General features: G+C 71.6%; 104 protein-coding genes (1 of these 104 only partly in view). 34 read left to right on the forward strand and 70 right to left on the reverse strand.

Annotated features, from left to right (window positions below):
• A protein-coding gene (locus ACE101_RS17990; protein ID WP_379132178.1) for a hypothetical protein crosses the window boundary here: on the reverse strand, window positions 1–1763 show its 5' portion. Its footprint begins 40 nt before the window's first position; the window shows 1763 of its 1803 coding nt (coding positions 1–1763); the start codon lies at window positions 1761–1763; its stop codon lies beyond the left edge, outside the window.
• 159 nt (window positions 1764–1922) lie between these two features.
• On the opposite strand from ACE101_RS17990, the gene ACE101_RS17995 reads away from it, so the two are divergent.
• On the forward strand, window positions 1923–3425 hold the full coding sequence (locus tag ACE101_RS17995; RefSeq protein ID WP_379132180.1) for an NAD(P)/FAD-dependent oxidoreductase: 1503 nt from the start codon (window positions 1923–1925) through the stop codon (window positions 3423–3425).
• A gap of 233 nt (window positions 3426–3658) precedes the next feature.
• Here the strand turns inward: ACE101_RS17995 and ACE101_RS18000 are convergent, their stop codons facing one another.
• The 3 genes from ACE101_RS18000 to ACE101_RS18010 form a co-directional block, all read right to left on the reverse strand.
• Window positions 3659–3874 (reverse strand): type II toxin-antitoxin system RelE/ParE family toxin, encoded by a 216-nt coding sequence (locus tag ACE101_RS18000; RefSeq protein WP_379132183.1) that lies wholly within the window; start codon window positions 3872–3874, stop codon window positions 3659–3661.
• Window positions 3867–4142, reverse strand: a complete 276-nt coding sequence (locus ACE101_RS18005) for a type II toxin-antitoxin system ParD family antitoxin (RefSeq protein WP_379132185.1) — start codon at window positions 4140–4142, stop codon at window positions 3867–3869. Before ACE101_RS18005 ends, ACE101_RS18000 begins: the two co-directional genes overlap by 8 nt.
• A 78-nt stretch (window positions 4143–4220) precedes the next feature.
• Window positions 4221–4712: a DUF2243 domain-containing protein gene (locus ACE101_RS18010; RefSeq protein WP_379132187.1), complete on the reverse strand. Its 492-nt coding sequence runs from the start codon at window positions 4710–4712 to the stop codon at window positions 4221–4223.
• 88 nt (window positions 4713–4800) lie between these two features.
• On the opposite strand from ACE101_RS18010, the gene ACE101_RS18015 reads away from it, so the two are divergent.
• The 3 genes from ACE101_RS18015 (at window position 4801) to ACE101_RS18025 (ending at window position 8059) form a co-directional block, all read left to right on the forward strand.
• Window positions 4801–6096 carry a DUF2157 domain-containing protein gene (locus ACE101_RS18015; RefSeq protein WP_379132191.1) on the forward strand — a complete coding sequence of 432 codons (1296 nt, stop codon included), beginning with the start codon at window positions 4801–4803 and terminating at the stop codon, window positions 6094–6096.
• Entirely contained in the window at window positions 6093–6728 is a 636-nt protein-coding gene (locus ACE101_RS18020) for a GDYXXLXY domain-containing protein (protein ID WP_379132194.1), read from the forward strand. Before ACE101_RS18015 ends, ACE101_RS18020 begins: the two co-directional genes overlap by 4 nt.
• 185 nt (window positions 6729–6913) lie before the next feature.
• Entirely contained in the window at window positions 6914–8059 is a 1146-nt protein-coding gene (locus ACE101_RS18025; RefSeq protein WP_379132197.1) for a complex I NDUFA9 subunit family protein, read from the forward strand.
• A gap of 50 nt (window positions 8060–8109) precedes the next feature.
• Here the strand turns inward: ACE101_RS18025 and ACE101_RS18030 are convergent, their stop codons facing one another.
• Window positions 8110–8832, reverse strand: coding sequence for a sulfate transporter family protein (locus ACE101_RS18030; protein WP_379132200.1), 723 nt, complete (start codon window positions 8830–8832; stop codon window positions 8110–8112).
• Between the two features lie 153 nt (window positions 8833–8985).
• On the opposite strand from ACE101_RS18030, the gene ACE101_RS18035 reads away from it, so the two are divergent.
• Window positions 8986–9375 carry a DUF3775 domain-containing protein gene (locus ACE101_RS18035; protein WP_379132203.1) on the forward strand — a complete coding sequence of 130 codons (390 nt, stop codon included), beginning with the start codon at window positions 8986–8988 and terminating at the stop codon, window positions 9373–9375.
• A gap of 223 nt (window positions 9376–9598) precedes the next feature.
• Here ACE101_RS18035 and ACE101_RS18040 read toward each other — a convergent pair whose 3' ends face one another.
• On the reverse strand, window positions 9599–10732 hold the full coding sequence (locus ACE101_RS18040; protein WP_379132206.1) for a carboxylate-amine ligase: 1134 nt from the start codon (window positions 10730–10732) through the stop codon (window positions 9599–9601).
• Between the two features lie 88 nt (window positions 10733–10820).
• The gene (locus ACE101_RS18045; protein WP_379132208.1) at window positions 10821–11627 is read right to left on the reverse strand and encodes a 16S rRNA (uracil(1498)-N(3))-methyltransferase; all 807 of its coding nucleotides are present in this window, start codon (window positions 11625–11627) and stop codon (window positions 10821–10823) included.
• 394 nt (window positions 11628–12021) lie between these two features.
• On the opposite strand from ACE101_RS18045, the gene ACE101_RS18050 reads away from it, so the two are divergent.
• A complete protein-coding gene (locus ACE101_RS18050) occupies window positions 12022–12495 on the forward strand; it encodes a hypothetical protein (protein ID WP_379132210.1) in 474 nt (157 codons plus the stop codon).
• Window positions 12496–12509: 14 nt separating this feature from the next.
• A complete protein-coding gene (ubiA, locus tag ACE101_RS18055; RefSeq protein ID WP_379132212.1) occupies window positions 12510–13451 on the forward strand; it encodes a 4-hydroxybenzoate octaprenyltransferase in 942 nt (313 codons plus the stop codon).
• Window positions 13452–13573: 122 nt separating this feature from the next.
• On the opposite strand, the gene ACE101_RS18060 is transcribed toward ubiA, so the two are convergent.
• Window positions 13574–14092 carry a DUF6101 family protein gene (locus tag ACE101_RS18060; protein WP_379132215.1) on the reverse strand — a complete coding sequence of 173 codons (519 nt, stop codon included), beginning with the start codon at window positions 14090–14092 and terminating at the stop codon, window positions 13574–13576.
• 321 nt (window positions 14093–14413) lie between these two features.
• Here ACE101_RS18060 and ACE101_RS18065 point away from each other — a divergent pair, with 321 nt between their 5' ends.
• Window positions 14414–15226, forward strand: coding sequence for a 3'(2'),5'-bisphosphate nucleotidase CysQ (locus ACE101_RS18065; protein WP_379132218.1), 813 nt, complete (start codon window positions 14414–14416; stop codon window positions 15224–15226).
• Window positions 15227–15492: 266 nt separating this feature from the next.
• On the opposite strand, the gene rpsD is transcribed toward ACE101_RS18065, so the two are convergent.
• The 3 genes from rpsD to murI all read right to left on the reverse strand — a co-directional run bounded on the left by rpsD (window position 15493) and on the right by murI (window position 17976).
• Entirely contained in the window at window positions 15493–16110 is a 618-nt protein-coding gene (gene rpsD / locus ACE101_RS18070) for a 30S ribosomal protein S4 (protein ID WP_379132220.1), read from the reverse strand.
• A 172-nt stretch (window positions 16111–16282) separates the two neighbouring features.
• The gene (locus tag ACE101_RS18075) at window positions 16283–17095 is read right to left on the reverse strand and encodes an alpha/beta hydrolase (RefSeq protein ID WP_379132223.1); all 813 of its coding nucleotides are present in this window, start codon (window positions 17093–17095) and stop codon (window positions 16283–16285) included.
• Between the two features lie 11 nt (window positions 17096–17106).
• Complete coding sequence (gene murI, locus ACE101_RS18080) at window positions 17107–17976, reverse strand: glutamate racemase (RefSeq protein WP_379132226.1); 870 nt, start codon at window positions 17974–17976, stop codon at window positions 17107–17109.
• Window positions 17977–18185: 209 nt separating this feature from the next.
• On the opposite strand from murI, the gene egtB reads away from it, so the two are divergent.
• The 4 genes from egtB to ACE101_RS18100 are packed head-to-tail and all read left to right on the forward strand — an operon-like array spanning window position 18186 to window position 21940.
• Window positions 18186–19445, forward strand: a complete 1260-nt coding sequence (gene egtB / locus ACE101_RS18085; RefSeq protein ID WP_379132229.1) for an ergothioneine biosynthesis protein EgtB — start codon at window positions 18186–18188, stop codon at window positions 19443–19445.
• A gap of 41 nt (window positions 19446–19486) precedes the next feature.
• Window positions 19487–20476: an L-histidine N(alpha)-methyltransferase gene (gene egtD / locus ACE101_RS18090; protein ID WP_379132232.1), complete on the forward strand. Its 990-nt coding sequence runs from the start codon at window positions 19487–19489 to the stop codon at window positions 20474–20476.
• Between the two features lie 30 nt (window positions 20477–20506).
• Entirely contained in the window at window positions 20507–21208 is a 702-nt protein-coding gene (locus ACE101_RS18095) for a VWA domain-containing protein (protein ID WP_379132235.1), read from the forward strand.
• A gap of 12 nt (window positions 21209–21220) precedes the next feature.
• Window positions 21221–21940 carry a DnaJ domain-containing protein gene (locus ACE101_RS18100; RefSeq protein WP_379132237.1) on the forward strand — a complete coding sequence of 240 codons (720 nt, stop codon included), beginning with the start codon at window positions 21221–21223 and terminating at the stop codon, window positions 21938–21940.
• A gap of 104 nt (window positions 21941–22044) precedes the next feature.
• Here the strand turns inward: ACE101_RS18100 and ACE101_RS18105 are convergent, their stop codons facing one another.
• Complete coding sequence (locus ACE101_RS18105; protein WP_379132240.1) at window positions 22045–23538, reverse strand: SPOR domain-containing protein; 1494 nt, start codon at window positions 23536–23538, stop codon at window positions 22045–22047.
• A gap of 299 nt (window positions 23539–23837) precedes the next feature.
• Between ACE101_RS18105 and ACE101_RS18110 the strand changes: the two genes are divergently transcribed.
• The 4 genes from ACE101_RS18110 to ACE101_RS18125 all read left to right on the forward strand — a co-directional run bounded on the left by ACE101_RS18110 (window position 23838) and on the right by ACE101_RS18125 (window position 27822).
• The gene (locus tag ACE101_RS18110; RefSeq protein ID WP_379132242.1) at window positions 23838–24176 is read left to right on the forward strand and encodes a phasin family protein; all 339 of its coding nucleotides are present in this window, start codon (window positions 23838–23840) and stop codon (window positions 24174–24176) included.
• Window positions 24177–24514: 338 nt separating this feature from the next.
• Complete coding sequence (clpS, locus tag ACE101_RS18115; protein WP_379132245.1) at window positions 24515–24916, forward strand: ATP-dependent Clp protease adapter ClpS; 402 nt, start codon at window positions 24515–24517, stop codon at window positions 24914–24916.
• A gap of 21 nt (window positions 24917–24937) precedes the next feature.
• Window positions 24938–27394 (forward strand): ATP-dependent Clp protease ATP-binding subunit ClpA, encoded by a 2457-nt coding sequence (gene clpA, locus ACE101_RS18120; protein ID WP_379132248.1) that lies wholly within the window; start codon window positions 24938–24940, stop codon window positions 27392–27394.
• 161 nt (window positions 27395–27555) lie between these two features.
• A complete protein-coding gene (locus ACE101_RS18125) occupies window positions 27556–27822 on the forward strand; it encodes a hypothetical protein (RefSeq protein WP_379132251.1) in 267 nt (88 codons plus the stop codon).
• Between the two features lie 279 nt (window positions 27823–28101).
• Here ACE101_RS18125 and ACE101_RS18130 read toward each other — a convergent pair whose 3' ends face one another.
• The gene (locus ACE101_RS18130; protein WP_379132253.1) at window positions 28102–28839 is read right to left on the reverse strand and encodes a cold-shock protein; all 738 of its coding nucleotides are present in this window, start codon (window positions 28837–28839) and stop codon (window positions 28102–28104) included.
• Window positions 28840–29137: 298 nt separating this feature from the next.
• On the opposite strand from ACE101_RS18130, the gene ACE101_RS18135 reads away from it, so the two are divergent.
• The 4 genes from ACE101_RS18135 (at window position 29138) to ACE101_RS18150 (ending at window position 31976) form a co-directional block, all read left to right on the forward strand.
• Entirely contained in the window at window positions 29138–29824 is a 687-nt protein-coding gene (locus ACE101_RS18135) for a nitroreductase (RefSeq protein WP_379132255.1), read from the forward strand.
• Window positions 29825–29994: 170 nt separating this feature from the next.
• The gene (locus tag ACE101_RS18140; RefSeq protein WP_379132258.1) at window positions 29995–31431 is read left to right on the forward strand and encodes a protein adenylyltransferase SelO; all 1437 of its coding nucleotides are present in this window, start codon (window positions 29995–29997) and stop codon (window positions 31429–31431) included.
• A 126-nt stretch (window positions 31432–31557) separates the two neighbouring features.
• Entirely contained in the window at window positions 31558–31791 is a 234-nt protein-coding gene (locus ACE101_RS18145) for a nucleotidyltransferase family protein (protein ID WP_379132261.1), read from the forward strand.
• A gap of 29 nt (window positions 31792–31820) precedes the next feature.
• The gene (locus ACE101_RS18150) at window positions 31821–31976 is read left to right on the forward strand and encodes a ribonuclease HepT family protein (RefSeq protein WP_379132264.1); all 156 of its coding nucleotides are present in this window, start codon (window positions 31821–31823) and stop codon (window positions 31974–31976) included.
• A gap of 153 nt (window positions 31977–32129) precedes the next feature.
• Here ACE101_RS18150 and typA read toward each other — a convergent pair whose 3' ends face one another.
• From typA to ACE101_RS18195, 9 genes are all read right to left on the reverse strand, one after another.
• Window positions 32130–33953: a translational GTPase TypA gene (gene typA, locus ACE101_RS18155; RefSeq protein WP_379132266.1), complete on the reverse strand. Its 1824-nt coding sequence runs from the start codon at window positions 33951–33953 to the stop codon at window positions 32130–32132.
• A 128-nt stretch (window positions 33954–34081) separates the two neighbouring features.
• The gene (locus ACE101_RS18160) at window positions 34082–35407 is read right to left on the reverse strand and encodes a TAXI family TRAP transporter solute-binding subunit (protein ID WP_379132269.1); all 1326 of its coding nucleotides are present in this window, start codon (window positions 35405–35407) and stop codon (window positions 34082–34084) included.
• A 49-nt stretch (window positions 35408–35456) separates the two neighbouring features.
• Window positions 35457–35654: a hypothetical protein gene (locus ACE101_RS18165; RefSeq protein WP_379132272.1), complete on the reverse strand. Its 198-nt coding sequence runs from the start codon at window positions 35652–35654 to the stop codon at window positions 35457–35459.
• 640 nt (window positions 35655–36294) lie between these two features.
• Window positions 36295–37014 carry an ABC transporter ATP-binding protein gene (locus ACE101_RS18170; protein ID WP_379132275.1) on the reverse strand — a complete coding sequence of 240 codons (720 nt, stop codon included), beginning with the start codon at window positions 37012–37014 and terminating at the stop codon, window positions 36295–36297.
• Window positions 37011–37802, reverse strand: coding sequence for an ABC transporter ATP-binding protein (locus tag ACE101_RS18175; RefSeq protein ID WP_379132278.1), 792 nt, complete (start codon window positions 37800–37802; stop codon window positions 37011–37013). Before ACE101_RS18175 ends, ACE101_RS18170 begins: the two co-directional genes overlap by 4 nt.
• Window positions 37799–38644 carry a branched-chain amino acid ABC transporter permease gene (locus tag ACE101_RS18180; RefSeq protein WP_379132281.1) on the reverse strand — a complete coding sequence of 282 codons (846 nt, stop codon included), beginning with the start codon at window positions 38642–38644 and terminating at the stop codon, window positions 37799–37801. Before ACE101_RS18180 ends, ACE101_RS18175 begins: the two co-directional genes overlap by 4 nt.
• Window positions 38645–38649: 5 nt before the next feature.
• The gene (locus ACE101_RS18185) at window positions 38650–39531 is read right to left on the reverse strand and encodes a branched-chain amino acid ABC transporter permease (RefSeq protein ID WP_379132283.1); all 882 of its coding nucleotides are present in this window, start codon (window positions 39529–39531) and stop codon (window positions 38650–38652) included.
• Between the two features lie 276 nt (window positions 39532–39807).
• Window positions 39808–40917, reverse strand: coding sequence for an ABC transporter substrate-binding protein (locus ACE101_RS18190; RefSeq protein WP_379132286.1), 1110 nt, complete (start codon window positions 40915–40917; stop codon window positions 39808–39810).
• Between the two features lie 276 nt (window positions 40918–41193).
• Complete coding sequence (locus ACE101_RS18195) at window positions 41194–41682, reverse strand: META domain-containing protein (RefSeq protein ID WP_379132288.1); 489 nt, start codon at window positions 41680–41682, stop codon at window positions 41194–41196.
• 272 nt (window positions 41683–41954) lie between these two features.
• Here ACE101_RS18195 and ACE101_RS18200 point away from each other — a divergent pair, with 272 nt between their 5' ends.
• Window positions 41955–42257 (forward strand): helix-turn-helix domain-containing protein, encoded by a 303-nt coding sequence (locus tag ACE101_RS18200; protein WP_379132291.1) that lies wholly within the window; start codon window positions 41955–41957, stop codon window positions 42255–42257.
• Between the two features lie 111 nt (window positions 42258–42368).
• On the opposite strand, the gene ACE101_RS18205 is transcribed toward ACE101_RS18200, so the two are convergent.
• The 8 genes from ACE101_RS18205 to ACE101_RS18240 all read right to left on the reverse strand — a co-directional run bounded on the left by ACE101_RS18205 (window position 42369) and on the right by ACE101_RS18240 (window position 50323).
• A complete protein-coding gene (locus ACE101_RS18205) occupies window positions 42369–43604 on the reverse strand; it encodes an NAD(P)/FAD-dependent oxidoreductase (protein WP_379132293.1) in 1236 nt (411 codons plus the stop codon).
• Window positions 43605–43618: 14 nt separating this feature from the next.
• A complete protein-coding gene (locus tag ACE101_RS18210; RefSeq protein ID WP_379138775.1) occupies window positions 43619–44359 on the reverse strand; it encodes an ABC transporter ATP-binding protein in 741 nt (246 codons plus the stop codon).
• A gap of 50 nt (window positions 44360–44409) precedes the next feature.
• Window positions 44410–45183, reverse strand: coding sequence for an ABC transporter permease (locus tag ACE101_RS18215; RefSeq protein ID WP_379132296.1), 774 nt, complete (start codon window positions 45181–45183; stop codon window positions 44410–44412).
• A 5-nt stretch (window positions 45184–45188) separates the two neighbouring features.
• Window positions 45189–46130: an ABC transporter substrate-binding protein gene (locus ACE101_RS18220; RefSeq protein ID WP_379132299.1), complete on the reverse strand. Its 942-nt coding sequence runs from the start codon at window positions 46128–46130 to the stop codon at window positions 45189–45191.
• Between the two features lie 137 nt (window positions 46131–46267).
• A complete protein-coding gene (locus tag ACE101_RS18225; protein WP_379132302.1) occupies window positions 46268–47446 on the reverse strand; it encodes a sensor histidine kinase in 1179 nt (392 codons plus the stop codon).
• Window positions 47447–47497: 51 nt separating this feature from the next.
• Window positions 47498–48274, reverse strand: a complete 777-nt coding sequence (locus ACE101_RS18230) for an HAD-IA family hydrolase (RefSeq protein WP_379132304.1) — start codon at window positions 48272–48274, stop codon at window positions 47498–47500.
• 89 nt (window positions 48275–48363) lie between these two features.
• The gene (locus ACE101_RS18235; protein WP_379132307.1) at window positions 48364–49224 is read right to left on the reverse strand and encodes a phosphoribulokinase; all 861 of its coding nucleotides are present in this window, start codon (window positions 49222–49224) and stop codon (window positions 48364–48366) included.
• A 106-nt stretch (window positions 49225–49330) separates the two neighbouring features.
• Window positions 49331–50323, reverse strand: a complete 993-nt coding sequence (locus ACE101_RS18240; protein ID WP_379132310.1) for a fructose-bisphosphatase — start codon at window positions 50321–50323, stop codon at window positions 49331–49333.
• Between the two features lie 201 nt (window positions 50324–50524).
• Between ACE101_RS18240 and ACE101_RS18245 the strand changes: the two genes are divergently transcribed.
• Complete coding sequence (locus ACE101_RS18245) at window positions 50525–51481, forward strand: LysR family transcriptional regulator (protein WP_379132313.1); 957 nt, start codon at window positions 50525–50527, stop codon at window positions 51479–51481.
• A gap of 252 nt (window positions 51482–51733) precedes the next feature.
• Here ACE101_RS18245 and ACE101_RS18250 read toward each other — a convergent pair whose 3' ends face one another.
• From ACE101_RS18250 to ACE101_RS18285, 8 genes are all read right to left on the reverse strand, one after another.
• The gene (locus ACE101_RS18250) at window positions 51734–52594 is read right to left on the reverse strand and encodes a PIG-L deacetylase family protein (protein WP_379132315.1); all 861 of its coding nucleotides are present in this window, start codon (window positions 52592–52594) and stop codon (window positions 51734–51736) included.
• On the reverse strand, window positions 52594–53826 hold the full coding sequence (locus ACE101_RS18255) for a glycosyltransferase family 4 protein (protein ID WP_379132317.1): 1233 nt from the start codon (window positions 53824–53826) through the stop codon (window positions 52594–52596). Before ACE101_RS18255 ends, ACE101_RS18250 begins: the two co-directional genes overlap by 1 nt.
• Window positions 53823–54656 (reverse strand): sugar phosphate isomerase/epimerase family protein, encoded by an 834-nt coding sequence (locus ACE101_RS18260; protein ID WP_379132320.1) that lies wholly within the window; start codon window positions 54654–54656, stop codon window positions 53823–53825. The genes ACE101_RS18255 and ACE101_RS18260 overlap by 4 nt, the downstream gene beginning before the upstream one ends.
• Window positions 54653–56227: a YcaO-like family protein gene (locus ACE101_RS18265; protein WP_379132323.1), complete on the reverse strand. Its 1575-nt coding sequence runs from the start codon at window positions 56225–56227 to the stop codon at window positions 54653–54655. Before ACE101_RS18265 ends, ACE101_RS18260 begins: the two co-directional genes overlap by 4 nt.
• A gap of 16 nt (window positions 56228–56243) precedes the next feature.
• A complete protein-coding gene (locus tag ACE101_RS18270; protein ID WP_379132326.1) occupies window positions 56244–57293 on the reverse strand; it encodes a Gfo/Idh/MocA family protein in 1050 nt (349 codons plus the stop codon).
• Entirely contained in the window at window positions 57293–58465 is a 1173-nt protein-coding gene (locus tag ACE101_RS18275; RefSeq protein ID WP_379132329.1) for a class I SAM-dependent methyltransferase, read from the reverse strand. Before ACE101_RS18275 ends, ACE101_RS18270 begins: the two co-directional genes overlap by 1 nt.
• A gap of 181 nt (window positions 58466–58646) precedes the next feature.
• The gene (locus ACE101_RS18280) at window positions 58647–59564 is read right to left on the reverse strand and encodes an HD domain-containing protein (protein WP_379132331.1); all 918 of its coding nucleotides are present in this window, start codon (window positions 59562–59564) and stop codon (window positions 58647–58649) included.
• Window positions 59565–59566: 2 nt separating this feature from the next.
• Window positions 59567–60757, reverse strand: coding sequence for an inositol-3-phosphate synthase (locus tag ACE101_RS18285; protein ID WP_379132333.1), 1191 nt, complete (start codon window positions 60755–60757; stop codon window positions 59567–59569).
• A 328-nt stretch (window positions 60758–61085) separates the two neighbouring features.
• On the opposite strand from ACE101_RS18285, the gene ACE101_RS18290 reads away from it, so the two are divergent.
• Window positions 61086–62201, forward strand: coding sequence for a transglycosylase SLT domain-containing protein (locus ACE101_RS18290; protein WP_379132335.1), 1116 nt, complete (start codon window positions 61086–61088; stop codon window positions 62199–62201).
• Between the two features lie 117 nt (window positions 62202–62318).
• Here the strand turns inward: ACE101_RS18290 and ACE101_RS18295 are convergent, their stop codons facing one another.
• From ACE101_RS18295 to ACE101_RS18305, 3 genes are all read right to left on the reverse strand, one after another.
• On the reverse strand, window positions 62319–64049 hold the full coding sequence (locus ACE101_RS18295; RefSeq protein ID WP_379132337.1) for an adenylate/guanylate cyclase domain-containing protein: 1731 nt from the start codon (window positions 64047–64049) through the stop codon (window positions 62319–62321).
• 101 nt (window positions 64050–64150) lie between these two features.
• The gene (locus tag ACE101_RS18300; RefSeq protein ID WP_379132340.1) at window positions 64151–65746 is read right to left on the reverse strand and encodes a DHA2 family efflux MFS transporter permease subunit; all 1596 of its coding nucleotides are present in this window, start codon (window positions 65744–65746) and stop codon (window positions 64151–64153) included.
• Window positions 65743–66942: an HlyD family secretion protein gene (locus ACE101_RS18305; protein WP_379132343.1), complete on the reverse strand. Its 1200-nt coding sequence runs from the start codon at window positions 66940–66942 to the stop codon at window positions 65743–65745. The genes ACE101_RS18300 and ACE101_RS18305 overlap by 4 nt, the downstream gene beginning before the upstream one ends.
• A 240-nt stretch (window positions 66943–67182) precedes the next feature.
• Between ACE101_RS18305 and ACE101_RS18310 the strand changes: the two genes are divergently transcribed.
• On the forward strand, window positions 67183–67806 hold the full coding sequence (locus ACE101_RS18310; protein ID WP_379132346.1) for an HdeD family acid-resistance protein: 624 nt from the start codon (window positions 67183–67185) through the stop codon (window positions 67804–67806).
• 23 nt (window positions 67807–67829) lie between these two features.
• On the opposite strand, the gene ACE101_RS18315 is transcribed toward ACE101_RS18310, so the two are convergent.
• The 4 genes from ACE101_RS18315 to ACE101_RS18330 form a co-directional block, all read right to left on the reverse strand.
• On the reverse strand, window positions 67830–68753 hold the full coding sequence (locus ACE101_RS18315; protein ID WP_379132349.1) for an ROK family protein: 924 nt from the start codon (window positions 68751–68753) through the stop codon (window positions 67830–67832).
• Window positions 68750–70102, reverse strand: coding sequence for a dicarboxylate/amino acid:cation symporter (locus ACE101_RS18320; RefSeq protein WP_379132351.1), 1353 nt, complete (start codon window positions 70100–70102; stop codon window positions 68750–68752). The genes ACE101_RS18315 and ACE101_RS18320 overlap by 4 nt, the downstream gene beginning before the upstream one ends.
• A gap of 384 nt (window positions 70103–70486) precedes the next feature.
• A complete protein-coding gene (locus tag ACE101_RS18325; protein WP_379132353.1) occupies window positions 70487–71293 on the reverse strand; it encodes a hypothetical protein in 807 nt (268 codons plus the stop codon).
• 160 nt (window positions 71294–71453) lie between these two features.
• Entirely contained in the window at window positions 71454–72050 is a 597-nt protein-coding gene (locus ACE101_RS18330; protein WP_379132355.1) for a TetR/AcrR family transcriptional regulator, read from the reverse strand.
• A 165-nt stretch (window positions 72051–72215) separates the two neighbouring features.
• Here ACE101_RS18330 and ACE101_RS18335 point away from each other — a divergent pair, with 165 nt between their 5' ends.
• Window positions 72216–73439, forward strand: coding sequence for an MFS transporter (locus ACE101_RS18335; protein WP_379138777.1), 1224 nt, complete (start codon window positions 72216–72218; stop codon window positions 73437–73439).
• Window positions 73440–73466: 27 nt separating this feature from the next.
• Here ACE101_RS18335 and ACE101_RS18340 read toward each other — a convergent pair whose 3' ends face one another.
• Both ACE101_RS18340 and ACE101_RS18345 read right to left on the reverse strand, forming a co-directional pair.
• On the reverse strand, window positions 73467–73727 hold the full coding sequence (locus tag ACE101_RS18340) for a DUF6894 family protein (protein ID WP_379132357.1): 261 nt from the start codon (window positions 73725–73727) through the stop codon (window positions 73467–73469).
• A gap of 253 nt (window positions 73728–73980) precedes the next feature.
• Window positions 73981–74979, reverse strand: coding sequence for an asparaginase (locus tag ACE101_RS18345; protein ID WP_379132359.1), 999 nt, complete (start codon window positions 74977–74979; stop codon window positions 73981–73983).
• 134 nt (window positions 74980–75113) lie between these two features.
• On the opposite strand from ACE101_RS18345, the gene ACE101_RS18350 reads away from it, so the two are divergent.
• Entirely contained in the window at window positions 75114–75239 is a 126-nt protein-coding gene (locus tag ACE101_RS18350; protein ID WP_379132361.1) for a hypothetical protein, read from the forward strand.
• Between the two features lie 13 nt (window positions 75240–75252).
• Here ACE101_RS18350 and ACE101_RS18355 read toward each other — a convergent pair whose 3' ends face one another.
• The 7 genes from ACE101_RS18355 to ACE101_RS18385 form a co-directional block, all read right to left on the reverse strand.
• A complete protein-coding gene (locus ACE101_RS18355) occupies window positions 75253–75495 on the reverse strand; it encodes a hypothetical protein (RefSeq protein WP_379132363.1) in 243 nt (80 codons plus the stop codon).
• A 73-nt stretch (window positions 75496–75568) separates the two neighbouring features.
• Window positions 75569–76408, reverse strand: a complete 840-nt coding sequence (locus ACE101_RS18360) for an ABC transporter ATP-binding protein (RefSeq protein WP_379132365.1) — start codon at window positions 76406–76408, stop codon at window positions 75569–75571.
• 104 nt (window positions 76409–76512) lie between these two features.
• Window positions 76513–77751, reverse strand: a complete 1239-nt coding sequence (locus tag ACE101_RS18365) for an ABC transporter substrate-binding protein (protein ID WP_379138779.1) — start codon at window positions 77749–77751, stop codon at window positions 76513–76515.
• A gap of 106 nt (window positions 77752–77857) precedes the next feature.
• Entirely contained in the window at window positions 77858–78931 is a 1074-nt protein-coding gene (locus ACE101_RS18370) for a branched-chain amino acid ABC transporter permease (RefSeq protein ID WP_379132368.1), read from the reverse strand.
• Window positions 78932–78939: 8 nt separating this feature from the next.
• Window positions 78940–79833, reverse strand: coding sequence for a branched-chain amino acid ABC transporter permease (locus tag ACE101_RS18375; RefSeq protein WP_379132371.1), 894 nt, complete (start codon window positions 79831–79833; stop codon window positions 78940–78942).
• A 15-nt stretch (window positions 79834–79848) separates the two neighbouring features.
• Complete coding sequence (locus tag ACE101_RS18380; RefSeq protein WP_379132374.1) at window positions 79849–81780, reverse strand: long-chain fatty acid--CoA ligase; 1932 nt, start codon at window positions 81778–81780, stop codon at window positions 79849–79851.
• Window positions 81780–82595: an ABC transporter ATP-binding protein gene (locus ACE101_RS18385; protein ID WP_379132377.1), complete on the reverse strand. Its 816-nt coding sequence runs from the start codon at window positions 82593–82595 to the stop codon at window positions 81780–81782. Before ACE101_RS18385 ends, ACE101_RS18380 begins: the two co-directional genes overlap by 1 nt.
• 238 nt (window positions 82596–82833) lie before the next feature.
• Between ACE101_RS18385 and ACE101_RS18390 the strand changes: the two genes are divergently transcribed.
• Window positions 82834–83496, forward strand: coding sequence for a TetR/AcrR family transcriptional regulator (locus tag ACE101_RS18390; RefSeq protein ID WP_379132380.1), 663 nt, complete (start codon window positions 82834–82836; stop codon window positions 83494–83496).
• On the opposite strand, the gene ACE101_RS18395 is transcribed toward ACE101_RS18390, so the two are convergent.
• From ACE101_RS18395 to ACE101_RS18425, 7 genes are all read right to left on the reverse strand, one after another.
• Window positions 83468–84697 carry a phenylacetate--CoA ligase family protein gene (locus tag ACE101_RS18395; protein ID WP_379132383.1) on the reverse strand — a complete coding sequence of 410 codons (1230 nt, stop codon included), beginning with the start codon at window positions 84695–84697 and terminating at the stop codon, window positions 83468–83470. The two genes, ACE101_RS18390 and ACE101_RS18395, sit on opposite strands and share 29 nt — an antisense overlap.
• Before the next feature lie 37 nt (window positions 84698–84734).
• Window positions 84735–85094 (reverse strand): PIN domain-containing protein, encoded by a 360-nt coding sequence (locus ACE101_RS18400; protein ID WP_379132385.1) that lies wholly within the window; start codon window positions 85092–85094, stop codon window positions 84735–84737.
• Window positions 85095–85165: 71 nt separating this feature from the next.
• Window positions 85166–86032, reverse strand: a complete 867-nt coding sequence (locus ACE101_RS18405) for an HpcH/HpaI aldolase/citrate lyase family protein (RefSeq protein WP_379132388.1) — start codon at window positions 86030–86032, stop codon at window positions 85166–85168.
• A complete protein-coding gene (locus ACE101_RS18410) occupies window positions 86032–86532 on the reverse strand; it encodes a MaoC family dehydratase (protein ID WP_379132391.1) in 501 nt (166 codons plus the stop codon). Before ACE101_RS18410 ends, ACE101_RS18405 begins: the two co-directional genes overlap by 1 nt.
• Entirely contained in the window at window positions 86529–88520 is a 1992-nt protein-coding gene (locus ACE101_RS18415; protein ID WP_379132394.1) for an ATP-binding protein, read from the reverse strand. The genes ACE101_RS18410 and ACE101_RS18415 overlap by 4 nt, the downstream gene beginning before the upstream one ends.
• Before the next feature lie 236 nt (window positions 88521–88756).
• On the reverse strand, window positions 88757–90364 hold the full coding sequence (locus tag ACE101_RS18420; protein ID WP_379132397.1) for a carboxyl transferase domain-containing protein: 1608 nt from the start codon (window positions 90362–90364) through the stop codon (window positions 88757–88759).
• Between the two features lie 8 nt (window positions 90365–90372).
• Window positions 90373–91545, reverse strand: a complete 1173-nt coding sequence (locus ACE101_RS18425; RefSeq protein WP_379132399.1) for an isovaleryl-CoA dehydrogenase — start codon at window positions 91543–91545, stop codon at window positions 90373–90375.
• Window positions 91546–91678: 133 nt separating this feature from the next.
• Between ACE101_RS18425 and ACE101_RS18430 the strand changes: the two genes are divergently transcribed.
• The gene (locus tag ACE101_RS18430) at window positions 91679–93373 is read left to right on the forward strand and encodes an AMP-binding protein (protein WP_379132401.1); all 1695 of its coding nucleotides are present in this window, start codon (window positions 91679–91681) and stop codon (window positions 93371–93373) included.
• Window positions 93374–93496: 123 nt separating this feature from the next.
• On the opposite strand, the gene ACE101_RS18435 is transcribed toward ACE101_RS18430, so the two are convergent.
• Window positions 93497–94528: a cysteine synthase A gene (locus ACE101_RS18435; protein WP_379132404.1), complete on the reverse strand. Its 1032-nt coding sequence runs from the start codon at window positions 94526–94528 to the stop codon at window positions 93497–93499.
• Between the two features lie 188 nt (window positions 94529–94716).
• Here ACE101_RS18435 and ACE101_RS18440 point away from each other — a divergent pair, with 188 nt between their 5' ends.
• The 3 genes from ACE101_RS18440 to ACE101_RS18450 all read left to right on the forward strand — a co-directional run bounded on the left by ACE101_RS18440 (window position 94717) and on the right by ACE101_RS18450 (window position 101909).
• Window positions 94717–98202 (forward strand): indolepyruvate ferredoxin oxidoreductase family protein, encoded by a 3486-nt coding sequence (locus ACE101_RS18440; protein ID WP_379132407.1) that lies wholly within the window; start codon window positions 94717–94719, stop codon window positions 98200–98202.
• 220 nt (window positions 98203–98422) lie between these two features.
• The gene (locus ACE101_RS18445; protein WP_379132410.1) at window positions 98423–100777 is read left to right on the forward strand and encodes an Orn/Lys/Arg family decarboxylase; all 2355 of its coding nucleotides are present in this window, start codon (window positions 98423–98425) and stop codon (window positions 100775–100777) included.
• 85 nt (window positions 100778–100862) lie between these two features.
• Window positions 100863–101909: a serine hydrolase domain-containing protein gene (locus ACE101_RS18450; protein WP_379132413.1), complete on the forward strand. Its 1047-nt coding sequence runs from the start codon at window positions 100863–100865 to the stop codon at window positions 101907–101909.
• A 20-nt stretch (window positions 101910–101929) separates the two neighbouring features.
• On the opposite strand, the gene ACE101_RS18455 is transcribed toward ACE101_RS18450, so the two are convergent.
• The 3 genes from ACE101_RS18455 to ACE101_RS18465 all read right to left on the reverse strand — a co-directional run bounded on the left by ACE101_RS18455 (window position 101930) and on the right by ACE101_RS18465 (window position 103169).
• Complete coding sequence (locus ACE101_RS18455) at window positions 101930–102127, reverse strand: type II toxin-antitoxin system HicA family toxin (RefSeq protein ID WP_379132416.1); 198 nt, start codon at window positions 102125–102127, stop codon at window positions 101930–101932.
• Between the two features lie 2 nt (window positions 102128–102129).
• Complete coding sequence (locus ACE101_RS18460; RefSeq protein ID WP_379132419.1) at window positions 102130–102312, reverse strand: hypothetical protein; 183 nt, start codon at window positions 102310–102312, stop codon at window positions 102130–102132.
• A 113-nt stretch (window positions 102313–102425) separates the two neighbouring features.
• Complete coding sequence (locus ACE101_RS18465; RefSeq protein ID WP_379132422.1) at window positions 102426–103169, reverse strand: sulfite exporter TauE/SafE family protein; 744 nt, start codon at window positions 103167–103169, stop codon at window positions 102426–102428.
• A gap of 184 nt (window positions 103170–103353) precedes the next feature.
• Here ACE101_RS18465 and ruvC point away from each other — a divergent pair, with 184 nt between their 5' ends.
• Window positions 103354–103926, forward strand: coding sequence for a crossover junction endodeoxyribonuclease RuvC (ruvC, locus tag ACE101_RS18470; protein ID WP_379132425.1), 573 nt, complete (start codon window positions 103354–103356; stop codon window positions 103924–103926).
• On the opposite strand, the gene ACE101_RS18475 is transcribed toward ruvC, so the two are convergent.
• The 4 genes from ACE101_RS18475 to ACE101_RS18490 form a co-directional block, all read right to left on the reverse strand.
• On the reverse strand, window positions 103927–104562 hold the full coding sequence (locus ACE101_RS18475) for a glutathione S-transferase N-terminal domain-containing protein (RefSeq protein ID WP_379132428.1): 636 nt from the start codon (window positions 104560–104562) through the stop codon (window positions 103927–103929).
• Window positions 104563–104742: 180 nt separating this feature from the next.
• Window positions 104743–105060, reverse strand: a complete 318-nt coding sequence (locus ACE101_RS18480; RefSeq protein ID WP_379132429.1) for a hypothetical protein — start codon at window positions 105058–105060, stop codon at window positions 104743–104745.
• Between the two features lie 51 nt (window positions 105061–105111).
• On the reverse strand, window positions 105112–105741 hold the full coding sequence (locus tag ACE101_RS18485) for an acyl-homoserine-lactone synthase (protein ID WP_379132431.1): 630 nt from the start codon (window positions 105739–105741) through the stop codon (window positions 105112–105114).
• A gap of 122 nt (window positions 105742–105863) precedes the next feature.
• Complete coding sequence (locus ACE101_RS18490; RefSeq protein ID WP_379132433.1) at window positions 105864–106607, reverse strand: autoinducer binding domain-containing protein; 744 nt, start codon at window positions 106605–106607, stop codon at window positions 105864–105866.
• Between the two features lie 202 nt (window positions 106608–106809).
• Here ACE101_RS18490 and ACE101_RS18495 point away from each other — a divergent pair, with 202 nt between their 5' ends.
• Entirely contained in the window at window positions 106810–108870 is a 2061-nt protein-coding gene (locus ACE101_RS18495) for a calcium-binding protein (protein ID WP_379132436.1), read from the forward strand.
• Between the two features lie 138 nt (window positions 108871–109008).
• Here ACE101_RS18495 and ACE101_RS18500 read toward each other — a convergent pair whose 3' ends face one another.
• Window positions 109009–109239 carry a DUF1127 domain-containing protein gene (locus tag ACE101_RS18500; protein ID WP_379132439.1) on the reverse strand — a complete coding sequence of 77 codons (231 nt, stop codon included), beginning with the start codon at window positions 109237–109239 and terminating at the stop codon, window positions 109009–109011.
• Window positions 109240–109361: 122 nt separating this feature from the next.
• Here ACE101_RS18500 and gcvA point away from each other — a divergent pair, with 122 nt between their 5' ends.
• Window positions 109362–110279, forward strand: a complete 918-nt coding sequence (gene gcvA / locus ACE101_RS18505) for a transcriptional regulator GcvA (protein WP_379132442.1) — start codon at window positions 109362–109364, stop codon at window positions 110277–110279.
• Window positions 110280–110285 lie beyond the last annotated feature (6 nt).

Raw genomic sequence — 110285 nt, forward strand, 5'->3', positions numbered from 1 at the left:
TCGGGCATGGGAACCGGCTCCAGCCAGGGCGGGACGACCCTGCCGCGGGCAAGGTCGCCGACGAGCGGCGCGCCGCCATCCGCACCCTCCGGCGGCGGGCAGACGGCGATGTAGGAGACCTGCCATGCCCCCGCCACGCGGCGCAGCGACGCCTCGTCCTGAAAGCCCGCGATCGCCGCCGACAGCCCGGCCAGCGCCCGGTGATACGGGGCCGCGACGACGGCGTGCGGCGTGTGGAGCAGCAGGAACGGCCCGAGGTCGATCGGTGCCAGCACCGTGCCGGCCGGCAGCCGGCCGAGCCCCGCCATCGCCGGCCGGCTGGTGCAGGACGGGCCCGCGTCGCTCCGCGGCGCCGCTTCCGCCGTGGCGAGCAGGCTCGGCGCCGCCGCGCCCACGAACCAGAGCTTGCCGATGAGCCCGATCCCCGCGGCCAGCATCGCGGCCCGCGCGAGCGGCGCCGCGCCGGGCTCCCGCAGCAGGGACAGGCCCCGGTCGAGCACCGCGCCGCCCGCGAGCGCGACGAAGCCCGAGGCGACGTAGAGGCCGCGGAACTGCATCAGGCCGAGGCCGGCGCCGAGCCAGAGCGCCCCTGCCAGGATGCCCCAGGCCCGGCGCGTCGGCGGCGGGGCACGCCACGCCATGGCGCTCGCGACGAGGGCCCCGACGAGGATCGGCATGAGGGCCGTGAGCACCTCGCCCGGGAATTGCGGCAGGCTTCGCCAGAGCGGCAGCATCTCGCGGACCTGGGTGAGCCAGCCCTCGCGCACCGCCTCGGGCATGCCCGCGAAGGGGCCGTCGAGGCAGTCCGGCGCCAAGCGGACGAGCCCGCCCGCCATCGCGAGGCCGCCGAGCGCCGCGAGCGCGGCCCGGGCCGCGGCCCGGCGGGGCCGCAGGGCGGCGGCGGCGAGCGCGGTGACGCCGCCGCAGGCGCAGATCCACAGCCAAGGCAGGGAGAGCGCGTCGCAGGCCGGGGCGCCCCACGCGGTGGGCGGCGTGTCGAGGGCGAACAGGGCGGCCGCGCCGCAGGCCAGCGCCAGCGCGAAGCCCAGGAAGGCGCCGAGCGCCCGCGCGCCGGCCCGGATCCAGGTCCCGGCGACGAGGAGCCCTGCCGCGGCGATGAAGGGCAGCGTCTCCAGCCCCACCGCCAGCGAGAGGGCGGCGAGCGCCCCCGCGCCGGCCCCCGCGCGCCAGCCCGGGGCGGGGCGCATCAGGCAGAGGCCGAGGCCGAGCACGGCGCAGATCTGGACGTTGTGGTGATCGACCCGGCCCGGGGCGAACAGGGAGACGAGGAGGGCGGTCTGCGTCGCGACGAAGAGGCCGAGGATCGCCGCCCGCTCGCCGAACAGCCGCCGCGCCCCGGTGAACAGCCCGGCCGCGTAGAGGCCGAACAGGAGGGGCGGCCAGAGCGCGGCCGCCACCGCGTCCGCCTGCGCCCCCGCGAAGGGCCGCAGGAGGAGGATCAGACCGGCGATCGGCAGATCGACGAGGCGCGACCAGTGCATCGAGGCGCCGCTCGGGGGCTGGAGCCGGTGCTGGCCGACATCCGACCAGGATTGCCCGGCGAGGAGGTCGCGCACGGCGACGAGGCGCATGGCGTCGTCGGTGTCCGGCAGGGCGAGGTCGCGCATCACCGCCGCGACCGACCCGAGCCCGAAGGCCCCGGCGAGGCCCACCGCCACCACGCCCCACAGCACGAGCCGGCTCTCGAACAGGGAGCGCGGGACGGGGGGCGCCGACGCGGCGAAGAGGGCGGAACGCGGCATGAGGGGGTCCCGGGACAGCGCCTCCGGCCATCGCATGCCGGCCTTACCCCACGGTTACGGCCCCGCGGCGCCGGGGCGTCAGTGTCAGGGGTTGTTTACCGTCCCGCGTTAACGATGGCGGCGTCGCGTCCCGCCGGGCGCATCACGGAGCCCGACGCGATGAGCCTGCACACCGAGACGCTGGTCATCGGCGCCGGGCCGGCCGGCTTGACCGCCGCCTACCTCCTGGCGAAGGCGGGGCGCGAGGTCACGGTGCTGGAGCGGGATCCGGTCCGCGTCGGCGGCATCAGCCGCACCGTGGAGTACAAGGGCTACCTGTTCGACATCGGCGGCCACCGTTTCTTCTCGAAGTCGAAGGAGGTGGTGGACCTCTGGAACGAGATCCTGCCCGACGACTTCATCGAGCGGCCGCGCCTGTCGCGGATCTACTACAAGGGCCGCTACTACGCCTATCCGCTCAAGGCGTTCGAGGCCCTGCGCAACCTCGGCCTGTGGCAGAGCGCGGCCTGCGTCGCCTCCTACCTCTACGCCCGCGCCCGGCCCGTGCCGGAGCCGAGGAGCTTCCACGACTGGGTGCGCAACCAGTTCGGCGAGCGCCTGTTCTCGATCTTCTTCAGGACCTACACCGAGAAGGTGTGGGGCCTGTCCTGCGACGCGATCTCGGCCGATTGGGCGGCCCAGCGCATCAAGGGGCTCGATCTCGGCGCGGCGATCCGCGACGCGCTCGCCCGCTCCCTCGGGCTCGGACGGCGGCGCAAGCCCGGCGAGCCGGTGATCAAGACCCTGATCGAATCCTTCCGCTACCCGCGGCGCGGCCCCGGCATGATGTGGGACGCCGCCGCTGCCGCCGTGCGCGGCCGGGGCGGCCGGGTGCTGCTCGACCGCGGCGTCGAGAGCCTGTCCTTCGACCGCGCCACCGGCCTGTGGACGGCCGGCGTGCGCCGGCAGGACGGCAGCCGCGAGACCTTCACGGCCCGCCACATCGTCTCCTCGGCGGCGCTCCAGGACCTCGTGGCGGCGCTCCGGCCGGCCCCGCTCAGCACCTTCCACGCCCGCGCCCTCGGCTACCGGGACTTCATCACCGTGGCGCTGATCGCCCGCGGCGTCGAGGATTTCCCGGACAACTGGATCTACATCCACGATCCGAGCGTGAAGGTGGGGCGGGTGCAGAATTTCCGCTCGTGGTCGCCCGAGATGGTGCCCGACGCGCACTATGCCTGCCTCGGCCTCGAATATTTCTGCTTCGAGGGCGACGGCCTGTGGACCGCGCCGGATGCCGATCTCGTGGCGCTCGCCAAGCGCGAGATCGCGCAGATCGGCCTGATCCGGGCCGAGGACGTGGTCGATGCCTGCGTGGTGCGCCAGCCCAAGGCCTATCCGGTCTACGACGAGGCCTATCGGGACAACGTGGCGGCGATCCGCCGCGACCTGGAGACGTCCTATCCGACGCTCCACCTCGTCGGCCGCAACGGCATGCACAAGTACAACAACCAGGACCATGCCATGATGACCGCGATGCTCACGGTGCGGAACATCCTGGCCGGCCAGCGGCTCTACGATGTCTGGAGCGTGAACGAGGACGCCGAATACGCCGAGGCGGGGCTTGCGGGCGCGCGCGAGGCGCTGGGCAGCGAGCGGCTGGTGCCGCGCAAGGTGGCCTGAGCGGGCCTCACGGCCCGCAGCGCAGCCGCAGCAGATCCTCCAGGCCCGGCGCCGCGCCGAGGAGGAGGACGCGCCACGCCGGGGCGGTGGCCGCGACGAGGCCGCAGGCGAGGACGAGCCAGGGCAGGAGCGCCCGCGGCGATCTCAGGACGGCACCTCCTCGGCCCGGAAATCCCGGCCTGCATAGAGCACGCGCAGGATCTCGACCCGGTTCTCGGGAAGCCGATAGGCGATCAGCACCCGGCGCTCGAAAGTCCATGTGTGCGCAATCCCTCCGCGATATCGTCGCGCGGTGTTCCCATCTCGGGAAAGTCCCGTAGGCCGTTGCAGGCCGCCTCAATGCGGCTGAGATCGCGGCCCGCCCGCGCCGGACCTCCCTGCCGCGCGATATGGTCGTAGAGGCCGAACAGATCCGCCCGGGCGATCGGGTGAAGGACGAGGTCACGCACCGCGCTTGGCCGCCTTCAGGCGATCCGCGTGGTAGGCGCGCAACTCGCTGAAGACCTGATCGCCGGGAATGGCTGGGCTCGGGTCGTCCAGGGCTGCCCGAATCGTCTGGCGCAACACGGCATCGAGGGCGGCTTCCTCGCGCTCCAGAGCGCGCAACCCGGCCCGGACGACCTCGCTGACCGAGGCGTATGCGCCCGAACGCACGCGGGCCTCGACGCGCTCCTGCAAGTCGCCGAGGGTCACGGTGACGGGACGGTTGGTTCTCATGGGGTGCGATCCTCGAATCCCTGCCATTCTATATGACAAAGTCATACAGATCTCGCGATTCAGATCGGTCCACCATCGTCACGGCCGCGCCGCGAGCCGCCGGCCGGACCGCAGCAGGGCGGCCCCGATCAGCGCCATCGCGGCGCCCCAGGCCAGGAAGCCGAGATCCCAGGCGAGCCACCGCGTCCGCTCGGCGGTCTCGTTGACGTGGTGGATTCCCAGGATCTGGTGGTCGATCACCCCCTCCACGAGGTTGAACGCCCCCCAGCCGAGCAGCACCGCGCCGGCCATCTGCCGGCCCGACCAGTGCAGGCGGCCCCGATGCGCCCGCCGCCACAGCAGGAACAGGCCCAGCACCACGAACACGTAGGTCGCGCTGTGGAAGATCCCGTCCCAGAGCGTGTTGCGCTCCAGGGCCTCGATCGAGGTGATCGGGTACCAGCTGCTCAGCATGTGGTGCCATTGCAGCATCTGGTGCAGAACGATGCCGTCGAAGAAGCCGCCGAGGCCGAGACCGAACAGGATCCCGGCAGCGGTCGGAAACGTGCGGTCGGGGGTGGCATCCGCCATGGGGGCTCCCTGGATGGCTTCCGACAGGCGAACCAGCGGCCGGGCCGGACGTTCCGGGCCGCGCAGCGGAGGACCCGGGGCGAGCGCCATGCCGTTCAGCTATCGCGAGCGCGTCCTGCGCGACATCCGGGCCTGGGCCGCGCGCGGGCTGATCGATCCCGCCCAGGCGCTCCGCCTCGAAGCGGAGGTGCAGGGCGGATCGGATCTCGGCGGCCTTCAGGTGGCCCTCGGCGTGGCCGCCGCGCTCCTCGTCGGGACGGCCGCGCTCACCTTCGTGGCCTCGAACTGGGCCGCGATGCCGCCCTTCCTGCGCCTCGCGCTGCTCGCCGGCGCCGATGCCGTCGTGGTCGGGCTCGCCTGCCTGGCGAGCCTGCGCCAGCGCCGAAGCGACGATCCGACCCTGCGCCGCATCGCCGATATCCTGGCGGCCCTCTCGGTCGCCGTGGCGGCGGGCGCGCTCGCCCTGATGAGCCAGACCTTCCACCGGCCCGAGGACCTCCCGGGCTTCGCGCTCGCCGTGGCGCTGGTCGGCACCGCGACGGCCCTGCTGGTGCGGTCGGGCGGCGCGGCCGGGATCGCCGCCGTGGCCCTGGCGGTCGCGGCCTGGCCCGACCTCGATCCATCCGCGGCGCGGTCCCTGTCCTGGCCCGGCTGGACCGCGATCGGCCTCCTCGCGGCGGGCCAGCTCGTCGGCTGGATCCCCGCCCGCAGCACGGGTTTCCTCGTCCTGCTGCTCCCGGTCGCCGCCGAGATCGCGGTGCGGGACGGGCAGATCGATGCCAGGCGGCTCGCGCTCCTCGCCTTCGGGGTGATCGCCCTGGCGCGGGCGCTCCCGCTCTGGCCGTCCCTGCCGGAGCGGGTGCCTGTGCGCCTGCACCGTCTCGCGGGCGCCGCCGCCGGGCTGCTCCTCGCGGCCCTTCTCGCCCGCGCCGCCGACCTGACCGGCTGGACCGATTGGTCCGCCGAGACCGCCGGCTCCGCGACGGGCCGGCTGCTGCTCATGGCCGCCTGGATCGGCCTCGCGATCCTGCCGCACCGGCTGCGCGGGGAGCCGCTGCCCTTCGGCACCCTGATCCTCGCCGGGGTGGCACTGGTGCCGCTCGGCCTCGGCGGCAGCCCGCCGAGTCCCCTCGGCGAGGCCGGCTGGGCGGTGTGGACGGTGCTGCTGCCGATCCTGGCCCTGGCCGTGGCGGCGCGGATCGACGGCCGGCGCGCCCTCTATGCCGCGAGCCTCGCCGCCTGCGTCGTGCTCGCGGTCGCGCTGATGATGACGGCCGGCGACCTGATCGGCGTGTCCCTCCACCTCCTCACGGCCGGCGCCCTCGCGGCGCTCGCCCTGGCGGCGATCCGCCGCCGCTCCCGCGCCGCGCCGGACCGGCCATGATCGACCTCGCCGGCTTCCGCCCCGGACCCGCCGCGACCATCGCGGCCTTCGCCCTCGTCTTCGCCCTGCAGGTGGCGCCCGCCGTGAAGGTCGCACGCGACCAGTCGCACCGGCTCGCCACCGGGGCCGAGCTGCTCCTCGCGACGGCGACCCGCGATCCGCGGGACTTGTTCCGCGGCGAGTACAGCGTGCTGAGCTACGAGGTCGGCCAGCCGGCCGGCCTTCCGGCCGCGGAGGATCTCGCCCGGGCCTGCGGCACGCAGGCCGAATGCCGCCTGCCTCCGGACATGACCGTCTACGTCACCCTCGCCGCGGGGGCGGACGGCCTGCATCACGCCACCGGGATCGCCGCCACGCCCCCCGCCGGGCCGGACCCGGCCCTGCGCGGCCGGCTCCGGTTCGGCACCCTGACGCGCGGCGGCAGCCCGGCCTGCGGGGCAGGTCCCTGCTTCTCCGGCGGGATCGTCTACGGCATCGAGCGCTGGTACGGGCCGCAAGGCGCGCCGGCCGAACTCGACCGTCTCGACCGCGCCCGGATCCGCGTGCGCGTCCGGGTGGACCCGACGGGCGAGGCCGTGCTCGACGCGCTCCTCGTCGACGGGCGCGAGGTCGCGCGCACGCCGCGGCTCTGACGGACCGCGCCGGGGCGGCCTGCAGGGCGGCACCTCATGTCGGGCGCGGAGGCGACGGCCGGCGTTTGAGGCCGAGCGGGAAACCGGGGCAGGCGCTCGGAAGCGCTTGCCCTGCCCGCGGGAGCTTCACAGCTTGTTCTCCTTTGACTAATGAGCCGAAACGCGTTCCGTACAGGATTCCGATCATGCCCGACCCCGTCGGCCCGACCCGGCCCGCTTCGCAGCTCGTGACCGTGTTCGGCGGCTCCGGCTTCCTGGGGCGCCACGTGGTCCGCGCGCTGGCCAAGCGCGGCTACCGCATCCGCGTCGCCGTGCGCCGTCCCGACCTCGCGCAGTTCCTCCAGCCCCTCGGGCGCGTCGGGCAGATCGTCGCCGTGCAGGCGAACCTGCGCGATGCCGCCTCGATCGCCCGCGCGACCGAGCATGCGGACGTCGTCATCAACCTCGTGGGCATCCTGCAGGAGAGCGGGAACCAGCGCTTCCAGCGCCTCCAGGCGGATGGTGCGGGGGCGGTGGCGCGCGCCGCGGCCTCCGTCGGGGCCCGGATGGTGCACGTCTCGGCCATCGGCGCCGATCCGGCCTCGCCCTCCGTCTATGCACGGACCAAGGCCGAGGGCGAGGCGAACGTGCTGGCTGCCTGCCCGGACGCGGTGATCATCCGTCCCTCGATCGTGTTCGGCCCGGGCGACACCTTCTTCAACCGCTTCGCGGGGCTCGCCCGGCTGCTGCCGGTCTTCCCCCTCGCGGGGGCCGAAACGCGGATGCAGCCCGTCTTCGCGGGCGACGTCGCGGAGGCGATCGCGCTCGCCGTGGACGGCAAGGCCAAGCCCGGCACGGTCTACGAACTCGGCGGGCCCGAGACCCTCACGCTCCAGCAGCTCGTGGACTACACGCTGCAGGTCACGATGCGCCGCCGCGTCGTCCTGCCGCTGCCCGGCCCCGCCGCCCGTCTCCAGGCGCGGGCGCTGGAGATCGTCGACGCGCTCACCCTCGGGCTCCTGCCCGACAGCCTCAAGCTCACCCGCGATCAGGTGCTCCTCCTGGAGCGCGACAACGTCGTCTCCGAGGCCGCGAAGGCCGAGGACCGGACCTTCGCGGCGCTCGGCATCGTGCCGACCGCCATCGAGGCCGTGGTGCCGGGCTATCTCTGGCGCTTCCGCAAGGCGGGACAGTTCGCCACCGGGCGCGGCACCCCCGGCATGACGGCGGTGCCCGACCTCATCGCGCCGAGTCCGATGGGCGAGCATTCGGCCCATCGCCCGGACATCGCGGGCGGCCCCGCGGTCGGTCAGAAGGGCGCGGGCGCCGGCCAGGCGCCCGGGATGCACTGAGCCCGAGCGGAATTGCCCTCTGCAATTCCGCTCGGGCTCTTGGTTTCGCATCAGGCGCGGGGGATCGGCGGCCGGGCCGGTGGGGCCGCGAGCAGCCGCTCGCGGCTCAGGCCCTTGTGGACATGCACCATGAGGGCGATGCCGAAGAGCGGCGTCAGCAGGTTGAGCACCGGCACCACCATCAGCCCGGCGAGCAGGGCGCCCGCCGCCAGCACCGTCGCGGAATGGTGGCGGCGCATGGCCCGCGCCTCGGCCAGCGGCCGGAACCGGGCCGCGGCCATCTCGAAATATTCGCGGCCGAGCAGGTAGGTGTTGGCGCCGAAGAAGGCGATCAGGTTCACCCCCGGCACGAAGAACAGCGCGAGCGCCACGAGGTTCACGAGGAGCGCGAGCCCGGCGAAACGCAGCGAGTAGAGCATGGCTTGGCCGAGCGGCAGGGCTTGGCCCGGCACCTCGTCCGGATAGTCGGTCCGCTCGACCACCTCGGCGGCGTCGTCGAGGAAGTAGCCCGCCACCAGGATCGAGACCGGCGGCAGGATGTAGGCCAGCGCCACGAACAGCCCGGCCCCCGCCAGGAAGAACGCGAGGCTGTCGAGGATCGGGTACTGCGCGGAGAGCGGGTGCCCGACCAGGAAGGCGTTGATCAGCCGCGTGAGGGCGAACCAGACCAGCACCAGGAGCCCGATGGTCAGGCCGAGCGACTTCCACAGGATGCGCCGCAGGGGTGGGGAGAGCACCTGGCGCAGGGCCGCGAAGGCGGCGGAGAAGAGCATCTGGACCTCGTGGGATCGGTGATTCGCCTCGGGGAGCCCGCGGGGCGCCCGCACCGGAGCCCGGGACGCGGCGTCCCTGGACCCGGGCTGCACCTCGCGGGTTGAAGGGGCAGCCGCCGCTCGGGAAGCGGCACTGCGAGGCAGGAGATACGCATGGACATCGCCGTCGAGAAGGTCTGTGAATTCATCCTGAGGGTGCGGGCGCTCGACGTGAAGGAAGGCCCGACCGATGAGGATTCGGGCTCGAACCCGATCGATGACGGCTCCCGCGACGTGCTGACCGAGGATCCGGACGACGCGACCGAGGAGGAGCTGCGCGAGGTGATCGCGGGGCTCAACGACGACGAGCGGGCGGAGTTGGTGGCACTCGTCTTCGTCGGCCGCGGCGACATGGAGCCGGAGGAGTTCGCCGATGCGGTGCGTCTCGCCCGGGAGCGCGAGGCGGCCGGCACCAGCACCGCCGACTACCTCCTCGGCATCCCGAATGTCGGCGACCTGCTGGCCGAGGGCCTGGAGGGATTGGGGCTGCGCTGCGAAGTGTGAGGCGGGGGGCCGCGCGATGGCCGCTGGGCCTGCGCTCCGACGCCTGCGCGCGGGATCCCCGCTCCCGCCCGGGAGCGGGGATCCCGCGCTGGAGTGGTGGATGGATGCGCCACGTGGCGCCGCTTCTCGGTGGTGAACGAAGCCAACGAGTCGGAGGCGCTTTCGCTTCAAGAGCGGGACGCCCGCCAAGCTCGTTCCGTCGACGAACCGGCAACCTGTCCGCTCAATGCCGGGTCGGCGCGGTGCCGATCGTCTCGGCGGCGAGCCAGTCCACCACCGCGCACAGCGCCTCCCGCTGCGCCAGCCCGCGTCCCTGCGCCTCCGTGAACAGGGCGAGCTGGCGGTCGGCGCTGGTGCCGCGGGCGACGATCCAGCGGGCGAGATCGAGTTCTGCCGTGCAGCCGAGCGCCGCGGCATCCTCGGCGAGGAGCGCCAGCGTGCGGGCGAGCGCGTCCTTCACGGCCAGGGCGGCCTCGTTCTCCGCCATGAAGCTCCCGTGGATGCCGTAGCGCTGCGCCCGCCAGCAATTCTCCGCGGTGATCGCGTGGGTGGCCCCGGTCGGCGCCCGGTTCAGGGCGGGATCGCGGGCGAGCCGCCGCACGAGGCAGCGGGTGAGCGCCGCGATGGCGAGGGTGTCGTCCAGGCGCGTGCAGCTGTCCGCGATCCGCAGATCGAGGGCGTTGCCCTGCGGCGCCGGCCGGATCACCCACCAGACATGGGCGAGATCGTCGATGGCACCCGCCCGCATCAGCGTGTCGAGGTAGCGGGCGTAATCGGCCTCGTCCGTGAAATAGGGCGGCAGACCGCTGCGGGGCAGCTCCCGCGAGGCGGCGAGCCGGTAGCCGAGCAGGCCCGTGCGCTGCGCCTGCCAGAAGGGCGAGGATGTCGAGAGCGCGAGGAGGAGCGGCAGGAAGGGCTGGATCCGGTTCATCACGTCGATGCGCGAGACGCCCTCGGGCAGGCTGACCCGGACCGACAGCCCGCAGACCACCGTGCGGCTCCCCACCATCTGCAGGTCGCGCTGGACGCGGTCGCGCGCGCCGGTCTCCCGCGGGCGCACCCGGCTCCACAGGGCGATCGGATGGGTGCCCGCCGCCATCACGGCGAGGCCGCGCGCCGCGGCGAGCGCCCCGATGCCGCCGCGCAGCTCCGCCAGGACACGGCGCGCCGACGCGAAATCGGCGAGCGGGTCCGTCGCCCAGATCAGGCGGGGCTCGATCAGGTCGTGGCGCGCCGCCGGGAAGTCGCGGCGGCAGACCGCGAGGAAGTCCCGCACCCGGGCACGGGCGGCGTCGCGCTTCTCCGCGTCGTTGAGAAAGACATCCTCTTCGATGCAGAAGGCGAAATCCGCATGCATGCGCAACTCTCTCCGGGGCGCGGGCGAGGCTGCCCGGCGCCGTTCTCACACTCAGTCTGTCGGATGGATGGGGGCGTTTTGGGGCGCCTCAGCCGGCGGGTGCCCCGCGGCCGTCGCCGAGGACGGCCTGGACCAGGGCCAGGACGGCGACCGCCGCCGTATCGGCGCGCAGGATCCGCGGGCCGAGCGAGAGGCGGACGGTGTTGTGACGCTCCAGGATGAGGGCGCGCTCCTCCGGCGTGAAACCCCCCTCGGGTCCGATCACAACGGCGAGCGGAAGACCGGTGTTCCCCGCCTCCCCGGCGGCCGCTGGCCGCGGGTCCGCCCGCCGCGGGTCCGCCCGCCGCAGTGCCTCGACCGGATCGGCCAGGGGCGCGTCCTCGTCGCAGAAGATCAGCAGGCGCTCCGCCTCCAGCGCCGCCAGGGCGGCGGGCAGCGGCGCGGCCTCGACGATCTCCGGGATCGCCAGGATGCCGCATTGCTCGGCGGCCTCGATCGCGTTGGCGCGCAGCCGGTCGAGCTTGATCCGGTCGCCCTGCGTGCGGCGGGTGATGACGGGCCGGATCAGGCTCGCTCCCATCTCCACCGCCTTCTGGGCCACGTAGTCGAGGCGGGCCGCCTTGAGCGGAGCGAACAGGTAGTGGAGGTCGCCCGGCGCCGTCTGCGGCCGGGTCTGCGCGCGCAGGACGAGGTCGCCGGCCTTGCGGCCGGTGGGCTCGATCGTGGCGCGCCACTCCCCGTCGCGCCCGTTGAACACCAGCACGGCGTCGTCCTCGCCCCGGCGCAGCACGCCGAGGAGGTAGTTCGCCTGGGCCCGGTCGAGGGTGTGCCGCACGCCCTCCCGCATCGGGAAGTCGAGGAACAGGCGCGGGGCGTTGAAATCGTAGGCGGCCATGCGCCCTGCTCGCCGAGCGGGGCCGTGCCTGTCAATCGCCTGGATCGATCGCCCTGGTCTCCTGCTTGGGTGTCCGGCTTGGCCTCGAGCTTGGCCTCGAGCGCCGGCGATCGCGTCCGCGATGCTCGCGTCGCCGCGATCTCGGCTTGCGCTCCGCGGGGCGCTCCTCGCGCCCGATCGGCGGCCGCGGACGATCGCCGAAGCGATTCTCCGTGGGATCACCTCCGTGCCGGCCCGCCGCACGAAAGCCGCCACAATCCTGTGCAGAACCAGAGCATTGGCCGCGTGCGGCAAGGATCTGTTTGGGGATGGCCGGGACCGACCCGGCTGCCGCGTCTCGCGCTGCCCGGGCGGTGATGGTAGAGCCGGCGAGGGGATTCAGGGAATGGTTCGCATGCACAAGCGCGCCGCGGCGCTTCTGGCCGCAGGCTTCGTGGGGGCGGTGACGCTCGGCGGGGCAGCCCGGGCCCAGGGCACGGATTGCACGACGATCCAGAAGACCCTGACCGAGCGCAAGGACATCGTGGCGAAGGTCAACTCGGCCTCGAAGGGCAAGAACAAGCTCACGCCCGCCCAGGCCTGCACCCTGTTCACGCGGCTCCAGGCGAATGGCAGCGAGGGCCTGAAGTGGATCACCGCCAACAAGGATTGGTGCTCGATCCCGGATTCCTTCGCGGAGGGCTTCAAGGCCGATCATTCGAAGGTGGTCGGCCTGCGCGGCAAGATCTGCAACGCGGCCCAGCAGCAGGCGGTGCTGGAGAAGCGCGCCCGTGAGCAGGCTCAGAACGGCGGCGGGGGCGGGGGCGGCGGCCTCCTCGGCGGCCCCGGCCTGACCGGCAGCTTCAAGCTGCCGCAGGGAGCCCTGTGAGGGCCTCAGGCAGCGTGACGGACGGGCCCGACCGGCCGGTCGCCGATGCGGTGAGCGGCCATTGGGCCGACCGGCTCGCCCCCGCGAGCTGGCGGCCCTACCTGCGGCTCGCGCGGATCGAGCGTCCGATCGGCTGGTGGCTCCTGCTCCTGCCCTGCTGGTGGTCGGCCTCGCTCGCCGCCATCGCGGCGGGACGGGTCGGGCCGGATCTCTGGCACCTCGTCCTGTTCCTGATCGGCGCCGTGGCCATGCGCGGCGCCGGCTCGACCTACAACGACATCGCGGACCGCGACCTCGACGCCCGCGTCGAGCGCACGCGCCTGCGTCCGCTCCCCTCCGGACGCCTGCGGGTGCGCCACGCCGCCGCCTTCCTGGTGGCGCAGGCGCTGGTCGGCCTTCTGGTGCTGGTGCAGTTCAACGTCTTCGCGATCGGGGTGGGTCTGCTCTCCCTCGCGCCGGTGGCGATCTACCCGTTCATGAAGCGGGTGATGCCGGTGCCGCAGCTCGTGCTCGGCCTCGCCTTCGCCTGGGGGGCGCTGATGGGCTGGGCGGGCCTGCTCGGCCGCCTCGACGCCGCGGCCCTGTGGCTCTACGCGGGCGCCATCGCCTGGGTGATCGGCTACGACACGATCTACGCCGTGCAGGACATCGAGGACGACGAGATCGCCGGCATCAAGTCCTCGGCCCGCTTCTTCGGCACGCGCGTGCGCGGCGCGGTGGCGGCGTGCTTCGCGGTGGCCGTCGGCTGCATCGCCGCCGCGCTCGGGCTGGCGGGAGCGGGAACAATGGGCGTCCTGGGCCTCGCCCTGTTCGGCGCGCATCTCGGCTGGCAGGTCGTCCGCCTCGACCCCCGCGACGGCGCCACGGCCCTGCGCCTGTTCCGCTCGAACCGCGATGCCGGCCTGATCCTGTTCGCGGGCCTCGCCCTCGACGCTCTCTGGCAGGGCCTCGCCTGAGGCCTCGCCCGGCCGGCTCATACGGTTTCCGGATGATCGCTTCGCGATGCGGAAACCGGCCTCGCTCAGGCGCCGCGCGGGCTCGTGATACGGTTTCCAAAAGTGATCGTCCGGAAACCGTATCAGAGGCCGTGATCGGTGAGCTGGTCCTCGTCCCGGTAGACGATGGGCCGCAGCGGCAGCCGGGCAGTCTTGCGACGGCAGAGGAAGCGCGGGCGGCGCCCGCTGAGGAGGCCGTGCCGGCGGCGGATGCGCACGGCGCCGAGCTTGAGCCGGCCGATCTGCGCGCCCATCGGGGTCACCGCGCCGTCCTCTTGGATCACCAGGAGCGGCAGGCCGGTCTCGGCGCCGAGGCGCCGCCACACCGCCACCACGTCGGCATCCCCGTAGGTGCCGAGCCGCATCAGCGGGTCGCCGTCCTTGTCGAGGAGCAGGAGCGCGAAGCGATCCTCGCCCGTGGCGTCGCTCGCATCCGCGTCGAGGCAGAGGGCGACGCTGGCCGCCCGGCCCGCGCCCGGCACCCGGCCGATGATCGGCAGCGGCGAGGGCTCGGCGTGGACCGGCCCGCGATGGAGGGTGGGAAGCAGCCCCTTGCTGCGCGAGGCGGCCTGCTGATTCGTGCGGCGAAATCTCGTGACCATGATGCTGCTCGACGCCCTGTCCGCGTGAGGCGGCGATCTCTGACGGACCGTCCGCTGTTGGAGGCAGATTGCTCCCCGGCCGGCTCAGAACGCCTTAAAGCGCAGCGTTAAGCGATGGTTCGCGGCGGGTTCCTGCTCCGAATGCTCAATAGTTCCTTGTCCCGGGCGGGGTGATTTTTCGTTCACCGTGGCGATGACCGGTGGCGCGTCCTTGTGGCGCCGGGGCGCCGGGCCTACAACGGGCGTCGCGTTTCTCCGCCCTCTTCCTTCGGGCCCGGTCGGCGCGGCTGCGCCCTGTTCCAACCTACGGTCCCGTCGGTCATGTCCTTCTCCGTCGACGCGCGTGCGCTGCTTCCCCAGGTCCGGGCCACGGTCCGCGAGGCGGCCCTGCTCGCCCTGCCGTTCTTCCGCGCGGGCGAGCGCACCACCGCCCGGGTCTGGAGCAAGTCCGGCGGCTCGCCGGTGACGGAGGCGGATGTCGCGGTCGACACCTTCCTGAAGATCCGCCTCAGCGAACTCGCGCCGGGCGCCGCATGGCTCTCGGAGGAGACCCGCGACGACCCGGTGCGGCTGGAGCACGACCTCGTCTGGATCGTGGATCCGATCGACGGCACCCGGGCCTTCCTGTCGGGTGATGCGAACTGGTCCATCGCCATCGCGCTCCTCGCCCAGGGCGAGCCGGTGCTCGGCATCGTGGCGGCCCCGGTGACGGGCATCCTCTACGAGGCGGTGGCGGGGCAGGGCGCGCGCAAGAACGGCGAGCCCATCCGGGTCACCGGCCAGGGCAGCCTCGCGGGCGCCCGCGTGGCGGGCCCCAAGCCGATGGTCGATCATCTGGAGCGGAATCTCGGTCTCGGCGGCACGCCCGACGCGCTGATTCGGCTGCCGCGGATCCCGTCCCTGGCGCTGCGGATCGCCCGGGTCGCCGAGGGGCTGGTCGATGTGGGGCTGATCTCGTCGGATGCCCGGGACTGGGACCTCGCGGGGGCCGACCTCATCCTGCGCGAGGCGGGCGGCGCCGTCCTCGACCTCGCCGGCCGCGTCCCGGCCTACAACCGCCGCGAGCCGATCCACGGCGAACTCGTCGCCGCCCCCCAGGCGGTGCGGGAGAGCCTGCTCGCGGCGATGCGGTGAGGACGAGCCCCGGTTCCCCGATCCGAGTTGTTTGTCGGCGCCGTATTTCCGGATTCCCGGCGGATCGGGTTCGACGCATCCCGTGAGAGGGCGCATCCCGTGAGAGGGATGGTGAAGAGCGCCGCAAGGCCGCCGGCCTGATCGGGCGCCGCCTGCTCGGCCTGGTGCTCACGGTGCGCAGCCGCCGTGGCCGGCTGATCTCCGCGCATGAAAAGGGCGGGTGCTTGGCAGCACCCGCCCTTCGTTCGATATCCTTCGGCTGATGATCAGCGCGAATAGAACTCGATGACCTGGTTCGGCTCCATGTGCACCGGATAGGGCACCTCGGAGAGGCTCGGCACGCGGGTGAAGCGCGCGGCCATCTTGCCGTGATCGGCCTCGATGTAGTCCGGAACGTCGCGCTCGGCGAGCTGCGAGGCCACGACCACGACTTCGAGCTGCTTGGAGGATTCCTTGACCTCGATCACGTCGCCCGGCTTCACGAGGTAGCTCGGGATGTTGACGCGCTGGCCGTTCACCCGGATGTGGCCGTGGTTCACGAACTGGCGGGCCGCGAACGGGGTCGCCACGAACTTCGCCCGGTAGACGACGGCGTCCAGGCGGCGCTCCAGCAGGCCGATCAGGTTCTCGCCCGAATCGCCGCGCAGGCGGATCGCCTCGGCGTAGTAGCGGCGGAACTGCTTCTCGGTGATGTTGGCGTAGTAGCCCTTCAGCTTCTGCTTCGCACGCAGCTGCGTGCCGAAGTCGGACATCTTGCCCTTGCGGCGCTGTCCATGCTGACCGGGGCCGTATTCGCGCCGGTTGACGGGGCTCTTCGGGCGGCCCCAGATGTTCTGGCCCATGCGGCGATCGAGCTTGTGCTTCGCCTGGATGCGTTTCGACATCGCGTGTCCTCAGGAACGACGATTTGCGAGGAACGCGCCCTCCTCTTCCCTCGCGGGACGACAGACCGGCCGGACGGCCGTTCACGGGTGCGCTGAAAAAGCCGCGGGGCCCCGAAGGACCCCGCAAGCCGGGCGCTGGTACGGGGGAATGACCCCGCCGTCAAGGCTTTTGTCAGCCGGCGATGCATCCCGCCGGGACCCTCGCCCGGAACAGGGCCTCCGCCGCACTGTCCTCGCGCCCGAGCAGCGAGACGTGATCACCCGCCACCACCGCGAAGCGGGTGCCGGTGGGGGCGGCGTGGGCGAGACGCCGGCCGAATTGCGTCGGGATCACCGGATCGGCGTCGCCGTGGACGATCACGATCGGGCCCGTCACCGCCCGGATGCGGGCGTCCGAGCGGAAGGTGTCGCGCAGGAGCAGGCTCGGCATCAGCGGGAAGCGCAGCCGGGCCATCGCCACCATCGAATCGAAGGGCGCTTCGAGGTAGAGGCCGAGATGCGGGCGCTCGGCGGCGACCGCCACCGCCACCGCGGTGCCGAGGGAATGCCCGTGCAGCAGGACCGGCGAGCCCGGGGCGCGGCGCCCGGCCTCCGCGACGGCCGCGCGCCCGTCGGCGATGAGGCCGGACTCGCTCGGCCGGCCGGTGGAGCCGGGATAGCCGCGATACGCGACGGCGAGGAAGCCCCAGCCATGGGCCGCCCACGGGCCGCCGAGGAAGCGCTCCGCGTGCATGGCCGGGACCGAGGCATTGCCGTGGAAGCTGACCACGAGGCCGCATCCGGGCGCCGGCGCCCGCCACAGGGCCGCGAGCGTCTCGCCATCCGCGGTCCGCACCGCGATCGACTCGACCCCGGGCGGCGGCTCCCGGCGCCCCTTCACGATACCATGCGCCCCCGGATAGATCAGGTTGCGCTGGAACAGCCACAACCCGGCGCCGGCCGCGCAATAGAGCGCGACCGGGACGAGCAGGACGCCCCACAGCACCCGGCGCGCTCTCACTGCCGGGCGAGGGGCATCGCCTCGATGGCGAGCTTGTCCATGCCGCGGGCGGCGAGGGCGGCGCGCAAGGCGGGCGTGATCCGCTCGCCCCCGGTGAACAGGGCCGTGACGGAGCCCGTCTCGCCGGCCGCGTGCGGTGCCGGCCCGAGGAGCGCGGCCATCCGCCGGGCGATGGCCGGGGCGGGGTCGATCCAGGTGACGGGCCAGGGGCTCAGCCGCTCGAAGCGACGCAGCAGCAGCGGGTAATGCGTGCAGCCCAGCACCACCACGTCGGTGCGCGCCGCGCCCGCACCGACGAAGCAGGGGGCGATCTCCTGCCGCAGCAGGTCGTCCGCGACCGGGAGACCGGCGAGTTCCGCCTCCGCGAAACCCGCGAGCCGCGTCGCCCCGACCAACGTGACGCGGCACGAGCCCGCATAGGTGTCGATCAACTCGCGGGTGTAGTCCCGCCGCACCGTGCCGGGCGTCGCGAGCACGCTGACATGCCCCGAGCGGGTCGCGGCGGCGGCGGGCTTGATCGCCGGAACCGTGCCGACGAACGGAATCGCGAAGCGCGCCCGCAGGGCCGGCAGCACCAGCGTCGTCGCGGTGTTGCAGGCGATCACCACGAGATCGGGGGCGTGGGCGGCGATCAGGCGCTCCATCACCGCCACCACCCGCGCCACCAGGGCCGGCTCCGCGAGGTCGCCGTACGGGAAGGCCGCGTCGTCGGCGGCGTAGACGATCCGCGCGTCCGGGCGGGTGCGCCGCACCTCCGCCAGCACCGTGAGGCCGCCGAGGCCGGAATCGAACACCAGCACCACCGGCGCCCGCATCACGGGGGCGAGCGGCACCGCGCCGGTGCCGGCCAGAAGATCGAATCGCATGCGCATCAACTCGTGGGAACGGGACTCGTCTCGCCGAAAACTCTCCGGCCCGATCGTTAACGCGCGGTCACTGGGGCGGCAAAATGGCGGCGGCGTCCCGGCGGCCCGCGGGAGACGGCAACCTGCGCCGTGCCGTCGCGGGGGAGAAACGAATTTCCCCCGGCCGCGTTGTCGGTGCGCAATAAATCCATGCGCAAGGGAACCCCGTGATGGCAGCGACTGCGACCGCGCAGGCACCGGACACGCGCCCCGCCTTTCCGCCTCCGGATGTCTCGGCCCGGCCGATCGACCGTGCCGCCTGGATCGAGGCCTTCCAGCATGTCCGCGACGAGACCGAGCGCCGCGCCGCCCCCCTCTCCGCGGAGGATCAGCAGATCCAGTCGATGCCGGATGCCAGCCCGACCAAGTGGCACCGCGCCCATACCACGTGGTTCTTCGAGCAGTTCCTGCTGAAGGACCACGCGCCCGCCTACCGCATCTTCGACGAGCGCTTCCTCTACCTGTTCAATTCCTACTACGTGGCGGCGGGCCCGCGGGCGCCGCGGATCAGCCGCGGCCTCGTCACCCGTCCGACCTGCGACGAGGTCGCGGCCTACCGGGCCCATGTCGACAGCGCCGTCTGCGCCCTGGTGGAGACCGCGCCGGAGGCGAAGCTCGCCGAGATCGTCGCCATCGTGGAGATCGGCCTCCACCACGAGCAGCAGCACCAGGAGCTGATGCTCACCGACATCCTGCACGCCTTCGCGCAGAACCCGCTCTGTCCCGCCTACGATCCCACGTGGCGCTTCCCCGTCCCGAAGCGGGCCGAGGGCACGGTGAGCCTCGCGGGCGGCATCGTCCCGGTCGGACATGCGGGCGGCGGTTTCAGCTTCGACAACGAATCCCCGCGCCACGACGTCCTGCTCCGGCCGCTCGCCCTCGACTGGGCCCTGGTGACGAACGGGGAGTGGCTCGACTTCATGCAGGACGGCGGCTACGCGCGGCCGGAACTCTGGCTCTCGGACGGCTGGGTCGCGGCGCAGAACGAGGGCTGGGAGGCGCCCGGCTACTGGCGCCGGGCCGGGGACGGCGTCTGGTCGAGCATGACGCTCGCCGGGCGGAAGGCCGTCGATCCGGCCCTGCCGGTCACGCATGTGAGCTACTACGAGGCCGACGCCTTCGCCCGCTGGGCGGGGCGCGACCTGCCGACCGAGGCCGAATGGGAGACCGCCGCGCGGGCGGGGCTCGACGGGGCCTTCGGCCATGTCTGGCAATGGACCCGCAGCAGCTATTCCGCCTATCCGGGCTACCGCCCGATGCCGGGGGCGCTCGGCGAGTACAACGGCAAGTTCATGGTCAACCAATTCGTGCTGCGCGGCTCCTCGGTGGCGACGCCGGACGGCCACAGCCGCGCGACCTACCGGAACTTCTTCTATCCGCACCAACGCTGGCAGTTCACCGGCCTCAGACTATCTCACGGTCGCGCCTGAGCCGGCGCCCGACCCGCGACGTCTCGATCTCGGAGTTGCCCGTGACCGCACCGATCCCCCACCTGCCCCCCGCGACGCCGCTGTCCGAGCCGGAGAGCCGGCGCTTCGCCGAGGACGTGATCGCGGGCCTCACGGCACCGCGCAAGCACCTCGCCGCCAAGTACTTCTACGACCGGCAGGGCTCGGCCCTGTTCGAGGCCATCACCCGGCTGCCGGAATATTACCCGACCCGCACCGAACTCGGCATCCTCGCCCGCCACGGGGCCGAGATCGCCGCAACCCTGCCGGCGGGGGCGGCCCTGGTCGAGTTCGGCAGCGGCTCCACCCAGAAGTTGCGCCGCCTGCTGCCGCATCTCGGCGACCTCGCGGTCTACGTGCCGGTCGACGTCTCGGCGGATTTCCTGCGCAGCGAGGCGGAGGAGCTCGGCCGCGACTTCCCGTCCCTGCGCGTCGCCCCGGTGGCAGCGGATTTCAGCCGGGTCTTCACCCTGCCGCCGGAGGCGGAGGCCGCACCGCGGGCGGGTTTCTTCCCCGGCTCCACCATCGGCAATTTCGAGCCGGAGGCCGCCGCCGCGCTGCTGCGCCACTTCGCGGCGATCCTCGGGCCGCAGGCGACCCTGATCGTCGGCGTCGATCTCGTGAAGGACAAGGCGGTGCTGGAGGCGGCCTATGACGACGCGGCCGGCGTCACGGCGGCCTTCAACCTGAACTTGCTCGCGCGGATCAACCGCGAGGTCGGGGCGGATTTCGATCTCGCCGCCTTCGCCCACCGGGCCTTCTTCGACACCGCGCAATCACGGATCGAGATGCACCTCGTCAGCCGCCGCGCCCAGCGCGTCACGGTGGCGACCATGCCGATCAGCTTCGCGGCCGGCGAGACGATCCACACCGAGAACAGCTACAAGTACACGATCGAGAGCTTCCGCTCGCTCGCCCGCTCGGCGGGCTGGGAGGGGCGGGCGGTCTGGACCGACCCGGACGGGCTGTTCTCGGTGCACGCGCTCACCGCGAGTTCGATCCGGCGCCACTGAACGGGGAGGGGCATGGGACGGGGAGGAGGCATGGGCGAGCGCTCCGGGCCTCCGAGTGCCGGCGGCGGGGCCGCCGTGGCGGCCTTCCTCGACGAGGCCCGGCGCCTCGCGCCCGCCACCTCCGGCACCCCGCGCCTGATCTTCGCCCTCGACGCCACGATGAGCCGGCAGCCCACCTGGGACCTCGCCTGCCGGCTCCAGGCGGAGCTGTTCGCGGCGACCGCGGGTCTGGGCGGCCTTGCCGTCCAGCTCGTCTACTTCCGCGGCTTCTCGGAGTGCCGCGCCTCGCGCTTCGTCGCCGATGCGCGGGCGCTCACCGACCTGATGGCCGGCATCGCCTGCCGCGGCGGCGAGACGCAGATCGGCCGCGTCCTGCGTCATGTCCGGGCCGAGGCCGGCAAGGGGCCGGTCAAGGCCCTGGTGCTGGTGGGCGATGCGGTCGAGGAGGATCCGGGCGGCCTCTCGGCGCTCGCGGGCGAACTCGGTCTCCTCGGCGTCCCCGCCTTCTGCTTCCAGGAGGGCGACGATCCGCGGGCCGGAGCCGGATTCGCGGCGATCGCCCGGCTCTCGGGCGGCGTCCACGCCCGCTTCGACCGCGCCGCCCCCGCGAGGCTCGCCGCCCTGCTGCGGGCGGCGGCGGTTTACGCGGCCCGGGGGCTCGACGGGCTGCGGCTCGCCGCGCGAGAAGACGCGACCGCGCGCCGGCTCCTCGGCGCGCTCACGCCGCGGTGACGCTTCCCTGTCATGATTCCTCTCGGTCTCGGCCTCTTGGTCCTGGTCGGCCTGTGGTGGCTCGGCCGCCAGGCGACCGCCGTCAGCCCCGCCCTCCTCGCGGGGATGCTGCGGCGCGCGGGCGGCTGGCTCTCCCTCGCCGTCGCCGCGGTGCTGTTCCTGCGCGGACGCTTCGACATGGCGGTGGCGCTCGGGCTGGTCGGCGCTTCGCTCCTCGGCTGGCGCCGGATGCCGTCCCTGCCCTTCGGCCTCGGGGGCGGGGGAGCGGCTTCGCCTGGTGGCACCTCGCGGGTGCGCTCCGCCCTGATCGAGATGGAACTCGACCACGCCACCGGGGCGATGCGGGGCCGCGTCGTCGCCGGGTCCCGGGCGGGCCAGGATCTCGACGCCCTGCCGCTGCCGGACCTCCTGTCCCTCCGCGCCGCCTGTCTGGGCGGCGATCCGGATGGGGCGCGGCTCCTAGAGGCGTATCTGGACCGCCGGTTTGCCGGCTGGCGTGAACACGCTGAGCGCGATGCTGACCCGCGGCCGGGCAGCCCGGCGAATCCAGGGGCGATGACGGAGGAGGAGGCTTATCAGATCCTGGGGCTTGAGCGCGGGGCGTCCGTGGAGGACGTGCGCCGGGCGCACCGAACCCTCATGAAACGGCTGCATCCGGACCAGGGGGGATCGGACTACCTCGCGGCGCGCGTCAACGCGGCCAAGGACCGACTTCTCAACCGACATCGCTGATACTCCACGCGCGTGTCGTCGGGACGCGGGCGAACGGCCCGCGCTTTACGAAAACCGTCTGTCGGACGCTGGCCGGGGCGGGATCACTCTCCCTCCGGCCGCCGTCAGCTCCGGGTGGCGAAGCAGGTGAAGCCGCTGCGCTTGAGCGCCCGGCAGGCATCCTGCGCGCTCTCGGCCTCGGAGAAGCCGGAGAAGCGGGCGCGGTAGAGGGTGGTGCCGCCGTGGGTGACGCGCTCGGTGAAGGGCGCGGCCTTGGACAGCGTGCCGCCGCTGCGCTGGCGCGCTTCAGCGAGCATCGATTTCGCCTTGCCCTCGTCGTCCATGGCGCCGAGCTGGATCACCCAGGGCGTGACCGAGACGGCCTTGGGCGCGGGGGCCTCCGACCGGGCGGGCGGGGCCGGGGCCCGCGCCTCGCCGGGCTCGGCGGAGGGCAAACGCGAGCCGAACTTGCCGCCCGGGCCGGGGAAGGCGGCCTCGGGCGTCGCCGCGTAGGCCTGGGCGTTCGCCGGAACGCCCGCGCCGCTGCGCCAGCGGCCGCCGCTCGGCGTCGCCGTCTGCCGGGCGGGGTTGAGGTCGAGAGGCTGGCCGGCGCGGCTCGTCGAGGAGGTGGTGTCGACGGCCTCGTCGTCCTCCGCGGAGGCGACCATGGTGCGCGTGGCCACCGGCTTCTCGGCCACCACCGCCGGACGCGGACGCTCGGCCACCTCCACCACCGGCGCCGTCTGCCGCATGCCCGCATAGGCCTTGGGCAGGTTGGCCTGGACGAGGCGCGCCATGATCGCGTCGCGGCTCGCGCCCGACTTGCCCCCGAGCACCACGGCGACGATGTGGCGGTCGTTGAGCCGCGCCGAGGTCATCAGGTTGAAGCCGGAATCGCGGGTGTAGCCGGTCTTGATTCCGTCCACCCCCTCGACCCGCCCGAGCAGGTTGTTGTGGTTGCCGATCACCCGGCCCCGGAAGGCGAAGGAGCGGGTCTGGAAGAAGCGGTAATAGCGCGGGAAGCGGTCCTGGATCGCGCGGGCGAGGATCGTGAGGTCGCGCGCCGTGGTGATCTGGTCGGAATCGGGCAGGCCCGAGGCGTTGGCGTAATGCGTCCGGCTCATGCCGAGCGCGTGGGCCTTGCGCGTCATCATCTCGGCGAAGGCGCCCTCGGAGCCGGCGATGTTCTCGCCGATGGCGCAGGCCACGTCGTTGGCCGACTTCGTCACCAGCGCCTTGATCGCCTCCTCGACCGTGATCGTCGAGCCCGGGCGCAGGCCGAGCTTGGAGGGGGCCTGCCGGGCGGCGTTGGCGGAGATCTCGAGGGGCGAGTCGAGGGACATCTTGCCCCGCTCCAACTGCTCGAACAGCAGGTAGAGCGTCATCACCTTGGTGATCGAGGCGGGGTGGCGCAGCGCATCCTCGTTGACGGCGTGCAGGATGCGCCCGCTCTTCACGTCGACGACCATCGCGGCGAAGGGCGGATTGTAGCCGCCGCCCCCGCCATGGTGGTGTCCGCGCCGGCGGGCATCCGCCGGGTTCGTCATGGCGGCGAGGACCGCCGCGGCTGCGATCAGGGCCGGAACAGCACGACCAGAGGTGCCGCGTACGCCACGCATCACGAACTCATCCCACGCCTGGCCGCGTCGGGGGCGTCGGCGGCAGCTGGTATCCCAGCCGCAACGCACAAACGGCACCGCCCCGTCACCGCGGCATCACTGTCAATCAGGCTAGGTTTGCTCGGTTACGCCCGGGTTAATGCGATCGGAACAGCGCGTTGTGCGATGCACAAAAAACGCTTGACGATCCATTGTGCGCTGCACATATAGGGCGCGGGGAGGTGGCATGACGCGGACGCCTCCGCTCCCACTCGATAACCGCGTCAGGAGGGGCGGCGCCCGGAGCGCCGTGCATCACGATGAATCAGCAGTTCGATACTGCCCAGAAGTTCGGCAAGGAGAGCATGGACACCGTGCTGCGCAGCTTCGGCACCCTGTCGAAGGGCGGCCAGGCCATCGCGGTCGAGGCGGCCGATTTCGCCAAGCAGTCCTTCGAGCAGACCGCCTCCACGATGGAGAAGCTCGCCGGCGTCCGTTCGCTCGACAAGGCGATCGAGATCCAGACCGAGTACCTCAAGACCTCCTACGAGCGCTTCCTGGCCCAGTCGACCAAGATGGCCGAACTGTATGGCAACCTCGCCAAGGAGATGGTCAAGCCGCTCGAGGCGTTCCAGGCCAAGGTTCCGACCGCCGCGTAAGGCTTGATCGCACGCTGCCGCGGGCGCCCCTCACGGGAGCTGCCGCGGCCGGGCGCGTGGAGGCGGTGCGGACCCCGACGGGTCCGTGCCGCCTTCTTGTTTTGGGAGGATCGGACACGGCTCCGAATCCCCGATCGGGCGCGCTCAACCGCCGGCGTGCCCTGCCATGCCGGGCCGGCATGACAAGACGGCGCAGCCGTCTGGCGCCGGCCGCCCTCGGCCTATAGATTAGGCTCGGATCCGGCACGGGGCGTGCTACGTTGTTGCCGGTCTGCTGCGCCCGTGGGTCTCCGCCCGATCCTCGGCGCCACCGAAAGGGTGAGGTCGGTACGATCCCAATGTCTCAAGTCCCGCGGCAGGACATCGTCGTCATCGCACAGGCCGCTGCGGCCAAGATCGTGGCGGCATCGCCCCGCGCCCCCGGCGGCAATGGCGGGGATGGTCGCTCGGGGACAGCCGTCATCACGCGCACCCGGCCTGCCACGAAGCGACCCAATCTCTATCGCGTGCTCCTCCTCAACGACGACTACACGCCCATGGAGTTCGTCGTCCACGTGGTGGAGCGATTCTTCAACAAGTCGCGCGAGGACGCGACCCGCATCATGCTGCACGTTCACCAGAACGGCGTCGGGGAATGCGGCATTTTCACGTACGAGGTGGCGGAGACCAAGGTGACGCAGGTAATGGACTTTGCCCGCAAACACCAACATCCTCTGCAATGCGTCATGGAAAAGAAATAGGCACCAGCATAGAGGCCCGCTTTGCCCAGCTTCTCACGCAGCCTTGAACAAGCACTCCACCGCGCCCTGGCGCTCGCTGGCGAGCGTCGCCACGAATACGCCACGCTCGAACATCTCCTGCTGGCTCTGGTCGACGACCAGGATGCGGCTGCGGTCATGCGGGCCTGCAACGTCGACGTCGACGTTCTGAAGCGCAATCTCGTCGAATACATCGACACCGAACTCGCCAACCTCACGGGCGACGGCCGCCAGGACGCCAAGCCCACGGCCGGTTTCCAGCGCGTGATCCAGCGCGCGGTGATCCACGTGCAGTCCTCGGGCCGCGAGGAGGTCACGGGGGCGAACGTCCTCGTCGCCATCTTCGCCGAGCGCGAGAGCCACGCCGCCTATTTCCTGCAAGAGCAGGACATGACCCGCTACGACGCGGTCAACTACATCAGCCACGGCATCGCCAAGCGGCCGGGCCTCTCGGAGGCCAAGCCGGTGCGCGGCGCCGAGGAGGAGGGCGGCGCCGAGCGGCCCACCGGGGGCGAGGACGAGCGCGGCCCGAAGAAAAAGGGCGATGCCCTCGACGCCTATTGCGTGAACCTCAACAAGAAGGCGCGCGAGGGCAAGATCGACCCGCTGATCGGCCGCGAGTCCGAGGTGCAGCGCACCATCCAGGTGCTCTGCCGCCGCCAGAAGAACAACCCGCTCCTCGTGGGCGATCCGGGCGTGGGCAAGACCGCGATCGCCGAGGGGCTGGCGCGCAAGATCATCCAGCACGAGGTGCCGGAGGTTCTGGCCGACGCCACGGTCTTCTCCCTCGACATGGGCACGCTGCTCGCGGGCACCCGCTACCGGGGCGACTTCGAGGAGCGCCTCAAGCAGGTGATGAAGGAGATCGAGGCGCATCCCAACGCCATCATGTTCATCGACGAGATCCACACGGTGATCGGCGCCGGTGCGACCTCGGGCGGTGCGATGGACGCCTCGAACCTGCTGAAGCCCGCGCTCGCCTCGGGCACCCTGCGCTGCATCGGCTCGACCACTTATAAGGAGTACCGCCAGTACTTCGAGAAGGACCGGGCCCTCGTCCGCCGCTTCCAGAAGATCGACGTCAACGAGCCCTCGATCCCGGACGCGATCGAGATCCTGAAAGGTCTGCGGCCGTATTTCGAGGAATTCCACAAGCTCAAGTACACGACCGAGGCCGTGAAGGCGGCGGTCGAGCTGTCGGCCCGCTACATCAGCGACCGCAAGCTGCCGGACAAGGCGATCGACGTGATCGACGAGACCGGCGCCTCGCAGATGCTGGTGCCGGAGAGCCGGCGCAAGCGGACGATCGGCGTGAAGGAGGTGGAGGCGACCATCGCCACGATGGCGCGCATTCCTCCGAAGACCGTGTCGAAGGACGACGCGGTGGTGCTGGCCAACCTCACCGACAGCCTCAAGCGCGTCGTCTACGGCCAGGACAACGCCATCGAGGCGCTCACGGCCTCGATCAAGCTCGCCCGCGCCGGTCTGCGCGATCCCGACAAGCCGATCGGCTCCTACCTGTTCGCCGGCCCGACCGGCGTCGGCAAGACCGAGGTCGCCAAGCAGCTCGCCTCGGCGCTCGGGGTCGAGATGCTGCGCTTCGACATGTCGGAATACATGGAGCGCCACACGGTCTCGCGGCTCATCGGCGCGCCGCCCGGCTATGTCGGCTTCGACCAGGGCGGCTTGCTCACGGACGGCGTCGACCAGCACCCCCACTGCGTCCTCCTCCTCGACGAGATCGAGAAGGCGCATCCGGACCTGTTCAACATCCTGCTGCAGGTCATGGATCACGGGAAGCTGACCGACCATAACGGGAAGCAGGTCGATTTCCGGAACGTCATCATCATCATGACGTCGAATGCCGGCGCCGCCGACCTCGCCCGGGCCGCCTTCGGCTTCACGCAGAGCAAGCGCACCGGGGACGACCACGAGGCCATCAACCGCCTGTTCGCGCCCGAATTCCGCAACCGGCTCGACGCGATCGTCTCCTTCGGCCACCTGCCCAAGGAGGTGGTGTCGAAGGTGGTCGACAAGTTCGTGCTCCAGCTGGAGGCGCAGCTCGCCGACCGCAACGTCACCATCGAGCTGGCGGACGAGGCCCGCGACTGGCTGGTCGAACACGGTTACGACGAGACCATGGGCGCCCGCCCGATGACCCGCCTGATCCAGTCGACCATCAAGACGCCGCTGGCCGACGAGGTGCTGTTCGGCAAGCTCAAGGATGGCGGCGCGGTCCGGGTGATCGTGAAGCGGCCGGAGACCGGCAAGTCCTCGCTCGGCTTCGAGTTCCCGGCCGGTCCGGTGACGCCGAAGCCCGAGAAGGACGTGACCAACGCGGCGAAGAAGAAGCGCTCGCGTCCGCGCGCCGCCCCCAAGAAGCCGAAGAACAACGGCGGCTCGGGCGGCGGCAGCGGCGGCGTCCGCACCGTACCGAAGGTGCCGCTGGTGCGCGCCTGAACCGAGGGGGGATGCCCCCTCGATCCCGGCGGCCGCATCGTCTATGACGGTGCTGACGCCACGGCCATCCCGGCGAGGTCCATCGCCGGGATGCTTGTTTTCAGGACAGGCCCACGGCTCCGCTCGCCGGGGCCGGCCGGGCCAGCGACGAGAGCTGCTTCATGACCGGCGACCTCAACGAGGGGCCCCTTGCTCCGGCGACCACGGTCGCGCCGCCGCCCAAGCTCACCGCGCGCGAGAAGCGGCGTCAGCGCCGCCGTCGCCGGATCATCGGTGAGGAGATTCTGGCCTGGATTCTCGTGCCCGTGATCCTGTTCGCCGGTTACTGGGCGGTGAACGGGGCCTTCGCTTTCTTCGGCACGACGCCGGGCACCGTCTTCGAGCAGCTGATGCAGGTCAAGGACGCGTTGCAGAAGAAGCAGAAGTAGGGGCGCTGCGCGCCCGCAGGACCGGGTTGCCGGCGGCGGCCCGCGCCGCACTCGGCGGCAACCCGGCCGAGGCGTCTCCCGCGCCGGGGGAGGGGAGAGTAGTGGGCCGGCCCGTGCGCCCGTCCCCCAGGCCGCGGCCATACCCGATACTCACGCCGGCATAGGCGCCGGTGAAATCGAAATCCTCGGCCTGCGCCGCGCTCGCGGCCAGGCTGAGAACGCACGAAGCGGCGGCTCCGAGGAGCCGCCGCTTCGCACAAGGTCTCGTCGCCGAGCGGATCACTCCGCGACGGTGATGCTCTGCGCCTCGCGGCCCTTCTGGCCCTCGATCACGCCCATCGTCACCTGCTGGCCTTCGGCCAGGGAGTCGAGGCCGGCCCGGGCGAGGGCGGAGCGGTGGACGAACACGTCCTTGCCGCCATCCTTCACCGAGACGAAGCCGAAGCCCTTGGCAGGGTCGTACCACTTCACGGTGCCGCTCATCTCGGTCGAGGGGCCGCTGGCGAAACGGCCACCGCCGCCACCGCCGCCGAACCCACCACCGCCGCCGAAGCCGCCGCCGCCGCCGAAGCCGCCAGCGCGGGGCGGGCGAGGCCCGCGAGCCGCCGGCGCCTCGGCCGTGCTGGTGTCGACGCTGGTGATGTTGGTCACCTGCGGGCCCTTCTGGCCCTGAGCCGTCTGAACGGTCAGGCGCGTGCCGGGCAGAAGATCCGCATGGCCGGCCGCCTCGACGGCGCGGATGTGGAGGAAGGCATCGCCCGAGCCGTCACCCAGCTCGACGAAGCCGAAGCCCTTCTCCTTGTTGAACCATTTGACCGTCGCATCACGCTCCGGCCCAGAGGGAGCGCTGCTGCGCGCCGGCCCGCGGTCGAAACCGCCGCCGAAGCCGCCGCCACCGCCACCGTAGCCACCGCCACCGTATCCCCCGGAGGGCGCCTGATCCGGCCACCGCGGCTCAGGAGCACCATCATCGAAGCCGCGACGACGCGGCTCCCGAAAATCACGACCACGTCCCATTTAGAAGCTCGCCAAAACGTAACCCGCCGACCCCACTCGTGCCGTGACCCGCTGCATCTTGCAGTCGGCTCCTCGGCACATCTCCATTCCCGGTTGCGGTGACCAAGAAGTCCGCCACAGTCCTGACGCAACTCAGACCGTACCGCAAGGCGGATCTGCCCGGCGTGGCGACGACGGGCACACTCTCTCACGAACCGGCACGGATTGACAGACCGAATCGGCAGCGACCTGTGTGCGGATCATGGCCGTCGACGCGTCGTTGTGGCGCGGAGCCCGGGAAATCGGCAGAATCCGAACCATGACGGAGGAATCTTTCGAATCCGTGGCGAGCGCGATCCGGACCCGCCGGTCGGTGCGCGCCTTCCGGCCGGATCCGGTGCCGCCCGAGGTCGTGACGGATCTCCTCGACCTCGCCGCCCGGGCGCCGAGCGGCAGCAACATGCAGCCCTGGCGGGTCTACGCGGTGGCCGGGGAGCCGCGCGCGCGGCTCAGCGAGGCGCTCGTCGCGGCCTATCTGGCCGGGGAGGAGGGCGAGCCGGCCTTTCGTTACTATCCGGAGGAATTCTTCGAGCCCTATCGCGCGCGGCGGCGCGAGGTCGGGCTCGGGCTCTACGCCCTCGTCGGCATCCCGAAGGGCGATGCGGCGCGGATGCAGGCGCAGCACGCCCGCAACTTCCGCTTCTTCGATGCCCCGGTGGGGCTGATCTTCACCATCGACCGCCGCCTCGCCACCGGCAGTTGGCTCGATTACGGCGGCTTCCTGCAGACGCTGATGATCGCGGCCCGGGCCCGCGGCCTCGACACCTGCCCCCAGGCCGCCTTCGCGCCCTACGGGGCGGTGATCCGGCGCCACCTGCCGCTCGGGCCCGACGAGGTGGTGGTGTGCGGCATGGCACTCGGCCTCTCCGACCCGGCGGCGCCTGAGAATCGGCTGGTTCCTGACCGCGAGCCCGCCGAGCGCTTCGCCACGCTTCTCGGCTTCTAGAGCGGCGCCCGATCGCGTTGCGATCGGACGCCGCTCTCGGTCTCTGACTTTGCCGCATTGTCTGCGACGAACCGGGATCCACGGCGTCGGAAGATGCTCTAAGGGACCCCGCCGCTTCCCCGGCGCGTTGCCCTCCCGTGCCGCACCCCGAGGATGCACCCCCAGGATCCATGGCTCCCCGACCCTCCCGCCGCCACGCCGATCTCGGCCCCGATTTCTACGACGTCGTCGCTCCCGCCCGCTTCCCGCAGGCGATCATCCGCCACCGCAACTCGGATTGGGCCGCGCGCGTGGGCCTCGGCGGGCTCTCGGAGGCGGAGTGGATCGCGCATTTCGGCCGCTTCGAGCCGCTGGAAGGCAGCTTCGCGCAGCCGCTGGCCTTGCGCTACCACGGCCATCAGTTCCGCTCCTACAATCCCGATCTCGGCGACGGGCGCGGCTTCCTGTTCGCGCAGCTGCACGACCTGCGGGACGGACGCCTCCTCGATCTCGGCACCAAGGGCAGCGGGCAGACGCCCTATTCCCGCTTCGCGGATGGGCGCCTGACCCTGAAGGGCGGCGTGCGCGAGGTGCTGGCCACCACCATGCTGGAGGCGCTCGGCGTCGACACCTCGAAATCCTTCAGCCTGATCGAGACCGGCGAGAGCCTGGAGCGCTCCGACGAGCCCTCGCCGACGCGTGCCGCGGTGCTGGTGCGCCTGAGCCACTCCCATATCCGCATCGGCAGCTTCCAGCGCCCGCGGGCGCTCGGCCGCCCGGAGGATGTCCGGCGGCTTCTCGATCATACGGTCCGCGCCACCATGCCGGAGGTGTGGCGGGAGGATCCCGGCGACCGCGCGGCCGCCTTCCTGGGGGAGGTCTGCCGCCGGGTGGCGCGCACCGGGGCGGACTGGATGGCGGCCGGCTTCGTCCACGGCGTGCTCAACACCGACAACATCAACGTGACCGGCGAGAGCTTCGATTACGGCCCCTGGCGCTTCGCGCCCGTGAACGATCCGGCTTTCACGGCGGCCTATTTCGACGAGTTCGGCCTCTACGCCTTCGGCCGCCAGCCCGAGGCGCTGGCCTGGAACCTGGGGCGCCTCGCCGAGTGCCTGCTGCCGCTCTCGGACACGGACCGGCTCGGCGCGGCCCTCGACCTGATCGGTCCCGCCTTGCAGGAGTCCTTCGCCGCGGCGGTTCTGCGGCGGCTGGGGCTCGCGCGGCCGGAGGACGAGGAGCTGCTGCACGCTCTGGTTGGGGCGTTCTGGGCCTTCCTGCGCGAGAGCCGGGCGCCCTTCGAGCAGGCCTTCTTCGATTGGTACGGCGGCACGGCGAGCGCCGGGAGGGCGGCGCGGAGCCCCGCGGCGGAGCATTACGCCGGCGAGGGCTTCGCGCGGGTGCGCGACCTGCTGGCGCGCTTCGCGCCCGCGCCGGAGATCCGGCTCGATCATCCCTACTTCGCGCGGGCACAGCCCTGCACGATGCTGATCGACGAGGTCGAGGCCCTGTGGGCGCCGATCGCGGCGGAGGACGACTGGTCCGCCTACGCGGCGAAGATGCGGGCGATCGCCGAGATGGCGGAGGCCTACGGGACGGCGCCGCTGCCCGCGCATCCTGACGGATGACGGGCCGGTCGCGTGGTTGGGCCGTCCGTTCACGATGTCACGCCGACATGGGGGCGTCGCGGCCTGCGACGAGGCGACACCATCACCCGCCTGCGCGCCTCCGCGGACCATGTGCATGAGGCGGGCGTGTCATCGCTCTCCCTGTTCGGGTCCGTCGTCCGTGACGAGGCCGGTGAGGGAAGCGACGTCGATCTGTTCGGCGATCCCGATTCCGATCGCTTCGGCTTCGTCGAGCTGATTCGCCTTGAGGAATGGCTTACCCAGGAACTCGGATGCGCCGTCGATCCGACGACGCGCGAGGGATCGCATCCCGATCCGCGACCCGTGATCGAGCGCGAGGCGATCCGGATTCTCCGATGAGGAAGTCGGCCGCCGCCCGCTTGCACGAGATGATCGATGCCGCGGAGACGACGGGTGCCGACTTCGCTGCGTATCGCGCGGATCTCAAGCTGAGGCTCGCCATCGAGCGAAGCATCGAGATCGTTTCGGAGGCGAGTCGGCACCGACCGGAAGCCGACAAGGCCCGCTTCGCCGACGTGCCGTGACGGGAGACCGCCGCCATCGGTAGCAAGCTCCGGTACCAATATCACCGCGTCGACGATCTGCTCATCGGGCGGGCGGCGGCGAAGGCGCTGCCGAGCCTCCGTCCCGTGGTCGTCGCAGTGTTGAGCGAGGGCCCGGGGCCCTCGCTCGGGTGATCAGGCGCTCAGCGCTTCCTTCGTCCGCTCGGCGCGCTTGCGGTCGTTGGGGTCGAGCACGGTCTTGCGCAGGCGGATCGACTTCGGCGTGACCTCGACCAGCTCGTCGTCCTGGATCCAGGCCAGCGAGCGCTCGAGTGTCATGCGGATCGGCGGCGTCAGGCGCACCGCCTCGTCCTTCGAGGTGGTGCGGATGTTGGTGAGCTTCTTGCCCTTGAGCACGTTCACCTCGAGATCGTTCTCGCGGTTGTGCTCGCCCACGATCATGCCCTGGTAGACCTTCCAGCCGGGCTCGATCATCATCGGGCCGCGATCCTCCAGGTTCCAGAGCGCGTAGGCCACCGCCTCGCCCTGGTCGTTGGAGATCAGCACGCCGTTGCGGCGGCCCGGGATCTCGCCCTTGAAGGGCTCGTAGGCCTTGAACAGCCGGTTCATGATCGCGGTGCCGCGGGTGTCCGTCAGCAGCTCGCTCTGGTAGCCGATCAGGCCGCGGGTCGGGGCGTGGAAGACGAGGCGCAGCCGGTTGCCGCCCGACGGGCGCATCTCCAGCATGTCGCCCTTGCGCTCGGACATCTTCTGCACCACGACGCCCGAGTGCTCCTCGTCCACGTCGATCACCACCTCCTCGATCGGCTCGAGCAGGTTGCCGTCCTCGTCCTTCTCGAACACGACGCGGGGACGCGACACGGCAATCTCGAAGCCCTCGCGGCGCATGGTCTCGATCAGGATCGAGAGCTGCAACTCACCGCGGCCCGAGACGTAGAACGAGTCCTTGTCCGCCGCCTCCTCGATCTTGAGCGTGATGTTGCCCTCGGCCTCCTTGAACAGGCGGTCGCGGATCATGCGGCTCGTGACCTTGTCGCCCTCGGTGCCGGCCAGCGGCGAGTCGTTGACGATGAAGGACATCGTCACGGTCGGCGGATCGATCGGCTGGGCCTGGATCGGCGTCTCGACCTGGGGATCGCAGAAGGTGTCCGACACCGTGCCCTTGGTGAGGCCCGCGATCGACACGATGTCGCCCGCCTCGCCGACCTCGATCGGCTGGCGCTCCAGGCCGCGGAAGGCCAGGATCTTCGAGACGCGGCCCGTCTCCACCACCTTGCCGGTGCGGTCGAGGACCTTGATCGACTGGTTCGGCTTCACCGTGCCCGAAGCGATGCGCCCGGTGACGATGCGGCCGAGGAACGGGTTGGCTTCGAGCAGCGTGCCGAGCATGCTGAACGCACCCTCCTCGGTCCGCGGCTCCGGCACGTGCTGGAGCACGAGGTCGAAGAGCGGCGCCATGCCGTCCTGCGGGCCTTCGGGGGAGTTCGCCATCCAGCCGTTGCGGCCCGAGCCGTACAGGATCGGGAAGTCGAGCTGCTCGTCGGTGGCGTCGAGGGCGGCGAACAGGTCGAAGACCTCGTTGACCACCTCGTCGATGCGGGCGTCGGGCCGGTCGACCTTGTTGATCGCGACGATCGGGCGCAGGCCGATCTTGAGCGCCTTCGAGACCACGAACTTGGTCTGCGGCATCGGCCCCTCGGCCGCGTCGACGAGCACGATCACGCCGTCGACCATCGACAGGATGCGCTCGACCTCACCGCCGAAATCCGCGTGGCCGGGGGTGTCCACGATGTTGACCCGGGTGTCCTTCCAGACGACGGAGGTCACCTTGGCCAGGATCGTGATGCCACGCTCCTTCTCCAGGTCGTTGGAATCCATCACGCGCTCTTCGACGCGCTGGTTCTCGCGGAAGGCCCCGGATTGCTGCAGGAGCTTGTCGACCAGGGTGGTTTTCCCGTGATCGACGTGGGCGATGATGGCGATGTTGCGCAGCTTCATAGGGGGTCCGAAGCAAAAATCGCCCGGCCTGCCGCGGGCCGCGAAGCGCGACCGGACAGGACGGGCGGGGAAAGCTGTTGCGTTGCAATATAAGGTGCGGCGCCCAACCGCAATAGGGACCAAACGTCCTATTCGGCGGCCCAGCTTTCCGAAGGGCCGGCCGGATGGACGTGGCCGCTCTGGATCAGCGCCCGCCGCTCGGCGATGGCCCGGCGGGCCTGATCGAGGCCGAGGGTGAAGGCGGCGACGCCCGCATTGTCGATCGCCCCCGTGCCCGCCCGGGCGAGGGCGGCGGCCAGGATCTCGTCGGCCTTGTGCTCCAGGTCGAACAATTCGTCCTCGTCCTCCACGTCCCGGGTCGCCCGCACGATGGCGAGGAGCTGGCGCAGCAGTTCCATGTCGCGGGCGCGCGAGCGGTTCGCCGCCCGCGAGACCAGGGTCGCGGCGGCCGAGCCCAGGATCGAGAGGCACATGACGAGGAGGTAGAACCAGTCGCCGTAGCGCTCGAAGAAGGTCTCGATCTCGCCGTCGTAATAGGCCTCGGCCCCCGGATGCAGGGGCAGCGAGGCGCCCTTGGCGGTCTCGGGCGCCTCGATCTGGTTGGCGAGCGGCACCTCGCCGACGAGGCCCGGCCGCGTCACGAAGATCAGGCGCGTCAGCTCCGAGACGGTGGAATCCGGCAGTTTCGCCTGGGCGACCAGCCGGTGGCTGACGCCGATCGTGGTGAAGGCCTCGGCCGGCCGCGGCGGCGTGCCGCCGAAGGTGCCGCGCCCGATCTCCACCGCTTCGAGGACGGGGGAGCGCCGCACGATCGCCGCCGCCTCGCCCACCGGGATGAAGCCGAGCTGCAGGCCCGCCCGGGCGATGCTGGCGACGGCCTCGCGCATGGTCGGCCCGGTGAGGGGCGCGACCACGAACACGGCATCGGCCTGGCCCTCCTTCAGCGCCCGGCCCGCGTCGTCGCCGTGGCCGAGGGGCACGACGGCGACGCTGCCGGGGGGCAATTCGTATTGTTCGAGCAGGGTGTCGAGGAGCTTCGCGTTGCCGACCTGCGGCCGCACCACGCCGACCCGCCGGCCGTTGAGGTCCGGCACCGTGGTGAGGGCGGGATCGGCGGTCATCAGCACCGCGGCGTCGCGGTGGAGGATCGCCACCGTCTGGGTGGAGGCCGGGATGCCGACATCGGAGCGGACCACCGCCAGGTCGGCCTTCTCGCGCTCCGCCACGGCCGCGCTCTCCGCGGTGCCGCTCGTCGGCACGACCCGCAGGCGCACGTCCTCGTGGTTGCGGGTGAGCGATTGGGCGATGGCCCCGATCATCCTCGTGTCCTCGCCGCCCGGCGGGCCGACCGCGACGCGCAGGGTGCTCGGCAGCCACGCCCATTGATAGGCGAGCAGCCCCGCCGCCAGCAGGGCGAGCAGGGCCGCGAGGGTGATCGGGACGTGGCGGCGCATCATCACCGATCAAGGTGCGGCGCGACCCCGTCCCTGGCAAGCGGCCGGGTCAGAGCGCCGCGCGGGCGGCGAAGCCGACCAGGGCGAGGAGCCCGGTTCCGACCATTGGTCCGAGGGCGGCGGCCACGAGCGCCGTCCCGTCGAAGGCCGGCGCGGCGCCGTAGCGCCCGTGGCGGATCCCGCGTCGTTTGAGGAGCGGCGGCGCGTCCTCGCGCGCCGCCGCTCCAGGCGTCCGACCCTGTTGCATTCTGCCATCCCTGCCCGCGTGTCTCGGCCGAAGCGACCGTCGCGGGTCCACGTTTCTGGGCCCCCATCAGAGGCCGGCAGGGTGAAGGGTCGGTGAATCGCGCCGCGAGGATTGCCGGCGTCGTAAACGGGAGGTTGATAGGGCCCTGAGGTCGATGGTGGCGCCCGCGACGACTCGGGCCGTGCCGGATTGAGCGCGTGATACGGTTTCCGGACGATCACTTTCGGAAACCGTATCACGAGCCCGCGCGGCGCCTGAGCGAGGCCGGTTTCCGCATCGCGAAGCGATCATCCGGAAACCGTATGACATCCGGCCGATGTTGTCTGCCGATGGCCCGGAGACCCTTCCTGTGAGCGTTCCCCTGTCCCGGACGACGGAAGCGTCAGCGGAGGGAGATCCGGGATTCGACGAGAGGAGTTGCCGCCAAGCGGCCCATCATTCCAGCACCGGTGACGACAAGCGGTCGCTTCGCGACGTCCCGCGCTGGGTCCCCGGCCGCATTCCGCTCTCGCTCCATGCGCGCAGGCCCGAACGGGCCCGGAAGGGGGGAGAGCTGGATCAGCGTCGCGCCGCGCGGCGTCATCGCGGGAGCGATGGGACCGGGATCGTGCCCCGGCGGGCGCGCCGGTCCTGCCCGGCTTCAGATGCCCAGATAGGCCGCCGCCACGTCCGGGTTGCGGGCCACCTCGGCGGCGGGGCCCTGGAGGCGGACGCGGCCGGTCTCCAGCACGTAGGCATCGTCCGCGATGGCGAGCGCCGCGCCGGCATTCTGCTCCACCAGGAGGATCGTCCGGCCCTCTTCGCGCAGGGCGGCGATGATGGCGAAGATCTCCTCCACGATGAGGGGGGCGAGGCCCATCGAGGGCTCGTCGAGGAGGAGGAGCTTCGGGTCGGCCATCAGGGCGCGGCCCATGGCGAGCATCTGCTGCTCGCCCCCCGAGAGGTAGCCGGCCTGCTGGGAGAGGCGCTCGCCGAGGCGCGGGAAGCGCGCCACCACGGCCTCCTGGCGCTGCGCGGCCTCCGCGTTGCTCACACGATAGCCGCCGAGCCGCAGATTCTCCGCCACCGTCATGTTGGCGAAGACCTGCCGCCCCTCCGGCACCTGCACGATGCCGCGCCGGGCGATGCGGTAGGCGGCCTCGCCGGCGATGTCCGCCTCCGCGCCGTCGCCCCACAGGATCTCGCCGCCGCGCGGCTTCAGGAGGCCCGAGAGGCCCCGCAGGATCGTGGTCTTGCCCGCCCCGTTCGAGCCGATCAGCGAGACGATCCGGCCCCGGGGCACCGTGAGATCGAGCCCGTGGACCACGTCGGCCCGGCCGTAGCCGAGGCGCAGGCCCCTGACGGTGAGGAGGGCGCTCACGAGGCCGCTCCCTGCGGGGCCGCCGCCTTGGTGCCGAGATAGGCCTCGATCACGGCCGGGTGGGCGCGCACCTCGGCGGGGGTGCCGTCCGCGATGCGGCGGCCGAAATTCAGCACGGTGAGGCGGTCGCACAGGCTCATGACGAGGGGCATGTCGTGCTCGACGAGGAGCAGGGTGAGGCCGCGCTCGTCGCGCAGCCGCCGCAGCAGGCCGAGGAGGGCGTGGGTCTCGGCCGGGTTCATGCCGGCCGCCGGCTCGTCGAGGAGGACGAGGCGCGGCTCGCAGGCCAGCGCCCGGGCGATCTCGAGCCGGCGCTGGTCGCCGTAGGGCAGGCTGCCGGCGCGCCGCTCCGCCGCTTCCGTGAGGCCGACGAAGGCGAGGAGATCGCGGGCGCGCGCCTTGGCGGCCCGCTCCTCCGCCCGGAAACCCGGCGTGCGCAGCAGGATGCCGAGCCCGGAGGAGAGGCGCGCATGCATCCCCGTCATCACGTTCTCCAGCACCGTCATCTCGGAGAAGATGCGGATGTTCTGGAAGGTGCGGGCGAGCCCGAGCGCCGTGCGCCGGTAGGGCGGCAGGCCGTCGAGGGAGCGGCCGTCGAGACGCACGCTGCCCGCCGTGGGGGCGAGCACGCCGGAGAGCAGGTTGAACAGGGTGGTCTTGCCGGCGCCGTTCGGGCCGATGAGGCCGTGGACGGTGCCCTCGCGCACGGCGATGTCGACGCTGTCGACGGCGAGCAGGCCCTGGAAGCGCCGGGTCAGGCCTTCGGCGGCGAGGAGGGGGGCGCTCATCGGGTCCCCGTCCGGGCGATGCGCCAGGGCAGGATGCCCCGCGGCATGAACAGGACCGCGATCACGATGATGAGACCGTTCACCATGAGCCGGAAATCCGCGAGCGGGCGCAGCACCTCCGGCAGCAGGGTGAGGATCGCGGCACCGAGGACGGGCGCCGCCGGCGAGCCGATGCCGCCGAGGAGCGCGTAGCTGAGGATCGTCACGGCCGTCTCGAAACCGTACTCGTTGGGTCCGATGAAGGAGGAGACGTGGGCCGACAGGCAGCCGGCGATGCCGGCCAGCGCCGACGAGACCACGAGGGCGGTCATGCGGTAGCGCGGCAGGTTCACCCCCATCACGCCGGCCGCCGCCTCGTCCTCGCGCATCGCCTCCATGGCCCGCCCGACCCGCGAGCGCGCCACCAGGACGAGGCCGACGAGCACCACCGCGAGGGTGCCGTAGATCGCGCCCACGCCGCCCTTCTCGGGGATGCTGGAGAGGCCGAGCGCCCCGCCCGCATAGTCCCAGTTCAGGAAGACGATGCGGGTGATCTCGCCGAGCCCGATCGTGGCGATGGCGAGGTAGACCCCGGTGAGCCGCAGCGTCGGCCCGCCGACCACGAGGGCGATCAGGGCCGGGACCAGGGCGGCGGCGGCCATCGAGACCGCGAAGGGCGTGCCGAACTTCACGGTGAGCAGCGCCCCCGTATAGGCGCCCACCCCCATGAAGGCCGCTTGGCCCAGGGAGAGCTGGCCCACCGCCAGCACCACGTAGATCGAGAGGGCGAGCAGCCCGTTCACCCCGATGCCGTGGATGAGGCTCTGATAGGTCCAGTAGAAGTCGTCGAGGGCCTCCCACATGGCGGTCAGGCTCGCTTGGCGGCGGCGCGGCCGAACAGGCCGAGCGGGCGGAACCACAGGGTGGCGACGAGGAGCGCGAAGGCGGTGAGGTCCTTGAAGGTCGAGGACAGGTAGGCGGCGGTGAGCACTTCGGCGAAGCCGAGGATCAGGCCGGCGAGCAGCGCCCCGCGCAGGTCCCCGAGGCCGCCCACGATGATCACCGCGAAGCCGCGCAGCATCATGTGCTCGCCCATGAAGGGCTGGATGGCGTTGAAGTTGAGCCCGACCAGCACCCCCGCCGCGCCGCCGATGGCGCCGGACAGGAAGGAGACGACGCGCAGCATCAGCCCGCCGTTGATGCCCATCAGCGCCGCCGCGTCCGGGTTCTCGGCCACCGCCCGGATGGCGAGGCCGAGGCGCGAGCCGCGCACCAGCGCCATCAGGGCGGCCACGAAGGCGAGGGCCGCGCCCACGATCAGGAGCTGGGTGGTGCCGATGCGCACGGCGCCGAGGCTGAAGGCGCCGCCGTCGAACACCGCCGCCGGGAAGCGGCGGATCTCGGTGCCGAGCGAGGCGGCGAGGCCCGCATAGAGGAACAGCGTCGCGCCCAGCGTCACCATCAGCGAGGCGAGTTCCGGCGCCTTGGTCTTGCGCAGGCGGGTGAGCAGCAGGGTGTCGATCGCCACCGCGATCAGGCCCGCGACCACGGCGCCCACCGGCAGGGCGGCCACGATGCCGAGGTTGAGGCTCTGCGTCGACCACAGGGCCGCGAAGGCCCCGATGGCGAAGTAGACGCCGTAGGTCAGGTTGATCACGCCCATGACGCCGAACATCAGCGTGAAGCCGAGGGCGAAGAGCGCGTAGGTCGCCCCGAGGACGACGCCGTTGACGAGCTGCTGCTCAAGCATGGGGAGGACTGGGGGTTGTGGGGCTGGTGCTGCGGGCGGGCGCGGGATCTTCGATCCCCCGGCCCCTCTCCCACCCGGGAGAGGGGGAACCGCGCCGGACTTCAAGCTGCCGGCCCGGATCGAAACGGATTTCCCCACGCCGGGCCCAGGGGTTCGGCGCTTCTGCGGCCATCTCTGCTCCCTCACGCTTTTCCCGCATCCCGTGCGGATGAGAGCCGGCGAGGCCCTCGGGAGGCGCGCGTCGAGGGTGGCCCGCGCGCCCCCGACGCGCCGGGCCTATTCCAGAAGCTGGAACTTGCCGCCCTTCATGGTGAGCACGACGACGCCCGAGGTGTCGGCCGGGTCGCGGCTCTCGGAGAACGAGAACGGACCCATCACGCCCGTGTGCTTCACCTTGATCAGCGCGTCCTTGATCTTCTCGGATTCCGGCGCGCCGGCCGCGTCGATCGCCTTCGCGACGATGAACAGGGTGTCGTAGGCCTGGGCGGCGAACTGGTCGGGGCTATCGCCGTACTTCTCGCGGAAGGCGGTCACGAAGGACTGGTTCGCCGGGTCCTTCTTGCCGATGAACCAGGGGCTGCCGACGATGGTGCCGTCCGCCGCCGTGCCGGCGATCTCGCCGAGCTTCGGCGAGTTCAGGCCGTTGCCGCCGATGATGAACACCTTCGGGTCGATGCCGAGCTGGCGGGCCTGGAGGGCGATGCCGGACGCCGCCTCGACCAGGGCCGAGAGCACGATTGCGTCCGGGTTCAGACCCTTGATCTTGGTGAGCTGGGCCGAGAAGTCGGAATCCTTGGAGCCGAAGGTCTCGGTGGTGAGGACCTCGATGCCGAGCGTCGCGAGCGCGCCCTTCATCACGTCGTAGGCCGACTTGGTGAAGGCGTCGTCGTTGCCGTACATCACGGCGACGCGCTTGACGTTGAACTTCTCCTTGGCGGTCCGCAGCGTCACCGGGATGACATCCGCCTCCGGCAGGGAGGTGCGGAACACGTAGGGACCGATGGCCGTGATGCCGTTCGCCGTGGTCGAGGTGCCGACGATCGGAACCTTGCGCTCGTTGGCGACGGGGCCGGCGGCGAACATCTCGTTCGAGAGGGTGGGCCCGAGGATCAGCGGAACCTTGTCGCGGCCGATGAGCTTGCGGGCGGCGTTGAGCGCCTGCTCCTTGGCGCCCGCCGAGTCCTCGTAGGCGAGGGCGAGCGGCCGGCCGCCCAGCACGCCGCCGTTCTTGTTGATCTCGGCCAGGGCGAGATCGAAGCCGCGCTGGATCGCGATCCCGTAACGGCTGTTGGGGCCGGTCAGGATCTCGATGGCCCCGACCTTCACCGGCGCCTTGTCCTGCGCCTGCGCGCCCACGACGGCTCCGGCCATCAGGGCCGCGGCCATCAAACCTCTCATCAGCACCCGCATCTCGTGCCTCCCTTGCACCGTCTGGCCGCGCGCCGCCTCCCTCCGCGAGCCGCACCGCGGACAGGGCGCCGGTCTTCTTGGACAGATCGCTGCCGCCTTAGAGCAGCCGCGGGCGAGGGACAATCGGCATTCCATGCGCGAACGCCGCGGATTCGCGCGCGAGACGCGAATCGCGGCCGTTCTTCATCCGGCTCGAACGAAAAAAGCGGACCCGCCGGGCGGATCCGCTGGTCGATCGACCGGATCGATCGGTCAGAGCGAGCGGTCGAAGCGCAGCTCGCCGGCCTGGGACTTGATGACAAGCTGCGAGCCGACCATGTCCCACTGCCCCGAGGTGCGGAACGCCGAGAGGAACTGCATCTCGGCCGCGCTCAGGGCCTTGTCGCAGGACTTCTTGGTGATGGCGAGCGGACCCACCGCGAGGTGCTGCTCCTTCAGCGGAAAGGCCGTCGCCGCGAAGGTGTTGCAGCCGCCGAAGCCGCGCGCGCGGTACTGCTTGTCGATGATGAAGCTCGGACGGTCGCCGCCCGAGAAGGGCTTGCCGTTCAGGCTCACCGCCGTCCAGGTGGAATCGAGCGGGAAGATCTTCTCCTGCGCCTTGGCCGCCGGGATGTACTGCTTCTGCTCCTGCTTGTCGCGGTTCTTCTGACCGTAGCCGAGCATCGACTGCGCCGACGCCTGAGTGGCAAAAGCCACGAGCGCGACGGCACCGGCCGCGGCCGCCATCCGTATCGCCATCATTGGTTGCCCCATCGAGCCTTGCTGTTGCGGCGGACCTTAGTGAGGCGAGCGGAGCCGTGCAACCCTCCGGCCGGGCGCGCATTCGCGCGCGTCGGGGAGAAGTCGAGACTCGTCGATGACTGTTGTATTTTTGCAGCGAGCTTGGCTGTACGGTGGCGTGAGCCGGCGAAAGCTTGGCCGTAAGGCAACGAATGGCCCGTCCCGCCGTTAGCCTGGGTGAAGCGCCGCGGGCGGAGACGCCCGTCCGGGGCTGACAGGCGAAGGGGTGAACGGTGAACGGCGGCAGCGACATCACGGCAGGGCAGGTGCGGCGGGCGAGGGATCTGCTCGGATGGTCGGAGGCGGATCTCGCCCTGCGCGCCAACGTCGACGCGGCGGCGATCCGCAGCTTCGAGTCGGGAACCTACCCGCCGGGGCGCGGGCAGCGGGATGCGCTCCGCGGCGCCCTGATCGCCGCCGGCGTGACCTTCACGGAGGGGCCGGAGCCCGGCGCGCGCCTGCGCGGCAGCGCCCCGGTGAACGACGGCATCCACCCGCGCGAACTCACCACCGAGAACGACGACGGAACGAGCTGAGGCGTCTCATACGGTTTCCGGATGATCGCTTCGCGATGCGGAAACCGGCCTCGCTCAGGCGCCGCGCGGGCTCGTGATCCGGTTTCCGAAAGTGATCGTCCGGAAACCGTATCAGGCGGCCGAGAGCGCGAAGGCCTTGAGGTCGAAGCCGGGATCGGCGGCCTCCGCGGGCGTCGGGCTGAGACCCGCCTGCAGGAGGCGCCGGGCGATCATGTGGTCGGCCGGCCGGTTGAGGGATTCGACGGCGCTGAGCCGGCCGTTCCGGTAGCGGAAGACCGAGAAGCCCGAGCCCGGCGTGCCGCGTGTCACGGCGTCGTCGGCGGGGGTGCTCAACCCGGCGATCTGGAGCTTCAGGGAGCCCTGGTCGCTCCAGAACCACGGCACCGCCGTGTAGGCGGCGGGCCGGCCGGTGAGGCGGGCCGCCACGCAGCGCGCGCCGTCGACCGCGTTCTGGACCGATTCGATCCGCACGCGCGCGCCGTCCGCGTGGGGGGAGGGATGGGCCGCGCAGTCGCCGATCGCGGAGATCGCCGGATCGGTCGTCGCCAGCATCGCGTCGGCCGCGATGCCGTTGCCCACGGCGAGGCCGGCCGCCTCGGCGAGGTCCTGGTTCGGCAGGACGCCGATGCCGACGAGGACGAGATCGGCCGGGACCGTCTCGCCGCCCCGGACGACCACCCCGGTCGCCCGCTCGCGGCCGGCGATCGCCTCCACCTGCGCCCCGAACAGGAAGCGCACCCCCGCTGCCGCCTGCGCCTCCGTCATCGCGCCCGCCATGGTGGCGGAGAGCGCGCGGGCGAGCGCCCGGTCGAGCCCCTCGATCACCGTGACGGCGATGCCCTTGCCGGCGCAGACGGCGGCGAATTCGAGCCCGATGAAGCCGGCCCCCACCACCGCCACCCGCGCGACCCCGTCGAGGGCGGCCTTCAGCGCGTCGGCCTCCGCGAGGCTGCGCAGCTGGTGGACGCCCGGCAGGTCGGCGCCCGGCACCGGCAGGGGGCGGTTGCGCGTGCCGGTCGCGAGCACGAGATGCGCGAAGGGCAGGGCCTCGCCCGAGGCGAGGGTGACCCGCTGCGCCGCCCGGTCGATCGCCGTCACGCGCTCGCCGGAGCGGACCGTGATGGCGTGCTCGGCGTAGTAGGCCGGCGGGCGCAGCAGCAGGCCCGCCGCATCGGTCCTGCCGGTCAGGTAGGCCTTCGAGAGCGGCGGGCGCCCGTAGGGCAGGCCCGGCTCGTCGCCGATCAGCGTCACCGGGCCGTGATAGCCGCCCTCGCGCAGGGAGGCGCCGAGCTGGAAGCCGCCCTGTCCGGCGCCCACCACCACGATGCCCTCCGCGGCGATCCCCATGACGACCTCCCTGTCTAATGCTCCTGCGCGGCCAGCACGGCCTCGCTGCGGATTTCCTCCGTCAACCGGGCCTTGAGGTCCGAGAAGGCGGGGCTCGTCTTCACGGTGTAGTGGCGCGGATGCGCGAGGTCGACCGGGACGTCGGCCTTGATGCGTCCGGGGCGGGCGGTCATCACCACCACCCGGGAGGCCATGAACACCGCCTCCTCGATGTCGTGGGTGACGAAGATCACGGTCTTGCGCTCGCGCTCCCAGATGCCGAGGAGCAGTTCCTGCATCAGGCCGCGGGTCTGGTTGTCGAGGGCGCCGAAGGGCTCGTCGAGGAGCAGGATCGCCGGGTCGTTGGCCAGCGCTCGGGCGATGGCCGTGCGCTGCTGCATGCCTCCCGAGAGCTGCTTGGGGTAGTGCCCCTCGAAGCCGCGCAGGCCCACCTTGTCGATATAGGCGGCCACGATCTCCCGGCGCTCGGCGACGGGCACGCTGCGCTCGCGCAGGCCGAAGGCGATGTTCTCGGCCACGGTGAGCCAGGGGAACAGGGTGTAGGACTGGAACACCATGCCCCGGTCCGGCCCGGCCCGGCGCACCTCCCTGCCCCCGACCAGGACCCGGCCTGCGCTCGGCGTGTCGAGCCCGGCGACGATGCGCAGGAGCGTCGACTTCCCGCAGCCCGACGGCCCCAGGATGGTGATGAAGTCGTTGGCCGCGACCGTGAGGTCGGTGGGGTCGAGGGCGCGCAGGGGCGAGCGCCCGCCCATGCCGGGGAAGACCCGCGACACGCCCTCGATCGCGACGGCGGCGGGGGCGCTCACGCGAGCTTCCACCGGAAGAGCTGCCGGTTGACCGCCTTGAACAGGAAATCCGAGGCGAGCCCGATCAGCCCGATGACGATGATGCCGAAGATGATCTGGCCCGTCGCCAGCAGCGCCTGGCTCTCGATGATCATGTGCCCGATGCCCGAGGAGGAGCCGATCAGCTCGGCGACGATGACGTAGGTCCAGGCCCAGCCGAGCACGAGGCGCAGGATCTCGGCGATGTCGGGGGCGGTGGCCGGGATCAGCACCCGGCGGATGATGCCGGCGTCGCTCGCGCCGAGCGTGTAGGCGGCCTCCACGAGGTCGCGCCGCACCTGGCCCACCGAGACCGCCACCATCAGCACGATCTGGAACACCGAGCCGATAAAGATGACGAGGAGCTTCTGCATCTCGCCGATCCCCGCCCACAGGATCAGGAGCGGCACGAAGGCCGAGGCCGGCAGGTAGCGGGCGAAGGAGACGAAGGGCTCGAAGAACGCCTCGATGGGCTTGTAGGCGCCCATCAGGATCCCGAGCGGCACCGCGACCGCCGCGGCGAGGACGAAGCCGCCGACCACGCGCCAGACCGTGACGCCGATATCCGACAGGAAGCCGAACCGCGTGAGCAGGAGCCAGCCGTCCTGCAGCATGGTGAGCGGGTCGGCCAGGAAGGTCGCGGGCACGAAGCCGCCCAGCGTCGCGACGGCCCAGGCCAGCACGAACAGGACGAAGAACCCGATCCCGAGGGCCGCGCGCGGGGCGCGGCCGACCGGCTGGAGCGGACGCATGCCGCTCACTGGATGAAGCGGGAATCCGCCAGCGCGTCGATATCCGGCTTCTGCTTGATGATGCCGATCTCGAGCAGCAGGTCGGCCGCCTCGTTCGAGAACTTCTGCAAGTCGCCCGCGAAGAACGCCTTGTTGGCGGCGCGGTCCTGCCAGCGCAGGAACTTCGCCGAGGCGGCGAAGGCCTCTCCGGTCTGCTTGACGTCGGCGCCCATGATCTCGAACGCCTTGGCCTGGTCCCTGGCGATGAGGTCGAGGGCCTCGAAGTAGCTGTCGGCGAGGGCCTTGGCGGCCTTCGGGTTCTGGTTCAGGAAGTCCGGCGTGCAGCCGAACGTGTCCATGATGATCGGGTAATCGAGGGTGGTGGCGATGATCTTGCCCGATTGCGGGGCGGCCCGGACCGTGGAGAGGTAGGGTTCGTAGGTCACCGCCGCGTCGTTCTGGCCGGCCACGAAGGCCTGGGCGGCCGGGCCGGGCTCCAGGTTGACCACCTTCACGTCCTTCAGGGACAGGCCGTTCTGCTTGAGCATCCAGGCCAGGGTGAAGTAGGGCGCGGTGCCGGGCACGGAGGCGGCGACGGTCTTGCCCTTGAGGTCCTTGATCGCGGCGACGTCGTTGCGCACGACCATGCCGTCCGCGCCGTAGGACTTGTCGAGCTGGAAGATCTGCTTGGTCGGCACGCCGTTGGCGTTCCACACCACCCAGGTCTCGACGGTGGTCGCCGCGCATTGCACGTCGCCCGAGCGGATGGCGAGGTGGCGGCTGGCCTGCGGGATCTTCTTGATGGTGACGTCGAGGCCGTTCTTCTGGAAGATGCCGGAATCCTTGGCGAGGGTGAGCGGGGCGAAGCCCGTCCAGCCGCTCATGCCGATCGTCACCTTGGTGTCCTGCGCGAAGGCCGGTGCCGTCAGCATCGCGGCGAGGCCCATCCCGATCGCAGCCGCTCTCATCCCGTCCTCCTGCTGCCCCATCGCCGCCAAGGCGCGCCGACCTTTCGTAGCGGCGGCGCCCTCAATTGTATAGACATATTGGCGGGCAGCCTGCCTGCCTGAGAGGCAGTTTTCCGGTGTTCCGGCGGCGAAGGCCGTCAGTCGAGGGGCATGTCCAGAACGAAGCGGGCGCCCGGGTTGTTCGGCTCGGCGGTCAGCCGGCCGTCGAGCTGGCGGGTGAGATTGTTGATGATCTTGAGCCCGAGGCTGCGCTGGCGGGAATGCACGTCGAAGCCCGGGGGCAGGCCGACACCGTTGTCCGACACGTCGACGCGCAGCCGGTCGCCGCGCACGGCGACGCGGACATGGACCGGGCCGGTGCCGCCCGGATAGGCGTACTTGACCGCGTTGGTGACGAGTTCGTTGACCATCAGGCCGATCGGGATCGCCTGATCGGCGGCGATCACCCGCGGATCGGCCTCGCAATGCAGCGGGTGGCCGGGCGCGGCCTCCTGCAGCTTGCTCACGAGCTCGCGGACGAAGCCCGAGACCTCGACCGTGCCCACGTGCAGCCCGCGCCAGAGATGGTCGTGCACCTGCGCCACCGTGGCGATGCGCGCGCCCGCATCCTCCAGGGCGTAGCGCACCTCCTCCGAGTGGGTGTCGCGCGATTGCAGGCGCAGCAGGCCCGCCACGACGCCGAGGCTGTTCTTCACCCGGTGGCTCATCTCGCGGGCGAGGAGCGCCTGGTGGTCGAGGGCGTCGCGCAGGCGCAGGTCGGCCTGGGCCCGCTCCACCCCGAGGCCGATCAGCCCGGCGAGGCCCGCCAGGAAGTCCTGATCGGCCCGGTCGAAGCCCGGATCCTCCCGGCCGCAGACCTCCAGCACCCCGTAGGCGCGCCGGCCATCCTCCCCGAGCACGATCGGCACGTTGACCGCGTGGCGGATGCCCGCTCCCCCGAAGGGGTCGGGCAGGCGGAAGCGCGCGGTGTCGGGCAGGCCGTTGGCGAGCACCCCCGCCCCGGTGCGGAAGGCGTAGGCCGCGGGGGCCGCCTCGTCCGCCGCCGGACAACTCGCCCCGAGGATGACGTCGGGCCAGCCGGTCGCGGCCTTGATCAGGAAATCGTGATCGTGCGGGCGATACTCGAGGACATGCGCGCAGGGCGCGCCGAGACCCTCGGCCGCCGCATCGCTCGCCCGCTGGAGAAAGGCACCGAAATCGCGGCTCTGGAGAAGCATCCGCGTGAGGGAGCCGAGGAAACCCTGCTGCCGGAGCCGGTAGGGCAGCTCCGCGCGCCCGGATTCCGTCACGTCCCGGTTCGACCACTCACCCGACATCGAGGGAATCCACCAAGCCGTACCCGTCCCGCCGTCGCGGAAGCCGGAGTCTTACGCCATCCCTCCGGCAGGACAAGCGGCGGCCCAGCGCCCGTGCCACGTCCGCAAGGCAGCGACGGAGACCATGCCGTGCGGCCAGGGCTCGCCCGCGAGGAGCCGGTGCGGGCATCCCGGCTCGCCGAGGTCGGAGACGACCGCCGACGCCTCGCCGAGATCGTCCGCCGGGAGCGACCGGCTCGGCGTCGCCACGACCGGCAGGCCGGCCCCCCGCGCAGCCTTCAGGCCGTTCGCCGAATCCTCGAAGGCGACCGCCTCCGCCGCCGCGATGCCGAGCCGGTCGAGGGCGAGCGCGTAGATCGCCGGGGCCGGCTTCTTGTCCGCGACGGCGTCCCCCGCCGCCACGAGGTCGAACGGCCGGTCCTCCGCCGGGAACAGGGCGGCGATGAGGGCCGCGACGTTGTCGGGATGGCTCGTCGTCGCGATGGCGAGACGCAGGCCCGCGGCCTTCGCCTCCGCGACGAGCCGCAGGACGCCCGGCCGGGCGACGAGCCGCCCCTGCGCCACCAGCTCCCCGTAGGCCCGGGTCTTGGCGGCGTAGATCTCCGGCAGGAGCGGGCCGATGCCGTCGATGCCCGGCGGCCGGTAGCGGGCGAGGTAGTGCCGCAGCCGCTCCTTGCCGCCCGTCACCTGGAGCAGGTCGGCATAGAGCGCCTCGTCCCAGGAGAAGGGGAGCCCGTGGCGCGCGAAGGCGAGGTTGAACGATTCCCGGTGCAGGGGCTCGGTCTCGGCCAGCGTGCCGTCCACGTCGAAGATGAGAGCCTTGAGCACCGCGCGGTCATCCTTTGGACCTTGGTCTATAGCGCGGGGCCGGCCGGCTGGGGAGCCGGCAAATCGGGGCCGGGGCCGCTATGTGGCCGCTAGAGCAATCGCCGGCGGCGCTCCACGAGCTGGAGGATCATCGGCGTCAGGATGAGCTGCATGGCGAGGTCGAGCTTGCCGCCCGGGATGACGACGGAATTGGCCCGCGACATGAAGCTGCCGGCGATCATCGAGATCAGGTAGGGGAAGTCGATGCCCTTGGGGTCGCGGAAGCGGATCACCACCATCGATTCGTCGGCGGTCGGGATCCAGCGGGCGATGAAGGGGTTCGAGGTGTCGACCGTCGGGATGCGCTGGAAGTTGATGTCCGTGTTGGTGAATTGCGGGCAGATGACGTTCACGTAGTCGGGCATCCGGCGCAGGATCACGTCGGTGACCGCCTCGGTGGAATAGCCCCGCGTCGCCCGGTCCCGGTGCAGCTTCTGGATCCATTCGAGGTTGATCACCGGCACCACGCCGATCTTGAGGTCGGCGTATTGCGCGATGTTGAGGCGCTCGTTGTGCACGGCGCCGTGCAGGCCCTCGTAGAAGAGCAGGTCGGATTCCTCGGCGAACTCCTCCCAGGCCGAGAAGGTGCCGGGCGCGCCGCCCCAGCGCTCGGCATCGCTGCGGTCGTGGATGTAGTGGCGGGTGCGCCCGCGGCCGGATTCGGCGTAGGAGCGGAAGACGGCTTCGAGTTCGGCGAGCAGGTTCGCCCGCTCGCCGAAATGGCTCAGCGTCGGTTCCGCGGCCATGGCCTTGCGCATGGTGGCGCGGTCCATGGAGTGGAAGGCGTCGCCCTCGATATAGACCGCCGTGACGCTCTCGCGCCGGAAGATCTGCTCGAAGGTGTTGCGCACCGACGTGGTGCCGGCTCCCGAGGAGCCCGTCACCGAGATGATCGGGTGGAGAGCGGACATCGTGCAGCCAGTCCCGTTGCGGGAATCCCGATCCTATGGATGCCGGTTCGGCAGGCAAAACGCGACCGCACCAAAGGTCCAGACATCCCGCCTCAGGGGGAGCGCCTCAGGCGCGCAGCAGGCCGCGCTGGCCGAAGAGCGGCGAGCGGGCCCCGGTGTGGCGGCGGCCGTCGTGGTACTTGCCGACGCAGGCGACCTCCTCGGCCGAGCCGAACACGAAGGGCGTGCGCTGGTGCAAGTCGAGGGCCGCGCGGTCGAGGATCGGGGAGTCGCGCCCATCCGTCGCGGCGCCCCCCGCCGCCTCCATGACGAGAGCGATGGCCGCGGCCTCGTGCACGAGGCGGGTGGGGCCGTTGGCCCGGCCGCGGCGGCTCTCGGCCGGCATCATCTGCACGCCGCCCCGTGACAGGACGCGGTGGGCACCCGCGGCGAGGGAGGCGCACCAGGCCATGGCGAAGTCCTGCCCCCGCGGTCCGTCGAGGCCGCGCAGGCAATCGTCCACGAAGGCGCGCATCGGCGCCTCCCAGAAGCGGGCATTGGCGGCGTCGATCCCGTAGAGCGGGCTCGTCGGCGGGATCGCCACCGCGTCGCGGCTGAGGTGGAACACGCCCGAGGCCGGGTCGAGGGTGAAGATCCGGGCGACGCCGCCCCAGGTCAGGGCGAGGTCGGTGCGCGGGCCGTAGGTGACGAACCCGGCGGCCAGCTGCCGGCGCCCCGGCTGGCGGAAGGCCTCGCCGTCCGCGGCCGGTCGCAACGAGAAGATGGTGCCGGCGGGCATGTTGCCGTCGAGGGTGTCCGCCCCGTCGAGAGGGGCGAGGGCGACGGCGAGGGCGCCGCCCGGGTCGAGCACCTCCGCGCCCTCCGCCTCCCGCAAGGCGAGGAGCGCCGTCGGCGTGTCGCGCAGGGCCGCGGTGAAGCGCGCCCGCACCGCCCCCTCGAGGCCGTTCGGGCCGGATCCGCTCTCGGGCCGGACGGTCCGGAGGAGGGCGCTGGTCTCGGCCGCCACGGCGGCGAGCGCCGTCAGAACGGCCGCGACCGCACGATCGCCACCACCCTCCTCGCCCGCGAGGCAGGCGCCGAGGGGCGTCCCGAACTGCATCACGCCATCCCTTCCGTGCTCGGCGCTTCCTGCTCTGCACATCCGGGTCCGATCCCGGGAGCCCGTGCCGGAAGCCGTCGCCTCAGGCCCGTGGGTCGCCTTGGCTGCAACTATGAGGGGGCTGGTCCCCGCGGGCAAATGTGAAAAAACTTGCCTCCCTGTTCAAAAAAAATGAGCATGGGGCGAAGGCGGCAGGATGTGATGCGCAATCTCTCCCTCAAGCAGCTCCAGGCCGTGGCGGCGATCGCGCGGCTCGGCACGATGACGCGCGCCGCGCAGGAGCTGAACGTGACACCCGCGGCCCTCACCGCCCGCATCAAGTCGCTGGAGGACGAGGCGGGCCTGCTGCTGTTCGACCGCACCAGCGCCGGCCTGAAGCCCACCGATGCGGGGCGCGAGATGCTGTGGGCGATCGACAGCATCAACACGGTGCTGGAGACCTGCACGGAGCGCCTGAAGGCCCTGCGGGGCGGCAGCGGCGGCCGGGTGTCGATCGGCGTCGTCTCGACCGCCAAGTACTTCGCGCCGCAGATCATCGGCGGCTTCGTGCATCAATACCCCTCCGTGGAGATCGACCTCGTGGTCGGCAACCGGGGGGCGACGCTCGAATCGATCCGGGACTACAAGGTCGACCTTGCCATCATGGGGCGTCCGCCGCGGGATTTCCCGATCGCGGCGGAATCCTTCGGTCCGCACCCGCTGGTGGTGATCGCCGCGCCGGGGCACCGCCTCGCCGGCCGCATCGGACTGACCCGGGCGGATCTCGCCGAGGAGCCGTTCCTGGTGCGGGAATACGGCTCGGGCACCCGCACGGTGTTCGAGGAGTTCATGACCGGCGTGATGATCAAGCGCGCCCGGTTCGGCATCGACAGCGGCTCGAACGAGACCATCAAGCAGACCGTGATGGCGGGCCTCGGGATCGCGCTGATCTCGGGCCACACGGTGGCCGCCGAGGTGGCGAGCCGCCGCCTCGTGCTCCTCGACGTCGAGGGCCTGCCGATCCGCCGGGAGTGGTTCGTGGTGCGGCGCGCCGACAAGGTGCTGAGCCCGGCCGCGCGGGCGCTGTGGGATTACGTCGTGAAGGACGGCGCATCCTGGCTGCCCACGCTGCCCCTGCGACCCCCGGTCGCCACGGCCGGGGCGAATGCGGCGGCGTGAGGGACGACGGCGGGGAGGCTTGATTTCCGGAGGGGCGACGCCGTGCGCTCATCCCGGTCGTGAGCTCATCGGCTGAACGAGCCCGGAAGGCGCCTCACGCCAACTCAGCATGAGGACGGGTTGCGCATGCACGCCGTAGGCTTTGATATCTGTGCTTTGCCCGCTGGTTTCTCTTGATCTCCTGCTCCGAGTTGCGCGAGCGCCGTCGCCGCTTGGCGCCGCGGCAGAGGGGTTCCCTGCGGGCCCTGCACCCTACCGCTCATACGGTTTCCGGATGATCGCTTCGCGATGCGGAAACCGGCCTCGCTCAGGCGCCGCGCGGGCTCGTGATACGGTTTCCGAAAGTGATCTTCCGGAAACCGTATCAGGCATCCGATCGAGGCTGCCGGGCATCGCGCCCTGCATCCGGAAGCGCTCGCGTCCCTCCTCCACCGCCAGACGGGAGTCCAGTCCCGCGAGCCCCCCGAACTGGAAGCCGAGCTGGCTCGCATAGGCCGCGCAGGCCTCGCGCTTGGCGGCCTCGTCCTCGGCGGCGAGGCGCACGGCCGCCTCCGGGAGCCCGGCGAAATCCGCCCGGAACGGCTCCTTCGGATCCGCGTGGCGCACCGTGTAGGGAAAGTCGCGCCACCACAGCACCGGTCGTTCCGGCACAAGCGCCCGCAGCGCCAGCACGAGCTGCACGTGATCGACGTGCCCGCCCACCGCCTGCGGCGCGAGGACGAGGTCGGGCCGCGTCTCCGCCAGGAGCGCACGCAGGGCGTCCGCGAGGGCGGGGCGCACGTTGTCCCCCGGCGCGAGATCCCCGAACAGGGCCGGGGCCGATCCGTAGCCGCGATGCGGGGCCTCCCGCAGGGGGACGTGTCGGGCTGCCGCCCCGAGGCGGGCGCAGGCCGCCGCGTCCTCGGCCCGCCGCAGGGCCATGTAATCCACCTCCGGGCCGAGCCCCTTGTCGAGCTGGCAGGCGAGCGCGAAGCCGGCCGGGTCCGGTACGCTCGCGGTGAACAGGGTCGCGACCTCCACCTGCCAGCCCCGGCGCGCGAGCTGCGCCAGGGTGCCGCCGCAGGAGAAGGCGGCGTCGTCGAGATGCGGCGAGAGGGCGAGGGCGAGCGGCATCAGAGGAGGTGCGGCTCGGCGCGGAAGCGGCAGGACGGGTCGTGCGGCAGGACCGGATCGACCGGATCGGGGGCGTGGTCCCGCACGGCGGCGTAGACCTCCATGATCCGGCGTCCCACCGCCGTCCACGAATAGACCCGGCGGCATTCCTCCAGCGCGGCGGCGGCGAGGCGGGCGCGCAGGTCCCGCTCCGTGATCACCCGGTGGAGCGCGTCGGCGAGGGCCGCGACGTCGCCGGGCTGGACGAGGAGGCCGTTCTCGCCGTCGCGCAGGCAATCCGAGACGCCGACCGAGTGGGTCGAGACCACGGCGAGACCCGCCGCCATCGCCTCCAGGATCGTGTTGGAGAAACCCTCCGCGTAGGTCGGCGAGACGAACACGTCACCCTGCCCGTAGAGGGCCGGCACCGAGTCGTAATCGGCGTAGCCCGTGAAGCGCAGCGCGCTCTCCGGAAAACCGAGATCGGCGGCGAGCGCCCGGGCCGCTTCCACGTCCGGCCCGATGCCGGAGATCACCGCCGCGAAGGGGGTTCCGCGCAGCCGCAGCAGGCTCAGGGCGTCGATGAAGTCGAGCACGCCTTTCCGGCGGTCGACGCGGCCGTGATAGAACAGCCGCACCGGCTCGCCCGCAGCGCCCGGCCGCCCGCCGGCCGGCGGGCGGAAGCGCTCGGTATCCACCGCGCCCGGCACGATGGTGAAGCGGTCCGGATCCGAGCCCAGCCGGTCGCAGACCTCGGCCACGAAGGAGTGCCCGCCGATCAGGAGGGCGTTGGCATGGGCGAGCACCCGCACCATGGCGAGGCGATGGGTTTCGCAGCAGGAGCCGACCCAGTGGCCGTCGCCGCCCTGGATCGAGACCACGTTCGGCACGCCGAGAGCCTGGGAGGCGAGCAGCGTCGCCCAGCCGGTGGGGTAGCCGTATTGCGCGTGCAGCACGTCGAACGGGGCCTTGCGGTGCTCGGCCGTGATCGTCGCGACCATGGCATTGATGTCGCGCTCGAAGTCGCCCCCCTCCTGCTCGCCGCATTGTTCGAGCCCGATCACCCGCACGCCGGCGACCGGCGGCGGCGGGCCGCCGCCATAGACCCGGGTGCCGAAGGCGTCGCCCCGGTACTGGCTCACCATGGTGACGTCGTGCCCAGCCCGCACCAATTCGCGCAGGAGATTCTGGGCGTAGACGCTCATGCCGGAGATGGCCGGGAAGTAGCGCCGGCTGACGAAGCAGATCCTCACGGGCGGCCTCCCCGGCATGCGCGCAGGAAGCGCAAAGCCTCCGGGATCATCCGGTCGGCCCGATGGCTCTCGCGCGACAGCTCCACGCAGACGAGCTTGTCGAAGTTCACCGCCTCCAGGGCGTCGAGCACGCCCGCCACGTCCATGTCGCCCTCGCCGAAGGGCAGGTGCACGTGGACGCCCCGCGCCATGTCCTCGATCGCCACCGTGCCGAGACGATCCGCGAAGTCCCGCACCGCCGCCGCCGGGTCGCGCTCGCCGGTGACGAGGCAATGGCCCGTGTCGAGGGCAAGCGACAGGCCCGCGAGCCGCAGGCCCGCGAAATCGTCCACGGTCTCGATCAGCATGCCCGGCTCGGGTTCCAGCGCCGGGACGACGCCGCGCCCGGCCGCGTGGGCGACGACCTCCTCCAGGCCGGCGCGCAGCCAGTCGCGCGCCGCAGCCGGATCGACGCCCGGCTTCGGCACGCCCGCCCAGAACGACACCGCCTCCGAGCCGAGGATCTGCGCGATGTCGACCGCCCGCTTGAGGAAGGCGACGCGGCGGGCGCGGCCTTGCGGGTCGGCGGTCACGAGCGTCGGCTCGTGCTTGGCGCGCGGGTCGAGGAGGAAGCGCGCCCCGGTCTCGATCACCGAGCCGAGCCCGAGGGCGGAGAGGCGCCCGCGCACCCGCTCGGCGGCCTGCGCCCAGTCCGGGGCCAGGGGATCGAGGTGGTGGATGTCGAGGGTGAGCGCCACGCCGTCGTAGCCGGCCTCGGCGATCAGCGCGAGGGCGTCGTCCAGGCGGTGGTTGGCGGCACCGTTGGTGTTGTAGGCGAAGCGGAGCGTCACGCGGCCCTCCCCCGGCGCTCGAGCCGGAACGGCGCGTGGTGCGATTCCGGCTCGCGGTAGAGCGGATAGAGCGGGCCGACGATGCGCTCGGCCAGCGCCACGTCGAAGAGCGGCTGGCCGCCGAAACGCTCCAGCGCCTCCGGCGTCAGACGCACCGGGCGCAGGGTCTCCGTCTCCTGTCCGAAGCGGATCAGCGGGTGGTCGCGCGCGATGAGCTTGGCCGTGTTGCGCTCGCCGATGCGGGAATAGCTCATCGTCTCGACCTCGAGCCCCGGGACGATCGCCTTGACGATGCCGACGCCGCCGCCCGGGGGCGAGGCGTCCAGGTAGAGGACGTCGAACCCCGCCGCCTCCAGCCGATCGCGGGCGAAGCGACCGCGGGCCTGCCCGTCCGGCATCTCCGTCCGCGGCAATTCGGCGAAGGGCTTGGTGCCCGTCTCGGAATAGACCGTGTCGGCGAGGAAGCCCCGCAGGGTCTCGGCCGGCTTGTCGATCCAGTGCAGCATGGCGGCGAGCGCCCGGCTCTCCTCCTTGTCGAGGCTCGGCAGGGCCTTCTCGATGAAGGCGTCGACATAGCCCGGCGGGGTGATGCGGCGGGCGAGGGCGAGCGGCCCGTGCCCGAAGCTCTTGCGCACCCGGGCCGCCTGGAATTCGAGCAGCGCCTTGCGCAGGGCCCGCTCGCGGTCGGGGTCGCAGGCCTCGCCGCAGGCCGAGAGGGCGATGGGCGCCGGCGCCCGGGACGGGTCGCGGTCGTAGCCGACGCAGTAGACGTTGGCGAAGCCGAACTCGTCGGTGGCGAATTTCGGCATCGCCCGGATGCCGAGGGCCTCCAGCCGGTCCAGCATGGCGCGGGTCTCGGGGGCGACGCCCGTCGAGAGGTCGAGCATCACGCCCTGGTCGAGGGCGCGGAACAGGAGCCCGTTGCCGTCCCGCTGGAGCAGTTCGAGCAGGCCGTGGCCGAGGGCGAAATCCACGTCCGGCCCGGCGCCGAGGCCGTTGGTGATGAGGTTGGTGAAGGGGACGTAGTCCGGGGACAGCTCGAAATAATCCGTCGCCGCGATGTCGAGGGGCATCAGCACCGTCTCGCCGGTGCGGGCGCGGATGGTCTCGGTCCATTCGAGCACCGTGTCGCGGCCGACCGGGCTGCCCGCCGGCAGGCCGAGGGTGAGCGGGTCGGCCACCGCGCCGGCCCCGAACACCCGCACGAGGTCGCGGTAGCTGCCGCGCTCCTTGCGGCGCGGGATCAGGGCCACGCTCGGCATCAGGTTCTCGGCGATCTCGGCGATCGAGCCGATGATCGCCTCGTCGTCGGTGGCGCCGTAGCCGATGCCGCTCGGCATCGCGCCGACGAAGTAGGGATCGTCCAGGAACAGCGACACGAACCAGCAGGGGACGCCCGTGCGGTCGAGGGGCGCCAGCGGGAAGCCGACCACGCGGCCCGGGGGCAGCACGTCGAGATAGGCGCGCGCCGCCTCGGGCAGGGCGGCGGGCAGGCCCTCGATGGCCCGCTTCCCACCGAAGCGGTAGGGGCGCGGGCGGTTCGGGGTCAGGCTGGTCGTGTCGGTGGTCACGCGCTCTCCCGTTCTGTCAGGCGGCCGGAGCGGTTGCGTCGGCGCCGGTCGTCGCGGTGGTGGCCGCCGCGTAGGCGCGCGCGATCAGCCGCATGGTGTGGAGGTCGCGGGCGGCCGACCAGGCGGTCCGCTCGGCCGGGTCCCGCAGGGCACGGCCGAAGGCCCGCACCTGTTCGAGGAAGGGCGAGGCCGCCGCGTCGAAGGGCAGAGGGGTGACGCCGCCGCTCGCCCCGTCCGTGAGGGTCACGCGGCCGCCGGCCTCCTGGCCCATCGTGTCCTCGGCGGTGAGCAGGCCCGCCGTGCCGGCGATCTCCAGCCGCCGCCGCGGCAGCGCCTCGGGACAGTTGTAGGCGACGTGCAGGCTCACGAGGATGCCCGATCCGGTGCGTCCGATCAGCAGGGCGCCGTCATCCACCGCGTAGCCCTGCGCGCGGCTCTGGGTGAGGGCGGCGATCTCCACGATCGGCTCGCCGAGCAGGAAACCCGCGAGGTCGAGCCCGTGCGGCGCGAGGTCCATGAGCGCGCCGCCGCCGGCCTGGGCCGGATCGATGCGCCAGTTCGTCCGGCCCGGCAGCGAGGTCCAGGCCCGGTCGAGCCAGCAGGCATAGACGATGCGCAGGGCCGTGACGGTGCCGATGCGGCCCGCGCGGACGGCCTCGCCGAGGACGCGATGGGCCGGGTGGTGCCGCTGATCGAAGGCCGTGCCGTAGAGGATGCCGGAGCGGGCCACCGACGCCGCCATCGCCTCCGCATCCGCGAGCGTCGCCGCCATCGGCTTCTCGCACAGGACGGCCCGGCCGGCGGCGGCGAGCGCGTCCACGGGGCCGCGATGGCGGTGGTTCGGGGTCGCGACGTAGACGGCCTCGACCTCCGGCTCGGCGAGGAGCCCGGCGAGATCCGCATGCGCCCGCGCGCCGGCCGCCTCCGCCGCGGCGCGGCAGCCCGGATCCGGATCGCAGATCGCGACGAGGCGGTGCCCGGCCCGGGCGATGGCCGGGGCCATGAAGTCGCGGGCGACCCAGCCGTAGCCGACGATGCCCCAGCCGACGGGGCGCGGGTCCGTCATCACCAGCGCTCCGGGAGGGAGACGAATTCGCGCCGCCGGGCACGCTCGGCGGTGTCGGGACCGGCCTCGACCGCTTCGGGACCCGGCGAGCGCGGCGGATAGGTCGCGAGGTCGCCATACTCGGCCGCGTAGCGCTCGGAGGGCCATGCGACGGCGTAGTCGCCCTCCGGTGTCGGCCGGTAGAGGGGATTGAGGCGCAGCCGCGTGCCCTCGGGTGGCAGGGTGAGACCGTCGACCAGCGCCCGCGGCGCCGGCCGCATGCCGGGCCCGCACACCACCGAGAAGGCCTCGACCCCGGTGAGGGCGGAAGGCTCGGCCGGGACCGGGGCGCGGGCCTGCACCAGGGCGCGGGTCAGCTCGGCATCGTCGTAGACGAGCCCGTCCGGGAACAGCTCCTCGATCTCCGCCGCCGAGACGGCGTGGCCCGCCGAGAAGCCGGCCCGGGCGCTGTTGTGGATGTGGCTGAGGGCGAGCCAGCCCTCCTCGCCGGCGGTCTTGCGCAGGCAGTCGAGGATGCAGCCCTTGTCCTTCAGGAAGTAGAAGGCGTCGTTGCAGACCACGAGATCGACCGGCGCGCCCTCGATCGGCCAGTGGGGCGAGCCGGCATCGAAGCAGACGAGCTGCGCGCGCTGGCCCACCACCCAGTGCCGGGCGACCCAGAGCTTGGCGAAGACCACGTCCGCCCCGGAGGTCCGCACGCCCCGCCCCTGCAACTCGCGCAGGTAGTGGCCGATGCCGCAGGCGAGTTCGAACACGCAGGCCGGGGCGTTCCAGTGGGCTTCGAGCAGGGCGAGGCCGGCGAGGAAGGTCGGATCCGTCCAGCGATGCACGAAGTAGTCGCCGACCCGGCCCCAGCCGAGCCGGTCCACGGCCTCGCGCAGGGAGATGTACTTCATCTCCCGCACGAGGTCGCGCAGCCGCGCCGGATCGGCGGGCGGCCCGGTCCACCACGCATCCTGATCGGCGAGGAGCAGTTCGAGGGCGTGGCCGGGCGCGCCCTTGTCGAGATGGCCGAGCACCGCCTGCACGAGGTCGTCCCGGCCGACCCGCAGGTAGGGGATGCCGTCGACGACCGGCCAGCGCGGCCCGCGCCGTCCCTCGCGCAACGAGTGGGGGGTGTCGTGGTGGAGCGCGTCGCCGGTCTGGGGCGAGCGGAGACCGAAGGGGATCACGCGGCGGCTCCGACGCTGGAGGTCTCAGGGGCCGAAACGGCGGAGCGCGGCGCCGGGTCCATCGGGCGGGGCGCTTCCCGCGCATCCGCATGGCGTTCCGGGAACAAGCAGAAGCGCCTGTCCCCTCTCCCACCCGGGAGAGGGGTTCCCCGCGCCCGTTCTTGCCTCGGAGGGGCCTGCATCACGGCAGCCGCATGTCCGCGAGGACGCGGTCGTGAAAGCCCTTCACCGGGCCCTCGTGCACCAGCGCCATCTCGCCGAGCACCGTGTCCATGGTGAGCGAGGCGGCGCGCAGGTGCTGGGCGATCTGCAGGACGCGGTCGATCACGTCGGCGGCGTGGAAGGCCCGGCCCTCCGCCGTGGCGTCGTCCGGCAGGATCCGCCGCGCCCGCTCCACGGTGTCGCGCAGCGCCGGCGCCACCTCGTCGAGGGCCTGCGCCGTGCAGGCTCCGATCACGCCGTCGAGACGGCGGCCGAGCAGCGTCTCGCCGGTGAAGCCCGCATCGGGCATCAGCGCGTTGTGCAGGTGATGGGCGAGGGCCGCCACGAACACGGTCGCCGGATCGGCACCGTAGAAGGGGCTCAGCACCACGCCGTAGACCGCCACCATCAGGCAGTGCTCGGCGTGGTTCTCGGGCGGCTCCAGCAGGATCCGCGGGCGTCCGGGGCAGGTGACGCCGGCCCGGGGCTGCGCGGCGAGCAGGCCGACGAAGCCCGGCAGGGGGCCGGGCGTCAGCGCGTCCTGCCCGGTGAGGAGGTGGCGCAGCCGGGCGCGCAGGCGCGGCTCGACCTCGTCCGCGACCGCGTCGAAGCCGCGCCCGAGCACCTCCGCGGCCTCCGCCCCGGTGAGGCCGGCCGCCGCCAGGAAGGCGGCGTCGATGTCGCCGAGGCGGGCGGCGGCGAGCGCCGTCGCCGTCACCTGCAGGGCGACCCGCTCCGGGTCGGCCCCGCCGCTCAGCGCCGCCCAGCCCTGCGCGAACAGGCGCTCGGCGATCGACCCCCGCCGGCCCGCCGAGCGGATCCGCTTGAGGTCGTTGAGTTCGACCAGGAGGGCGCGCAGGGAGGCGGGGGCCGCCTCCCGGTTCGGGCCGGTGGCCATGGTCAATGCACGCCGAGCCAGTCGAGCAGCATGCGCTCCTGCGCGCCGAAGGCGTGCTCCGGCCCGTGGCCGTTGCGGACCATCGGGGCCTTGAAGAACAGCGAGAGCTGCTCCTGCACGCCGCCGTCGCCGCGCTTCTTGGCGAGGTCGAGGACGCGGGCGATCTCCACCACCAGCGGCGCCGCCAGGATCGAGTCCTTGCAGAGGAAGTTGATCTTGATCTGCATCCGCTGGCCGAGGAAGCCGGTGACGTCGATGTTGTCCCAGGCTTCCTTGTCGTCGCCGCGCGGCCGGTAATAGTGGATGTGGACGAGGTGGTCCTCGACCGGGTAGCCGAGGATCGAATCCAGCACCGTCCCCTTGGTGTTGAGCTTCGATTGCAGCGAGGACGGGTCGTCGAGGGCGAGGCCGTCGCGGTTGCCGAGGATGTTGGTGGAGAACCAGCCGTCCACGTGGAGCGCGCGCGACTTGAGGGCGGGCGCCAGCACGGTCTTCATCATGGTCTGGCCGGTCTTGCCGTCCTTGCCGGCGACCGGGACGTTGAGCTGGCGGGCGAGGTCGATCAGCGCCGGCACGTCGGCGGCGACGCTCGGCGTGAAGTTCGCGTAGGGAATGCCGTTCTTGATCGCCGCGTAGGCGTAGAGCATGGCGGGGCTGATCGCCTCGTCGCTCGCGTCGAGGCCGCGCTCGAAGGCGTCGGCGGAGTTCAGGGTCGGGTCGTCGAGGTCGGGCCAGCGCTCCGTCGAGGCGAGGTTCACCACCACGACGTCGTCCACGCCCGCCTCGGCGCGGAAGCGCTTCAGATCCTCGGCGATGGCGGTCACCGCCCCGCGATGGTCCTGGGCGACGATGCGGTTCTGGCCGTCGATGTTCTTGCAGAACTTGGCGCTGCCGACCGCCGGCCAGGGCCGCATGGTGTTGAGCACCTGGGCGCCGTTCTCGATGTCCTGCCGGGTGAGCACGCCGTGCTGGCTCGCCGCCGTGCCGAGATCGTCGCCGTTCAGGTCCCAGCCGCCGAACACCAGATCCTTGTAGCCGACCATGCCGGCGATCGCCTTGCCCGCAAGGGGCAGCCCATCGAGACGGTTCGAGCCGGACTTGATCATCTCGATGCCGGCGATGGCGGTGGTGGCGACGGCGCCACCCATGCCAACGAAGGCGACGCCGACGCGGCGACCGGTCTGCATGCTCATCGGAAAGGAACTTCCTTCAAGTGGAGCGCGGCAGCGGCGGCAAGGCAGCGATCGGTCGGGACAAAACCGCTCCGCGTGGCCCGGTGCAATGCGCGTAGAAGTCGTTTGTTCCCGACGGGTTCGGGCAAATTTCTTCGGGGTTGTTCCGGGCGATCTGCCCGACTTCCGACAAATCTGTGTCCGGGCAGGACTTTACCGCGCCGCAAAATGACCCCGGCGGTTAACGCTACGCTGTCCCATTCTGGTCACTTCGCCCCGCCAGAGGTGCGCAACCTGACGAAGCAAGGCGCGGCCGCCGGAGTGGCCGGGCGGTAACGAAGGCAAGGATATGGGGGTTTTCCCGGAGCCGGCGCCCTGCGCCGACGACGCGTACCGACTCGTGCCCGGCTCGGGCATCGACGAGGGCGACGCCGCCGTGCGGTGGCTGGTTCCGAGCGCGCGGGGTGCGCGGTCACGCCGGCGCCGACCGGCGCGCGGGCTGACGGGCCGGGTGCTGACGGCGCTCACGGTCGGGCTCGCCCTGGCGGGCACCCTCCCGCAGGACGCGCTGGCGCCCGCCGCCGCGGCTCACGACCGGATCGACCTGCGGGCGCCGCACCGCTCGGCCCTGCCGCCGATGGGCAATGCCGAGTGGCGTGGCCTCCCCCCGATGCAGGAAAGCCCGAGCACCGCGGAACTGATCCAGCTCGATCTCGACCGGCTCGCCAGCGAGGCCGACGACGATGGGCCCCTGGTGTTCGACACCGTGAAGGTGCCCCGTCCCCTGGTGGAGACGATCCTGCGCGCCGCCAAGGCGACGGATGTCGACCCCGTCTACCTGATGGCGCTCGCCGACAAGGAATCGAGCTTCCGGCCGGAAGCGCAGGCCGCGACCTCCTCGGCGGAGGGGCTGTTCCAGTTCCTCACCGGCACGTGGCTCGAACTCGTCCGCACCTTCGGTGCGCAGCACGGGCTCGAGGCCGAGGCGAGCCAGATCCAGCGCCGCCGCGGCATCCTCACGGTGCCGGACGCGGCCGCGCGCCGGAAGATCCTGGCCCTGCGCCGGGACCCCTACATCGCCAGCCTGATGGCGGGGGAGATGATGAAGCGGGACCGGGCCCGCATCGAGCAGCGCCTCGGACGCGACCTGAAGCAGACCGAGTGCTACGTCGCCCACCTGCTCGGCGCCGCGAGCGCCGGCCGCTTCATGCAGCTCACCCAGGAGAAGCCGGACCAGCCGGCGCAACATGCGTTCCGGGCGGCGGCGCGGGCGAACCGCAGCCTTTTTTTTGAGCGGCAGGGGAAGAAGACGCGCAGCCTCACCGTCGCCGAAGTCTACGAGAGACTCGACCTGATGATCGACCGGCGCCTCGACCGATTCCAATCGGCCGCGGCTCTGGCGGAGCGCATCGACACCCGACGGCCGGGTGATGCGCTTCCGGTGGACATCTCGCTGGTTCCGTAACGGCCTGACGAAGCGGACCTGCGAGCGATCCGCCTCCGCGCGGCGGTTCAGGCACGCGGAGGCTGCGACCGAACAACACGGCTCGCGGCGCCCGGTTCCGCCTTCCCGCAAAAAAACTCAGGCGGCCGGCAGGCGCCCATCGAGATCGACGGCCCGCGCGATCGAGACCACTTCCAGCGCCTGCGCGCTGCCGCGGATCGCCACGGTCTCGACGGGCAGCCCGTCGAGGACGAGCCCGGCCCGGCGGGCGGCCACGGCGGAGGCGGCGAGCTGCACCTCGCCGGCCTTGGCGAGGGTTTCGAGGCGGCTCGCGATGTTCACCGCCGGCCCGATCGCCGACATCGGCCGCTTCTCCCCGTAGCCGAGGCGACCGAGGACCAGCGGACCGGCATGCAGGCCCATGGCGATGCGCAGGGGCGCCGGCAGCTCGGCGGCGATCTGGCGGTTGAGCCCCTGCACGGCCCGGTCGATGTCCCGGGCCGCCGCGAAGGCCGCCCGGCAGGCGGCGTCGATCCCGTCCGGATGGGTGAACAGGGCCAGGAGCCCGTCCCCCGCATAGCCGCCGATCCAGCCGCCATGGGCGCGGACCGGCTCGCCGGCCGCCTCGAAGAAGCGGTTGAGGATGTAGACGACGTCGAAGGCGAACTTGCGCTCCGAGAGCAGGGTGAAGCCGCGCACGTCCACGAACAGGATCGCCACCTCGCGCTCGACGCCCGCGAGGTCCGGATCGCCCAGCCGCGCTCCCGTGCCGTCGCGGCTGCCCGGACGCAGGATCCGCATCAGCGTCACGTCGCCGCGCGGTCGCGCCTGGCAGGCGAGGCGCACGTCCGGCGGGGCCCCGATCGCCGCGAGCGTCGCGGTCTCCTCCGCGCCCGGCGGCGAGAGGGTGTGGCTGCCCTGCGTCACCAGCACGCGGCAGGTCGAGCAGCGCCCCCGTCCGCCGCAGACCGCCACGTGCGGGATGCGGTGGACGCGGCTGACGTCGAGGAGCGTCATTCCCTCGGCCGCCCGGACGGTGGGTCCGCCGACATAGGTCACGGCGATGCGCCGGGCGCGCCACGCCGCCGCCATCCGGGCTCCCCCGATCGCCAGGGCGAGGCCCGCCGCCGCGTAGAAGCCGACGAGGATGGGCGGGCCGAGTTCCGTCAGGGCCTCGGGCGGTGCGCGCCGCGGCCAGCGCGCGGCGAGATCGGCCGCGCCGAACCGCGCCGCGCTGGCAAGGTCGCGCTCCATCAGCTCGCCCTGCATGGCGATGCCCAGGATGGAAGCGAGGGGCAGGATCAGGGCCGCGACGCCGAGGAAGGGCGCGACGCGCCGGTAGCCGGGCGAGAGCCGCAGCCAATGGTGCAGCCCGATGCAGCCGTGGAGCCAGACCACGAGGAGGAGGACCGTCTGGCGCGGGATCCCGTCCGGCCAGAGATGGGCGATCACCGTCGGGTAGCCGGTGTTGAGCCCGTAGAGCAGGCTCGCCCCCCGGGTGCCGAGGATGTGCGGCACGAGCAGGAACGGGATGGCGAGGCCGAGGACGATCTGGGCCATCTCCCAGGGCGGCAGGCGCAGGCTGCGCCGGGCCGCGAGCCGGCGCAGGGCGAGCCCGGCATGGACGAGGAGCGCCCCCGCGAGCAGCACCGTGCCGGGACCCGAGCGGGTGACCGCGACGCGCCAGCGCTCGAAGGTCAGCATGGCCTCGATGCCGACGAGGCCGAGGGCGTGGTTGAGGAAGTGGGTCGCCGCGAAGGCGAACAGGATCAGCCCCGAGACGAGGCGCAGGCGCTGCGCCGCCGGGCCCCGCCAGAGCCGGGCCGGCGGTGCGGGCGGTGCAGGGCCCCCGGCGCGCGCGGCGGGCATCACGGGTGCCATCGGCGGGGCGAACTCGGCAGCAGGAGCGGCGACGTTCCTCCAAGTGGGGACGGGGGCGCGGGAGGGAAGGGGGCGTGGGGTCCCGCGCCTCAATGCCCGGCGGCCGGGGCCTCGCCGCCGCGCTTCACGGATTTCAGGATCATCGCCAGCGGGATCGCGGCGGCCGAGACCATCGCCAGCGTCCAGAACACGTCGATATAGGCGAGGAAGGCGGATTGGGTCTGCACCTGCTGGCCGATCCAGGCGAAGGCTTGGCTCTGCGCGTCCACCGTGCTCGCGCCGCGCGTGGCGAAGTAGTCGGTCGCGCGCCGCAAGCTCTCCTGATAGGCGGGCTCGGACGGCACGATGTGCTCCACGAGCCGGCTGGTATGGAATTGCTGGCGGTAGGCGAGCACGTTCTGGGCGAGCGACACGCCCATCGAGCCGCCGACATTGCGCGCGACGTTGATCAGCGCCGAGGCTTGGTCGGTCTGCTCCTTGGAGATCCCCTCGTAGGAGGCGGCGGTGATCGACAGGAAGATCATCGGCAGGCCGATGCCGATATAGATGCGCGACCAGACGAAGAAGCCGAAGTTGAGATCGCCGTAGAGGTTGGTGAGGTCGACCATCGCGAAGGCGATGATCGCGGCGCCCGCGGCGATGAGGTATTTCGGCTCGACGTATCCGGAGACGCGGCCGATCACGAACATCATCAGGCAGGTGACGAGGCCGCCCGGCGAGAGGGCGAGGCCGGCCCAGGTGGCGGTGTAGCCGAAATAATCCTGCAGGAGCTGGGGCAGGAACTGGGTGGTGGCGATCAGGATCGCGCCCGTGGCCATCATCACGAGGAAGCAGGAGCCGAACTGGCGCCGGCCGAGGAGGCGCAGGTCGATCACCGGGTTCCTGTGGTTGAGTTCCCAGGGGATCATCGCCACGAACGAGACCGCCATCAGCGTCGCGAAGACGATGATCAGGGTCGAGCCGAACCAGTCCTTGCGCTGGCCCTCGTCGAGGACGACCTCCAGCGAGCCCAGGAAGGTCGCCACCAGGATGAAGCCGACGATGTCGAAGCGCACGCCCTGGCGGCGCAGGCGCCGACGCTCCTCGATGGCCGATTTCGGGTCCTGCACCAGGAGATGGATCAGCACCAGGGCGATCACGCCGACCGGCGCGTTGATCAGGAAACACCAGTGCCAGGAATAGGTGTCCGAGAGCCAGCCGCCCAGGGTCGGCCCGACCACGGGCGCCACCACGATGGCGACCCCGTAGAGCGCGAAGGCCTGCCCCCGCTTCTCCGGCGGAAAGGAATCCGCCAGGATCGACTGCGCGAGCGGCGCCATCCCGCCGCCGCCGAGCCCCTGCAGCACCCGGAAGACCAGCAGCGATTCGAGGCTCCAGGCGAAGCCGCACAGCACCGACGAGACGGTGAAGAGGCTGATGGCCGCCATGAAGAAGGCCTTGCGCCCGTAGCGCTTGGCGAGGAAGCTCGACGCCGTGAGCACGATCGCGTTGGCGACGAGGTAGCTCGTCACCACCCAGGCGGCCTCGTCGGGCCCGACCGCGAGCCCGCCCGCGATGTAGCGCAGGGCCACGTTGGCGATGGTGGTGTCGAGCACCTCCATGAAGGTCGCGATCGCGACCACCACCGCGACCAGCCAGGGATTGTGCCCGCCCGCGGCGGTGTCGGCGGGAGCGGGGCGGCTCACCGCACCCGCACCGTCGGCACGATGGACATCCCGGGGCCGATGGCGACGTCGTCCGGCCACTGGTCGACGACGATCTTGACTGGCACGCGCTGCACCACCTTCACGTAGTTGCCGGTGGCGTTCTCGGCCGGGAGCAGGCTGAAGGCGGTGCCGGAGCCCGGCTGCACCGAATCGACGCGGCCCGTGATCTTGTGGTCCGGATAGGCGTCGATCTCGACATCCACGGTCTGGCCGGGCCGCATGTCGGTGATCTGGGTCTCCTTGTAGTTCGCGGTGATCCAGATGTCGTCGGGCACGAACATGCTGAGCGCTTGGCCCGCCTGCGCGTACTGGCCGACGGCACCGGTCAACCGCACCACCCGGCCGCCCTGCGCGGCGACCACGGTCGTGTAGTCGAGGTTGAGCTTGGCCTGCGCCTCCTGGGCCTTGGCCTCGGCGAGGCTCGCCTCGGCGCTGGCGCGCTGGGCCTGCAGGGAGCCGATCTGCTTCTGCGCCACGCTGACCGCGGCCTTGGCGCGAGCGAGGTTCGCCTGCTGCTGCTGGAGGGTCGAGGTCGATTGCTGGGATTGCTGGATGCTGCCCGAGCCGCGCTGGGCGAGATCCTGGTAGCGGGCGGCGTCCTGGCGGGCGAACGCGACGGCGGCCTGGGCCTGCTCGACCTGCGCCTTGGCCTCCTCGATGCTGCTCTTCTGCGCCTCGATCTGCGCGTCGATGTTGCGGATCGAGGCCTCCGCGGCGGCGATCTGCGCCTGGGCCTGCTGAAGGGCGACGTCGTAGTCGCGCCGGTCGATCTGGAACAGGACCGCGCCCGCCTCGACGTGCTGGTTGTCGGTGACGGGCACCGCCACGACGTAGCCCGAGACCTTCGGGGCGACCGCGAACTGGCGGGCGGCCACGAAGGCGTCGTCCGTCGATTCGTAGGGGTGAACGAAGACGAGCCAGTACCAGAAGCCGGCCGCGCCGAGCGCCAGGATGGCGACGGCGCCGAGTGCGAACCACACCGGGTGGCGCCGGATCAGCGACGGCTTCGTTGCCTCGTCCTCCGCGTCGGAATCGGAGGCGTCGGCGCGGTCCGGCTCGCGGCCGGGAGACTGCGCCGCGTCGCGGGCCCGGGGCGGATCCATCCGGGCCGTCGCGGCGGGCGCGTCGGGCTTCGCCCCGTCGCGGTCCTCCGCGCGGGCTTGATCGTCCAGCATGTCTGACATCCACGGTCCGGCCGCGTCCGCGGCCGTCGCACGGCGCCCGCCTCGGCCAGAGAATTCGCCCGGTCCGCGCCCGGTTCCCCAAGGGGACGATTCCGTGACGATTTCAGACCATCTTTCATCCCGGCGCCGGTGGGCCTGCTTCGCGACGGAACGTCCGGCGCACAGCCGCGTTCAGCGAGCAGGCTGGAAGCGGCCGAGCTTCACGCCGCCCTCGCAGTTCGGGAGATCCCGATGAGCACCGGACCGACTGTTCCCTCCGCCGGCACGCCCCCCGATCGGCTCACCGCCATGAGCGCCGCGCTCGCCCGCAACTGGTGGCTGGTCGCGCTCCGCGGCGTGGCGTCGATCCTGTTCGGGATCATCGCCCTCGTCTCGCCCATCGCCACGCTCTACGTGCTTGTCATCTTCTTCTCCGCCTACATGCTGGTCGACGGCATCGCCGACATCGTGGCGGCGGTGCGGGCCGCGGAGCGGCACGAGCGCTGGGGTTTCCTGCTCGCGGAGGGTCTCCTCGACATCCTGGTCGGCGTCGTCGCCTTCCTGATGCCGGGCAGCGCGCTCCTCGCCTTCGTCTATCTCACGGCGGCCTGGGCCCTCGTCACGGGCGGGCTGATGATCGCGGCGGCCTTCCGGCTGCATCTCGATCACGGGCGCTGGTGGCTGGTGCTCGGCGGGGTCTGCTCGGTGCTGTTCGGGATCGCGCTCCTGATCAACCCGGGCGTCTCGCTCATCGTGCTGACCTACTGGATGGCCGGCTACGCCATCGCCTTCGGCGTTCTGATGCTGATCCTGGCCTTCCGCCTGCGCAGCCGCCACGTGGAATTCGCGCCTCCCGGCACCGCCCGGCCGGCCTGACGGAACCCGGCGGGGCCGGCGCCTCAGCCCGCCGCGTCCTTCCACAGCCACGCCGCGCCGCGCACGCCCGAGGCATCGCCGTAGCGGCTGCGCACGATCGGGGTCGTCACCACGTCCGAGATGACGTGCGGGGCCGCCGCCTCGATCAGGCCCGGATAGACCTCGTCGATGGTGGACAGGCCGCCTCCCAGCACGATCACGTCCGGATCGAGGATATTGATCACGCCGGCGAGGCTGCGGGCGAGCCGCTCGCGCCAGCGCGCGAAGGTCGCGCGCGCCTCCGGGTCGCCCGCCCGCATGGCCGCGACGATCACCTCGCCGCCGAGCGCATGGCCGGTGACGCGGGCGTGGTCGGCGGCGAGAGCCGGTCCGGAAACCCACGATTCGATGCAGCCGCGGCGGCCGCAATAGCAGGGCGGTCCCGGGCGTTCGTCGTCGCGCGGCGCGGGCAGCGGGTTATGGCCCCATTCCCCGGCGATGCGGTTGCGGCCGGGGAGCGCCCGGCCCTCCACCGCGATGCCCGAGCCGATCCCGGTGCCGAGGATCACCGCCCAGACGAGGTGGGCGCCCGCGCCGGCCCCGTCCACCGCCTCCGAGACCGCGAGGCAGTTGGCGTCGTTCTCGATCCGCACCGGGCGGCCGAGCCGCGCCTCGAGATCGGCCTTGAAGGGTCGGCCGATCAGCCAGGTGGAATTGGCGTTCTTGATGAGGCCGGTGGCGGGCGACACGGCGCCCGGGATGCCCAGCCCCACCGTGCCGGTGCCCCCCGCCGCGGCTTCGAGCGCCGCGACGAGATCGGTCATCGCCCGCAGCGATCCGTCGTAATCGCCCCGCGGCGTCGGGATGCGGCGCTCGGCCAGGACCCGTCCGTCGGGCCCCAGGGCGACGCCGGCGATCTTGGTGCCGCCGACGTCGAGGCCGATCAGCAGGGGCGGCCGGGCGCTCACGGCGAGACGGGAACCGGCTTCTCATCCGCGATCTCGGTGCCGATCGCCACCGGATGGGCCATCACCTCGCGCAGCTTCACCGGATCGAGCTCGCCCTCCCAGCGGCTGACCACGATGGTGGCGACGCCGTTGCCCACGAGGTTGGTGAGCGCGCGGCACTCGGACATGAACTTGTCGATGCCGAGGATGAGCGCCATGGCGGCCACCGGGACCGGGTTGCCGGGGATCGCGGCCAGCGTCGCGGCGAGCGTCACGAAGCCCGCGCCGGTGACGCCCGAGGCGCCCTTGGAGGTGAGCATCGCGACCAGGATGATGGTGGCGTACTGGCCGAAGCTCAGATCCGCGCCGACGGCCTGCGCCAGGAACAGCGTCGCCAGCGTCATGTAGATGTTGGTGCCGTCGAGGTTGAACGAGTAGCCGGTCGGGATCACGAGGCCGACCACCGAATCCGAGGCACCGAGCCGCCTCATCTTCTGCATCATGTGCGGCAGCACGGTCTCCGACGAGGAGGTGCCGAGCACGATGAGCAGCTCGTCCTTGATGTAGGCGAGGAACTTCAGGATCGAGAAGCCGGCGAAGCGCGCGATCGTGCCGAGCACCAGGAGCACGAAGAGCAGGCTCGTGAGATAGAAGGTGGCGACGAGGCCCGCGAGATTGCCGAGCTTGCCGATGCCGTACTGGCCGATGGTGAAGGCCATCGCCCCGAAGGCGCCGAGCGGCGCGAGCTTCACGATGAGGCCGATGATGCGGAAGAAGATCTCGCCCGCGACGTCGATGGCGTGGGTGGCGCCCTTGGCGCGCTCGCCCAGGCCCGTGATGACCACGCCGGTGAGGATCGCCACGAGGAGCACCTGCAGCAGGTCGCCGGTGGCGAAGGCGTCGAAGAAGCTCTTGGGAATGATCGCCATCAGGTGGGCGATGGTCGAGTCGTCGGCGGCCTTCTTGGCGTAGCCCGCCACCGCGCTCGCATCGAGCTTCGCGGGATCGGCGCCGAAGCCGGCACCCGGCTGGATCAGCTCGCCGACGATCACGCCGATGAGGAGCGCCAGCGTCGACACCACCTCGAAGTAGACGAGCGCCTTGAGGCCGACGCGGCCGACCTTCTTCAGGTCGCCGATCGACGCGATGCCGTGCACGATGGTGCAGAAGATGACCGGCGCGATCATCATCTTGATGAGCGCGATGAAGGCATCGCCGAGCCACTTCATCGACTTGGCGGTGTCGGGCGCGACATAGCCGAGCAGCACGCCGAGCGCGATGGCGATCAGAACCTGGATGTAGAGGACCTTGTACCAGGGTTGATGCGACGTCGTCGGCGCAGTCGCGGCAGGGGCGGCGGGGGACTGCATCGGGCCTTTCTCCCTCACGGTATGGCGACGGCGGCGGTGCCGGACGTCGGTTCTGTTTCTGCGAAGTCCTAGTTTCAGCGAAGCCCAAGTTTCAGCGAAGTCAAAGACGTCACGCGCGACCCGGTCCCGGCTCGGTCGCCCGGTGCGGCCGCAGGGGAGGTCATGGACCGTCGACCTTGACGGGCAGCCGCCGCGGGCCGATCAGCCGGACTAATCGATCACACAACTTCTCCGGGGAAAAGCGCCATGAGGGAGAATCCGTCCCGGCTGCCGTCGGCCCGGAACGGGTGCGGGCCATAGCGCAATTCCGCGAAACGACAAACCCCCGCCGCGCGGGCCGCGCGGAGCGGGGGTTCCTCTGGGACAGCGATCGGGAGGGTGGGCTCAGGTCGGCTGCGTGCGGCGCGGTCGCACGGTCCAGCGCTCGAAGGCGGCGCCTTCCTCGCGTGCGCCCTCGCCCGGGACCGTGGCGCCGAGCGCCTGGGACAGGCTCTCGATGACGTCGTCGATGCGGGCATCGCCGGGCTCCTCCGGCTGGGCTTCCGCCGTGCCCGCCGCCGGGGCGGGCGCGGGCTCCACCGAGGGCCGGGCGGCGAGCCGGCGCAGCGCGTTAGTCACCGTGTTGGCGTCCTCGGTGCGCGGGGCGCTGTAGCGGCCGAAGCCGTAGCGATGCTCCACGAGGTCGAGCACCGCGTCGAGCGCCGCGTTGCTGAGCGGGATCTCGCCCGGCTGCGGCACGCCCTGGAGGGCGAGCGCCGGCCCCTGATAGGCGGGGTCCGTCGTGACCTCCGCACCGAACCAGGCCGGCGGGGTGAAGCCCGACGCCTCGCCGGGCTCGCCGAAGGCCACCGTCACGACGTCGAGGGCGCCCGGAGCGGTGTAGCGGTCGATGAGCGCGTCGCGCCCGTTGCCGAGGGCGATCACGGTGCGGTCGTATGCGGCCTTGCCGGCGCAGACGTCGAGGAGCGCGTCGCCGTGGGCGCGCGGCACTTCCGTGCGCTCCTCGCCCGCCACGCCGGCCTCGTCGGTGGTCACCAGCACGAGATGGCACTGCGCCCCGTCGACGCGCACGAAGGAGGTCCGGCCCGCCTGGGGCGGGAAGTAGCCCTCCGTGATGCGGGAGGCGCCGCGCTCCTTCCGGATCAGCCGGACCAGGGATGGCGCCACCAGGAAACGCCGCACGAGGGTCATGGCCGCAACTCCACTCCAACTGCGCCGGTGCCCCGGCACTCCCGGACCATCGTCCTACCCGAAGCCGGCGGCCGGTCCAACATCAACTGGCGAGGATATCCCGGAGGACTTTCGCCTCCGGAACGCCCCGCTGCGCCTCGTTCGCCCGGGATTGCGGCGCTCACGCGGCGAGATGCGCGGCAATCAGCGCCTCGGCGGTCCGGGTCAGGCTGCGGGCGGGGCCGCCGGGGCCGAAGATCTGGCCGCTCGCGAAGGCGCCCTCGATCAGGAGGAGGAGCCCGTCCGCCAGGATCGCCGGCTCGCGGGCGCCGAGGTCGCGGGAGACCTCCTCCAGCCGTGCGCGCAGGGCGAGCTTGCTCTCCAGCGCCGCCAAGCGGGCCGGATGGTCCGGCTCGGGATGCTCGATCACCGCGTTCGACAGGCCGCAGCCGCGATAGCCGGGCCGGGCGGTCCGCCCGGCGATGTCCGCCAGGAAGGCGATGATCCCGGCCTTCGGATCGCCGGGATGCGCGGCGAGCGCCGTTTCCAGCCGGGCCCGGAAGGCGGCGGAGAAATCCTCCAGGCAGGCCACCGCGAGCGCCTCCTTGGAGGCGAAGCCCCGGTAGAGGCTCGGCTTCGTCACGCCCGCCCGCTCGACGATCTCCTCGACCCCCACGGCGCGAATGCCGCGGCGATAGAACAGCTCGCGCGCCGCCGCGCGGATCCGGTCCCCGGCCCGCATCCGCCCGCCATCCATCCCGACCGCCTCGCCTGCCATCGGTCCTGCCATCGGTGCCCCTTGCCTTTCCGCGCAATGATGTTACTGACCGGTACGTAACATTCTAGCACGGATTCGGGAGGCGTCCCCCATGTCGAACGCCCTTGCCGCGGGGGGCGCCCCCCGGCCTCGCGCCGGCCGTTCGGCCGCAACTACGCCTTCGTGGTGGTGGGGGTCGTCTTCCTCGCCCTCCTGTCGGCGGCCGGCCTCAGGGCGGCGCCCGGCGTGCTGATCCTGCCCCTCGAACAGGCCTTCGGCTGGAGCCGCGCCACGACCTCGTTCTCGGCGGGACTCGGCATCTTCCTGTACGGCCTCGTCGGGCCCTTCGCGGCGGCGCTGATGCAGAGCTTCGGCATCCGCCGCACGCTCCTCTGCGCGCTCGCGCTGATGGCCGGCTCGGTGGGCCTCTCGGCCTTCATGAGCGAGCCCTGGCACCTCGTCGCCACCTGGGGCGTGCTGTCGGGCCTCGGCAGCGGCTGCGTCGCCATCGTGCTCGGCGCGACGGTGGTGAACCGCTGGTTCTCCGCCCATCGCGGCCTGATCATGGGCATCCTCACCGCCAGCACCGCCACCGGGACGCTGGTGTTCCTGCCCGGCCTCGCGGCCATCGCGGAGGCGGGTGGCTGGCGGCCGGTGGTGCTCACCGTCGCGGCGGTGATCGCCGCCCTGATCCCGATCGTGGCCTGGCTGCTGCCCGAGCGGCCCTCCGACATCGGCCTCCTGCCCTACGGGGCGGCGCCCGGCACGGTGGTGGAGCCGCAGCGGCGCGCCAACCCCTTCAAGTCCGCCATCGACGGCCTCGTGCGGGCGAGCGCCAAGACCGACTTCTGGCTCCTGTTCGGCACCTTCTACATCTGCGGGCTCACCACCAACGGGCTGGTGGGCACGCACATGATCTCGTTCTGCGCCGATATGGGCCTGCCGGAGGTGCGCGCGGCGGGGCTGCTCGCCATGATGGGCATCTTCGATCTCGTCGGCACCACCGGCTCCGGCTGGCTCACCGACCGCTACGACCCGCGCAAGCTGCTCTTCGTCTATTACGGCCTGCGCGGCCTGTCGCTGATGGCGCTGCCCTTCACCGATTTCTCGTTCTACAGCCTGTCGATCTTCGCGGTGTTCTACGGCCTCGACTGGATCGCCACGGTGCCGCCCACGGTGCGGCTGACGAACGAGGTCTTCGGCGACCGCGACGCGCCGATCGTGTTCGGCTGGATCGCGGCCGGGCATCAGGCGGGCGCCGCCACGGCGGCCTTCGGGGCGGGGCTGTCGCGGGCCGCGGAAGGCCGCTACCTGGAGGCCTTCCTGGCGGCCGGGCTCACCGGGCTCGTCGCCGCGCTGATGTCGCTGATGATCGGCCGCGCCGGCCGCCGCGCGCTCGCGGCGGCGTAGGGCCCGTTCCGCGGCCCCTTGCGCAGCTCAGGCCGCGGAGGCCTGCTCCGGCAGCAGGGCCTCGGGATCGAACTCCGCGAAGGGGAGATGGAAGACGATCTCCCCCTCCTCGTCGGTGACGATGAGGCTCGATTCCAGCAGCGTGTCGCGGGTGCGCGGCTCGCGCATCATCGCTGTGACGACGGCGTGAGAGGCCTGCCAAGCCTGCTCGGCATCGGAGAGGGGCTCGCCGGCGAGGTCGGCCACCAGGGTCTCGCCGATCTGGGCGTTGAAGTAGAACCGCTGCATCGTTGGACCTCCGCATCGGGCACGGCTTCGAACGGCCGCTCTCGGCGGATGACCACCTGCTCTCCCGTGAGGGGATCGAGAACGATCAAGCTCATCGGGTGCTCCTTTGCCAGATCACCGCCGCCCGAACTGAAACACGGCGGCTACTTGTGGCAGAGATAAGGCAACGATCGCGATTCTAACAAACTATAAGCCGGTTTTCACCGTGCAAAGGCGGTGAAAACCGGGGATGTGCTCGGCGCGACTGGGATCTTCAGTAGGTCGCGAAGATCTCCGCGACCGCCTCGGGATCCGTCGTCACCGTGAGGGCGAGAGCGAGCAGGATGCGTGCCTTCTGGGGCGTGAGATTGTCGGCGCTGAGGATGCCGCGCTCGGCGAGCCGCGTGGTCAGGGGCACGGCGCCGCTCCCGGCCCGGGTCGACTGCACCACGAGGAGGCCCGCCCGGGCGGCGGCTGCGAGGGCGTCGGCCTCGGCCGGGGGCGTCATGCCGGGGGCGAGGCCCGCCGAGACGATGCCGCGGGCGCCGGCCGCCATGAAGGCCCGCACCGCCGTGCCGTCCGCATCCGCATAGGCGTAGGAGACGTCGACCCGCGGCAGGGCGTCGAGCCTGCGGATGTCGAAGGGCGTGCCCGGCGCGTGGCGCCGCTCGCTGCGGCGGTAATAGGTGACGGCCCCGTCCACTTGGCCGAGGATGCCGAAATCCGGCGTGCGGAAGGTCTGGAGGCGGGCGACCGAGGTCTTGGTGACGTCGCGGGCGGCCTGGATCTCGTCGTTGAGGACGACGAGCACGCCCCGGCCGCGCGATTGCGGCGCCGCCGCGGTGCGGATCGCGTTGACGAGGTTGAGGGGCGCGTCGCTGGAGAGGGCGCTCATCGGCCGCTGCGAGCCCACCAGCACCACCGGCACGTCCACCGTCAGGGTGAGGGAGAGCGCGTAGGCGGTCTCCTCCAGGGTGGCGGTGCCGTGGCCGATGACGATGCCGGCGAGGTCCGGGTGCTCGGCCACCTGCTGCTCGCAGAGCCGCACCAGCTCGCGCCAGTCGGAGAAGCCGATGCCCGGGCTCGTCACCGCCCGGAAGCCCACCGGGATCACCTCCGCGATCGCCCGGGCTTCCGGCACGGCGTCGAGGACCGCATCCGCCACGAGCCGGTTGTCGGTCGCCGTGTAGTCGAAGATGTCGAGGCTGTCGCGCCCGATGGAGGCGAGCGTCCCGCCCGTGCCGATGAAGGCCACCTTTGGCCGTCGCGTCATGTCCCGGTTCTCCGTCCTGCAATGTGGTGCGGCGCGGAGAGAGGCGAGAATCGGGCCGCGGCGCAAGGCCCGGAACATCGGGTCCGGCTGTCCGGTTGGCACTCCGCACAGAGAGGCGGCCAGGAGACGCTGCGATGACGGCGACGCGAAGCGTGGGACTCGGGACGGTGGCGGCGATCATGGCCGCCTCGGTGGCGGCGGTCTGGCTGATCGAGGGCGCCCGGCAGCGGCGGCAGGGCCTTCAGGCCCGGCCGACCTGAGCGGGGCGCGCAGCTATTGCAGTTCGGCGCTGGCCTGGATGACGTGCGCGGCCGGGATCGCGGCGGCCTCGGGCAGGGCGGCGAGATCGTCCAGGGGCAGGGATGCGGGGCTCTGCACGTAGCAGCGCCGGATGGCGTGCCAGAACGCGGCTTGATCCTCCGCCCGGACGCGGCCGAGGCAGCGGTTCAGGGCCTCCTCGCCGGCCCGGGCATAGGCGTCGACCTCGTCGGGCGAGAGATGGGTGGTGTGGGGCATCCGCGTCTGGCTCCTGTGCGACGCGAACCAACGCACCAGCTCCCGGATTGGTGCCGCGCCCGCGGGCGGTCCCTCAGATCCAGCGTTTGCGGCGCTTGAAGCTCTTCAGGTTCTTGAACGTCCTGCGCTGGTCGCCGGCGCCGCCGAGGTAGAATTCCTTCACGTCCTCGTTCGCGCGCAACTCCTCGACCGTGCCGTCGAGGACGACCTTGCCCTGCTCCATGATGTAGCCGCGGTCGGCGACGCCGAGCGCCGCGCGGGCGTTCTGCTCCACGAGCAGGATGGTGACGCCGAGATCGCGGTTGATCTGCCGGATGATCGCGAAGACCTCCTTCACGAGGAGGGGCGAGAGGCCCATGGAGGGCTCGTCCATCAGGATCAGGCGGGGCCGCGCCATCAGCGCGCGGCCGATGGCGAGCATCTGCTGCTCGCCGCCCGACAGGTAGCCCGCCGCGCCGGTGCGCTCCTTGAGGCGCGGGAAATAGGCGAGCACGCGCTCCAGATCCTCCGCCACGCCGCTGCGGTCGCGGCGGGAGAAGGCGCCGAGGCGCAGGTTCTCCATCGGGGTCATGTCGGCGATGATCCGGCGGCCCTCCATCACCTGGAAGATGCCCCGGCGGACGATGAGGTCGGGTTCGGTGCCGTCGATGCGCTGGCCGTCGAACAGGATCTCGCCGCGGGTGACTTCGCCGTTCTCGGAGCGCAGGAGGCCCGAGACTGCCTTGAGCGTCGTCGATTTGCCCGCGCCGTTGGCACCCAGCAGCGCGGTGATCGACCCCGCCGGCACGTCGAGGCTGAGGCCGCGCAGCACGAGGATGACGTCGTCGTAGACCACCTCGACGTTGCGCAGGGCGAGGAGCGGGGCGGCCGCCGCGTCGGCGGCGGGACGCTCCAGGGTCATGATCTGGGACATGCACGGCTCCCGACACGTCAACATCACGGCGCCGAACGGAGCGCGGCATCCCTCCTCTGCCGTGGCAGGAGAGGAGGGTGCGCTTCATGCGGAAGCCGGGCGGATCACCAGCCGAACCATTCCGGCTTGCGGGGCAGCTCCACGGTCTTGACCGGCTCCAGCTTCACCGTCCCGGCCTTCATCAGGTCCGCGATGGCGCCGTCCGTCGGGCCGGACACCTTCGCCCGGTAGATGTTCACCGCCATCATCCCGCGATGGTCGGTCTCGGACCAGCCGGAGGGCACGCAGACGCCCTCCATCCCGGCCGGCACCCAGTTCTTGCGCTGGTAGAAGCCCTTGCGGACGTTCGGGCCGGTGATGCCGCCGTTGCCCTTGGCCCAGTCGATCGCCTCGGCCATGTAGAGCGCCGCGCAGATGCCCGAGAGGTAATGCACCGGCCGATAGGCCGTCCCGGCCGGATCCGAGACCTTCGAGATCTCCGCCACCGTCTTGAGGCCGGGGGCGTTGCCCCCCGTCACCGTGGCGGTGCGCACGGGGAAGACCACGCCGTTGGCCGCCTCGCCCGCGGCCTTGGCGGCGTTCTCGTCCATGCCCCAGACGTTGCCCATGAACTGGATGTCGGCGCCCACCGCCTTGCAGGACTTGAGCAACGAGATGTTCGAGCCGCCGGTATTGCCGAGATAGGCGTAGTTCGCCCCCGCGTTCTTCGCCGTGAGGCACTGGGCGGTGTAGTCGCCGGGCGCCAGCGCGAAGACGATCGGCGGCAGCACGTCGAAGCCGAGGTCCTTCGCCATGGCCTCGCCCGCCTCCTTGGGCGAGTTCGGATAGGGATGGTTGCCGCCCATGTGGACGTATTTCGGCTTGCCGGGCTTGCCTTTCGCCTTCCAGTCCTCGGCCGCCCAGATCAGCATGGCGCGCAAGCCGTCCGAGTAGGTCGGCCCGTAGAAGAAGTTGTAGGGCGCGGCCTTGGCCTTGCCGCTGGTGCCGGTCGGGTCGCTCACCTGCGCGGCGTAAGAGCCCGAGATGTAGGGCACCTCGTCCTTGGCGACGAAGGCGGAGAGCGCCTCGGTGTCGGCGGTGCCCCAGCCCTGGATCGCCGCGACCTTGTCGCGCCCGCTCGTCCACTTCTTGTACTGGGCGACCGCGCGCGGCACCTGATAGCCGTAATCGACCGACTCGACGGCGAGCTTCTGGCCGTTGATGCCGCCCTTGCTGTTGAGCCACGCGAGCGCGTCCGCGACCCCCTGGGCATAGGGCACGCCCACGTCGGAGGTGGCGCCGCTCTGGTCGGCGAGATGGCCGATCGGCACGTCAGCGGCGCGGGCGGGCAGGCCGAGCGCCAGCCCGAGGGCGACGGCCGGGACGAGCGGGACGGGATGAAGCTTCCTCACGGTTTCCTCCGGTTGTCGCAGCGGCCGTTCGGCCTGTTCTTGGAAAGTCTCGCGGCTGTCAGTGCGAGAACGGGTAGAGCTTCCAGTACGCCTTGATCTGGCGCCAGCGATGGGCGAGGCCGTCCGGCTCGAACATCAGGAAGAGCACGATCACGAGGCCGATCGCCATCTCGCGCAGGAAGGACAGGTTGTCCTTGAGGGCGAGCGCGCGGTCGAGGGCGGAGCCCTTCACCGCGTCGGTGAGCCAGCCCATCGCCTCCGGCACCAGCACCATGAAGGCGGTGCCCATCAGGGTGCCCATGATCGAGCCGAGGCCCCCGATGATGATCATGCCGAGGAACTGGATCGACAGCAGGATGCCGAACCCCTCCACCGAGACGAATTGCAGGTAATGCGCGTAGAGGGCGCCGCCGATCCCGGCGAAGAAGGCCGAGAGGCCGAAGGACAGGGTGCGGTAGCGGGTGAGGTTTATCCCCATCATCTCGGCGGAGAGGTAGTGGTCGCGCACCGCCACCAGCGCCCGCCCGTCGCGGGAGCGCATCAGGTTCGTCGCCAGCACGAAGGTCGCGACGAGGTAGGCGAGCACGACGTAGAAGTAGCGCTGGTCGGTGTCGAAGGCGAAGCCGGCGATCGAGAACGCTTCGGCCGGCGTTCCTGCCACGCCGCCGGTGAACCAGTTCGCCCGGGCGAAGAAGTCCTGCAGGATGTACTGGGCGGCGAGCGTCGCGATGGCGAGGTAGAGGCCCTTGAGGCGGGCCGCCGGCAGGCCGAAGACGAGGCCCACCGCCGTCGTGACCACGCCCGCGAGCGGGATCGCGAAGAAGACCGGCACCGAGAGCGTGTTCGACAGCCAGGCCGAGGCGAAGGCGCCGAAGCCGAAGAAGGCGGCGTGCCCGATCGAGATCTGCCCGGTGAAGCCGACCAGGATGTTGAGGCCGAGCGCCGCCACCGCGAAGTAGCCGATCTGGATCAGCAGGGAGAGCCAGTAGCGGTCGAGGACGAGGGGCGCGAGGCACAGGATCGCGATCCCGGCGAGCACCGCGTAGCGGCTGCCGGCGGTCGGGAAGATGGTGGTGTCGGCCGCGTAGCTGGTGCGGAAGTCGCCGGCCGGGATGAGGCTCTGCGTTGCCATCGGGAACCTCAGACGCGCTCGATGTCGCGGGTGCCGAACAGGCCGTAGGGCTTGATCATCAGGATCACCACCAGGACGTAGAAGGGCACGATCTCGTAGAGGTTGCCCCAGTGCAGGTACTGCCCGTCGACGTACTGGGCGAGGTTCTCGAGCAGCCCGATCACCAGCCCGCCGATCACCGCGCCGACGACGGAATCGAGCCCGCCGAGGATCACCGCCGGGAAGACCTTGATGCCGTAGAGCGACAGGGCCGAGGAGACGCCGTTGACGATGCCGACCACGATTCCGGCCACCGCGGACACCACCGCCGAGATCGCCCAGGCCATGGCGAAGACGTTGCGCACCGGGATGCCGAGGGATTGCGCCACCTGCTGGTCGAAGGCGGTGGCCCGCATGGCGAGCCCGTGCCGCGAGTAGCGGAAGAACCACGCGAAGGCCGCCATCATGGCGATCGAGATGCCGAGGCTCATCAGGTAGACGGTCTGGATCTCGAGGCCGAGGATCGACACCGCCTGCGTCGAGAAGATCGGCGGGAAGGGCTGCGCGAACACGCCGAACAGCCACTTGCACAGGGCCTGGAAGACGATCGAGAGGCCGATCGTCACCATGATCACCGAGATGATCGGCTCGCCGATCAGCGGGCGCAGCACCACCACCTGCAGGGCGATGCCGAAGATCAGCATGAAGGCGAAGGTGATCAGCATGCCGACGAAGAAGGGCAGCTGGTAGGTGGTCAGCAGCCACCAGCAGATCCAGGCGCCGATCAGCAGGAACTCGCCCTGCGCGAAGTTCACGACCTGGCTCGCCTTGTAGATCAGGACGAAGCTCATGGCGACGACCCCGTAGAGGGCGCCGACGATGAGCCCGTTCAGGACGAGCTGGAGGAGGAGATGCGAGGTCATGGACGGGCCTCAGGCCTACTCGGCGGCGGCGAGGACGGGAGTGGCGGGCCGCAGGTCGATCACCGGCAGCGTGGTGCGGATGGCCTGGGTCGTGCCGTCCTGGAAGCGGATCACCGTATCGACGCGGTAGCTCGGCTCTCCCGCGTAGATCGCCGCGATCAGGTCGGCGTATTTCTCGTTGATCACCCCGCGGCGGACCTTGCGGGTGCGGGTGAGTTCGCCGTCGTCGGCGTCGAGTTCCTTGTAGAGGAGCACGAGCTTGGCGATGCGCTGCGCCTCCGCGAGGCCGGCATTCACCCGCTCGACCTCCTCGCGCAGGAGCGCGATGGTCTCGGGCTTGCCGGCGAGGTCGCTGTAGGTGGTGAAGGCGATGCGGTTCTTCTCCGCCCATTTCGCCACCACGGGGAAGCGGATGCAGATCACGGCGGCGAGGTGGTCGCGCCCGGCGCCGAGGATCACCGCCTCCGCCACGTAGGGCGAGAACTTGAGCTTGTTCTCGAGATATTGCGGCGAGAAGCGCTCGCCGCGGGCGTTCACCGCGAGGTCCTTGACGCGGTCGATCACCACGAGCTCGCCCTTGGCGTCGAGGTAGCCGGCATCGCCCGTGTGCATCCAGCCGTCGACGACGTCGCCGGTGCCCTCCGGCGCCTTGTAGTAGCCGAGGAACATGTTGGCGTGGCGGGCGTGGATCTCGCCGATGCCGTTGCGGTCCGGATCGACGATGCGCAGCGTGATGCTGTCGTCGAAGGGCATGCCCACCGTGTCGAAATCCACGGTGTCGCCGCGGTGGAGGGTGTAGGCGCCCATGGCCTCGGTCTGGCCGTAGAGCTGGCGCAGGGGCACGCCGAGCGCCCGGAAGAACCGGAAGGTGTCGGGGCCGAGCGCCGCGCCGCCGGTCGCCGCCGAGCGCAGGCGGGTGAAGCCGAGCCGGTCGCGCAGGGCCCGGAACAGGACGGCCTCGGCGAGCCCCGAATGCCCGCCGGATTCGAGGGCCCTGAGGCCGCGCTCCATCCCCCTCGCGTAGAGCCACTGCTTGAGGGGCGAGGCGTCCATCATCCGGGCGCGCACGTCGGCGGCGATGGCCTCCCAGACCCGGGGCGCGAACAGCACGAAGGTCGGGGCGATCTCCCGGAAATCGTGCATCAGGGTGTCGGCCTCCTCGACGAAGTTCACCGTCATCCGCGAGAGGAGCGCCTGACCGAGCGCGTAGATCTGCTCCATGATCCAGGGCAGGGGGAGCACCGAGACGTAATCGTCCTCCGGTCCCTTCGGGTCGGCGACGAGGTAGCTCGCGCAGTGGCGCAGCACGCGGCCGGCGCTCAGCATCGCGAGCTTCGGGCGGGCGGTGGTGCCCGAGGTGGTGCAGAGGATCGCCACCGCGTCCCCGTCGGTCGCCGCGACCAGCCGGTCGTAGAGGCCGGGCTCGGCCGCCTCCAGGGCTTCGCCCCGGGCCGCCAGCGCCTCGGCGGCGATCAGCCGGTGGTCGTCGTATTTCCGCATCCCGCGCGGGTCGGAATAGACGATGTGGCGCAGGCCCGGCAGGCGGTCGGCGAGGCTGAGCAGCTTGTCGACCTGCTCCTCGTCCTCGGCGAAGACCACGTGGGCCTCGCCGTAATCGAGGAGATAGTGGATCTCGTCCTCCAGCGCGTCGCGGTAGAGGCCGAGCGAGAGGGCGCCGAGCGCGTGCGCGGCGATCTCCCCCGCCACCCAGTCGGGCCGGTTGTCGCCGATCAGCCCGACGACGTCGCCCTCGCCGATGCCGAGGTCGCGCAGGCCCAGCGCGAAGGCGCGCACGCGGGCTTGGTACTGCGCCCAGGTCGTCGGCCGCCACAGGCCGAGATCCTTCTCCCGCAGGGCGACCGCGTCCGGATGCTCGCGGGCATTGAGCGCCAGGAGCTTCGGGAAGGTGTCGGCGGCGGCGGCCCGGGCCGCGTAGTCGATCCCCATCACGACACCGCCCGGATCGGAGCGGGGGCCTCGTCCGCGGCCTCCTCGTCCTCCTCGCCCAGATAGGCGCGGCGGACATGCGGATCGGCCAGCACCGCCTCCGGATGGCCGAGCGCGATGCGGCGGCCGAAATCCAGCACCATCACCCGGTGCGAGATGTCCATGACCACGCCCATGTCGTGCTCGATCATCACCACCGTCATCCCGAACTCCTCGTTCAGGTCGACGATGTAGCGGGCCATGTCCTCCTTCTCCTCGAGGTTCATGCCGGCCATCGGCTCGTCGAGGAGGATGAGCTTCGGCTCCAGCGCCATGGCGCGGGCGAGCTCCACCCGCTTGCGCAGGCCGTAGGAGAGGGTGCCCGCCACCGTCTTGCGGTAGGGCTGGAGGTCGAGGAAGTCGATGATCTCCTCGACGCGGCGGCGATGCGCCAGTTCCTCGCCGCGCACCCCCGGCAGCCAGTAGAGCGAGCCGGTGAGGAAATTGTTGCGCATGAGGTGGTGGCGCCCGACCAGGATGTTGTCGAGCACGCTCATGTGGTGGAAGAGCGCGAGGTTCTGGAAGGTGCGCCCGATGCCGAGCTTGGGCCGCGCATTGGGCGTCGCATGGGTGATGTCGCGGCCCTGGAACAGGACCTGCCCCTCGGTCGGCCGGTAGCGCCCCGAGATGCAGTTGAGCATCGAGGTCTTGCCGGCCCCGTTGGGGCCGATGATCGAGAACAATTCGCCCTGCTCGACCGTGAAGGCGACATCCGTCAGGGCCTTCACGCCGCCGAAGCGCAACGAGACCTGGCGTACCTCAAGGGCTTCCGCCACGCGCCACCTCCCTCAAGCCCGGCGGCCACCCTCGTGAACGGGGCGGCTCTGCCGTCACGGCCTCCGCTCAGCGAAGCGGTGCCATGCAGCCTGGAAATACGTTCGACTGTTTTTTTCCGACCGTCAAGTGATAGACTATCCCCGACGTTCGTCGAACAGAGGCGTCAAGCCGCCCTCCGGCACGGGGGCGGAGCCCGCGCCCGTCCGGCGCGCGCGATGGGGAGTTCAGGGTCAGCACATGGCGCGCATCGCGGGCTCGTCCGGGCCGAGGACCGAGGAGGCCATCCGCAGGGCCGGCCTGCAGCTGCTCTACACCCACGGCTACGCGGCGATGAGCCTGCGCCAGCTCGCGGGCGCGGTCGGGATCCAGCAGGGCTCGCTCTACAACTACTTCCGCAACAAGCAGGAATTCCTGTTCGACCTGATCCGCAGCCACATGCGGGACCTGCATGCGGCCCTCGATGCCGCCCTGCGCCCCGAGGGCAGCGCCGTGGCGCGGCTGACGCGCTTCGTGGAGTTCCACGTCGCCTACCACATCGAGCGGCCGCAGGAGGTCTTCATCTGCTACTCGGAGCTGCGCAGCCTGGAGCCCGAGAACTACGCGGCGATCATCGCCATGCGGCGCGACTACGAGGACAAGCTGATCGCGATCCTCGATCTCGGGCGCGCCACCGGCGAGTTCCGCTTCCCCGACACCAAGATGGCGGCCTACGCGATCCTGGCGATGCTCTCGGGCATCTGCACGTGGTACCGGCCGGACGGTCGCCTGAGCCGGGACGCCGTGCGCGAGACCTTCCTCGGCATGGTGCTGTCGCTGGTGAGCGGGGCCGGGACGGCGGGCGGCCTGCCCGAGCCGCCGCTCCTCGCCGAACTCAGCCGGGCGGGCGCTCGTCGGCGATGACCTTGCCGTCGTTCGGCAGGCTGCCGGGCGCCACGAACTCCACCGCGCCGCGCAGCTTCGTCACCGCCCGCAGGGTCTCGGCGACGGCCCCGGCGAGGGCCGGATCGGCATCGGTCTCCGCCTTCAGGGTCATCGCGTCGGTCTCGTCCGCCCGGGTCACGACGAGGCGCAGGCGGCTCAATTCGGGATGGCGGCGGGCGACCTCCGCCACCTGCTCGGGGCGCACGAACATGCCCTTCACCTTGGCGGCCTGATCGGCCCGGCCCATCCAGCCCCGGATGCGCGGCGCGCTGCGCCCGCAGGCACTCGCGCCCGGCAGGGCCGCCGTGAGGTCGCCGAGGGCGTAGCGGATCAGCGGGCGGTCGGGATCGAGCACCGTGACCACGATCTCGCCGACCTCGCCCTCCGGCACGGGATCACCGGTGCCCGGCCGCACGATCTCCAGGATCAGGTCCTCGTTGACCACGAGCCCGTCGCGGGCGGCGCTCTCGTAGGCGATGAAGCCGACATCCGCGGTGGCATAGGCCTGGTAGGCGTCGATGCCGAAGCCGGCGACGATCTCCTGCAGGGATTTCGGGAAGGCGGCGCCGGACACGAGGGCCCGCTTCAGCGAGGAGACGTCGCGGCCCGCCGCACGGCCGGCCTCGATCAGGATCCGCAGGAAGTCCGGGGTGCCGCAATAGCCGGCGGGCCGGTAGGCCTCGATCAGGTCGAGTTGCTGCTCGGTGTTGCCGGGCCCGGCCGGGATCACCGCGCAGCCGAGCGCCCGTGCCGCCGTGTCGAAGATGAAGCCGCCCGGGGTGAGGTGATAGCCGAAGGTGTTGAGCACGACGTCGCCGGGCCGGAAGCCTGCGGCGTGCAGGCAGCGCGCTCCGCCCCAGGGATCCGCCCCGGACCGCTGCGGCTCGAAGATCGGTCCCGGCGAGGTGAACAGCCGGGGAAAGCGCCCGGGCTCGGCCGGCACGAAGCCGCCGAACGGCGGGGCGCCGCGCTGCCGCTCCGGCATCTCGCCCTTGCGCAGCACCGGCAGGCGGGCCAGCGCCGCACGGTCGGTGACGGAGGCCGGGTCGAGGGCCCCGAGATGCGCCGCATAGGCGGGCGTCCGCAGGGCCGCCGCGAGGGCGTCGGGCAGGCGGGCGAAGAGCGCGGCGTCGCGGGTCTCCCGAGCCGCGGTCTCGCGCGCGTCGTAGTGATCGGGCATCGGGTCCTCCCTCGGGCCGTCATGGTGTTGATCGTTGTCAGGTCTTCGCCGGAGCGAATGGATTGACGAGGCGCACCCCGAACGGCTCGCAGTCGCGGGCGTTGCGAGTGACCACGGTGAGATCGTGGACCCACGCCGTCGCGGCGATCATCGCATCGTCGAACAGATGATCGGGTCGGCGGTGCATCAGGCGCGTTGTCTGCCGGTCGATGCGCGCGTCGACGTCCAGCACCTTCAGCGTGCCGGCGATCCGGGGCTCGATCTCCGCCGCCTTGGCCGGGTCGCGTTCGCGGGTGATTTCGACACCCGCCTGGATCCCGCGACCAATTGCGGACCCTCGCGAAGGCTGGTGTCGAGACGCTCGCTGAAACGGGCTTCGGCGTCCTGGAGCGGCCACGATTTCATCAGGCTACCCTGCCGCAGGGGAGATGGTCAGAATACTAGTCCGGTCGGCCGCGCCGGCAAGGCTCATCCCAGCCGCGCCAGCAGCCGCTCCGCCCGCCGCAGGTGCGGCCGGTCGAGCATCTGGCCCTCGACCCCGACCACGCCGGTGCCGGGGGCTGCGGCGAAGGCGGCCACCACCGCCCGCGCCCGCGCGATCTCGGCCGCGCTCGGCGTGAAGGCGGCGTTGATCACCGGCACCTGCGCCGGATGGATCGCCATCTTGCCGACGAAGCCGTCGCGCCGCGCGGCGTGGCATTCGCGGGCGAGGCCGTCGAGGTCGCGGAAGGCGGCGTTGATCGTGTCGATCGCGTCGACCTCGGCCGCGGCGGCGGCGAGCAGGGCGAGGTTGCGGGCGAGCCGGAACGGCCCGCTCCAATCGCCGGCCGCGTCGCGGTTCGTCTCCGCGCCGAGATCGGCCGAGAGGTCCTCGGCGCCCCAGGTCACGCCGGCGAGCCGCGGGCTCGATCCGGCGAGCGTGCCGAGGGCGAAGACGGCCCGCGCGGTCTCGGTGGCGATCGGCAGGATGCGGGTGGCGCCGTCGGCCAAGCCGGCGCGCGCCTCCTGCACCGCGAGCCTCGCGCCGAGCCCCGCCACGTCCGGCCCCCCGTGCGCCTTGGGCAGCACGATCCCGTCCGGCCCCCCCGGCATCACGGCGGCGAGGTCGTCGTCGGCGAGCCCGGTGTCGAGGGCGTTGATGCGCACGAAGAGGCGCGGGCATCCCGGCCGGCCGCGGCTGCGGGCGAGGAAATCCGCGCTCGCGGCCCGGGCCGCGGCCTTGGCGTCCATCGCCACCGAATCCTCCAGGTCGAGGATCAGGGCGTCGGCGCCGGAATCCAGTGCCTTGTCGAGCTTGCGGGGCGAATCCCCCGGCACGAACAGGAGCGAGCGCATCAGGCCGTCCCCGCCGGGGCGCGGCGGCGCATGAAGGCCTGACGGCGGCACTCGGCGACCAGCGTCCCGTCCTGCTTGTAGGCGCGGTGGATGAACTCCACGAGGCCGGCATCCGGCCGCGAGCGCGATTCGCGCTTGGTCGCGACCTCGGTCTCCACCCGGATCGTGTCGCCCTCGAAGAGCGGGGCGGGGAAGCGCACGTCGGTCATGCCGAGATTGCCGATGGTCGTCCCCACCGTGGTGTCGTTGACCGAGATCCCGATCATCAGCCCGAGGGTGAAGAGCGAGTTCATCAGCGGCCGGCCCCACTCGGTCTCGGTGGCGCAGAAATGCGCGTCGATGTGGAGCGGCTGCGGGTTGAGGGTCATGTTCGAGAACAGCATGTTGTCCATCTGCGTCACCGTGCGGGTGAGCCGATGGTGCAGCACGCGCCCGACCTCGAAATCCTCGTAGTAGAGCCCGCCGCGCGGATGCGTGGAGGGAGGAAGGGGGCTCGTCATGCGGCGTCCTCCGAGGTGGTGGCGTCCTGCGGGCCGGTGGCCTGCGCCGTCCGGATGGTGACGAGGCGCGCGCCCTCGGCGACCTGCGTGCCGGCCTCCGCCGTCACCTCGGTCACCTCGCCATCGGCCGGGGCGGTGAGGGCGTGTTCCATCTTCATCGCCTCCACGATGGCGAGGCGCTGGCCGCGCGTCACCCGGTCGCCGGGCGCCACGAAGACCGCCACCAGCCGCCCGTGCATCGGCGCCGTGACGCTGCCGCCCTCGCCGATGTGGTCGAGATCGACGTCGAAGGGATCGGGCGGCTCGACGGCGACCTGACGGCCGCCCGCCACCACCAGCACGCCGCGCCCGGTCGGCACCACGTGCAGGGGAGCCTCGGGGTGCGGGGCCGCGCCGGCCTCGATCGTCAGCGCACCGCCGCCCTCGGGCCAGGACAGGATCACCTCGCGGGCCTCGCCCTCGACGCGCACCGGCCAGCTCTGGCGTCGTCCGCCGCCGAGCTGGAAGCCGTCGCTCCGGTCCCAGGGCGAGGGCGGGGTGGCGGCCGGCCGCTCCTCGCGGAGGAGGAGGGCCTCGACGCCCCGGCGGATCGCCGCGGGGTCGATCCCCGCCGCCCGGCCGCTCAGCGCGTCGAGGTTGCGGTCGATGAAGCCGGTGTCGAAGCGCCCGGCCCGGAAGTCCGGCGCCTCGGCGAGGGCCTTGAGGAAGGCGACATTGGTCTTCGGCCCCGCCACCAGGGTGCGGCCGAGGGCGCCGGCCAGCCGGTCGAGGGCCTCGTCCCGGGTGGCGCCGTGGGCGATGACCTTCGCGATCATCGGGTCGTAGAAGGGCGAGACCGTGTCATGGGCCCGCACGCCCGCATCGACGCGGATGCCCTCGCCCTCGGGCAGGGCGAGCGCCCGCAGGCGCCCGGTCGAGGGCAGGAAGCCCGCCGCCGGATCCTCCGCGTAGAGCCGCGCCTCCACGGCATGGCCGCCGATGGCGAGGTCGTCCTGCGTGAGCGGCAGGGTCTCGCCCGCGGCGACCCGGAACTGCCACTCCACGAGGTCGAGCCCGGTGATCGCCTCGGTCACCGGATGCTCGACCTGAAGGCGGGTGTTCATCTCCATGAACCAGAAGCCGTCGTCCTTCAGGCCCTCGCGACCATCGGCGATGAACTCGACGGTGCCGGCCCCGACATAGCCCACCGCCCGGGCCGCCTCGACGGCGGCCCGGCCCATGGCGGCGCGCACCGCCGGGGGCATGCCGGGGGCGGGGGCCTCCTCGATCACCTTCTGGTGGCGGCGCTGGAGCGAGCAGTCGCGCTCGAACAGGTGCACCGCGTTGCCGTGGCCGTCGCAGAAGACCTGGATTTCCACGTGGCGGGGGCTCAGCACGTATTTCTCGACGAGCACCCGCGGATCGCCGAAGGCGCCTTGCGCCTCGCGCTGCGCGCCCTCCAGGGCGGCGACGAAATCCGCCGGGGCCTCGACGCGCCGCATGCCCTTGCCGCCCCCGCCCGCCACCGCCTTGATCAGCACGGGATAGCCGATCGCGGCGGCCTCGGCGGCGAGGAAGTCGGGCTCCTGGCGCAGGCCGTGATAGCCCGGCACCACCGGCACGCCGGCCTTGGCGACGAGGGCCTTGGCGGCGTCCTTGAGGCCCATGGCGCGGATCGCGGCGGCCGGCGGGCCGACGAAGACGATGCCGGCCTGCGCGCAGGCCTCGGCGAAGTCCGGCCGCTCCGAGAGGAAGCCGTAGCCCGGATGGATGCAATCCGCGCCCGCCCGCGCCGCGACGTCGAGGATGCGGTCGATGCGCAGGTAGGATTCGGCGGCGGGCGCGGGACCGATCGGATGCGCCTCGTCGGCCAGCGCCACGTGGAGGGCGTCGCGGTCGGCCTCGGAATACACCGCGATGGTGCGCAGGCCGAGCCGCCGGGCGGTGCGGATCACCCGGCAGGCGATCTCGCCGCGGTTGGCGATCAGGACGGAGCGGAGCCGGCTCATGCGGTGATGCCCCTTTCGGCGGCGGTTGGTGAGGATGGCGCGAGGCCGGGGACAGGAAGAGGCGCGGCTCCCCTCTCCCGAGCGGGAGAGGGGAGCCGCGCCTCTTCCTGTCCCCGGACGGACGGACGCAGGGGGGAGAGGAGACACCCGCGCTTCTCCCGGGAACGGGGAGCACCTGCCACTCCGCATCAACAGCCTGGGCGTGCCGCGGGAAGGCCGGAACGGATGCATCGGCGTCACATCCGGAACAGCCCGAAGCGCGTCTCGGGCACCGGCGCGTTGAGGCAGGCCGAGAGGGCGAGGCCGAGCACCCGGCGGGTCTCCTCCGGCAGGATGATGCCGTCGTCCCACAGCCGCGCGGTGGCGTAGTAGGGCGAGCCCTCGGCCTCGAACTGATCACGGATCGGGGCCTTGAAGGCCTCCTCCTGTTCGGGCGCCCAGGCGCCGCCCGCCGCCTCGATGTTGTCGCGGCGCACCGTGGCGAGCACGCTCGCGGCCTGCTCGGCGCCCATCACCGAGATGCGCGAGTTCGGCCACGCGAACAGGAAGCGCGGCCCGTAGGCGCGCCCGCACATGCCGTAATTGCCCGCCCCGTAGGAGCCGCCGACCAGCACGGTCAGCTTCGGCACCGCCGCGGTCGCCACCGCCGTCACCAGCTTGGCGCCGTTGCGGGCGATGCCGCCGGCCTCCGCCTCGCGTCCGACCATGAAGCCGGCGATGTTCTGGAGGAACAGGAGCGGCACCCGGCGCTGGCAGCACAGCTCCACGAAATGCGCGCCCTTGAGCGCGCTCTCCGAGTAGAGGATGCCGTTATTGGCCAGGATCCCGACCGGCATGCCCCACAGGCGGGCGAAGCCCGTGACCAGGGTGGTGCCGTAGAGCCGCTTGAACTCGTCGAATTCCGAGCCGTCGACCAGCCGGGCGATCAGCTCGCGGGCGTCGTACTGCTTGCGCAGGTCGACCGGCACCAGGGCGTCGAGATCGGCGGCGGCGTAGGCGGGCTCGCGGGGCTCGGCGATGTCGAGGTCGGGCCGCTTGACGCTGTTCAGGGTGCCGACGATGCGGCGCAGGATGGCGAGCGCGTGGGCGTCGTCGGTGGCGTAGTGGTCGGCGACGCCGGAGAGGCGGGCGTGGACGTCGGCGCCGCCCAGATCCTCCGCCGAGACCACCTCGCCGGTCGCCGCCTTCACCAGCGGCGGGCCGCCGAGGAAGATCGTGCCCTGGCGGCGCACGATGACGCTCTCGTCGGACATGGCCGGCACGTAGGCGCCGCCCGCCGTGCAGGAGCCCATCACGCAGGCGATCTGCGGGATGCCCGCCGCCGAGAGCTGCGCCTGATTGTAGAAGATCCGGCCGAAATGCTCGCGGTCGGGGAACACCTCGGTCTGCTGGGGCAGGTTCGCGCCGCCCGAATCCACGAGGTAGAGGCAGGGGAGGCGGTTCTCGCGGGCGATCTCCTGGGCCCGCAGGTGCTTCTTCACCGTGACCGGGAAGTAGGTGCCGCCCTTGATGGTCGCGTCGTTGCAGACGATCATCACCTCGCGGCCGGCGACCCGGCCGATGCCGGCGATCACGCCCGCCGCGTGGATCGCGTCGTCGTACATCCCGTAGGCCGCGAGCCCCCCGATCTCGAGGAAGGGCGAGCCCGGATCAAGGAGCCGCAGCACCCGGTCGCGGGGCAGGAGCTTGCCGCGGGCGAGGTGGCGCTCGCGGGCCTTGGGCGGACCGCCCGCCGCGGCCTCGGCCCGGCGTGCCTTGAGGGTGGACCGCAGCTCCGCCCAGGCGGCGCGGTTGCGGCCCGCCTCCTCGGAGGACAGGTCGATCGTGGTCGGCAGGATCGGCATGGCGCTGCTCACGCCGTCTTGGCGAAGAGTTCGCGGCCGATGAGCATCCGCCGGATCTCGCTCGTGCCCGCGCCGATCTCGTAGAGCTTGGCGTCGCGCAGGAGCCGCCCGGTCGGGTAGTCGTTGATGTAGCCGTTGCCGCCCAGAAGCTGGATGGCGTCGAGGGCGCATTGGGTCGCCCGCTCGGCCGCGTACAGGATCGCGCCGGCCGCGTCCTCCCGGGTGGTCTCGCCCCGGTCGCAGGCCTGGGCCACCGCGTAGACGTAGGCCTTGGCGGCGTTCGTCGCCACGTACATGTCGGCGAGCTTGCCCTGGACGAGCTGGAACTCGCCGATCGGCTGCCCGAACTGCTTGCGCTCGTGCACGTAGGGCAGCACCGCGTCGAGGCAGGCCTGCATGATGCCGAGCGGCCCCGCCGCCAGCACCGCCCGCTCGTAGTCGAGACCCGACATCAGCACGTTGACGCCGCGCCCGACCGTGCCGAGGACGTTCTCCTCCGGCACCTCGCACTCCTCGAACACGAGTTCGCAGGTATCCGAGCCGCGCATGCCGAGCTTGTCGAGCTTCTGAGCCGTGGAGAAGCCCTTCATGCCCTTCTCGACCAGGAAGGCGGTGATGCCCCGCGCGCCGGCCGCCGGGTCGGTCTTGGCGTAGACGACGAGCGTCTCGGCCACCGGGCCGTTGGTGATCCACATCTTGGAGCCGGTGAGCACGTAGCGGTCGCCGCGCTTCTCGGCGCGGGTGCGCATCGAGACCACGTCCGAGCCGGAGCCCGGCTCCGACATGGCGAGCGCGCCGACATGCTCGCCCGCGATGAGCTTGGGCAGGTACTTGCGCTTCTGCGCGTCCGAGCCGTTGCGGCGGATCTGGTTCACGCAGAGGTTCGAATGCGCCCCGTAGGAGAGGCCGACCGAGGCGGAGGCGCGCGAGACCTCCTCCATGGCGACGCAATGCTCCAGGTAGCCGAGCCCGAGGCCGCCATACTCCTCCTCCACGGTGATGCCGTGCAGGCCGAGTTCCCCCATCGCGGGCCAGAGGTCGCGCGGGAAGGTGTTGGTGCGGTCGATCTCCTCGGCGCGCGGGGCGATCCGCCCCTGGGCGAAGCTGCGCACGCTGTCGCGGATCGCCTCCGCCGTCTCACCCAGACCGAAATTGAACTCGCGGGCGGCGTTCGGGATCATGGGCGTCCTCCGGTCGTTTTGCCTATCTATACGAACGATCGTTTTTAAAACAAGATGGATTCGCCGGAGCCCGCGAGGGGGACCCCTCCCGCGCGCCTCCTCACGACAACGACGATCCATCAGGAGGAACGCCATGACCGATCCTCAGCCGAGCTACGTCCACGGCGCCTGCGATGAGCCGCTGCTCGGCCGGACCATCGGGCAAGCCTTGAGCGCGGCGGCGGAGACGTGGACGGACCGGCCGGCCCTGATCGCGCCGGCCGGTGGCGTGCGCTGGAGCTGGGCCGAGCTGAACGCCCGGGCCGAGGCCTTCGCGGCGGGGCTCCTGGCGCTCGGGCTCGACCGGGGCGACCGCATCGGGATCTGGTCGCTCAACAACGCCGAATGGGCGCTGACCCAGTTCGCCGCCGCCAAGGCGGGGCTGATCCTCGTCACGGTCAATCCGGCCTACCGGCTGGCGGAACTCGAATTCGCCCTGAACAAGGTGGGGTGCAAGGCCCTCGTCACCGCCCGCGCCTTCAAGACCAGCGACTATATCGGCCTGCTCACCACGCTCGCCCCGGAACTGCGCGAGGCGGAGCCGGGACGCCTGCGGGCGGCGCGGCTGCCGCATCTGCGCGTCGTGATCGAGATCGGCGGACGGTCGTCGCCCGGCACGCTGCCCTTCGCGGCGGTGGCCGGGCGGGCCGGCGCGGCCGAGCGGGCGCGCATCGCCGCCAACGCGGCGGCCCTGCAATTCGACGACCCCGTCAACATCCAGTTCACGAGCGGGACGACGGGCAGCCCCAAGGGCGTGACCCTCACCCATCACAACATCCTCAACAACGGCTTCTTCGTCGGCCGGGCGATGCGGCTCGCGCCGGAGGACCGGATCTGCATCCCGGTGCCGCTCTATCACTGCTTCGGCATGGTGATGGGCAACCTCGCCGCGGTCACGTCGGGGGCCGCCATGGTCTATCCGGGGGAGGGTTTCGACCCGCTCGCGACCCTGCGCGCCGTCGAGGCCGAACGCTGCACCGCGCTCTACGGGGTGCCGACCATGTTCCTGGCCCAGCTCGACCATCCGGACTTCGGCCGTTTCGACCTGTCGAGCCTGCGCACCGGCATCATGGCGGGCTCGCCCTGTCCCATCGCGGTGATGCAGCGGGCCGTGGACCGGATGCACCTGACGCAGCTCACGATCTGCTACGGCATGACCGAGACCAGCCCGGTGAGCTTCCAGAGCGCGGTGGACGATCCCCTGGAGCGCCGGGTCTCGACGGTGGGGCGCATCCACCCCCACACCGAGGTGAAGATCGTCGATGCCGAGGGCCGCGTCGTGCCGCGCGGCACGCCGGGGGAGCTGTGCACGCGCGGCTACAGCGTGATGCAGGGCTACTGGGACGATCCGGAGAAGACCGCGGAGGTGCGCGACGCCGCCGGCTGGATGCACACGGGCGACCTCGCCACCCTCGACGCGGAGGGGTTCTGCAACATCGTCGGGCGGATCAAGGACCTCGTGATCCGCGGCGGCGAGAACGTCTATCCGCGCGAGGTGGAGGAGTTCCTCTACCGGCACCCGGCGATCCAGGAGGTGCAGGTCTTCGGCGTGCCGGATCCGAAATACGGCGAGGAATTGTGCGCCTGGGTGAAGCTGCGCCCCGGGGCGGCGCTGACCGCGGAGGATCTGCGCGCCCACTGCACCGGCCAGATCGCCCACCAGAAGATCCCCCGCTACGTCGAGTTCGTGGAGGAATTCCCGATGACGGTGACGGGCAAGATGCAGAAATACCTGATGCGTCAGGCGATGGTGGAGAGGCTGGGACTGGATGTCGAGAGGACGGCGTGAGCGCTGCCAAGCAGGCTCTCATACGGTTTCCGGATGATCGCTTCGCGATGCGGAAACCGGCCTCGCTCAGGCGCCGCGCGGGCTCGTGATCCGGTTTCCGAAAGTGATCGTCCGGAAACCGTATCACACCAGCCCCGCATCCAGCACCCGCGGCGCCTCCAGCCATGCCGGCACAGGAAGCCCGCGTTCGCGCAGGAAGGCCGGATTGAACAGCTTCGAGGCGTAGCGGGTGCCGCCGTCGCACAGGATCGTCACGATGGTGTGGCCCGGCCCGAGGTCGCGGGCGAGGCGGATCGCCCCCGCCACGTTGATCCCCGAGGAGCCGCCCAGGCACAGGCCCTCCTCGGCCAGGAGATCGAACACCGCCGGCAGCGCCTCGGAATCCGGGATCTCGTAGGCCACGTCCGGCGTGAAACCCGCCAAGTTCCCGGTGATGCGGCCCTGGCCGATGCCCTCGGTGATCGAGTTGCCCTCGGCCTTCAGCGTGCCGGTCGCGTAGTGCCGGTAGAGCGCCGAGCCCTGCGGGTCGGCGAGCCCGATCTTCACGTTCGGGTTGCGGGCCCGCAGGGCCTCGGCGATCCCCGCCAGCGTGCCGCCGGTGCCGGCCGCGCAGACGAAGCCGTGCACCTCGCCGCCGGTGGCCTCCCAGATCTCCGGCCCCGTCGTCGCCACGTGGGCGGCGCGGTTCGCCGTGTTGTCGAACTGGTCGGCGAAGAAGGCGCCGGCCGGCTCGCTGGCGCTCAGGCGCTCGGCGAGGCGGCCGGCCACCTTCACGTAGTTGTTCGGGTTGGCGAAGGGCACCGCCGGCACCTCGACGAGCGTCGCGCCCGCCAGCCGCAGGGCGTCCTTCTTCTCGACCGACTGCGTCTCCGGGATGACGATCACGGTGCGGTAGCCGCGGGCGTTGCCGACCATCGCGAGGCCGATGCCGGTATTGCCCGCCGTGCCCTCCACGATGGTGCCGCCCGGCCGGATCAGCCCCGCGCGCTCGGCCGCCTCCACCATGAACAGGGCCGCCCGGTCCTTCACGGACTGGCCCGGATTCATGAATTCCGCCTTGCCGAGGATCGTGCAGCCCGTCTCGGCCGAGGCCCGGCGCAGGCGGATCAACGGGGTGTTGCCGATCGCGGCGAGGACGTCGGATTTCGGGAGCATGGCGAGCCTTGCGGACCGGGGAGCGTCACCGTCTGATGCCGCCAAACACCGCTCCCGGCAAGGCACGCGCCGCATTGACGCCTCCCCGAAAGAATGTCAGCCTTACTGACGTAATCGGGTGACAAAGGCAGGACCGGCACGAACCGGACCGCCGCCGCCCGCGGGGGGAAGTTCCTGGAGGTGTCCCGATGGGCAGGCATTCGGCCGTCTCATCCCTTCGACCCGTCAGCCTCGACGACAAGTACGATCTCTCGCGCGAGCAGGTCTTCGTCACCGGCACGCAGGCGGTGATCCGGATGCTGCTGATGCAGCAGGCCCGCGACCGGGCCGCCGGGCTCAACACGGCGGGGTTCGTCTCGGGCTATCGCGGCTCGCCGATCGCCGGTCTCGACCAGAACCTGTTCAAGGCCCGCAAGGTGCTGGAGGCGTCGAACATCGTCTTCCAGCCCGGCCTCAACGAGGAGCTGGCCGCCACCGCGATCTGGGGCAGCCAGCAGGCCGAGATCCGGGGCGAGGGGCGCTACGACGGCGTGTTCGGCCTCTGGTACGGCAAGGGGCCGGGGGTCGACCGCTCGGGCGACGTCTTCCGCCACGCCAACATGGCCGGCACCGCCCGTCACGGCGGCGTGCTGGCGCTGATGGGCGACGACCACACGGCGGAATCCTCCACGGTGGCGCACCAGTCGGAGTTCCACTTCGTCGACGTGATGAGCCCGATCCTGAACCCGGCCGGGGTGCAGGAGATCCTCGATTACGGCCTCTACGGCTACGCCATGAGCCGCTATTGCGGCACCTGGGTCGCCTTCAAGTGCGTGAAGGAGAACATCGAGTCGACCGCGAGCGTCGATGCCCGCCTCGACCGGGTGAAGATCGTGCTGCCCGACGATTTCCTGATGCCGCCGGGCGGCCTCAACATCCGCACCCCGGACGCGATCCTGGAGCAGGAGGCCCGCCTCCAGGACTACAAGCGCGACGCCATGCTGGCCTTCGTGCGGGCCAACACCCTCAACCGCATCGTCCTGTCGGGCGGGCGCCGGCCGAAGATCGGCGTGATCACGGTGGGCAAGTCCTACCTCGACGTGCGCCAAGCCCTCGACGATCTCGGCCTCGACGAGGTCAAGGCGAGCGACATGGGCCTGCGGCTCTACAAGGTCGCCTGCCCCTGGCCGCTCTCGCAGCGGGAGCTTCTCGCCTTCGCGGAGGGGCTCGACCTGATCATGGTGGTGGAGGAGAAGCGCTCCCTGATCGAGGTGCAGGTCCGCGAGGAACTCTACGGCAGCGCCAATCAGCCCGTCTGCATCGGCAAGAAGGACGAGCAGGGCCGCTGGCTCTTCCCCGTGAAGGGCGCGCTCGATCCCAACGACATCGCGGTGGCGCTCGGCGAGCGCCTGCTGCGCTACCATCGCAACGACGACCTCGCCGGGCGCGTCGCCGCCCTGCGGCGGGCGCAGGAGGTGCTGGCCGCCACCACCGACGTCGCGACCCGCACGCCGCATTTCTGCGCCGGCTGCCCGCACAACACCTCGACCCGGGTGCCGGAGGGCTCCCGGGCCTATGCGGGCATCGGCTGCCACTACATGGTCCAGTGGATGGAGCGCGGCACCGACGGCTTCACCCAGATGGGCGGCGAGGGCGCGAACTGGATCGGCGAGGCGCCGTTCTCCAAGCGCGGCCACGTCTTCCAGAACCTGGGCGACGGCACCTACAACCACTCGGGCTCGCTCGCCCTGCGCTGGGCCGTCGATACCGGCACCGCCATCACCTACAAGATCCTGTTCAACGACGCGGTGGCGATGACCGGCGGCCAGCCCCACGAGGGCGGGCTCACCGTCGACCGCATCGCCCAGCAGGTCCGCGCCGAGGGCGTCGAGCGCATCGCCCTCGTCACGGACGAGCCCCACAAGTACCCGGCCGGGATGCGCTGGCCGGAGGGCCTGACGATCCACCACCGGGAGGAACTCGACGCGGTGCAGCGCGACCTCGCGACGGTTCCGGGCGTCTCGGTGATGATCTACGACCAGACCTGCGCCTCGGAGAAGCGGCGGCGCCGCAAACGCGGCCAGTTCCCCGATCCGGACAAGCGGGTGATCATCAACGACCTCGTCTGCGAGGGCTGCGGCGATTGCTCGGTGCAGTCGAACTGCGTGGCGGTGCAGCCGCTGGAGACCGAGTTCGGCCGCAAGCGCAAGATCGACCAGTCGAGCTGCAACAAGGATTTCTCCTGCCTCAACGGCTTCTGCCCGTCCTTCGTGACCGTGCACGGCGCCAAGCCGCGCACCAGCCCGCCGGTGGCCCTGCCCGGCGCGCCCGACGACGGCCTGCCCGAGCCCGCGCTGCCGGCGATCGAGGGCACCTACAACGTCATCGTCACGGGCGTCGGCGGCACCGGCGTGGTGACGGTGGGGGCGATCCTCGGCATGGCGGCCCATCTCGAGGGCAAGGGGCTCGGCATGATCGACATGGCCGGCCTCGCCCAGAAGGGCGGGGCGGTGTTCAGCCATGTCCGCCTCGCCAACCACCAGGACGACATCCACGCGATCCGGGTGACGGCGGGCGCCGCCGACCTGATCCTCGGCTGCGACCTCGTGGTGACCGGCACCCGCAAGGTGCTGGCGGCGGTGCAGCCGGGCCGCACCCACGTCGTCGTCAACACCGCCGAGATCATGCCCGGCGACTTCGCCCGCCGGCCCGATTTCTCGCTGCCGGTCGAGCGCCTGAAGCGGGCGATCCGCGACAAGGCCGGCGCGGGCCACGCCGACCTCACCGACGCGACCGGCCTCGCGGTGGCGGCGCTCGGCAATGCGCTCGCGGCCAACATGTTCATGCTGGGCTATGCGTGGCAGCGCGGGCGCATCCCGCTCTCGCGGGCCGCGATCCTGCGGGCGATCGAACTCAACCGCGAGGCGGTGCCGATGAACCTCGCGGCCTTCGCCTGGGGCCGGCGCGCCGCCGCCGCCCCCGAGACTTTGGGCGCGCTCGCCCCCCCGCCGGAGGCGGACCTCTCGCCGGATCTCGATGCGCTGATCGCCCGGCGCACCGCCTTCCTCACCGCCTATCAGGATGCGGCCTATGCGGAGCGCTACGCCCGCACGGTGGCGGCGGTGCGGGCGCGCGAGGCGGCGCTGCATCCGGGCGGCACCCCGCTCACCGAGGCGGTGGCCCGCTCGCTGTTCAAGCTGATGGCCTACAAGGACGAGTACGAGGTGGCGCGCCTCTACACGGACGGGCATTTCGAGGCGCAGATCCGCAACACCTTCGAGGGGGAGGGGCTGCGCTACGAGTTCCACCTCGCGCCGCCGCTCCTCGCCCGCACCGACCCCCGCACGGGACGGCCGCGCAAGATGACCTTCGGCCCCTGGATGCTGCCGGTCTTCCGCGGGCTCGCCCGGATGAGGCGCCTGCGCGGCACGCCCTTCGATCCCTTCGGCTACACGCGGGAGCGGCGGGAGGAGCGCCGCCTCGTGGCCGAGTTCGAGGCGCGCATCGCCGAGATCCTGCGCGACCTGACGCCCGCGAACCACGCGGTGGCGGTGGGCCTCGCCAACCTGCCCCTGACCATCCGCGGCTTCGGGCCGGTCAAGGCGAAGAATCTCGAGACGGCCAGGGCGGAGGAGGCGGTGCTGCTCGCCCGGTTCCGGGCGCCGCAGGTGCCGCTGCCGCAGGCGGCGGAGTGATACGGTTTCCGGAAGATCACTTTCGGAAACCGTATCACGAGCCCGCGCGGCGCCTGAGCGAGGCTGGTTTCCGCATCGCGAAGCGATCATCCGGAAACCGTATGAGCCCGGCCCCCCGGCGCGTCCCTGCGCCGGAGGGCTGCCCCGGCGCCGCTCCGTCATCCAACCGTCATGGTCTCACCCGATGGCTCTGGCTCCTGTCGACCGGGAGCCGGAGCCCATGGATTTCCACCGCCGCTTCACCGTCCTGATGTGCACCCCCGCCTTCGATCCCGACGATCTGGAGGGCGTGCGGGTCAACCAGATCGTGGCGGCCGTGGAGGCGCGCGGCTTCGAGGTGGTGCGGGCGCGCCGGGTCGAGGACGCGGCGATCGCGGTCCAGACCGACGCGGCCATCGGCTGCATGGTGGTGGATTGGGGCAAGCGCGGCCTCGACGGCAAGGCCGCCGCCCTGATCGACATGATGCGCAAGCGCGGCCTGGAGATGCCGATCGTCATCATGGTCCGCCGCAAGCGGCTGGAGGACATCCCGGTCGAACTCCTCGACTTCATCGACGGCTACATCTTTCTCGCCGAGGAGACGCCGGAATTCATCGCCCGCGGCCTGGTCTCGCGCGTCACGCAATATGCCGAGACCCTCAAGACGCCGTTCTTCGGCGCCCTCGTCGACTACGCCGAGAAGGGCAACCAGCTCTGGACCTGCCCCGGCCACAACGGCGGCATCTTCTACAACCGCTCCCCGATCGGCCGCATCTTCGTGGAGCATCTGGGCGAGGCGATCTTCCGCGACGACCTCGACAACTCGGTCCTCGACCTCGGCGACCTCCTCACCCACGAGGGGCCGGCGCTGAAGGCGCAGAAGGAGGCGGCCCAGATCTTCGGGGCGGAGAAGACCTACTTCGTCCTCAACGGCACCTCGGCCTCGAACAAGATCGTGCTCTCGGCTCTGGTGGCCGAGGGCGACCTCGTCCTGTTCGACCGCAACAACCACAAGGCCGCCCATCACGGCGCCCTGTTCCTCGGCGGCGGCATCCCGATCTTCCTCGAGACCGACCGCAACGCCTACGGGCTGATCGGCCCGATCTACCACGACGCCTTCGACGAGGCGGCGATCCGCGAGAAGATCCGCACCAACCCCCTCGTCCAGGACAAGGAGGCGTGGCGCCGGGAGCGCCCGTTCCGCGTCGCGGTGATCGAGCAATGCACCTATGACGGCACGATCTACGACGCGCAGGAGATCCTGGCGCGGATCGGCCACCTCTGCGACTACATCCTGTTCGACGAGGCCTGGGCGGGCTTCATGAAGTTCCACCCGCTCTTCGCGCGGCGCTTCGCCATGGGCCTCGACGGGCTGGGGCCCGATTCGCCCGGCATCATCGCCACGCAATCCACCCACAAGCAGCTCGCGAGCTTCAGCCAAGCCTCGCAGATCCACACGCGGGACGGCCATATCCGCGGGCAGAGCCGGCGCGTCGAGCATCGGCGGCTCAACGAGAGCTTCCTCGTCCACGCCTCGACCTCGCCCTTCTACCCGCTCTTCGCCTCCCTCGACGTCGGGGCCCAGATGATGAAGGGCCGCTCCGGCATGGTGCTGTGGGACGACACCATCCGGCTCGGGATCGAGTGGCGCAAGAAGGTGCGGGCGATCCGCAAGGAATTCGAGGAGAACGAGGCCGATCCGCAGCGGCGCTGGTTCTTCGATCCCTTCGTGCCCGACGTGGTCGAGGGGCCGGACGGGACGATGGTGCATTGGGAGAGCCTTCCCACCGACCTCCTCGCGAGCGAGCCGCGCTACTGGGAACTCGCGCCCGGCGCCCGCTGGCACGGCTTCACCCGGGTGGCGCCCGGCTACGCCATCACCGACCCCAACAAGCTCACGGTGCTCACCCCCGGCTTCGACCGGGGCACGGGCGAGTACGCCGAGCACGGCATCCCGGCCCCGATCGTCGCGCAGTACCTGCGCGAGAACCGCATCGTCGCCGAGAAGAACGACCTGAACTCGCTGCTCTTCCTGCTCACCCCGGGCGTCGAATCCTCGAAGGCCGGCACGCTGATCTCGGGCCTCGTCGCCTTCAAGCGCCTGCACGACGACAACGTGCCGCTGGAGGAGGCCATGCCCGAATTCGTCCGGCGGCGGCCCCGGCGCTACCGGGGCGTGCGCCTGCGCGACCTCTGCGCCGAGTTCCACGCCTTCCACCGGGAGCACGGCACCTCGGCCCTCCAGCGCAAGCAATTCGCCCCCGAGCACCTGCCCGAGATGGCGCTGCCGCCCAAGACCGCCGCCCAGATGCTGACCCGCAACCACGTCGACTTCGTGCCGATCGCGGAGGCCGCCGGCCGCATCGCCACCACCCTGATGCTGGTCTATCCGCCGGGCATCGGCACGGTGCTACCGGGCGAGCGCCTGGACGAGCGGGCAAAGCCCATGCTCGACTACTTCACCATGTTCGAGGCCTCGGCGAACCTGTTCCCGGGCTTCGAGGCGGAGATCCAGGGCGTCTACCGCCAGGTGGAGCCGGACGGGCGGATCCGGTTCTACACCTACGTATTGCGGGAGAATGCTGCCGCTGGGTAAAGTCGGCAGCATGATCAGCCGCCGCGCCGTCCTGGCCGCCGCATCCGCGGCGACCGTCTCAGTCTCTCCGATCGCGAGGTCCGCCATGGCAACGAATGGACCATCTCCGGTGGCCGGCGACCTCGCAGCGCGGATCGACCATGCGGTGGCGGAGGAGCGCGTCTGGAACCTGCACGGCGTGGTCGTGCTGCGCGGCGGCCGCACCGTGCTCGAACGCTACTTCGAGGGTGAGGACAATGCCCGGGGCCGCCCCCTCGGCCGGGTGGGTTTCGGGCCGGAGACCCTGCACGACCTGCGGTCGGTGTCGAAGAGCGTCGTCGGCCTCCTCTACGGCATCGCCCTGGCGCGCGGCCAAGTGCCCCCGCCCCAGGCGCCGCTCTCCGCGGCCTTCCCGGAGCATGCCGACCTTGCCGGCCGGCCCGGGCGGGATCGCATCACGGTCGAGCACGCCCTCACGATGACCCTGGGGCTCGACTGGGACGAGACCAGCCGCAGCTACGCCGATCCCGAGAACAGCGAGATCGCCATGGATCAGGCGCCCGACCCGATCCGCTTCGTTCTGGAGCGCCCGGTCGTGCGCCCGCCGGGCGAGCGGTTCACCTATTGCGGCGGGGCGACCGCTCTGCTCGCCCGTCTCATCGCCCGCGGCACCGGGCAATCCCTGCACGCTTTCGCCCGCGAAGCCTTGTTCGATCCGCTGGGCCTCGGGCCGTCGGAATGGGCGGCGGCCCCCGGCGGCGAGCCCTATGCAGCCTCGGGCCTGCGCATGACCCCCCGGGACCTCGCTCGGATCGGCACGATGGTGGCGGGGCGAGGCAGCGTGGATGGACGGCAGGTGGTGCCCGCCGCCTGGATCGCCGCCGCGACGACGCCCGCCGTGAGCGTCGATGAGATCCGCCGGTTCGGCTATCACTGGTACGTCTGGGACGTCGGCTCCGGGAAGCCGCTCGGCTGGCTGCCCGAGCATCTCGATCGGGTCTGGGCGTGCTACGGCGAGGGCGGGCAGCGGCTCTTCGTTCTCCCGCAGCGCGACCTCGTCGTCGCGGTCACGGCGGGCAATTATCTCGCCGAGGATCAGTGGATCCCGCCCAACCGCGTGCTGCGGGAAATCGTGCTGCCGGGTCTGTCGTGACGACGGCCCGTCGCGGATGGTCAGAACGCCTCCGGCAGGCCCGCGTCCTTGAGGATGTCGTTGGCGGTGTGCGCCATCACGGTGTTGCATGGGGCGGTGACGTGGCGCTGGGTGAGTAGGCTGCGCCAGATTTCATGAGAACCCTTGCCTTGGCGGACGAGCGTGCACCCGGCTGCTCGGAGCAGGCGGACCAGCCCCGGGGAGAGCTTCGATCCCATCGTCAGGCATCGACCCGCTTGGCATTCACCACGTGCTGGATGGAGACCGGGATCTTGGGTTGAGTGCCGACGACATCATCCGGCACGTTCGCTGCGATCAGGTCCGGCACGACATCCTCGATAACGGCGACGAGTTCGTCGAGCGCCGGAGCCTCGTCGTGCCGGACCTTGGCGGTGAACTGCATGGCGCGTGTGTCCGTGCCGGCTCTGAATGCGCTGGAGCCATGGCTTCATGCCCATCGACTGGCGCGGACGTGAACTGCCCACCGCGCCGAGTCCGGCCGGGTGAGCCGGCCGCCTACCACACCGGCAGCGCGAGGCAGACGGCGGCGAGGATCACCGTGTAGGCGATGCGGCGGAAGAGCCGGTCCGAGGCGAGATGGAAGCTGCGGGCGCCGATCAGCAAGCCGAGGCCGTAGGGGAGAAGCAGGGGCAGCGCGAGGACGGCGCGCTCCGCGGTGACGAGACCGCCGCCCAGGAAGACCACGCCCGAGACCAGGGTGGAGAGGCCGAAATAGGCCATCAGGTTGTGGCGAACCTGCGCGGCCTCGGCGGATTGGCTGGCGAGCCAGAACACCGCGAGCGGCATGCCGCCGAGCGCCGCGAAGCCGCTCGCGAGGCCCGAGGCGCCGCCGACCGCCACCGAGAGGGCGAGGGAGGGCCGCCCGCGATAGCGCCAGCCGGTCGTCAGGGCGGCGAGCGCCGCCAGGATCGCGCCGGCCGTCAGCCAGCGGGCCAGCGCCGGATCGAGCCGCGTCAGCAGCCAGACGCCCACCGGCAGCAGGGCCGTCGAGCCCGCCAGCAGCGGCAGCACCTCCCGCCCCGTGGCGCGCCGGGCGGAGAGGCCGCCGAGCCAGAGGGAGAAGGGCGCGTCCACGATCCAGATCAGCCCGACCGCCGCGGCCGGCCCCACCACCGCGGCGGCGAGGGGGATGAACACCATGGCGAAGCCGAACCCCGTGAAGCCACGCACGAGTCCGCCGATCAGGGCCGCCGCGAGGAGCGTTCCACCGGCGGACGGGTCGGTGAGCAAGGGGGGCATGGGGCGGGGCTCCGGCGCGCGGTCCCGGCCGGGACGGTCACGCTTCGTCAAGGGCGAGACGGTATGGCATCGGAGGGTAGCCTGGGCTACATCCGCCCCCGGATCGCGCTGGTTCCCGGGGCGGATTCGGGCGATGCTGGCCGCCGCCTCACGCCGATCCTGCCGACGCGCGAAGGGACCATCCATGGCAACGACCGAACCGGTCCGCATCCTCGGCATCGATCCGGGCCTTCGCCGCACCGGCTGGGGCCTGATCACGGTCACGGGCACGCGGCTCGCCTATCTGGGCTGCGGGGTGCTGACCTCGGACGGCGACGACGACCTCGCCCTGCGCCTGCGCGAGCTGCATGACGGCCTCGCGCGCGTCGTCGCCGCGATGCAGCCCGACGAGGTCGCGGTCGAGGAGACCTTCGTCAACAAGGATGCGCAGGCGACGCTCAAGCTCGGCCATGCCCGGGCCATCGCCCTCCTGGTGCCGGCCCTCGCCGGCCTGCCGGTCGCGGAATACGCCGCCAACCTCGTGAAGAAGACCGTGGTCGGGGCGGGCCATGCGGAGAAGGGGCAGGTCGCGGCGATGGTGCGCTTCCTGCTTCCCAAGGCCGATCCGGCCACGGCGGACGCGGCCGATGCGCTGGCCATCGCCATCACCCACGCGCAGCACCGGGCCGCCCGCGCGCGGGAACTGGCCTACGCGGCGCCCGCGCGGATGCCGCCGGCCCGCGCCCCGTCCCGGGCACCGCGCCGCGTGGGCGCCTGATCAGGCTTCCGCGACCGTCATGCCCGTCTGCACGGCGGGCCGGGCGCCCACCGCGTCGAGCCAGCGCCGCAGGGCGGGCTTGGTCTCCAGGCTCGCCGCCAGCGGCTCCTTGAGGAAGGAGGTGGCCGCCAGCGTCCAGGGATAGCAGGCGATGTCGGCGATCGAGTAATCCGCACCCGCGAGGTAGGGCACGGCGGCGAGCCGCCGCTCCATCACCCCGAGCAGCCGGTCCGCCTCGGTGGTGAAGCGCTCGATGGCGAGCGGCGCCTTCTCGGGGGAGCGCACCGCGAAGAAGCCGAGCTGGCCCAGCATCGGCCCGAGGCCGCCCACCTGCCAGTGCAGCCATTCGAGGGCCGCGTACCGGGCGGGCCCCGCCGGGGCGAGGAAGCGCCCGCTGGTCTCGGCGAGGTAGGTGAGGATCGCCCCGCTCTCGAAGATCGCCAGCGGCCCCTCGGGGCCCGCATCGTCCACGATCGCCGGGATCTTGTTGTTGGGCGACAGCGTCAGGAAGTCGGGGGCGAACTGCTCGTCCTTGCCGATGTTCACCGGGTGCACCGTGTAGGGCAGGCCGAGTTCCTCGAGCAGGATCGCGGGCTTGCGGCCGTTCGGCGTCGTCCAGGTATAGAGATGGATCATGGCGTCCTCGCGCAGCGGCGGCCCGCCCGGAGCCTCACCCGGGGAGGGGCTGCTTCGCGGAGAGTGCCGATCCTCCCCGTTCTAAGCAGGTTTCGCGACAAGGGTCGCCGGTTTTGCGATGAAACCTGCAACGCGTCAGGAACCGAAGCGGGCGCCGGCGGCGCCCACCGGCGCGGGGCGTCAGTGGTGGACCGTGTCCTCGGCGCCGGGACCGCCGCGGCCCAGCTCCGCGAACACCGCCCAGGCAGCGTCGATCATCGCCTGCACGGAGGCCATCCGCTCCACGTGCGGACCCACCACCCTCTGCAGGTCGATCGCAGCGGCGGCGGCGCGCAGGATCCGCAGCTCGATCCGCGCCGCCTCGGTGAGCGGCGGCTCGCTCGGCGTCTCGATCACGATGGCGTCGTCGGCCTGCTCGCCGACATGGGCCATCAGGTCGCGGGCCCGGGCGGGCATCTGGGCCGGGTCGTCCGCCGCGGGGTCGGGGCGCTTGCGCATCGGTCGGGTCCTCGTGACTGGCGACGGCGGCGTGCCGTGAATCTCAGGGTCTCAGGCGTGGAGGGGCGGGCGCGCCGCGGACGGAAGGGGCGGCGCCCACGGGCTCGGTTCGGCGGCCTCGTAGAACGCCCGGGTGGTGCCGAGCGCCAGGGGCGTCATCGCCACCGTGAAGGCGCAGATCGAGATGCCGCCGCACTCCACCGGCAGGCCGAGCGGCCGCGGCTGCCAGCCGAGATCCGCCGCGACCGGCACCCGGCAGGCCTCGGCAACCACGTTCAGCCGGGCGATGCCGCGGGCGAGGCAGTGCTCGACGAGGCCGACGGCCAGCACGGCACTCACCGGGCAGCGGCGGCCGTCGCCGCCGAAGCGGGGCGATACGTCGAAATGGGTCCATTCCCAGACGGCCGGGCCGCGCGCGACGCCGCGCATGTCCGCAAGGTGCGGGCAGACATCCCCGAGCAGGGTCGGTCCCTCCGTGGGCCGGAGCCGGGTTCCGCCCGCCACCTCGCCGCCGGGCGCCAGGGCCACGAGGTCGACGCCCGCCGCGCCCTCGTCCTCCGCGAGCGCGGCGAAGCTCCAGCGCCGTCGCAGGGCGAGCCTCCGGCGCAGCGCCTCGTGCTGGCGGAGGAGGCCGGCGTGACGGTCGCGGTTGCTGCGATCGATGACGTGAAGCCGGATCATTCCCATTCCCCGGGCGCCGTCGCTGGGTCAGAGGCGTCATTGGGCCAGAGGAAGGACGGGACCGGTATCCCCGTTTTCGGGGAGGCGGGGCCGGGTTTCGTGCGGGCGCTGTCTGGGGCCGGTCAGAGCACGATCTCGCGCCGGCGCAGGGCCTCGACCACGGTCTGGGTGGTGTTGCGGGCGCCGATCTTGAGACGGGCGCTCTTGAGATGCGTGGCGACGGTTTCCTGCGACACGCCGAGGATGCCGGCGATCTCCTCGCGCGTGCGCCCGGCCGCGGCCCAGGACAGCACGTCGCGCTCCCGGGCGCTCAGCAGCCGTCCGGGCTCGCCCCGGCGGCGCTCCTCGGCGGTCATCCGCGCTGCGGCGCCCCAGGCATAGAGGCCCAGCATGTGCAGCCCGCGCCGGATCTTGGGCGAGAGGTCGACCTCCTCGCCCGCCAGCGACACGCCGCCCTGGAAGCCGAGGGCGTCGTGGACCGGGATGCAGAAGCCGAAAGCGAGGCCGAAATCCGCGGCCTCGTCCATCACCCGCCGGGCGCGGCCCCCATCGTCGGTGTCGAGCGGGGCGTCCGACCACGCGAAGGGCTCGACCGTCCGGTAGCATTGGCGGACCACCGGATCGAACCGGTAATGTCCGGCGCGGTCGTACTGGGTGAGCCACTCCTTCGGCCACACGTTGAGCAGCATGTTCGGACTGAGCCGGTCTCCCGGCTGCGGCAGCCGCGAGACGGTGAAGGCCGTCAGTCCCACTTGCCGGATATGGGCGATGATCCGGGCTTGCGCCTCGGAGGTCCGCTGCACCGCGTCGAGGCCGTCGATCAGCGCGAAGGTTTCTCTGAGAAAGACATCCTCCGTGGCTGACATTCCGGTCCCGACGCCCCCCTCACGCGGCCTGCGTGCCTTGTTGCAGATTGCACGAAAGCGTTGCGGGTTGGTAGCTGAGACTGCCGCTGGATTGTCGCGCGCCGCGCCGGGCGGAGGGGAATGCCGCCGCAGCGTCATCTCAGTGTTGCGGAAGCGTTGCTATGGGCCACCTCGGAAGTTTTCCAATTCAAAGGGGCCAGCCATGGCATTGAACCAGACCGGACCGTCGACCACGCAGTCGCCCTACCTCACCCCGCTCTCGGCGCAGGTGAGCGTCACCTCGCTGCTGAGCGCGGGCGACACCGTGCCCGGCGCCCAGCTGAGCAACGGCACGCCCTGGCGGTTCGTCGGCGTTCCGGACGGCACCGGCGCCTTCGACAACGGCGACGGCACCGCCACGGTGCTGGTGAACCACGAGATCCCGCCGACGGCCGGCGCAACCCGCGCGCACGGTTCGGCCGGCGCCTTCGTGGATCGCCTGGTCATCGACAAGGCGACCCTCCAGGTGCGCGCGGCGGGCGACCTCGGCACCAGCGTCTACACCTACAACCCGGCGAGAGGCGCCTATGTCCAGGGCACGACCGCCTTCGCGCGCCTCTGCTCGGCGGATCTGCCGGCCGTCTCGGCCTTCTACGACGCCGCCAGCGGCCTCGGCACGCAGGCCCGCATCTTCATGAACGGCGAGGAGACCGGTGCCGAGGGCCGCGCCCTCGCCTGGATCGTCAATGGTCCGGAGGCGGGCCGCGTCTACGAGCTGCCGCGGCTCGGCAATTTCTCCTTCGAGAACTCGGTCGCCAGCCCGGCCTCCGGTGCCAAGACCGTGACGATCGGCATGGACGACGCGACGCCCGGCGAACTCTACGTCTATGTCGGCACCAAGCAGGCGACCGGCACCGAGATCGAGAAGGCCGGCCTCACCAACGGCAAGCTCTACGGCATCAAGGTGCCGGCCTTCGCGCTCGAGACCAACGCCACCGCGGTGGCTGCTTCCGGCACCGCCTTCACCCTTCAGGAGATGGGTCCGAACGGCGACGTGTCCGCCATGAGCGGCGCCGAGTTGCAGGCCGAGAGCACCGCCGAAGGCGTGACCGCCTTCCTGCGCCCGGAGGACGGCGCCTGGGATCCGACCAACGCCAACCGCTTCTACTTCGTCACGACCAACGCGATCACCAGCCCGTCGCGGCTGTGGGCGCTCGAATTCACCGACGTGACCCGTCCGGAACTCGGCGGCACCGTCAAGGAGGTGCTGCGCGGCACCGAAGGCCAGGTGATGTTCGACAACATCACCGTCACGGCCGAGGGCCGGGTGATCCTGCAGGAGGATCCGGGCAACAACGCGCGCCTCTCCAAGGTGTGGGAGTACGATCCGGCGACCAGCGCCCTGACCCAGCTCGCCGAGCACGACCCGGCGCGCTTCTCGGGCCTCACGCCGCCCTTCACCCAGGACGAGGAATCCTCCGGCATCCTCGACGTCAGCACCCTCTTCGGCGGTCCGGGCCGGCAGGCCTTCCTCTTCGACACCCAGGCGCACTACAAAAACGCCTCCGCCGACCTCGTCGAAGGCGGCCAGCTCCAGCTGATGTTCGTCGACCGGACCATCACCGGCACGGCGGGCAATGACAGCCTGGCGGGGAGCCAGATCGCCGACCTGATCTGGGGCAACGACGGGGACGATACCCTCCGGGGGGCGGCCGGGGACGATTACCTGTCGGGCCTCGCGGGCAACGACTCGGTCGATGGCGGCGCCGGCAATGACACGTTGTTCGGCGATGCGGGCGACGATCGGGTCGATGGCGGCGAGGGCGACGACGTCCTGCGCGGCTGGTACGGCAGCGACACCCTGTTCGGCAGCGCCGGGAACGACGCCCTGTTCGGTCAGGACGGCAACGACTTCCTCGGCGCGGGCCGCGGCAACGACGCCCTGTCGGGCGGCGCGGGCAACGACGCGCTCTACGGCGAGGCGGGCGAGGACGTGCTGTTCGGCAATGCGGGCGATGACGAACTCATCGGCGGCGCCGGCTCCGACACCTTCGCGTTCGGGCGTGGCGACGGCCAGGACCTGATCCGCGACTTCACGATCGGCGGTGCGGAGCGCGACCTGATCGCCTTCAACGGCGGCGCTTTCGCGTCCTTCGCGGCCGTCCAGGCGGCGACGCAGCAGGTCGGGGCCGATGCGGTGATCGCTTACGGCACCGGCGACACCATCCGCCTGCAGAACGTCCAAGCCTCGAGCCTGACGGCGGCGAACTTCAGCTTCGCCTGACCGCGGCCGGCCCCGCGCCGGCCTCCGCTCCGTCGAGCCTGCGGCCCCCGCGCGCCCGCGCGGGGGCCGTTGCGCGTGCGGAGCCCCGGAAAGGCCGAGTGTCGCAGCCGCACCGGGGACCGTTTCGGCGCGTGATGCTTAATCCCGCCAGAAGGGCTTGCCGGCTTCGCGGCTGGCGTCGGCGCGGGACAGGCCGAGATCCATCAGCGTCCGCTCCGGCAGGGACTGGAGGTCCCGCCGCTGCCGGTGCCGCTGCGCCCAGAGTTCGAGGCGCTCGATCAGCGCCAGGGCCCGCCGCGAAGGCGCCGGACGCACGGTGATGGCGGGAACAAGACGCAGATTTCCTCGGCCTGTGACGAGGGTCGTCATGGCTCTCTCCTCGATCGGATCGGGGGCGATGTGAGAGGGATCTTGCGTCCGGAGCGGGCCGGGAGCAAACCAGAAGCTCTGGGGCCACGGCATAGGAAAACTGAGTCATGGAAGGCTGATTCATGGGTCAGCGACGCCTGCCGCCGCTCAACGCCGTGCGCGCCTTCGAGGCGGCCTCCCGCCATGCCACCTTCCAGGAGGCGGGGGAGGAACTCGGCGTCAGCGCGGGCGCGGTGGCCCAGCAGGTCAAGGCGCTGGAGGCGTGGTTCGGCCTGCCCCTGTTCCGCCGCCTGCCGAGCCGCGGGGTGGTGCTCACCCCGGCCGGGGCGCGGTTCGCCGAGGCCGCTGGCAGCCTGCTCGACGGGGTGGCGGCGGCGGCCACGGCTCTGCGGCGGCGCAGCGACGACACCGTGCTCACCGTCAACACCACGCATTCCTTCGCGGCGCTGTGGCTGATCCCGCGGATCGGCGGGTTCCGCGACGCCAATCCCGATCTCGACGTGCGGATCGTCGCCAACAACCGGTTGATCGATTTCGGCCGGGAGGCGGCCGATTGCGCCATCCGCCACGGCAAGGGCGGCTATGCGGGCGTGCGCACGGAACTCCTGCTGCGCGACGTGGTGTTCCCCGTCTGCAGCCCGCGCCTGCGGGACGGGACCCCGCCGCTGCGGCGGCTGGAGGATCTCGCGCAGCACACCCTGCTGCACGACGACGACCCGCTCGACGCCGACATGGTCGGCTGGCGGGAATGGCTCGCCGCGGTCGGCGCGCCGGGCATCGGCGCCCAGCGCGGGCCGACCTTCACCCACACCTTCATGGTGCTGCAGGCGGCGACCGCCGGCCAGGGCGTCGCCCTCGCCACCCGGGTGCTCGGCGGCGACCTGCTCGATCCCGTCAGCCTCGTGCGCCCCTTCGCCGAGGAGGTGCCGAGCCCCTACGCCTTCTTCTTCGTCACGCCGGACGAGCCCGATCCGCCGAAGGTGGCACGCTTCCGCGCGTGGCTGCACGCGCAGGCGGGCGCCCCGCTTTCGCCGCAGTGACGCGGG

The organism is Methylobacterium carpenticola (genome assembly GCF_042748905.1).
GTDB lineage: Bacteria > Pseudomonadota > Alphaproteobacteria > Rhizobiales > Beijerinckiaceae > Methylobacterium > Methylobacterium carpenticola.

What these genes read in the sequence shown, in the direction of transcription:
- ACE101_RS18100 (WP_379132237.1), top strand. Translation starts at nt 21,221, where the DNA reads ATGATTCCTCTCGGTCTCGGCCTCTTGGTCCTGGTCGGCCTGTGGTGG.
- ACE101_RS18025 (WP_379132197.1), top strand. Translation starts at nt 6,914, where the DNA reads ATGCCCGACCCCGTCGGCCCGACCCGGCCCGCTTCGCAGCTCGTGACC.
- ACE101_RS18355 (WP_379132363.1), bottom strand. Translation starts at nt 75,495, where the DNA reads ATGCCCCACACCACCCATCTCTCGCCCGACGAGGTCGACGCCTATGCC.
- ACE101_RS18235 (WP_379132307.1), bottom strand. Translation starts at nt 49,224, where the DNA reads ATGTCCGCTCTCCACCCGATCATCTCGGTGACGGGCTCCTCGGGAGCC.
- ACE101_RS18105 (WP_379132240.1), bottom strand. Translation starts at nt 23,538, where the DNA reads ATGCGTGGCGTACGCGGCACCTCTGGTCGTGCTGTTCCGGCCCTGATC.
- ACE101_RS18180 (WP_379132281.1), bottom strand. Translation starts at nt 38,644, where the DNA reads ATGTGGGAGGCCCTCGACGACTTCTACTGGACCTATCAGAGCCTCATC.
- typA (WP_379132266.1), bottom strand. Translation starts at nt 33,953, where the DNA reads ATGAAGCTGCGCAACATCGCCATCATCGCCCACGTCGATCACGGGAAA.
- ACE101_RS18205 (WP_379132293.1), bottom strand. Translation starts at nt 43,604, where the DNA reads ATGGGGATCGCCGCGGAGGGCATCGTGGTGGTGGGCGCCGGACAGGGC.
- ACE101_RS18210 (WP_379138775.1), bottom strand. Translation starts at nt 44,359, where the DNA reads ATGGGCGGGCGCTCGCCCCTGCGCGCCCTCGACCCCACCGACCTCACG.
- ACE101_RS18490 (WP_379132433.1), bottom strand. Translation starts at nt 106,607, where the DNA reads ATGTCAGCCACGGAGGATGTCTTTCTCAGAGAAACCTTCGCGCTGATC.
- ACE101_RS18420 (WP_379132397.1), bottom strand. Translation starts at nt 90,364, where the DNA reads ATGCCGATCCTGCCGACCACGATCGACCTGTCCTCCGAGGAGGCGGGC.
- ACE101_RS18020 (WP_379132194.1), top strand. Translation starts at nt 6,093, where the DNA reads ATGATCGACCTCGCCGGCTTCCGCCCCGGACCCGCCGCGACCATCGCG.
- ACE101_RS18165 (WP_379132272.1), bottom strand. Translation starts at nt 35,654, where the DNA reads ATGCAACAGGGTCGGACGCCTGGAGCGGCGGCGCGCGAGGACGCGCCG.
- ACE101_RS18445 (WP_379132410.1), top strand. Translation starts at nt 98,423, where the DNA reads ATGGATTTCCACCGCCGCTTCACCGTCCTGATGTGCACCCCCGCCTTC.
- ACE101_RS18450 (WP_379132413.1), top strand. Translation starts at nt 100,863, where the DNA reads ATGGCAACGAATGGACCATCTCCGGTGGCCGGCGACCTCGCAGCGCGG.
- ACE101_RS18130 (WP_379132253.1), bottom strand. Translation starts at nt 28,839, where the DNA reads ATGGGACGTGGTCGTGATTTTCGGGAGCCGCGTCGTCGCGGCTTCGAT.
- ACE101_RS18060 (WP_379132215.1), bottom strand. Translation starts at nt 14,092, where the DNA reads ATGGTCACGAGATTTCGCCGCACGAATCAGCAGGCCGCCTCGCGCAGC.
- ACE101_RS18375 (WP_379132371.1), bottom strand. Translation starts at nt 79,833, where the DNA reads ATGACCTCGCATCTCCTCCTCCAGCTCGTCCTGAACGGGCTCATCGTC.
- ACE101_RS18390 (WP_379132380.1), top strand. Translation starts at nt 82,834, where the DNA reads ATGGCGCGCATCGCGGGCTCGTCCGGGCCGAGGACCGAGGAGGCCATC.
- ACE101_RS18160 (WP_379132269.1), bottom strand. Translation starts at nt 35,407, where the DNA reads ATGCGCCGCCACGTCCCGATCACCCTCGCGGCCCTGCTCGCCCTGCTG.
- ACE101_RS18225 (WP_379132302.1), bottom strand. Translation starts at nt 47,446, where the DNA reads ATGTCGGGTGAGTGGTCGAACCGGGACGTGACGGAATCCGGGCGCGCG.
- ACE101_RS18150 (WP_379132264.1), top strand. Translation starts at nt 31,821, where the DNA reads ATGATCGATGCCGCGGAGACGACGGGTGCCGACTTCGCTGCGTATCGC.
- ACE101_RS18045 (WP_379132208.1), bottom strand. Translation starts at nt 11,627, where the DNA reads ATGGCCGCCTACGATTTCAACGCCCCGCGCCTGTTCCTCGACTTCCCG.
- ACE101_RS18290 (WP_379132335.1), top strand. Translation starts at nt 61,086, where the DNA reads ATGGGGGTTTTCCCGGAGCCGGCGCCCTGCGCCGACGACGCGTACCGA.
- ACE101_RS18190 (WP_379132286.1), bottom strand. Translation starts at nt 40,917, where the DNA reads ATGGCCGCGGCCCTGATGGCCGGAGCCGTCGTGGGCGCGCAGGCGCAG.
- ACE101_RS18135 (WP_379132255.1), top strand. Translation starts at nt 29,138, where the DNA reads ATGACGGAGGAATCTTTCGAATCCGTGGCGAGCGCGATCCGGACCCGC.
- ACE101_RS18010 (WP_379132187.1), bottom strand. Translation starts at nt 4,712, where the DNA reads ATGGCGGATGCCACCCCCGACCGCACGTTTCCGACCGCTGCCGGGATC.
- ACE101_RS18065 (WP_379132218.1), top strand. Translation starts at nt 14,414, where the DNA reads ATGTCCTTCTCCGTCGACGCGCGTGCGCTGCTTCCCCAGGTCCGGGCC.
- ACE101_RS18405 (WP_379132388.1), bottom strand. Translation starts at nt 86,032, where the DNA reads ATGCGCTCGCTCCTGTTCGTGCCGGGGGATTCGCCCCGCAAGCTCGAC.
- ACE101_RS18040 (WP_379132206.1), bottom strand. Translation starts at nt 10,732, where the DNA reads ATGCATGCGGATTTCGCCTTCTGCATCGAAGAGGATGTCTTTCTCAAC.
- ACE101_RS18030 (WP_379132200.1), bottom strand. Translation starts at nt 8,832, where the DNA reads ATGCTCTTCTCCGCCGCCTTCGCGGCCCTGCGCCAGGTGCTCTCCCCA.
- ACE101_RS18220 (WP_379132299.1), bottom strand. Translation starts at nt 46,130, where the DNA reads ATGAGAGCGGCTGCGATCGGGATGGGCCTCGCCGCGATGCTGACGGCA.
- murI (WP_379132226.1), bottom strand. Translation starts at nt 17,976, where the DNA reads ATGCGATTCGATCTTCTGGCCGGCACCGGCGCGGTGCCGCTCGCCCCC.
- ACE101_RS18325 (WP_379132353.1), bottom strand. Translation starts at nt 71,293, where the DNA reads ATGACCCTCGTGCGGCGTTTCCTGGTGGCGCCATCCCTGGTCCGGCTG.
- ACE101_RS18270 (WP_379132326.1), bottom strand. Translation starts at nt 57,293, where the DNA reads ATGACGGACCCGCGCCCCGTCGGCTGGGGCATCGTCGGCTACGGCTGG.
- ACE101_RS18465 (WP_379132422.1), bottom strand. Translation starts at nt 103,169, where the DNA reads ATGCCCCCCTTGCTCACCGACCCGTCCGCCGGTGGAACGCTCCTCGCG.
- ACE101_RS18475 (WP_379132428.1), bottom strand. Translation starts at nt 104,562, where the DNA reads ATGATCCATCTCTATACCTGGACGACGCCGAACGGCCGCAAGCCCGCG.
- ACE101_RS18340 (WP_379132357.1), bottom strand. Translation starts at nt 73,727, where the DNA reads ATGCAGCGGTTCTACTTCAACGCCCAGATCGGCGAGACCCTGGTGGCC.
- ACE101_RS18305 (WP_379132343.1), bottom strand. Translation starts at nt 66,942, where the DNA reads ATGCTGGACGATCAAGCCCGCGCGGAGGACCGCGACGGGGCGAAGCCC.
- ACE101_RS18140 (WP_379132258.1), top strand. Translation starts at nt 29,995, where the DNA reads ATGGCTCCCCGACCCTCCCGCCGCCACGCCGATCTCGGCCCCGATTTC.
- ACE101_RS18175 (WP_379132278.1), bottom strand. Translation starts at nt 37,802, where the DNA reads ATGAGCGCCCCCCTCCTCGCCGCCGAAGGCCTGACCCGGCGCTTCCAG.
- ACE101_RS18240 (WP_379132310.1), bottom strand. Translation starts at nt 50,323, where the DNA reads ATGCAGTTCGGGACGCCCCTCGGCGCCTGCCTCGCGGGCGAGGAGGGT.
- ruvC (WP_379132425.1), top strand. Translation starts at nt 103,354, where the DNA reads ATGGCAACGACCGAACCGGTCCGCATCCTCGGCATCGATCCGGGCCTT.
- ACE101_RS18095 (WP_379132235.1), top strand. Translation starts at nt 20,507, where the DNA reads ATGGGCGAGCGCTCCGGGCCTCCGAGTGCCGGCGGCGGGGCCGCCGTG.
- ACE101_RS18005 (WP_379132185.1), bottom strand. Translation starts at nt 4,142, where the DNA reads ATGAGAACCAACCGTCCCGTCACCGTGACCCTCGGCGACTTGCAGGAG.
- ACE101_RS18460 (WP_379132419.1), bottom strand. Translation starts at nt 102,312, where the DNA reads ATGCAGTTCACCGCCAAGGTCCGGCACGACGAGGCTCCGGCGCTCGAC.
- ACE101_RS18495 (WP_379132436.1), top strand. Translation starts at nt 106,810, where the DNA reads ATGGCATTGAACCAGACCGGACCGTCGACCACGCAGTCGCCCTACCTC.
- egtB (WP_379132229.1), top strand. Translation starts at nt 18,186, where the DNA reads ATGGCAGCGACTGCGACCGCGCAGGCACCGGACACGCGCCCCGCCTTT.
- ACE101_RS18480 (WP_379132429.1), bottom strand. Translation starts at nt 105,060, where the DNA reads ATGCGCAAGCGCCCCGACCCCGCGGCGGACGACCCGGCCCAGATGCCC.
- ACE101_RS18215 (WP_379132296.1), bottom strand. Translation starts at nt 45,183, where the DNA reads ATGCGTCCGCTCCAGCCGGTCGGCCGCGCCCCGCGCGCGGCCCTCGGG.
- ACE101_RS18370 (WP_379132368.1), bottom strand. Translation starts at nt 78,931, where the DNA reads ATGGCAACGCAGAGCCTCATCCCGGCCGGCGACTTCCGCACCAGCTAC.
- gcvA (WP_379132442.1), top strand. Translation starts at nt 109,362, where the DNA reads ATGGGTCAGCGACGCCTGCCGCCGCTCAACGCCGTGCGCGCCTTCGAG.
- ACE101_RS18440 (WP_379132407.1), top strand. Translation starts at nt 94,717, where the DNA reads ATGGGCAGGCATTCGGCCGTCTCATCCCTTCGACCCGTCAGCCTCGAC.
- ACE101_RS18250 (WP_379132315.1), bottom strand. Translation starts at nt 52,594, where the DNA reads ATGCCGCTCGCCCTCGCCCTCTCGCCGCATCTCGACGACGCCGCCTTC.
- ACE101_RS18195 (WP_379132288.1), bottom strand. Translation starts at nt 41,682, where the DNA reads ATGATGGCGATACGGATGGCGGCCGCGGCCGGTGCCGTCGCGCTCGTG.
- ACE101_RS18500 (WP_379132439.1), bottom strand. Translation starts at nt 109,239, where the DNA reads ATGACGACCCTCGTCACAGGCCGAGGAAATCTGCGTCTTGTTCCCGCC.
- ACE101_RS18245 (WP_379132313.1), top strand. Translation starts at nt 50,525, where the DNA reads ATGCGCAATCTCTCCCTCAAGCAGCTCCAGGCCGTGGCGGCGATCGCG.
- rpsD (WP_379132220.1), bottom strand. Translation starts at nt 16,110, where the DNA reads ATGTCGAAACGCATCCAGGCGAAGCACAAGCTCGATCGCCGCATGGGC.
- ACE101_RS18455 (WP_379132416.1), bottom strand. Translation starts at nt 102,127, where the DNA reads ATGGGATCGAAGCTCTCCCCGGGGCTGGTCCGCCTGCTCCGAGCAGCC.
- clpS (WP_379132245.1), top strand. Translation starts at nt 24,515, where the DNA reads ATGTCTCAAGTCCCGCGGCAGGACATCGTCGTCATCGCACAGGCCGCT.
- ACE101_RS18015 (WP_379132191.1), top strand. Translation starts at nt 4,801, where the DNA reads ATGCCGTTCAGCTATCGCGAGCGCGTCCTGCGCGACATCCGGGCCTGG.
- ACE101_RS17995 (WP_379132180.1), top strand. Translation starts at nt 1,923, where the DNA reads ATGAGCCTGCACACCGAGACGCTGGTCATCGGCGCCGGGCCGGCCGGC.
- ACE101_RS18280 (WP_379132331.1), bottom strand. Translation starts at nt 59,564, where the DNA reads ATGGCCACCGGCCCGAACCGGGAGGCGGCCCCCGCCTCCCTGCGCGCC.
- ACE101_RS18285 (WP_379132333.1), bottom strand. Translation starts at nt 60,757, where the DNA reads ATGAGCATGCAGACCGGTCGCCGCGTCGGCGTCGCCTTCGTTGGCATG.
- ACE101_RS18125 (WP_379132251.1), top strand. Translation starts at nt 27,556, where the DNA reads ATGACCGGCGACCTCAACGAGGGGCCCCTTGCTCCGGCGACCACGGTC.
- ACE101_RS18185 (WP_379132283.1), bottom strand. Translation starts at nt 39,531, where the DNA reads ATGCTTGAGCAGCAGCTCGTCAACGGCGTCGTCCTCGGGGCGACCTAC.
- ACE101_RS18410 (WP_379132391.1), bottom strand. Translation starts at nt 86,532, where the DNA reads ATGACGAGCCCCCTTCCTCCCTCCACGCATCCGCGCGGCGGGCTCTAC.
- ACE101_RS18345 (WP_379132359.1), bottom strand. Translation starts at nt 74,979, where the DNA reads ATGACGCGACGGCCAAAGGTGGCCTTCATCGGCACGGGCGGGACGCTC.
- ACE101_RS18425 (WP_379132399.1), bottom strand. Translation starts at nt 91,545, where the DNA reads ATGATCCCGAACGCCGCCCGCGAGTTCAATTTCGGTCTGGGTGAGACG.
- ACE101_RS18110 (WP_379132242.1), top strand. Translation starts at nt 23,838, where the DNA reads ATGAATCAGCAGTTCGATACTGCCCAGAAGTTCGGCAAGGAGAGCATG.
- ACE101_RS18295 (WP_379132337.1), bottom strand. Translation starts at nt 64,049, where the DNA reads ATGCCCGCCGCGCGCGCCGGGGGCCCTGCACCGCCCGCACCGCCGGCC.
- ACE101_RS18395 (WP_379132383.1), bottom strand. Translation starts at nt 84,697, where the DNA reads ATGCCCGATCACTACGACGCGCGCGAGACCGCGGCTCGGGAGACCCGC.
- ACE101_RS18330 (WP_379132355.1), bottom strand. Translation starts at nt 72,050, where the DNA reads ATGGCAGGCGAGGCGGTCGGGATGGATGGCGGGCGGATGCGGGCCGGG.
- ACE101_RS18380 (WP_379132374.1), bottom strand. Translation starts at nt 81,780, where the DNA reads ATGGGGATCGACTACGCGGCCCGGGCCGCCGCCGCCGACACCTTCCCG.
- ACE101_RS18320 (WP_379132351.1), bottom strand. Translation starts at nt 70,102, where the DNA reads ATGCAGTCCCCCGCCGCCCCTGCCGCGACTGCGCCGACGACGTCGCAT.
- ACE101_RS18360 (WP_379132365.1), bottom strand. Translation starts at nt 76,408, where the DNA reads ATGTCCCAGATCATGACCCTGGAGCGTCCCGCCGCCGACGCGGCGGCC.
- ACE101_RS18435 (WP_379132404.1), bottom strand. Translation starts at nt 94,528, where the DNA reads ATGCTCCCGAAATCCGACGTCCTCGCCGCGATCGGCAACACCCCGTTG.
- ACE101_RS18415 (WP_379132394.1), bottom strand. Translation starts at nt 88,520, where the DNA reads ATGAGCCGGCTCCGCTCCGTCCTGATCGCCAACCGCGGCGAGATCGCC.
- ACE101_RS18310 (WP_379132346.1), top strand. Translation starts at nt 67,183, where the DNA reads ATGAGCACCGGACCGACTGTTCCCTCCGCCGGCACGCCCCCCGATCGG.
- ACE101_RS18050 (WP_379132210.1), top strand. Translation starts at nt 12,022, where the DNA reads ATGCACAAGCGCGCCGCGGCGCTTCTGGCCGCAGGCTTCGTGGGGGCG.
- ACE101_RS18485 (WP_379132431.1), bottom strand. Translation starts at nt 105,741, where the DNA reads ATGATCCGGCTTCACGTCATCGATCGCAGCAACCGCGACCGTCACGCC.
- ACE101_RS18430 (WP_379132401.1), top strand. Translation starts at nt 91,679, where the DNA reads ATGACCGATCCTCAGCCGAGCTACGTCCACGGCGCCTGCGATGAGCCG.
- ACE101_RS18035 (WP_379132203.1), top strand. Translation starts at nt 8,986, where the DNA reads ATGGACATCGCCGTCGAGAAGGTCTGTGAATTCATCCTGAGGGTGCGG.
- ACE101_RS18350 (WP_379132361.1), top strand. Translation starts at nt 75,114, where the DNA reads ATGACGGCGACGCGAAGCGTGGGACTCGGGACGGTGGCGGCGATCATG.